Here is a 113,263-nt window from a genome sequence, read left to right as displayed (position 1 = left end):
AGCGGTCAGCACCCGCTGCTGGGTACACGGCAGGTGCAGGCCCTCCTCCGGGATCTGGTGCAGCTCCCGGCGCAACCCGGCCAGCTCGTCCTGGATCTCCGCCGCTTCCTCGCGCAGGCCCATCCGTCTCCCCCGCCTCCTGGTCGTCCCACCACCGTCGCCGCCGGGTCCGCGTGGCCGGACGTCCCGGCAAAGCCGGTCCGCGCACGCCCCGGGGACATCCGAGATCCTACGGAGCCGCCCCCGGCGATCAAGCACCATGATCATGTACTCCGGGGTCCGGCGTGGCGAACGGCACGGCGAGTCACGGCCGACCGGCCGCGGCAGTACGCCCGGAGCGGCGACGACGGCGCTGCGAGCGTGCGGGTGGCGAACAGCGGGCAGTGGGCAGCGGCGGCGAACACCACTCAGCGGGCAGCGAGCAGCCGCGGCGGGCAGGCAGCAGCGGCGTTTAGCGATCGGTGCCCGGGGGAGACAGCTTCCCCGGTGATCCGCGTGCCCGGACCAGCGCACCAGCGCCGCGGCGCTGGCTCGAGGCGGCAGCGTGGACTCCGGTGCAGGGCGGACCGGGGGAACCCGCCGACGAGGAGGAGCCGACGTGGCCGACGCACGACGAGCAGGTCCGATCCGATCCACCCGCAGCCAGGGGCGGCGGCCGGCGGACGGCCGGGGTGGCAGTAGGCGGACAGTCACCAGACCTGCCGCCGCCCGAAAGGCCACCGGCGCGAAGAAGGCCCCGGCGAAGAGCGGCACGAGGGCGAAGAAGGTCGCCACCGCCACCCGGCGGGCCACCGGGGCGACCGCGGCCAAGACCCCGGCGAGGCGGCCGGCGACCGTGGCCCGGGCCGCGAAGAAGGCCGCTCCGGCCAAGCGGACGGCACCGTCGAAGCGGGTACCGGCGAAGAAGGCAGTGGCGAAGAAGGCAGTGGCGAAGAAGGTGACCACGGGGAAGGCGACCGCGAAGAGCGCCACGGCGAGGACCACCACCGCGAAGAAGAGCGCGGCAGGGAAGACTCCGGCCAAGAAGGCCGGTGCGACGAAGGCCCCCGCCAGAAAGGCCGGCACCCAGCAGGCCGGTGCCCGGAAGGCCGGTGCCCGGAAGGCCGGTGCCCGGAAGGCCGGTGCCCGGAGGAGCACGGCGGCGAAACGCGGTAGCACGGGTACGGCCAGGCGTACCCAGGCTCGACAGGCGGGCGGGGCCCGGTGACGGGTGGTGGAGTCAGATCTTCGGGATGACTGCGGCGATGGCGGTCGCGGCGAGCGGGCCGACGATCACCAGTCCGGACTGCAGCTCGCTGATGGTGGTCCGGTTGACACCGAGGATCTCCTCCAGTCTGATCCGGTCCTCCGCAGCGGAGATCAGCTCGGCCTTCGCCACGTGGGCGAGGTCGGAGAACTCGTCGATGTAGACCTGGCAGCGCCGCCGCAGCAGAGTGGCCGTCGGCACGTGCATCAGCGCGATCAGGATCGAGCCGGCGGCACCGATCACGAAGGCGGTCGACTGGGGAATCTTCTCCGAACTGCCCCAACCGACGGCCGCGGCGCAGACCAGCACCATCACCAGCAGCAACGAGCCCATCATCTGCAACACCCGGGACAGCATCCGGCGCAGGCGCATCAGTGCGGCCAACTGCTCGCCTGGGGTGCCGGAGAGCCCGCGCATCGCGACGATCCGGACCCCGGCCAGCGTCGCACCGGCCGGCAACGCCCCGAGCACAACGAGCGAGACGAAGGCCACCGCCCGCCAGGTCAGCCCACTGCCGAGGATGGCGTGCGCGGTGACGACGCTGCCGGCCACCACTACCAGGAAGGCGAACATCGACGGGAGGACGCGGCGTACCGGCACCCGGTGGATCTGTTGCAGATCGTGCCACCGGGCCACTCCGGACCCGACGGTCGATCCGCTGAGCGCGCCGAGCAGGCCCGCGACCGCCGCCCAGAGCAGCCACTCGGTGCGGAACTCCGGAACCCGCCGGTCCGGATTGGAGAAGGCCACCCCGATCGCGGCAGCCGCGCCGGCCATCATCATCAGGGTACGGACCACGCGCGGCCAGCCGGCCAGGCCGAGCGGGCGCGGGGTACTCCGTTCCGGCACCACTGCCGGCACCGGGGCGGTGGGTGTCGGCGCGGCCGGCGACACGTCCAGGGCGGTCATGACAAGGGACTCTAGAACCGGTGCCTCCCCGCCGACCGCCGAGGGTCCATCCTGGACGCCCGAGGCGACCGGAACCCTAGGGCGATCAGCCGGTGATGCGGCGCAGGGCTGCGCCGAGGCGATCGAGGTGCTGGGCGACCGGGCCGGCGGTGAGCATGCCGCTGCCGGCTCCGGCCAGTTCCTGCGCCGCCGGTGCGAGGGCGGCGTGGGCCCGCTCCAGTACCGCTCGGTCCGCCAGCACGATCGCGGCCTGTCCGGTGAGGCACCAGAGCGCCTCGAAGAGCAGGTCGGGCGGCGGCTCCGGGGTCCGGCGCAGCGCCCCGGCGGCGTCGGCGGGACGGTCCTGCGCCAGCAGGACGAGGGGTCGGACCCACGGTGCGTACGGGCCCCAGTCGGGCTGTTCGTCGGGGTCCGCCGGTCGGCGGTGCCAGACCCGGAGGCAGAGCCTGGCCAGCGGCAGGAGACCCCGTTCGACACCGGGCATGCCGGCGCCGGTGAGCTGCGCCGCCGCACTGCCGTAGGCGGCCTCGACCTCCGGTACCGCCGCTCCGGTCGCGGCCAGCCGCAGTGCCCGGTACCAGCGGGTGAAGACCGCGACCAGCGGCCGTTCGTGTCGCTCGGCGACCGCGTCCGCGGCGGCGGCGTGCCCGTCCGCCCCGGCGAAGTCGCCGAGTGCACTGCGGGCCTGGAGGCGGATCAGGTGTCCGAGTACCTGGTAGGTCGGCAGACCGTGCCGGGCGGCCAGCGCGACGATCTCCGCGCCGATCGCGTCGCGTTCCGGGGCGAGCCCGGCGACCTGGAAGCTCTGCATGAACACGCCGTTGAGGGCGAAGGCGAGCAGGGCAGGGTCGGCCAGGCCACGGGCGATCCGTTCCGCCTCCCGGGCTGCCTCCGGGCCGCGGGCTGCCCGGATGCCCCGGGACTCCACGGCGATCGTGGCGAGCAACCGGGCCCGGGTCGCGGCGGACGAGTCGGCGGGCAGCGCGGCCAGGGCGCGTTCGGCCGCCGCCACGATCCGGGCGGCCTGCTCCGGGTCGTCGGACCGGGTCCAGATCGCCGGTACGTCGTAGCCGCCGATCACCCGGGCCGCGAGTTCGGGGTCACCGAGCTGCTCGGCGGCGGCGATGGTCGCGAACCGCTGCTGCCGGGCCGCCGCCAGCCCGGCCCCGCCGGTCAGCGCGAGACTGCGCAGCAGACCGACTGTCGACTCGATCCGGGCCCGGGCACCGGACGCCACCGTCCGGTCGTAGGCCGCCGCGGTCTCCGTCCAGACCCGATCAGCCGGCGTGTCCGTCGGCACGCCGCCCCCCGGCACCCCGTCCCCCGGCACCCCGTCTCCCGGCATCCGCTCGCCGGGCATCCGCTCCCCCGGCATCCGCTCCCCCGGCATCCGCTCCGCCGGCCGTGGACCGGGATGGCCGGACACCGGCCACGGGTCGGATTCGGACGGGTCCGGGCCGGCGGAAAGGGGCCCCGGGGCGCGGGCTGTGTCCGCCGGCTCGACCTGCCGGAGGATGTCGGTCTCCAGCCGGCGCAGCCGGGGGCCCGGGTCGATCCCCAACTGGTCGACGAGCAGGTCCCGGGCCCGGCGCAGCACGGCCAGCGCGTCTCCCTGCCGGTCGGTGCGGTAGAGGGCCAGGGCCAGCAGCCGCCACGCCTCCTCCCGCCAGGGATGCTCGGCCACGTGGGCGTCGAGCTCGGCAACGGACTCGGCGGCCCGGCCGAGCGCCAGCAGCGCCTCGGCCCGCGACTCGACCGCGTGCAGCCGGAGCTGTTCGAGACGGCCGCGCTCCGGGCGGGCCCACGACTCGTCGTCGAATCCGGCGTACGCGGGGCCGCGCCACCAGCCGAGGGCCCGGTCGAGGCGGTCCAGGGTCCGTTGCGCCGGTTCGTCGGGACTGCCGGCGACGGCCGCCTCGAACCGCCAGGCGTCCACCGCGTCCCGAGCTGCTCGCAGCGCGTACCCCGGTCCCTCGGTGACCAGCAGTCGGGCGGGCTGCCGGGGTGGCCGGTGCGGCTCCAGTGCGCGCCGCAGCGCCGCCACGAAGGTGCGGACCGCACCCACGGCGCCCGGCGGAGGCGCCGCCCACAGGTCGTCGACGAGCCGGTCGACCGGTACGACCCGACCGCGCGCGACGATCAGCCGGGCCAGCACGGCGCGATGTTTCGGCCCCTTCACGTCGATCGGTTCCCCGGTGCCGTCCCAGACCGCCACCGGCCCGAGCACCCCGAAGCTGACCTGCACCGATCCACCCTTTCGCGCGGTCCTGGTTCCACCGCGACGCGCCGGGGCGGGCGGAGGCGACAAACGTACCGCGCCGCCCGGCCGGTTGTCGGTCGCTCATCGGTTGCTCATCCGTGCCCGGCACGCTGGACGAGCCCACCCGGGCAGGACCAACCAGGAGAGGACACCCATGACCACCGCGATCCCGATTCCAGGTTTCGACTACCGCCGCGTCACCGTCGCCGACGACGTGACGCTCTCCGTGGCGGTGGGCGGCTCGGGCAGCCCGCTCGTGCTGCTGCACGGCTTCCCGCAGACCCATCTGATGTGGCGGCACGTCGCCGTCGACCTGGCCACCGAACACACCGTGATCTGCCCCGACCTGCGCGGGTACGGTGCGAGCGACAAGCCGGCCGCCCACGACGCCGGGACGTACGCCAAGCGGACCATGGCGGCCGACGTCGTCACCATGGCCCGGGAGCTGGGCCACCCGCGCTTCGCGCTCGCCGGCCACGACCGGGGTGCTCTGGTCGCCGTCCGCGCCGGCCTCGACCACCCGGAGGCGGTCTCCCAGCTCGCGGCGTTCGACGTCCTGCCGACCCTCGACATGTGGGACGTCCTGCACGGCGCCGGCGCGGCGGTCGCGTTCCACCTCTATCTGATGGCCCAGCCGCCGGGCCTGCCGGAGCAGCTGATCTCGGCCAGCCCGGACGCCTTCTTCGGCTACTTCCTGGACGCCTGGACCCGGGATCCGGCGGCCATTCCGCCGACGGTGCGGGCCGAGTACCTGCGGGCCTCTCGCGAGGCGGTCCCGTCGATCGTCGCCGACTACCGCGCCTCCGCCGGAATCGACGTCACACACGACGAGGCGGACCGGGCCGCCGGTCGCCGGTTGGCGATGCCGGTCACCGTCGTCCAGCAGGACTGGGGAGCGGCGCTCGGCTACGACGCCGCCGCGCTGTGGCGGGCCTGGGCCCCGGACCTGGTCCACCACACCACCTCGGCCGGCCACTTCATGGCGGAGGAGGCACCGGACGAGATCGCCAAGGTACTGCGCACGCTCGTCACGCGCTGACCACGCCGACCCGGCGGCGGAACCCGGAAGTGCCGCCGGCGATCCGGAGGTGCTGCCCGTGGGCCGGAGGTGGGCCGGAGGTGGGCCGGAGGTGGGCCGGAGGTGGGCCGGAGGTGGGCCGGAGGTGGGCCGGAGGTGGAGGGCCGACGAACCGGGAACGGGGCCCGGGGCGGGCACGGCCGCGACCGGCCGTGCCGGTCAGGGGCCCGGCGTACGCAGGGCGCCGGCGACGACCGTGGTCACCAGCCGGTGCACGGCCGCGCTGTCGGGCCGGTCGCCGGTGCGGTCGGCGAACAGCAGGTGCCCGGCCCCGATCAGGGTGTAGCCGAGGGTCTCGACGTCGGCGTCGGCCGCGATCCGCCCCAGCGCACGCTCCTCGCCGAGGTACTCGCCGAACATGACGGCAGCCTCGGTCAGCACCGGTACGCCGGCCGGCCAGGTCTGGCGGAGCCGCGCCCGTAACTCGTCCCGGAACGTCACGAGGGCGACGATGGCCACCGCGACCGACCCGAAGAGGGCCGCCAGGGCGGTCGCCAGGTTGTCGGCGACGGTGCCGGTGCCGGCCGACTCGCGCAGGACGGCAACCTGGGAGTCGAGCCGGTCGATGCGGTCCAGCACGTACCCGACAAGAAAGGCGTCAAAGTCGTCGAAGTGACGGTGCAGCACGCCCTTGGCACAACCCGCCTCGGTGGTGACCGCTCGGCTGGTCAGCGCGCTCGGCCCGTCCCGGAGCAGGATGCGGTCGGCGGCGTCGAACAGTTGGGTTCGGACGTCGCGGATTGCCACTCCCGTCGGCACCGGCGCCAGCTCCCTTCCTCGTTGGGACGACCGGTCCATTCCAGCACGACGAGTGGCCGGAGTGCCCGATTGAGGGTCGACGGGCTCTCCCGATTGACGAGTGGGCGCATGCCCACTAGCGTGGGCACATGCCCACTCCAACTTCTGACCAGCCGGATCCGGTCGAACCACACCGCCATCGCCAGGTGGCGGAGTCGTTCGGCACGGACCCGGAACGCTACGACCGGACCCGGCCGAGCTACCCCGAGGCGCTGCTGGCGCGGATCGTCGCCGCCAGCCCCGGCCCGGACGTCCTCGACGTCGGCTGCGGCACCGGCACGGCGAGCCGGCAACTCCGGGCGGCCGGCTGCACCGTCCTCGGCGTCGAGCCCGACGCGCGGATGGCCGAGTTCGCCCGGCGTACCGGGATCGAGGTCGAGGTGGCGACCTTCGAAGCCTGGGATCCGGCCGGCCGGCGGTTCGACGCCGTCGTCGCCGGCACCGCCTGGCACTGGGTCGACCCGGTCGCCGGCATGGCCCGGGCCAGCCAGGTACTGCGTCCGGGCGGCCTGCTGGCGCCGTTCTGGCACGCGTTCCAACTGCCGCCCGAGGTGGCGGACGCCTTCGCCGGGGCCTACCGGCAGGTCGCCCCCGACGCGCCGTTCCGGATCCCGGCGGCGTGGCCGGGACTCGACTCCTACCAGCCGATGTTCGACGCCGCCGCCGACGGGATCCGCCGGGCCGGCGGCTTCACCGAGCCGGACCAGTGGCGATTCGACTGGGAACGCGACTACACCCGCGACGAGTGGCTGGACCAGTTACCCACCTCCGGCGCGGCGACCCGACTGCCCCCGGACGCCCTGGCCGAACTCTGCGCGGCCGTCGGGGCGGCCGTGGACGCGCTCGGCGGCAGCTTCACCATGCGGTACCGCACCGTGGCGGTGGCCGCCACCCGTACCGGCGCCAGCGACTGACCCGGGGCCAGCCGCGACGGTGCCGGGATGCGCCCGAGGGCGTCCCCCCGGTCGGGAGGGACGCCCTCGGCGGAACCTGTCGTTCGGTCGTACCGAGCTGATCAGTCGTCGTCCTGCACCGTCAACATGCCGTACGCGTCACCCACCGAGACACCTTGCACCGCCTTGACCGCGACCACGTACCGCCGGCCGTCCCCGGGCTGGGTGTTGCCGGTCACCGGGACCGGGACGGCGATCGTGGTACCGCCGGACGCGACGGTGACCAGGCTGGCCGTGGCGAGCCCGGTCACCGGGTCCACGACGAAGACCCGCACCTGGCCGGTGCCGCTGCCGCTGCCGGAGACCTGCGCCGGCACCTGGTAGGTGACCGTGCCGGAGTCGCCCTCCTGGACCGTCCGCTCGCCCAGGTCGACCCGGGGCATCGAGACCGGTTGCGGCGCCGGGGTGCCGGGCCGCCAGCCCCAGGCGTCGATGAGCCAGATCCGGGCCCAGGTCTCGCCGGCCCGCGGGACGAGCACCAGGGTGGTCACCTGGCCGAGGTTCAGCCCGGCCGACCTGGCGTTGGTCAACGGCATCCGCACCTCCTGCGCCCAGTCGTCGGCGGTCTGCGTCGGCGCCGGGAACGGCTCGAGGGTGGTGCTGCCGAGCGTGGCCTGCCGGCCCGCCGAGTCGGCGATGGCGACGTCGAACCGGGTACCCGGGGAGCCGCCCGGGACCGCCACCCGCAACGCCACCGCCTCCGCGCTGGAGAGCGAGACCGCCGCTGGCGGCCGGAGGCTGACCGGGGTGCCGGGCGAGCGCCAGTCCACCTCGACCGCGTACCGGCCGGCCTCCGGGACGATCGGGTCGAAGGTCGCGAAGTGCGGGGAGTTGGAGTTGCCGCACCAGGCCGGATTGCTGCCGGCGGCGACCTGCTCGCAGAGCCGGGCGGCGGCACCGTTGACCGCTGTGGAGCTGTCCGGCACCAGGAAGCGGGTCCGGTTGCCGCCGACCGCGTGGCTGAGCACCGTCGCCGGATCCGTCGAAGGAGCCCGGAAACCGGAGCCGTCCAGCAGCGGGCGCACCTGGTCGTTGCCGGCCACGAAGGTGGCCGCGGCGGCGGCGACGTAGGTGGCACCGACGTTCTGCTGCTGCACCGGGGTCAACCGGGTCGGCGACGCGCTACGGCATACCGGGTCGTACGGGCTGGGGTAGTCGTCCCAGGACTTCGCGACGGAGAGTCCGGGAGTCCACTCGGTGTTGAAGTAGTTGTGGTTGGCGCCGATGGCGTAGACGACGCCGTGCAGGGCGAATCCTCGCCCGACTCCCCGGGTGGCGTCCGCGTAGAGCTGCCCCTCCAGGTCGGACAGGTCACCGTCGCAGCTCGGCAGGATCGTCACCGACGGTACGTCCGGAGCCGGGTTGTGGCTGTAGATGGACGGGGCGATCAGCGCCAGCCCGCGGATCTGCCAGCGCACGGTCCCGGGATAGCCGTCCTGGGTGGCGGGCGGCCGGGTGAGACTGTCGACGGCGGCCCGGCTCACCCCCTCGCCACCTCGGGAGTGGCCGACCAGCAGCACGTTCGACATGTTCGGCACCGGCGCCGAGCGGACCACGTCCGGCGCGGTGGAGCGGCCGGAGCCGGCCCAGTCCGCCCAGTGGCCCAGGTGCAACCGGACCAGGGAGGAGCGGGCCTGCGCGCCCGCGTCCTGCGGCGGCAGGCCGGCTCCGTCCTGCGCGTTTATCGAGTTCGCCGCGACGGAGACGGTGACGTAGCCCTGCGAGGCGAGGAGTTGCTGGATCCGCTCGTAGCCGCGATGGCTGGGCAGCGTGTTCCAGCCGCTCGGGCAGGGCCAGACCGTGGTCGGCTCGGCGGTGCCCTGGTAGCAGGTCGGGTGCCGGCCGTGCAGGATCAGCACCAGCGGGCGCTGCCCGGAGGTGCCCTGCGGCGCGACGACGTAGCCGCGCATCTCCACCGGTACGGCGAAGCCCGGCAACTGCACGTCCGGCAGGACGTACTCGCCGCTGGTCGTCGGGTACGGGCCGGGCAGGCCCGGGTCCACCGGGTTGGCGGGAAGTTGGGCCGCGGCCGGTGCCGACGGCGCCGCACTGCCGCGTGGCGCCGTCTCCTCGACGGCCGCGTCGAGGGGCCGCCCGCCGGCGCGTACCCGAAGGTCCGCCAGGTGCCGGGCGGTGACGTCGTCGATGGGCAGTCGGAACGTGCGCTGGTCGCTCGCCGCACCGGGCCGGCCGAGCAGCCGGTCACCGGCGTAGAACTCGACCGCCGCACCGCCGGTCCGGACCGGTTGGTCCGATCGCCAGCCGAGTTCGAACCCGGCGGCGGTCGGGGTCAGCGTCCAGCCTTCCGGCAGGGACGTCCGGGCGGCCACGCCCGGCCGACCACTCGGCTCCGCCGGGCTGGCCCAGGCGGCGCCGCCACCGCCGAGCGCCATGGTCAACGATATTGCGGCAGCCGTCACCGCTCTGCCGACGTGCATAGACGTCCTCCCCCGTGCGTATTCCGTTGTCGACCTGGGAACGCCAGCTCCGTCGGGAGCGCTCCCAGCCCGGTGCGCCGCCAATCCTAGAGCGTTCCAGCCATCACGATCAATGAATCATCTACATAGGACTCAAGGCGGTGGTCCACGACGACGGCCGGCGCTGTTCACGGATCTTGGGTCACGGTGAGCAGATCGCCGGGCTGGCAGTTCAACTCGCGGCAGAGCGCGGTCAGGGTGCTGAACCGGATCGCCCTGGCCCGGCCGTTCTTCAGTACCGAGAGGTTGGCCAGGGTGAGACCGACCCGGTCGGCCAGCTCGGTCAGGGTCAGACCGCGTTGGGCCAGCAGCCTGTCCAGGTGGACCTCGATCCGGTGCTCGTCCTCGGGCGGCATCAGATGACCGTCTCCAGCTCCGCCCGCATCGCGACCCCCCGACGCACGATCTCGGCCGTCGCGAAGAATCCGAACCCCAGCAGCAGCAACAGCCCGGTACGCGTCAGGTCCACGGTGGTCGTCGCCACGCCGTCCGCGGTGACCCGTGCGGTCAACTCGAACGACGCGACCACCTGGGCGACCTGGGCCAGCAGACCGCCGCCGAGACCCACCCAGCCGATCGACCGCAGCCGCCGGACGGTGGCGGCGGAGAACGGATCCTCCCGGCGCGCCCGGCGCAGCGCGAACCAGAGCAGCGCCAGCACCGCCCCGCCGACGAGAAGGGCCGGCAGTCCGGTCAACTGATAGGCCACCAGCTCGCCGGGGGTGGGGTCCGCGACCCGCACCTCGACGTCGCCGCCGAGCACCGCGCCGGAGCGCAGGCCGGCGGTGGCACCGCCGACGTCCGGCAGCGCCTCTGCCGGCACCCGGGCGACCACCGGCCCGCCACGGAGCAGGCCGACGAGATGGAAGGCGATGGTCCCGACCAGCACGAGCAGGGCCAGGGCCACGACTCCCTGTAGCTCGGCCAGCCAGTCCGGCTTGCGCAATCTCATGCCACACCTCCGACTTATCGATTACCGATATCTCGATAATCGATAAGCCGGGGTGGGTTGTCAAGTCACGCCCCGGACCTGCCGACCACTGCCCGGAGCGGAGACCGGGGTGACCGCAGGGCCGGACGGCGCCGGTGGCAGCCCGCGGCCCGCTCAGGGACGGGCCGGCACGGCGGCGTACTCGGAGACGTGCGCGCTGACGATCCGCCAGCCGACGGGCAGGCGTACCCAGGTCTGGGTCTGCCGGCCGGTCGCGGCGCCGCCGGGATAGTCGAAGAAGGTGTTCACCACCGCCGTGTCGGTGCCGAAGGTGCTGATCAGCGTGCCGTGCAGGCGGCGGCCCGGTGGCAGCGGCGGCTGCGCCGACCGCCACCGCCGCTGCTCCTCGATGCCGATCTGGTGGTCGGCGACGCCGAACCGGACCGTTCGGGCCGACGCCCAGAAGTACCCGACGACCGCGTCCACGTCCCCGGCCACCAGCGCCGCCTCGTAACCGGCGAACTCGGCCGCGATCTCGGCGACCACCTCGGGCCGGTCAACGTCCACCGGTGCCGGCCTCCGCTCCGGCGGCCGAGGCCTCGGCAGGCGCCGTCCCGGCAGCCGAGGTCTCGGCAGGCGAAGCCTCAGCGGGCGCCGTCTCGGCAGTCGAAGCCTCAGCGGGCGCCGTCGCGATGGCCGGGCTCGGGGCAGCCAGGCTCGGGGAGGCCGAGTCCGGGGCAGCCGGGGTCGGGGAAGCGGCCAGCCGGGCGGACCCGGCGCCGTGCTGGCGGTCCAGCTCCAGCTCCTCCGCGTCCGGCTCCCGAGGTGGGATCTTCGCCAGCGCGAAGAGACCACAGACCACCGCCACGAAGACATAACCGAGCGCGACCTGCCCGTTGGCGTTCCACTCGATCCGTTCGCCGTGGATGAGCCCGACGAAGGAGAGCACCGCGCCCACCCCGGCGAAGACGGCCGCCCGGAAGAACCGCTTGTCGATGATGAAGACCACCACCGCGCCGAGGACCAGACCGGCCAGGATCGCGCCCTGGCCGAGCACCAGCAGCCCGTCGTAGACGACACCCGCCCCGGCCAGCGCCGAGTCGCCGACCTCGGCCGCGGTGGTGCCGGCGGCGGCGAGTGCGTTGTCCATCTGCCCGGTCGCCCAGGCCGCGATGTTCGGCACCAGCGCGGCGACCACCGCCGCGCCGTGGATCCGGGGGGTCGCCTGGAATGCCTGGGCGCCGATCAGCAGGCCGATGTAGAGCAGGATCGGCACGATCGCGGCGGTCGGGAAGATCGTCGCCAGCAGCCCGAACATGCCGAGGAAGCAGAGGACGGCGATGACCACGCCGGTCGCCATCGAGTAGCCGCTGCGACCACCGGCCGCCTTCCAGCCCGGATGCCCAACGTAGACGGCCGGCGGGAACGGGGAACCCAGCGCCGAACCGATCACCGCACCGGCCCCGTCGGCGAGCAGGACGCTGCGCAGGTTGTAACTGTCCCCGGCGGTCGCCGCGCTCTCCACGTTCGTCATCCCCTCGGTGAAGTTGTAGACACCGAGCGGGATCGCCGTGGCGAGCAGTGGCGCCATCTCGGCGAGGCCGTCGAAGAGGAGGCCGAACTGCAACGACGGCAGTCCGAGTGCGATGTCGCCGGCCGCCGCCGAGACGTCGGGTACGGACATCGCACCGCCGAGCCAGCCGATCGCGGTACCGAGCAGCAGGGCGGCCAGGCCGATCGGCAGGTTGCCGGGCAGGCGTACGTCGGTGAGCAGTCCGATCAGCAGCAGCGCGAAGACCGGCAGGGCGACCCACGCCATCCGCCACATCTGGCCGGCCGGGTTCATCGAGATGAACGTGATCGAGATCCCGGCGAGCGTGCCGAGCAGCGCGGCCCGGGGTGCGTACCGCCGGATGTAGGGGCCGACGAACGCGCCCACCAGCACGATGACGCCGATGATGAACGCCCAGGCCACCCCGGCCTGCCAGGCCTGCCTCGGATCCTGGGTACGCAGGTAGATCGGAAGCATGATCACGAAGATCACGATGAACATGTGCGGCACGCTGGGGCCGTACGGCAGCGCGGTGACGTCGGTGCGGTTCTCCCGGCGGGCCAGCCGGCGGGCCAGCACGGTGTAGTAGACGTTGCCGGCGACCAGGGCGATGCCCAGCGCGGGAAGGATGGTACCGAAGACGTCACCGGAGGAGAGCCGGACGACGCCGAGGCAGAGAGCGGTAAGGGTCAACACGTTGACCAGGACGTTGACGCCGAAGCCGAAGAAGGCGTTTGTGTCACCGCGTACCCACAGCGGCAGGCTCGCGGCGGCGCGTTCGGTGCTTCTTGCCATCACGGGCACTCCAAGCGATCAGGAGGGTTGCAGAACGGACGGTGCGGGCTGGCTGGCCGGGGCGGTGCGCAGGGCGGCGATCAGCGCGGTCGAGTCGGCGACCCAGCCGAAGATGCCGCCCTGCGCGGCGATCATGTCGAGGCCGACCCGCTGGAACTCGGGGAAGTAGGAGCCGACGCAGTCCGCCAGCACCAGGCACTCGTAGCCCCGGTCGTTCGCCTCCCGCACCGTGGTGTGCACGCAGACCTCGGTCGTCACGCCGGTGACCAGCAGGCTGCCGATGCCACGATCGGCGAGCAGGGTGTCGAGCCCGGTGGCGTAGAAGGCACCCTTGCCGGGCTTGTCGACCACCGGCTCACCGTCGACCGGGGCCAGTTCGTCGACGATGTCGTGGCCGTACTCCCCCCGGATCAGGATCCGGCCGTTCGGGCCGGGGTCGCCGATCCGCATGCTGGGGGCGCCCCGGTCGCGTTTGGCGGGCGGGCAGTCGGAGAGGTCCGGCAGGTGGCCCTCCCGGGTGTGTACCACCGGCAGCCCGGCCTGCCGGGCCGCCGCGAGCAGCGCCGCCAGCGGGTCGATGGTGCGGCGCAGCTCGGCGACGTCGTTGCCGAGGCTCTCGCCGAAGCCGCCGGGTTCGAGGAAGTCCCGCTGCATGTCGATGACCAGCAGCGCGGTCCTGGCCAGGTCGAAGGTGTACGGATGGGGACGCGCGTCGACGATCGGCATGGGTCGTCCTTGGGTGGGAAGGGATGATCCGTCGAGGAGGCGTCGAGGACTCAGTCCTCGGTGATCGCGGCGAGGACGTCGGCGGAGTTGGCGACGCAGCCGAACACCCCGCCCTGCATGGTGACCATGTGCAGGGCGGCCGCGTGGTTGGTCGGGTCGGTCGCCCCGGTGCAGTCGGAGAGGATCAGGCACTCGTAGCCCCGGTCGTTCGCCTCCCGCATCGTCGTGTGTACGCAGACGTCGGTGGTGATGCCGGTCAGGATCAGGTGGGTGATGCCCCGGGTCCGCAGTACCAGATCCAGGTTGGTGGCGTAGAAGGCGCCCTTGCCGGGCTTGTCCACGACCACCTCCCCGGCCACCGGGGCGACCTCGGGCACGATCTCCCAGCCGGGTTCGCCCCGGACCAGAATCCGCCCGCAGGGGCCGGCGGCGCCGATCTCGGCGCCGATCCGGGCGGAGCGCCACCGTTTGTTGGGCGGCAGGTCGGACAGTTCCGGGTCGTGGCCCTCCCGGGTGTGCACCACCAGCAGGCCGATCTCCCGGGCCCGGGCCAGCAGCCGGGCGGTGGCCGGCAGGCCGGACCTGGTGAGCCCGATGTCGTAGCCCATGCTGTCGACGTAGCCGCCGGGGCCGCAGAAGTCGACCTGCCAGTCGATGCAGAGCAGTGCGGTGCGTTCGGCGGGTGCCGAACCGTCGTACGGCCAGAGGTAGGGGTCGGCTTTGACGGGGCCGATGCGGGGCATGGGGGCTGGTCCCTTCGGGCGGGCGTGGTCAACCGGTACGCGTGCCCTGCCGGTAGGCTCGCCAGCCCCCGGCGGCGCTGATGTCCTCGGCGGTCGCGACGGCGGTCGCGTACGCCTCGGCGAGGAACCCGAGCACCTCCCGGCCGTCGTGCAGGCGCAGCCAGCCGAGGGAGAGTGGCGCGGGCACTCCGCGCAGCAGCCCACCGATCGCGTCGACCGGCAGCCGCCACAGTTCGATCTCGATGGCCGTGCCCCGCCCCGGGCCGACCCGGACGAGGCTCGGCAGGCCGACGCCGTCGTCGGAGGGCAGCCGGTACAGCCGGTAGAGCGGCGCGGTCCGGGCGAGGCCGGCGAGGGTCGCGCCCCGCTCGACGAGTTCGGCGTTGCGGGACTCGCCGCGCAGATGCCGGCCGACGACCGCGAGCAGCACCCGCCCGTCGCCGTCCGGCTGCGGTTCCGGGGCACCGCCGGCCCGGACCGCGAGCGGATCCGGCCGGCCGGTCAGGGCCGCGGCGAGCCGCATCAGGGTGCCGTCGCCGAAGGCCGGCCCGAGCAGGGTCAGGCTCGCCGGCCGGCCGGCGGCGGTGAAACCGTTGGGTACGCTCACCGCCGCCAGGTCCAACAGGTTGGCGAACTGGGTGTACCTGCCGAGCATCAGGTTCCGCCCGATCGGGTCCTCCTCGATCTCCGCGAGCGTGAACGTGGTGCCAACGGTCGGCACCACGAGTACGTCGATCCGCCGCCACAACCGGTCCGCCCAGGCGCGCAGTTCCCGGAGCCGGTGCCACGCCCGGAACAGGTCGGTGGCGTCGTAGCGCCGACCTTTCTCCAGCACCTCCCGGGTCACCGGCAGTACGGCGTCCGGCCGGCGTCGGAGGAAGTCACCGAGGTCGGCCAGCCGTTCCGCCACCCACGGCCCCTGGTAGAGCAGGTCACCGGCCTCGAAGAGCGGCCCGATGCCGACCGGTTCGATGCCGCCGACCAGGTTGCCGAGCCGGTCCCGCCCAGCGGCGAACCGGTCCCGCTGGCCGAGGTCGCCGAAGAAGTCCAGGTCCTCCGATCGCGGCACGCCGAGCCGCACCGCCGACGGCTCCCGCCCGGCGACGTACCCGGCCGGCAGCGCCCGACTCCAGGGGTCGTCCGGGTCGACACCGCTGGCCACCCCGAACACCGCCGCCGCGTCGTCGACAGTGCGGGAGAAGATCGAGACACAGTCGAGCGACCGGCAGGCCGGGACGACGCCGAGGGTGCTGAGCAACCCTCGGGTCGGCTTCAGCCCGACGATCCCGTTGCAGGCGGCCGGCACCCGCCCGGAGCCGGCGGTGTCGGTGCCCAGCGCGAACGCGACCGCCCCGGCGGCGACCGCGACCGCCGAACCGGAGCTGGAACCGCCGGAGATCAGACCGCCGCCGAAGATGCTCTGCACCGCCCCGTACGGCGAGCGGGCGCCGGTCAGCCCGGTGGCGAACTGGTCGAGGTTGGTCTTGCCGACCAGCATCGCCCCGGCGTCGAGCAGCCGGGTCACCACCGGAGCCGTCCGCTCCGGCCGGTAGGCGAACTCCGGGCAGCCGGCGGTGGTCGGCAGCCCGGCGACGTCGATGTTGTCCTTGACCGCGAACGGCACCCCGTACAACGGCAGGCTGGCCAGTTCGGTCCGGCGCCGGTGCAGCTCCGCCGCCCGGTGGCGGAGCTGTCCGGCCGGAACGGTGCTGATCCACACCGCGTCCCCGGCGGGCTCGGGAAGGGCGGCGAGGACCTGCTCGGCGACCTCCGGGGTGGTCAGCTCGCCGGTCGAGTACCCGGACCGCAGCTCCGTAGCGGTGCCGATCGGCTCTGGCATACAAACGATTGTCGACAGTTCTGTTTCGACGGAACGCCACCGAGGTAACGACGATGTGTCGCGGCCGGCAGCCGGCGCCGTGCGCCGCCACCGGGATCGACCGGTGGACCCAGGTAGGGCGGGAGGCCGGTCAGCCGAGGTAGGACCGGGCGCCGTGTGAGGCCAGCACCTCGATCACCGGCTCCGGGTCGCCGTCCGCGACCGCCGCGAGCAGTCGCTCGTGCCGGTGCAGACCGTCGCCGGGCTGCGCCACCTCCGCCTCCCGGCGCAGGTTGAGCGCCATGTAGAGCTGCAACTTCAGCAGGATCGCCTCGTAGACGGCGGAGAGCTGCCGGTTGCCCGCGAGCGCCACCAACTCGACGTGGAAGGCCCGGTGCGCCTCGGCGGCACCGAGCCGGTCGCCGGCCTCGATCGCCTCGCGCATCCCGTCCAACGCCGCCCGCAGCCCGGCCAGCTCCGTCGCCGACCGGATCGGCAGGGCGGCACGCACGGCGTGCCGTTCCAGGACGTCGCGTACCGCGTACAGCTCCTGGACGTCCCGGTCGGAGAGGGTGGCCACCCGGGCACCCCGCCGGGGTACGTGCTCGACCAGTCCCTGCTGGGCGAGCAGCCGCAACGCCTCGCGCAGCGGGGCCCGGCTGATCCCCAACCGCCTGGTGAGCTGCTCCTCGACCAGCCGCTCCCCCGGCCGGGTCTTGCCGCTCAGGATCTCGCGACGCAGCCGGAGCACGGCGAGCTCGACGAGACTCGCGCTCTCCAGCTCGCCGTCCACGGCCGGTCCGCCGACACCCCGGTACGACGAGACCGGTCCGCGCTGTCCCGCCGGGTCACGAGCGGCGTCATCGCCGAGACTGACGGCCCGCTCGGTTGACTCGGTCACGCCGAAGAGTCTGCCACCCACCCCGACCGGCTCGGCCCCGGGCCGACGACCGGAGCCGGATACGCCGTTGGCCGGGTCCCCTGTGGTGGGGACCCGGCCAGCGGATGGCTCTGTCTGCTCTCAGCTGTTGTTCCAGGCCTCGGCGACGAGGTCGGCTGCCTGGTCCTCCCACTGCGCGTACGCCTGCGGGAACGCCGACACCTGCACCTTCTGCGCCGCCACGGTCAACGGCAGATCCCGCCAACCATCAACCTGCTTCAGGCCCTTCAGGAACGCGGTCGTCGCGTACTCCGGATCAGTGATCTGCTCCACCGAACCCCAACCCGACGACGGACGCTGCTGGAACAACCCCTGCGAGTCATGATCATTCCGGTCACCCAGATGACCCAGATTCTCCAACTTCGACTCCTGCAGCGAGGTACCCACCGCGATCACCGCGGCACGCTCGTCCAACCCCGCCTTCTTCGTCGCCTTCACGATCGCCCGCACATTCCCGGCCTGCTCGGCCGACAGGTCGATCCGCGACTGCTCACCCTGCACACCACGCGGCACCAACCGGTCCCGCGACGGCTTACCCTTACGATCCTTCTTGTCGCTCTTCTTCTCGCCCTTGTCGCCCTTCTTGCCCTTGTCGTTCTTGTGGTCCTTGTCGGCCATCACCGACTGCGACACCGGCGAACCGACATGCTCCGGGGCCGCCTGCGCCGCCACCGCGGGGCCGGCCACAGCGCCGCCGACGAACGCCAGACCAGCCACACCCAGAGCACCCTTACGAACGATCGACGTCTTCTCGATGGCCGGAAGCCACCGACTGAACAGCATCGTGTTCATGATGGTCGTCCTTCCAATCGGGGATGAGCACCCACCAGGGGGACGGCAGGCGCCATTGGAAACACAAAGCCCAAAAAGATTCGGTCCGGCCGGACTACCAGCCGCCGCGGGGGACACGGCGCTGCCCGTACTCAACCGAACACCGTATGTAACGACCGGTGGCCCCGGATCATTCCCAGCGGCCAGCCATCAGCCCAGCTCACGGGCGGCGCTACTCGGCCGTACGCGTAATGTAACGACCGACCCCCGGCCAACATTCCAGCCGGACCGCCTCGATCACCACCCCGAACCAGACATCCGAACACACCCCGCCACGACCGGCCACGGGCCGGGCGAGTTGTCCGGACGGAGACTGTCGAGCTGCCCCGCCCACCCGCCCACCACACCAAACCAACGCCCGGAATGTCGCGCCCCGTCCACGCACCCAGCTCGACAGCCTCCGCGCGAGGCATCACCCAGCCAGCCAGCAGGCCACAGCAGGCCAGCCGGCCAGGAAGCCAGCCAGCCGGCCAGCAGGCAGGCAGGCCATCGGCCACCGGTCAGGCGGCGCTGAGCCGGACCACGAACCGGCAGCCCTCGGCGGTGTTCTGCACGTCGACGTGCCCGCCGTGCGCTTCGACCAGTCCGTGCACGATGGCGAGGCCGAGTCCGCCGGAGGCGCCCGCGCCGGCACCGACCCCCGGGCCGGGGGTACGGGCGGGTTCTCCCCGGAACGCCACGTCGAAGAGCCTGGGCAGGTCCCCTGGGGGGATGCCCCCGCAGGTGTCCGCGACCGCCAGCCAGGCGCCGTCACGTTCCCGGCCGGCCTCGACGCGCACCGTGCCGTCCTCGGGGGTGTACCGGACGGCGTTGAGCAGCAGGTTGCCGACCACCCGGGCGAGCTCCGGCTCACTGGCGACCACGGTGGGCCAGCCGGACTCGGCCGCGACGAGGCGGATCCGCCGGGCCGCCGCCAGCGGGGCGGTACTGGCCAACGCGTCCGAGACCACCTCACCCAGCGGTACGGCGGTCAGCGACAGGCGCAGTGCCCCGGCGTTGATCCGGGACAGTTCGAACAGGTCGTCGACGAGTCGGGTCATCCGGTCGGTCTCGGTCCGGATGCGGCGGTGGTACTCGCCGACGGTCTCCGGGTCGTGCACCACCCCGTCCTCCAGCGCCTCGGCCATCGCCCGCAGCCCGGCCAGCGGGGTACGCAGGTCGTGTGAGACCCAGGCGACGAGATCCCGGCGCCCCTTCTCCAACCGCCGCTCCCGCTCCCGGGCCTGGGCCGCCCAGACCGCCGCCGCCGCGAGTCGCCGCCCGAAGTGCCCGCCGACGGCGAGGCTGACCACCGCGGCCGCCGCGACGGTGATCAAGACGACCTCCAGGTCGTGCGGGGACAGGAACATCGCCTCGGCGACCACGGCGACGCCGCCGACCACCGCCAGTACGGTCACGGCGAGCAGCACGTACAGGTGCACGGTGATCGAGGTGTGCCGCAGCCGCCGCAGCAGCAGCGCCCCGGCCAGACCGACGGCCAGGGCCGCGGCGAGCGCGATCGAGAAGATGAACGCCAGGTCACGCATGGGCCGGCTCGTACCGGTAACCGACGCCCCAGACCGTCACTATCCGGCGCGGTTCGGCCGGGTCGTGTTCGATCTTCTCCCGCAGCCGCCGGACGTGCACGGTCACGGTCGAGTGGTCCCCGAAGTTCCAACCCCAGACCTGTTCCAGCAGCTCGGCCCGGGTGAACGCCCGGGACGGATGCCGCATCAGGTGCACCAGCAGATCGAACTCCCGCAGGGTCAGGGCGAGTTCGGCGCCGCGCAGCATCGCCAGCCGGGGGCCGGTGCGGACCTCGAGATCGCCGTCGGCGAGCCGGTCGGGCCGGTCCGGGGCCGGCTCACCGGCGACCCGGCGGAGCACCGAGCGGACCCGCAGCACCAGTTCGCGCGGCGAGAAGGGCTTGCTCAGGTAGTCGTCGGCACCCAGTTCCAGGCCGAGGATCCGGTCCGCCTCGTCACCCCGTGCGGTCAACATCACGATCGGGATGCCGTCCGGCCGCCGGCGCAGTTCCCGGCAGACCTGCAGGCCGCTCACCGTGGGCAACATCAGATCGAGTACGACGAGATGGGGCGCCCGACGCGCAACCGCGGCCAGAGCCTCCGCGCCGTCGTCGACGTGACTCACCTGGTAGCCGGCGTGCCGCAGATAGCGGCAGACCACGTCGCTGACGGTCCGGTCGTCGTCGACCACGAGTACCCGCTGCGTCACCACCCACCTCCCACCGGTTCCACCCGGCCAGCCTAGCCACGCCGCCGACTGAAGCCGGTCGGCCGAGATCTTGCGGGAGTCTTACGGCCGTGCCGGGACCGGCGGCGCGGGCACCGGCAGACAATACGGTGACCGGAATGCGGACACTCGTCACCGGCGCCGCCGGTTTCATCGGCTCACACGTCGCGGACCTGCTCGTCGAGAACGGGCACGAGGTGGTGGCGGTGGACGCGCTGCTGCCGCAGGTGCACGGTGCGGCCGCACCGGAGTGGGCACACCGGCACCGGCCGGTCGTCGGTGACGTCCGCGACCTCGACCTGCTGGCCGAACTGCTGCGCGGCGTCGACGCCGTCTGCCACCAGGCGGCAATGGTCGGACACGGTCTCGACCCGGCCGACGCTCCCCGGTACGCCGGGCACAACGACCTCGGCACCGCGACCCTGCTGGCGGCGATGCACGGTGCGGGAGTGCGCCGGCTCGTGCTGGCCAGCTCGATGGTGGTGTACGGCGAGGGGCGCTACCACTGCGCGCAGCACCAGGTGGTGCGGCCGTCCGAGCGGCGCCCCGCCGACCTGGCCGCCGGCCGCTACGAGCCGCGCTGTCCCCGCTGCGCCGATCCGCTGGCTTCCGGCCTGGTGCCGGAGGACGCCCCGCTGGAACCGCGCAGCACGTACGCCGCGACGAAGCTGGCCCAGGAACACCTGGCCGGGGCGTGGGCCCGGCAGACCGGCGGAGAGGTCTGGGCGCTGCGCTACCACAACGTCTACGGCCCGCGGATGCCCCGGGACACCCCGTACGCCGGGGTCGCCTCGATCTTCCGGTCGGCGCTGGCCGCCGGCCGGCCGCCGCAGGTGCTGGAGGACGGGCGGCAGCGGCGCGACTTCGTCGCCGTCGGGGATGTCGCCCGGGCCAACCTGCTGGCGTTGCACAGCGACCCCCCGGAGCCGTTTGTGGCGGTGAACGTCTGCTCCGGTGAACCGCACACCGTCGGCGAGCTGGCCCGCGAGCTGGCCACCGCGACGGGCGGCCCCGGGCCGGTGGTGGTCGGCGGCGGGCGGGCGGCCGACGTCCGGCACGTGGTCGCCGATCCCGCCCGGGCGGCCCGGCTGCTCGGCTTCACCGCCCGGACCTCGTTCGCCGACGGCGTCGCCGAGTTCGCCGCCGCGCCGCTGCGCGCACCGGCGACGTCAGGAGACCGTCCACAGTAGGTGGTTGACCGCCAACGCGGTCAGTGCCTGGGCCGCCAGCCACCGGGACCGGTGTCGGGCCGGCAGGTGCGCGGTGGCGACCAGCAGCCAGACGCCGAACGGCAGCCAGATCCGCTCGACCTCCGCCTTGCTCAACCCGGACAGGTCCGCCGCCAGCACCGTCACCGCCGCGGCGATCGGCAGCCAGACCGCCGGTCCGCCCGAGCCGGCCAGCCAGCCCGTGCCGGCCAGCCAGCCGCCCGGCCGGGATGCCGGCCGGCCGGCAGCGTCGCGGCCCGTTCGGCGAGAGCGCTGGTCCGCTCGCCCGATCCGGCCCCCGTCGCGCCTGGCGGCCGCCAGGCCGGTCCAGCCGGCGAGCACGGCGCGGCGGAGTGCCGGTCCGAGCACCGGGCCGACGGCGAGCAGCAGGGCGGCCAGGTTCGCCCAGATCCAGTACCCGTACGGGCGGTCCGCCGCCCAGCCCTGGTAGTAGCGCCGGACCACCAGGTGGTAGCCGTCCCACCACCAGAAGCCGGCGGCGGTGAACCCGGCGACGACGACGGCCACCGCCAGCACGGCCGCCAGGAAGGCACCGGCCCGGTCCCGGGTACGCAGCACCAGCACGGTCAGCGCGAGCAGGCCGACGAGCACGAACCCGTACGACAGGTAGAGCGCGAAGCCGAGCAGCAGGCCGCCGAGCGCCGCCCGGCCCCGCCCGCCGACGGCCAACAGGGCCAGCCCGGCGGCGACCACCCCGGTGAAGATCCCGTCCGCCGAGGCGCCTATCCAGACCGCACCGGGAAACAGCAGCAGGAACGGCCATCCGGCCCGAGCGGCGGACTCGTCGCCGAGCGCCCGCAGGGTCACCGGAACCGACACCGACACGGTCGCCCCGACCAGCACACAGGCCAGCCCCGCCACCGCCCCGCCGCCCAGGCCGACCCGGTCCAGCAGGACGAAGACCAGCAGGGCGCCCGGCGGGTGCCCTGCGGTGTGCGTGGACCAGGAATCCGGCTGGAAGTCGAGGATCCGCCCGGTGAACCCCGCCAGCATCGCGCCGATGTCGGTCACCCGGGGCACCTCGTGCAGGTACTCGGCCTGCACCGTCAACCGTTGCGCCAGGCCGGCGGACCAGCCGTCGACCAGGGCCAGCGACATCGTCCAGGCCAGCGCGCCCAGGTAGCCGACGGCGAGCAGCCGGGGCCACGACGCGTGCTGGGCGAATCGGTGGCCGTATCCGACCACCAGCACGGCGACCAGCAGCGCGGCCGGGGTGCCCGGGCCGACGTGCGGTCGCCAGGTGGCGTAGAGCGGGGCGGCGTCGGCGTACAGGTCGGCGCCTCGGGCGTTGAGCAGCGCGCCGACCGTGATCGCGGCGGCCAGCAGCACCGCCTCGACCGTGACGACGACCGCGTCGGCGTGCCGGGGTCGTACCGGCCGGTTCCGGATGGTCATGGCGACCGCGACGGTACGAGGTACCGGCACCGGAACCCCAGGGCGACGGGCCGGACGTCAGCGAATCGTAAGACCCGTTGCGGCGTAAGGGTTCCGTAAGCCCGCGAGGCGTCCTCCGCCGGCGGTGCCGCGCCTAGCGTCTCCGGACATGAGCGCAACGATCGACGTGCTGTTGCCGTGTCTGGACGAAGCGGCCGCACTGCCGGGCGTACTCGCCGCGCTGCCGCCCGGCTACCGGGCCGTCGTGGTGGACAACGGCTCCACGGACGGGTCGCCGGAGATCGCCGCCGCACACGGGGCGCGGGTGGTCACCGAGCCCCGGCGGGGCTACGGCGCGGCGGTGCACGCCGGCCTGCTGGCGGCCGAGAGCGAACTGGTCTGCGTCCTCGACGCGGACGGCTCGTTCGATCCGGGCGAGCTGCCCCGGTTGGTCGCCCCGGTACTCGACGACCGCGTCGACCTCGCGGTGGGCCGCCGCCGGCCGGTCTCGGCGACGGCGTGGCCGTGGCACGCCCGGGCCGGCAACGCGCTTGTCGCCGCGCTGCTGCGGCGCCGGGGCGTACCCGTGCACGACGTCAGCCCGGTCCGGGCCGCGCGCCGCACCGCGCTGCTGCGGCTCGGGGTGGCGGACCGGGCCTTCGGCTATCCGCTGGAACTGCTGCTGCGGGCGGCGGCCGCCGGGTGGCGGATCGTCGAACTGGACCTGGCGTACGCGCCCCGGGCGGCGGGCACCACCTCGAAGGTCTCCGGTTCGGTACGCGGCACGCTGCGCGCCACCCGGGACTTCGCCGGAGTGCTGCGCTCGGATCTCGGTGCCGGCCGATGAACGTGCTGCTCGTGGTTGCCAAGGCACCGGTGCCGGGGCTGGCGAAGACCCGGCTCTGCCCGCCGGCCACCCCTCGCCAGGCGGCCCGGATCGCGGCGGCGGCCCTGCTGGACACCCTCTCGGCGGTACGCGACACCGGCGCGACAGTGCCGGTGCTGGCCCACACCGGCCGGTTCTCCGACGCGGAACACGGTGCCGAACTGGCCACCGCGCTCAGCGGCTGGCACCTGTTGCGCCAGCACGGGGAGACGTTCGCCGACCGGCTCGCCCAGGCCCATGCCGAGGTCGGCGCGGCCTTCCCCGGCCTGCCGGTGTTGCAGATCGGCATGGACACCCCGCAGGTTCGCCCCGACATCCTCGCCGACGCGCTGCACCGGCTCGCCGGCACCGACGCGGTACTCGGGCCGGCCGTCGACGGCGGCTGGTGGGCCCTCGGACTACGCGACCCGGCACACGCGGCCGTACTCCGCCAGGTGCCGATGTCCACCGCCGACACCGGACGGCTGACCCTGGCCGCACTGCGGAGCCGGGGCGTACGCGTCACCGCCCTGCCGGTGCTGCCTGACGTGGACGACTGGCCCGCCGCCCTGGCGGTGGCGGACCAGCTGCCCGGCAGCCGGTTCAGCCGGGCCGTCGACGCGGTGGGCGTTCCGGCACCCGGAGCCGGGGCACGCCGATGAGTGTCCGTGGCGCGTACCGGGGCGGGTCCCTCGGCGGCTTCGACGGCCCGCTCGCACCGGCGGTCGGGGCGGCCAGGTGGACCGGCCGGTCCGGTCGGCCGGCCGGGGCCGGTGTGCCGGGCGGATCCCGCCGGGCCGAGCACTGGCTGGTGCACGCCGACGCGCCGCCGTACCCGTTGCCGGTCCGCCGCTGGCACGGGCCACCGGAACCGGCGGTCGGCCCGGTCGTGGCCCGCTGCCTCGGCCCCACCATCGACCTCGGATGCGGGCCTGGCCGGTTGACCGCGGTGCTGGCCCGGCGCGGCGTCGTGGCGCTCGGCGTCGACATCTCGGCCCGGGCGGTCCGGCTGACCCGGGCCCGGGGCGCCGCCGCGGTGCGCCGCGACATCTTCGCGCCGCTGCCGGGCACGGGACGCTGGGCGCACGCCCTGCTTGTCGACGGGAACATCGGCATCGGTGGCGATCCGGTGGCGCTGCTGCGCCGCTGCGCCGCGCTGCTCGCCCCGGGTGGCAGCGTGCTGGCCGAGCTGGAGCCGCCCGGCACCGGGCTGTGGCAGGGGCTGGCGCACGTCGTCTCGATCGGACCGGACCGCCGGCCGTGCCGTGGACCCGCGTTCCGCTGGGCCCGGGTCGGGGTGGAGGCGGTGGAGCACCCTGCCGCCGGTGCGGGGCTGCGGGTGGCCGAGCTGCTGCGCTCCGGTGACCGCTGGTTCGCCGAACTGGTCCGCCGATGACCCGCCGGCCGCTGTTCCGCCGGGCTGGTCGGTTCGTCGTCCGCCGGCCCCAGGTCCGTCGGGCTGGTCGGTTCCTTGTCCGCCGGGCGCAGGTGCCGCGCCCCGAGGACTTCACGGGGCCGGCACACTCGGCGCCGGTGGCGGCCCGGCTCGGCCGCTGGCTCGGGGTGGCGTTCGGACTCTGCTTCGTCACCGGCCTGCTCAGCCACGCCGCCGCCGATCCGCCGAGCTGGTTCGGCTGGCCGAGCCGCCCGGTGAACCTCTACCGGATGACCCAGGGCGTGCACGTGCTCGCCGGGATCGCGGCGATCCCGCTGCTGCTGGCGAAGCTGTGGAGTGTCTATCCCCGGCTGTTCGTCAGGCCACCCCGCCGGCCGGGCCGGCTGGCCGGGCACCTACTCGAACGGGTCTCCATCCTGGTGCTGGTCTGCGCCGCCTTCTTCGAGCTGGTCACCGGGCTGTTCAACGTCGCGCAGTCGTACCCGTGGCGGTTCTTCTTCCCGGCCGCGCACTACGCGGTGGCCTGGCTGGCGGTCGGCGCCCTGCTGGTGCACGTCGGCGTCAAGCTGCCGGTGATCCGGGCGGCGCTGGCCGATCCGCTCGACCGGCAGCCGGTGCCCGGCCGCCGGGCCTTCCTGCGCACCGCCGCCGGCACGGCCACGGTCGCGGTCCTGGCCACGGCCGGCGGCACGGTGCCGTGGCTGCGCCGCGTCTCCGCGCTGGCCTGGAGTTCGGGCACCGGTCCGCAGGGGGTGCCGGTGAACCGCACCGCGGCCGCGGCCGGAATCGTCGTACCGGCCGGCTGGCACCTGGAGGTCGTCTGGACCGGCGGCCGGCGCCGGCTCGACCTCGCCGACCTGACGGCCCTGCCGCAGCGGACCGGACGGCTGCCGATCGCCTGCGTGGAGGGTTGGAGTGCGGTGGCGGACTGGACCGGGGTGCCGGTGGCCGACCTGCTCGCCGCCGTCGGTGCGCCGACCGGCCGCCCGGTGCGGGTCTCCTCGCTGGAGTCCGCCGGCCTGTACGCGACAAGCACACTGCCGGCGGCGCACGTCCGCGACCCGCTGACGCTGCTCGCCCTGCGGGTCAACGGGGAGGTGCTGGCACCGGACCACGGGTACCCGTGCCGGATCATCGCCCCGAGCCGTCCAGGAGTGCTACAGACCAAGTGGGTGTCCCGGCTGGAGGTGCTGGGATGACGCCGGGCGCCGGGCAGGACGGTGGCACGGGAACCGTCCGGGTCGCCCGGACCGTCCTGATCGGACTGGGCCTCGCGGCGGCGGCGTACGGCGTGACCGTGCTGCCCCGCCCCGGACCGCTGCTGCCCTGGCTGCTCGCCGGTCCGCTGCTGCACGATCTGCTGGTCGCCCCGCTGGTCGGCCTGGTCGGACTCGTCCTCGGCCGGCTGGTCCCCGACCGGACGACCCGCACCCGGATCGGCGCCGGGCTGGCGGTCACGGCGATCCTGCTCCTGGTCGCGGTGCCGCTGCTCTGGCGGCCGGCTCCCGGACCGCCCAACCCGGGGCTCCAGGACCGGAACTACCTGATACAGCTCGCCATCTGGCTGGCGGTGCTCTGGGGCGGGATCGCGATCGGCCAGCGGCTCCGCCGGAGGGTGGCCCGATCCCGGCAGAAGCGGGAGGGCGCCGCGGACTCCGCCCGGTGAACCTGCGCCGGCCCGGCCGGCGGCCCGACCCGGCGCTGGACGGGATGTGCGATCCTCTCCGGAGTCCCTAGCGAGGAGGCCCCCTTGACGGACCTGCGCGACCGGCTGACCGAGACCCTCCGGGCCGGACAGCTCGACGGCCTGCACGCGGCGGTCGCGGTCCGGGCCGGCGAGACCCTGCTGGAGTACTACGGCAGCGGCGAGGACAGCAGTTGGCACATCCGCCTCGGTGTCGTCGAGTTCGGACCGCACACCCTGCACGATCTCCGGTCGGTCACCAAGAGCGTGACCGCCCTGCTGTACGGCATCGCGCTGCACGACGGCCTGGTCCCGGAGCCCTCGGCGCCGCTGCTGCGACACTTCCCGGCGTACTCCGACCTGGCGGCCGACCCGGCTCGGGCCCGGCTGACCGTCGAGCACGCGCTGACGATGTCGCTCGGGCTGGAATGGCGGGAGGACCTGCCGTACGACAACCCGGCGAACGCCGAGATCGCGATGGAACTCGCCCCGGACCGGTACCGGTACGTCCTGGAGCGGCCCGTCGTGGAGCCGCCCGGTGTCCGCTGGAGCTACTGCGGTGGCGCGACGACGCTGCTCGCCGGGTTGATCGCGGACGGGACCGGCAGGCCGCTGGCCGAGTACGCCCGGTCGGTGCTGTTCAAACCGCTGGAAATCGACAACCTGGCGTGGATGTGCGGATCGGACGGGGTGGCGTCAGCGGCCTCCGGGCTGCGGCTCACGTCCCGGGACCTGGCCAGGATCGGCGAGCTGGTGCTCGGTGCCGGGTCGTGGCGTGGCCGGCGGATCGTCCCCGCCGAGTGGATCGACGTCATGCTCCGCCCCCGCCTGTCGACCAGCTGGGGCAGCCGGTACGGCTACCACTGGTACGTCGAGAAAGTCGCCGAACGGCGGACGGTGGCCGCGATGGGCAACGGCGGCCAGCGCCTGTACGTCCTGCCGGACCTGGATCTCGTCGTGGCCGTCACGGCCGGCGGCTACAACGACCCGGAACAGTGGCGGACACCGTTGGCGGTGCTGGAGCGGGTCGTCCTGCCCGCGATGGCCTGACCGCCAACCCGCCGGCCACCGAGACACCGGCACTCACGCCGGCCACCGAGACACCGACACCCACACGCCGGCCAGCGACACCGACACATCACCGCCGGCGTTCCGGGCGGCGGCGGGCGGCCGGCACCGGTTCCGGGGTCTTCGGGCGGTACGGTCGGAGCGTGGACCAGGCCGAGGAGGGCGCCCGGATCGGCGCCGCGCTGTCCGGCTGGCTGGGCCGGTTGACCTTCACCGACCAGACGGATGACGAGGTCACCGTGCTGCTGATCGACTCGGTGGCGGCCTGGGCGAAGGCGCAGGGCTGGCGGGTGTACCGGCGGGCCGCCAGTGTGATGCCGCTGCCGCCGCCGTACGAGCACCGGCATTCCATAGTGGATGTCGGATGCGCACGGCCGGACGGCGCGCCGGTGGTGGTCGAGGTCGACCACTCCGACCGGCGGCGTTCCGTGGACAAGCTCCGGCTGGAGGCGGCGGCCGGCCGGATCGCGCTCTGGCTGCGCTGGGGAGAGCGCAGGTTCGACCCGCCGCCGGCCCCGATCACGATGGTGCCGTTCCGGGTCACCTCGCGGCCGGATGCACCGCAGGGCTCCGGGCGACGGTACTCGCGACTGCCGGCGACCGACCGGCCACCGCCGGCCCACCTGGCCGGGGAGGTGGAACTCGGCGAGCAGGTCGACCTCTTCCCGGACCCGAGGTAGGGGCCGATCGGGGTCAGCCCCGCTTCATCAGACGGCCGACGGCAGCCATCATCTCGGTGGCCATCTCGTCGGCCCGTCCCTCGGCGGCGCCCTCGTGCATGCAGTGCCGGGCGTGCCCGTCGAGCAGGCCGAGCGCGACCTTGTCCAGGGCGGCCTGGATGGCGGAGATCTGGGTCAGCACGTCGATGCAGTAGCGGTCGTCCTCGACCATCCGCTCGATCCCCCGGACCTGCCCCTCCACCCGGCGCAGCCGCGCGAGCAGCTGGTCCTTGCTGGCGGTGTAGCCGCGGGTCGGAGTCTCCGCCGGTGTCGTCATGCCGGCAAGCATAGCTAACCCCCCAGGGGTATGCTACGGTCCTGGTGTACCGATACCCCAAGGGGTAACGTGGCCGTTGCATACCCCCCTAGGGTATAGGGTGGGAATCGGGAAGGGAGCACTGTGATGATCACCGAGAGCTACCAGGTCAGGGGAATGACCTGCGGCCACTGCGTCAGCGCGGTAAGCACCGAGGTCGGCGCGATCCCGGGCGTGACCGAGGTGAGCGTCGACCTGGCCGCCGGTGCCGTCACGGTCACCAGCGACGCCCCGGTCGACCCGGAGCAGCTCCGCGCCGCCGTCGACGAGGCCGGTTACGAACTCGTCCGTCCCTGACCACCGGAAGCCGCGGAGGAGACGAGACAGCACGATGAACACCGCGACCAGACTGAGCACCTTCGCGCTCGGGCTCGCGACGCTGTTCGGCGCGGCGTACGGGGTCGGTCAGCTCGCCGGCCCGGTACGCACCGCCGACTCCGCCAGCTCGACCGGCGCCGCCCACTCGACCGGGCACGACGCCGGCGGCGCAGCGACCGACACGCCCCGGCTGCCGGGTGGTCTGCTCGTTTCCGACCGGGGCTACACCCTGACCGGCGTACCGGCTCCGGCCGGGGAGTTCGCGTTCCGGATCGTCGGCCCGGACGGGCAGCCGGTGACCCGCTTCGACGTGGCACACGACAAGCGGATGCACCTGATCGTGGCCCGGCGGGACCTGTCCGGCTTCCGGCACGTGCACCCGGAGATGGCCGCCGACGGCACCTGGCGGGTCGCCTCGCCGCTGAGTGGTCCCGGGAGCTGGCGGGCGTTCGCCGACTTCACGCCCAGCGGTGCGGCGGCGCTCACCCTCGGGCTCGACGTCGCGGTGCCCGGCGACTTCCGGCCCCGAGCCCTGCCGGCGCCCGCCCCGACCGCCGAGGTCGACGACTACCAGGTGAGCCTCGACGGCACCCTGACCCCGGGCCGGACCAGCGAACTGACCCTGACCGTCAACCGGAACGGGCAACCCGTCACCGACCTCTCCCCCTACCTCGGCGCGTACGGGCACCTGGTCGCGCTCCGGGCGGGAGACCTGGCGTACCTGCACGTGCATCCGGACGGCGAGCCCGGCGACGGGCGGACCCCCGCCGGTCCGGAGATCACCTTCTACGCCGACGTCCCCTCGGCCGGCACCTACCGGCTCTATCTCGACTTCCAGCACGGCGGAACGGTGCGCACCGCCGAGTTCACCCTGACCGCCGGCCCGCCCACCGGGCCCACGCCGGCCGGTACGCCGGACGGCGGCGCGACACCCCATCGACCGGCACCGACGGCCACCGCCGGTGCGGAGCCGCCGGGGCACGGCGAGCCCGGCCACGGACACGACTGACCCGGGCAGGCAAACAACTGGCGCAGGCACGCAAACAACTGACGCAGCTACGGCACCACCGACGCGGGAGGCAGCAATGGCACCGGCCGCCGGGCGACCACCGATGGCGCCCAACCGGATCGAACTGAAGATCGGCGGGATGACCTGCGCCTCCTGCGCCAGCCGGATCGAGAAGAAGCTCAACCGGCTGGCCGGGGTCACCGCGACGGTCAACTACGCCACCGAGAAGGCGACGGTCGACTTCGACGACTCCCTGACCCCGGACGAACTCGTCGCCACGGTGCAGAGGACCGGCTACACCGCGGAACTGCCACCGCCGCCCCGCCCGGCCGGCGAACCCGGAACGGAGGCGGTGCCGCCGGTCGACGAGCTGCGCGCGCTGCGAGCCCGGCTGCTGGTGTCGCTGGTGCTGACCGTACCGGTGATCGTGCTGGCGATGGTGCCGGCCTGGCAGTTCGACTACTGGCAGTGGCTCTCGCTCACCCTCGCCGCCCCGGTCGTCGCCTACGGCGGGCTGCCGTTCCACCGGGCCGCCTGGATCAACCTGCGGCACGGTGCCGCCACCATGGACACCCTGATCTCGCTCGGTACCCTGGCCGCGCTCGGCTGGTCGGTCTGGGCGCTCTTCCTCGGCACCGCCGGTACCCCCGGGATGACCCACCCGTTCAGCCTCGACATCGGGCGCAGCGACGGCGCCGGCAACATCTACCTGGAGACGGCGGCCGGGGTCACCCTCTTCATCCTCGCCGGCCGCTACTTCGAGGTCCGGTCCAAGCGCCGGGCCGGTGCCGCGCTGCGGGCACTGCTCGAACTCGGCGCGAAAGAGGTGACGGTGCTGCGCGACGGCACCGAGGTGCGGATCGCCGTCGACCAGCTCGCCGTCGGTGACCGCTTCGTGGTCCGGCCCGGCGAGAAGATCGCCACCGACGGGGTGGTCGAGGACGGCTCCTCCGCGGTCGACGCGAGCATGCTCACCGGCGAGTCGGTGCCGGTGGAGGTCGGCCCCGGCGAGCAGGTGGTCGGAGCGACCGTGAACGCCGGCGGCCGGCTCGTCGTCCGGGCCACCCGGATCGGCGCCGAGACCCAGCTCGCCCAGATGGCGACGCTTGTCGAGCGGGCACAGACCGGCAAGGCGCAGGTGCAGCGGCTGGCGGACCGGATCTCCGGCGTCTTCGTGCCGGTCGTGATCGCCCTCGCCGTCGCCACCCTCGGCTTCTGGCTCGGCTCCGGCGACGGTGTGACCGCGGCCTTCACCGCCGCCGTCGCCGTCCTGATCATCGCCTGCCCCTGCGCGCTGGGGCTCGCCACCCCGACGGCGCTGCTGGTCGGCACCGGCCGGGGCGCCCAGCTCGGCATCCTGATCAAGGGTCCGGAGGTGCTGGAGTCGACCCGCCGGGTCGGGACGGTGGTGCTGGACAAGACCGGCACCGTCACCACCGGCCGGATGACGCTCACCGAGATCCTCCCGGCCGACGGGCAGGACGCCGACGAACTGCTGCGGCTGGCCGGCGCCCTGGAGAACGCCAGCGAACATCCGATCGCCCGGGCGATCGCCAGCGCCGCCGCCGGGCGGACCGGGCCGCATCCCGAGGTCGCCGGCTTCGCCAACGTCGAGGGACTCGGCGTGACCGGAGCGGTCGACGGCCGGGCGGTCACGGTGGGCCGGGCCCGGCTGCTGGCCGAGCGTGGCCTCGAGCCGGCCGGCGGGCTCGACGTGGCGGTCGCGCAGGCCGAGGCCGCCGGCCGGACGGTGGTGCTGGCCGGCTGGGAGGGCCGGGTCCGGGGGGCGTTGGTGGTGGCCGACGGGGTCAAGCCGACCAGCCGCGAGGCGGTCGCCGGGCTGCGCCGGCTCGGCCTCACCCCGGTGCTGCTCACCGGGGACAACGGGGCGGTCGCCCGGTCCGTCGCCGCCGAGGTCGGCATCGACGAGGTGATCGCCGAGGTACTGCCGGCCGACAAGCTCGACGTGGTCAAGCGGCTCCAGGCCGAGGGCCGGGTGGTGGCCATGGTCGGCGACGGCGTCAACGACGCCGCCGCGCTCGCCCAGGCGGATCTCGGACTGGCCATGGGCACGGGTACGGACGTCGCCATCGAGGCCGCCGACCTGACCCTGGTACGCGGTGACCTGACCGCCGCCGTCGACGCGATCCGGCTCTCCCGGGCGACGCTCCGGGTGATCAGGGGCAACCTGTTCTGGGCGTTCGCCTACAACGTCGCCGCGCTGCCGCTGGCCGCGATCGGGATGCTCAACCCGATGATCGCGGGAGCGGCGATGGCCTTCTCCTCGGTCTTCGTGGTCGGCAACTCGCTGCGGCTGCGCCGGTTCACGGCGTACCGGGAGGCGCCGCCGGGCAGCCCTTCGGGGACCGTCCTCGACGGCTGACGTTACGGCGTCCGGCCCAGCAGGGCGAGTGCCGCGCGTACCCGGCGGCGTTCCAGGACGCGGTCGAAACTGGTCTCGCCCCGGCAGAAGGCGGTGAACATCCGCCAGCCGGGCGGAGTGGCGAGGGCGGAGTGGAAGATCCCGGGATGCCGGGAGAACGCGGCGAGGATCCGGTGTCCGGCCCGCATCGGTGGGACGAGTTGGTCGTGCACCGCCCGGACGTACCCGTCGAGGTCGCCGCCGGCCGCCGCCGTACCGGCCAGCGCACCGGAGCGCAACGCGAAGCTGATCCCCTCCCGGGTCCACGGCTCCAGCAGGCCGGCCGCGTCCCCGGCGACCAGCACCCGCCCCCGGCGCAGCGGGGAGTCGTCGGCGCGGCACCGGGTCAGGTGCCCGGAGTCGTGTGCCGGTTCCAGACCGGACAGGCCGAGCCGCTCGACGAAGCGCCGCAGGTAGCGCCGGGTCCGCTCCCCCTCGCCCCGGCCGGCGATCACCCCGACGGTGAGCCGGTCGCCCTTCGGGAAGACCCAGGCGTACGACCCGGGCAGCGGGCCCCAGTCCAGCAGCAACCGGCCGCGCCAGCGTTCCTGCACCGGGACCGGTACCGGGATCTCCAGTTCCAGCCCGAGGTCGACCTGTGCGTACTCCACCCCGACCTGCCGGGCGGTCACCCCGGCGGAGCCGTCGGCGCCGACCGCCACCCGGGCACGCAGTTCGGTGCCGTCGGCGAGCCGGACGCGTACGGCGTCGGGGTCCTGCTCGATGCCGCGCACCGCGACCCGCTCCCGGATCTCGACGCCGGCGGACACGGCGGCGCCGCGCAGCCGGTCGTCGAACTCCTCCCGGCGCACCATGGTGAGCAACTGCCCCGAGCGGTGCCGGCGGGTGAACTCGCGCCGGCCGTCGGCGGTGAAGGTCACCCGGTCCACCCGGTCGTCGGCGGGCACCTCGATCCGGGTGGCGGCGACCGCCAGCGAGGTGCCGATCAGCCCGCCGCCGCAGGTCTTGTAACGCGGGTGTGCGGACTTCTCCAGCACGACCGTGCGCGCTCCGGCCCGCGCGGCGGTGAACGCGGCGGAGAGTCCGGCCGGCCCGGCCCCGATCACGGCCACGTCCCAGATCACGGGTAGCAGCCTAGGCGACGGACCGGGCCGGACCGGAAAGGGACACCGGTCGACGATCGGCGGCGGAGCCCGGTGCCCGGACGCATCAACGCGGTTGCTGTGGGTAATCGCGACCTCGCGAACTGTCCGCGCGCTGTGCGCGGGCGAGGAGGTCACCATGCAACAGCTGAATCTCACCGAGATCGAGCAGCGGGTCTACCAGGCGGTCACCACCCTGGAGGCCCGGGGACAGGTGCCGTTTCCGGAGGCCATCGCCGACGAGGTCGGGTTGCCGGCGGACCAGTTGGTGACGCCGCTGCACGTGCTCGGCGAGAAGAACCTGCTGCACCGCGAGGACTCCCCGCTGGAAGGTCTGGACTTCGGTCCCCGCTGGTGCTCGCAGCAGCTCGCCTGAACCCCTGACGCCGGCCACTACGGGCGGCAGTCGCTCCGCGTGACGGCTCCTGCGAGCGGCAGTCGCTCCGCGTGACGGCTCCTGTGAGCGGCAGTCGCTCCGCGTGACGGCTCCTGTGAGCGGCAGTCGCTCCGTGCGACGGCGGCACGGCGTGGCCGCCGGTAGGTCGTTGACCAGGCGTTCGGGCATTTTGCGCTAGTCTGTCCCCCGGCGGTCATCGTTCGCGGCGACCCGGAGGCGGCACAGTCAGCGAGGCTCGATGAGCGCGGCACACGGCGGTCCACCGGATCGTGGCGGACCACCCGGACAGACCGGCCGGAGCCGACCTGCCGAGCCGGAGCCGGACCCGCTGGCCGGGTTGGACGAGCGGACCGCCGCCCGGCGACGCCGACAGGCCCTGACCGTCGGCCTGGTCGCCGCGTTCATGACGCTGCTGGACGTCAGCATCGTCAACGTCGCGATCCCCTCGATCGAGCAGGCGGTACGCGCCGACCCGAGCGATCTGCAGTGGATCCTCTCCGGATACGCGCTCACCTTCGGTCTGCTGCTCGTGCCGGCCGGGCGGTTCGGCGACGTCCGGGGCCGGCGCAACGTCTTCATCCTCGGCCTCGCGCTGTTCACCCTGACCAGCGCCGCGGCGGGGCTGGCCGAGTCGGCGACCTGGCTGATCGCTGCCCGACTGTTGCAGGGCGCGGCGGCCGGACTGGTGAACCCGCAGGTGATCGGGCTCATCCAGCAGCTCTACCGGGGTGCGGCCCGGAGCCGACCGTTCGGGCTGCTCGGTGCCACCATCGGGATCTCCACCGGCATCGGCCCGCTGCTGGGCGGCGCGCTCATCGAACTCGGCGGCCAGCACCTCGGCTGGCGGCTGGTCTTCTTCGTCAACGTGCCGGTCGGCATCGCGGCGATCGTCTTCGCCTGGCGACTGCTGCCGACCGGCGGCGGGCGACGGAGCGGACAGCGCAGCCTCGACCCGTGCGGCGTACTGCTGCTCGGGCTCGGTGTGCTCCTGCTCCTGCTCCCGCTGGTGCAACGGCAGCAGTGGCAGGGGCCGCTCAAGTGGTTGCTGATCCCGGCCGGCCTGCTGGTGCTGCTCGGCTTCGTACGCTGGGAACTGCGGTACCGACGCCGCCGGGAACCGCTGTTCGACCTGGCCCTGTTCCGGCTCCGGTCGTACTCGCTCGGCACCCTGATCGGGCTGCTCTACTTCGGTGGCTTCGTGGCGATCTTCTTCCTGTTCACCCTCTACCTACAGAACGGCCTGCGCTACACCGCCCTGCAGGCCGGCCTGGCGATCACGCCGTTCGCGGCCGGCTCGGCGGTCACCGCGGCCCTCGGCGGCCGGATCGTGGACCGGTTCGGCCGGCCACTGGTCGCGGTCGGCCTGGCCACCGTCGCGCTCGGGCTCGGCGGCGTGATCCTGGCCCTGCACTTCGTGCCGGGGCGCGGCGCGCCACTGGCGACCGCCCTGCCGCTGCTGCTCGCCGGCCTGGGCAGCGGACTGGTGATCACCCCCAACCAGAACCTCGCGCTCTCCGAGGTGCCGGTCGCCCAGGCCGGCAGCGCGGCGGGCATGTTGCAGACCGCCCAGCGGATCGGTGCCGCCACCGGAATCGCCGGGGTCGGGGCGATCTTCTTCAGCACCCTGGCGGCGACCCGGGACGGCTGGTCGCGGGCGTTCCGGGACGCCCTGCTGGCGACCATCGGGTTCGTGCTGGTCGCCCTGGTCGCGGCGATCGTGGACAGCTGGACCGAGCGCCCCGGCACCCCGGCCGGAGCCGGCCGCACCGACGCCGCCGGCAGGACCGGCTGACCCGCCGCCGGCTCCCGGTACCGGCCGGTCGTGGCGGGGACGGCGGTACCCGACAACCGTGGCGGGACGGCGGTACCCGCCGGGGGGCGTGCCGGGGGCGGCTGCGTCAGGCCGTCTCGCCCGGGGTGAGCCAGCGGTAGCAGCCGCCGGTCTCCTCGGCGAGCCACCCGTGCACGCTCGACAGTCCCCTGTCGTTGACCTGAGCGTCGTGGATGCCGTACGCCCGCTCGGGTGCGAGGGCCCGGACGAAGTCGATCGCCTCGGCGGTCTTCAGCCAGGCCCCCTGCACCGGCACCAGCAGGGTCCGCACCGGCACGTCGGGCCGGTGCACCGAGTCGCCGGGGTGGTAGACCTCCCCCTCCACCAGGTATCCCAGGTTCGGGCAGTCGGGCTGGCCGCCGTAGATGGTGGCGTGCCGGCCGCCGAAGGCGCGTACCCGCAGGCCGGCGGCGGTGAACTCCTCCCCCGGTGCGACCGGGTGCACGTCGAGGTCGGGGATCCGCGCCCCGGCCGGTGCGTAGACGGGGACGCCGAGACCGGCCAGCCGCAGTACGTCGACGTGGTCGGTGTGCTCGTGTGTCACCAGGACCGCGTCGGCGCCGCGCAGCGCGGCCGGTTCGCTCCAGACGCCGGGGTCGACGACCAGGACCCGGCCGTCGTGTTCGAGCCGTACGCAGGCGTGGGTGTACTTGGTGAGCCGCACCGCGCCACGGTACCCGGCACGCCGGCCGCGACGATCAACCCACCGGAAGTGACGCAGATCACACATGTCGTACGCCCGCCGGGGTTCGACTTCTCCCCCAGCGTGTAAGCCACTCCCGACCTGCCGCACCGAGCCGGGGAGGAACCCATGTCACGCCAACAGTTCGGTTTCATCGCCGGTTTCCTCATCGCGGCGGTCTGGGCCGTCGCCGGCTTCGGAGCGGCAGCGGGTGCGGTACTCGCCGGACTGGTCGGCTGGCTCGCGGCACGGGTGATCGACGGCGAACTCGACGTCGCCGGCCTGGCCGAGCGGGCAGGCGCATCCCGACGGCGTTGACGGGCGCGTCTCGGCGGGCCTGGCGGGCACCTCTCGGCGGGCCTGGCGGGCGCTTCTCGACGGTATTGAGCGGCGCATCCGACGGGCGTTGAGCGGTGGCGGCGCGGTGTACCGGACCAACCGGCAAGTAGATGGGGGTAGGCGATGACTGAGAGCAGTAGCAGTACCGCGACCAGGGGCGACAACCGGCAGAAGACCGGGATGCCCGGTCCGCTGTCGACGCCGGACGGCGGGCCGGCCCGGGCCGAGTTGACCACCGAGTCCGGTAAGACCCGCATCGCGGACGGCGTGGTGGCCAAGATTGCCGGTTTCGCGGCCCGGGAGATCCCCGGTGTGCACTCGATGGGCAGCGGCCTGGCCCGGCGGGTCGGGCAGCTCCGGAACATCGTCCCGGGCGTCAGCGAGACCGCCGAGCAGGGTGTCTCGGTGCAGGTCGGCGAACGCGAGACGGCGATCGACCTGGACATCGTCACCTTCTACGGCCAGAGCATCGTCGACGTCTCCGGCGCGGTACGCCGCAACGTCATGGACCGGGTGCGGGCGATGACCGGCCTCGACGTCGTCGCGGTGAACATCAACGTCGACGACGTCTACGTCGAGGGCGACCAGGACGGCGACGACCGCCAGCGGACACGATGAGCAGCCGGGCCACCAGCGGCGGCAGCGGCCGCGACGGCCGGGTCGCCACCGAGCCCGGCCGCACGGACCCGTCCACCGCGCAGACCGGCGCCCGGGCCGGCAGAGGGTCCGGGCAGGCCCCGAACAGCCGGGCGAACCGCTCCGCCGCGCAGACCGGCGCCCGGGTCACCGGAGAGTCCGGACGGGCCACGAACAGCCGCGACACCGGGAACCGCGGTACCTCGCCACGCACCGGACGGGCGAGACCGGAGTCCGACCGGGCGCGACCGGAGACCGACCGGGCGAGTGTCCGAACTGCTCAGGAGGCCGGTCCGGGCGAGATTGCCGGCCGGCTCCGGGACGTCGTACTCGCCGTACCGGGCGTGACCCGGCTGACCCCTGGCGTCGGTGTGGAGGTGGCCACCCTGTTCCCCGGCGGCAAGATCGTCGGCATCCGGCTCGGCGACCCGGTCGAGGTGCACGTCCAGGTCGATCCGGTACCGATCCCCCCGCTGGCCGAACAGATCCGGGTCGCGGTCCGGGACGTACTCGCCGATCTGGGTCGGCAGTCGTCGGTGGAGGTGGTCGTCGACGACATCGACCTGCCGGTCCCGGTCGAGCCGGCCGGAAGGAGCTGACGTGCGCCTGGTGAACCGGCTCGGCACACTCCTGCTCGGCTGCGCACTGCTGGCCGGCGGGCTGCTGCTGATCATGGAAGTCCTCACGGTGGCACTCGGCCGTGAGTCGTTGCTGATCGACCGGACCGCCTGGTACGACACGCTGACCAGTACCCGGTTGGCGGATCCCTGGACGCGGACCGGGATCGTCGCCGCCGGGGTGCTCGGGCTGCTGATCCTGATCGGACAGTTGGTTCGCTGGAAGCCCGACCGGCTGCCCACCCGGCTCGCCGACGGCTGGCACCTGCAACGGCGGTCGGTGGAACGGCAGCTGGCGGCGGTCTCGACCGCCGTGACCGGGGTCGACTCGGCGAGTGCCCGGGTCCGCCGCAGGGGTGTCGGCTGGTGGGTCCAGGTCCGGGCGGCCGGGGACGCCGACATCGCCCCGGCGGTGGAGTCGGCGATCCGGCGCGAACTGGAACGGCTCGGCGCTTCGCGGGACGACCATGTCGGCGTGCGGATGTCCGCCCGGCCGGTCCGTCAACTGCCCGCGCTGCCCGGCTGGCGGACCGGTGCGACGGGCTGGGAGGCCGGTCTGAGCGACGGCGCGATCCGGGTGCTCTGGACGGTGCTCGGCATCGTGCTCACCGCGATCGGAGTCGTCGGGCTGATCGCCAGTCTCGGCGCCCTGGCCGGCGTCGACAACGGGGCGCCGTTGCTCTGGTCGGGCCTGCTGCGCACCTGGCGCGGGCTCGACCCGTGGGGGCTGGTCATCCTCGGCGTAGTCGGGCTGTTCCTGGCCTGGCTGGGATCGAACCTGCTCGGCCGGGTCCTTCAGCTGCGCCGGCATCCGGCGCAGGGCGACCTCGACCTGCGGGCCTTCGCCGGGCAGGCCACGGCGGACGGCACGACATCGCCCGGCACCACCAGGGTGCAGGGCAGCAGGCTGGCCCGCGGCCTCGAACGGGACCTCACCCGGGACCCGCAGGTGCGTCGGGCCTCGGTAACCCTGGTCGGCACGGCACCCCAGCCTGACCTGCGGATCCAGCTGCGGCTCAACCCCCGGGCCGGCCTCGCCGCCGTCCGGGACCACGTGTCGGCGGCGGTCGACCGGTTCCGGACGACGTCCGGCCTGGCGCCGCGTCGGCTGGACGTGACCGCGCGGATCGACGCCGCCGAGCCCGTCCAGGTGCGCTGAACGCCGAGCACCGAGTCAGGGTGTCGCTGGCCGGGCGGCTACCAGAGGGGACGCAACGGCGGCGGCGAGTCGCCGGCCAGCTGCCGGACCAGCCGACCCAGCCCGGTGCGCAGCTCGGCCAGGCGGTCGGCGCCGATCCCGGCGGCCAGCTCCGCCTCCAGGGCGTGCAGCACCCGACCGGCGACCTCGAGGTGTTCCTCGGCGCGTCCGGTCAGTACGACCAACCGGCGCCGGGATGCGGCTCGCGACGCAGGTAACCGCGCCGCTCCAGGTCGTCGACGATCTGACCGGCGGCCTGCTTGGTCACGCCGAGCCGATCCGCCAGCTCGGTGCCGGTGGCTCCGCCGCCGCGCAGCGCCTGGAACACCAGCCCGTGCACCGGGCGCAGGTCCGGGTAGCCGCCGCCGTGATGTCCGGGCTCGCCGCACCCGGCCAGGGCAGTGCCGAGCTGGCCACCTGGCGGGTCCGGATGGCACCGGACACCGCCGGGCCGGCCCACGCCGTCGACCGGGAACAGGTCTGGATGCCGGTGGCCGGGTCGTTCGCCGTCACGGTGGACGGCCAGACCCGGGTGGTCGGCGTGGGCCAGGCGGCGATCCTGCCCGCCGGTCTGGTCCGGCAGGTCCGGACCGGCGGCGAACCCGCCGAGGCGCTGGTCTGCATGCCGGCCGGCGGCACCGCCACCGTCCCGGACAGCCCGGAACCCCGGGAACTGCCCTGGGCCCGCTGAGCGGGAACTCGACAGCATCCCGGCGGCGCCGGTCAGCCGGCCGGGACCACCGGGACAGGTCGGGGCGGTCGGGTGGCGAGGTCGACCACCCGGGCGGTACCGACCGGGGCGTCGAGCGGCACGGTCGTGCTCTCCACCCGTGCCGAGTTCGGCACCGCCTCCGTCGGGCCGGGGGCGCGTTCCCGGACCCAGACGAGCAGGCCCAACTGCTCCCCGTCGCGCCGCTGCTCGATCCGGTCGATGCCGTCGGCCAGCGCCGACATCCCGACCCGTAGCCGCAGCTCCCGGTCGGCCGGCCGGGGACCCTGCTCCAGGGCGAGACTCAGCGCCGGAACCAACCGGGGCGTGGCCGGCCCGCCGCCGCCCGGGTCGGCACCGGCACACGCCGCCGGTGTCGCCACCACGGTCGAGAGCACGACCATGGCGGCGACCCGGCGGCGTACTGAGCGCATCAGCTCAGGTTACGCACCGCAGCGTAGAGGTTCGACACCCCGTCACCGAAGTACGGCCCGTAGATCTGGGTCAGGTCGTTGCCGATGTGGTAGCTGTTGATGCTGATCGTGTAGCCCGAGTCGCCGTTGAAGTCGGCCAGCCAGGCGCCGCCACTGCCGCCGCCCTGGATGGTGCAGGCCAGCTTCAGGTCGTCGGGACGCGACGTCGGGCCGTCACAGGTGATCAGGTCCTCGCCGTCGTACGGGGAGTTCAGCGGGAACCCGAAGTGCCACACCGACGGGGTGGCCGGCCCGTTGATCCGGATGCCCTGGCTGCCGGTGACGTCGGCCAGCCGGCGGCCCGCGTTCAGGTGCATCACCGCCACCCCGACGTCGTACGCCCGGTCGCCGTTGTTCATCCAGCCGTTGAGCGACCAGAGCTCCCGGGCGACCCAGGTGCCGAGCGGACGGTCACCGTAGTAGTAGTCCGGGATGAAGGTCCAGTTGGTGTTCTGCCAGCCGCCGCCCGGACCGCCGTGCACGCAGTGCCCGGCGGTGAAGACGGTGTTGCGGGCCTCGGTGCTGACCACCACGCCCGAACAGTGCCAGAGCCCTCCGTTGTGCTGGTAGAGCACCTTGCCGTTGGTCAACGACACGAAGTCGTGCCGCCACGGCCAGGAGGTACCGGTGGCACCCGCCATGACGGACACGTCGCCGCGGGCGGCCTTGGCCGAGCCGGCGCCGGACTTCCCCGCCAGGCCCGTCGCGGCGACGCGCGGCGGCAGTCCGGCCACGACGGTCTCGCCGAGTACCGAACTCTGCGCGGTCTTGCGGAGCTCGGCGAGCGAGACGCCGTTGTCGGCCGGCCTGGCCGCGGCGATCCGCTCCTTCGTCCAGAACCGGGCGAGGGCGACCTCCGGAGTACTGCCCAGTGCGGCGGCCTCCGGGCTGAGCGTGACCTTGGCCGAGCTGACCCCGGTCGGGTCGGCGGCCGGTGCGGCCGAGGCGCCCGCCACGGTCACCGTCGACGAGAAGAGCGTGACGGCCAGCATGACGATCGTCGCGGCGGTGGTCCGAAGAGATGGTCGAAGTCGCATGGATGTCCCATCTGATGCGAGGCAATTCAGGACCGGCTCTCGAGTGCCGCACCGAAGATATCGAAGTACGTTCATATTGTTCTGTCGCCTGGACGGCAGTGTCGGAAAACCCCCCGGCACGGGCTGCCGGAGGGTGGTCCGATTTCGGGGCAGGCGGGGACTCGGGGACAATCCGCAACCGCACCGATCCGCGGACAGCCGCTGCTCGACCGGGCCGCGCCGGCCGCCCGCATCAGGGCTTGCGGGCCACGCCGCCGTAGGCGTCGACGTGCTCGGCGTCGGCGTCGTCCGGGCGCCACCTGGTGATCGGCACCAGGCCGGGCTCGACCATGGCCAGGCCGGCGAAACAGCTCGCCAGCTGTTCCGGGCTGCGCAGGACGTAGGGGACTCCGCCGCTCTCCACCAGCTTGTCGGCGCCGTCGACCACCGCCGGGCTGGTGTCGCTGCCGTCCCAGAGCACCAGGTGACTGCCGGGGGCGAGCGGCTCGAGCATCCGGCCCACGATGGAGCGTACGACGTCCAGGTCCGGCTCGTAGCCGAGCACGCCCATGAACATCACCGCGACCGGCTTCCGGAAGTCGAGCGCCTCCGCCGCCTCGTCGAGAATCTTTCCGGGGTCGTGGTAGTCGGCGTGCACGTAGGTGGTCAGCCCCTCGGAGGTGGTGCTGGCCAGCAGGGCGCGGGCGTGCACAAGCACCATCGGGTCGTTGTCGACGTAGACGATCCGGGACTCCGGCGCGACCCGCTGGGCGACCTCGTGGGTGTTCTGCATGGTCGGCAGCCCGGTGCCGACGTCGAGGAACTGCCGGATGCCCGCCTCGGCGGCGAGATGGCGCACCACCCGGATCAGGAACCGCCGGGACTGCCGGGCCATCACGACGATCTCCGGGTAGACCTCCGCGACGGCGGCCCCGGCGGCCCGGTCGGCCTGGAAGTTGTCCTTGCCGCCCATCCAGTAGTTCCAGATCCGCGCCGCGTGCGGCACCTCGAACTGCAACCGCGAGGCGAGTTCGGGATCCAGGTCGGCCATACCAGGCTCCAATGTGAGGGGACCGTTCGGATGTGGGACCGGTGCGGCAACGAGATCGGATCGTACTCGCGGAACGTTCGCGAATCTTTCTCGCCCCCCGCTCCGGCGGACCGACCACCGGGAGCGGCGGGCGGTTCCGGGCGAGGGTTACCTCGGTCGCGGCAATCCGCCGCCGAACCGGCCGGGATGACCGCAGTCTCGACGGTACGTAGCCGGCACCGCGCCACCCGCGGTGCGCGCACCCCGACCTGCCAGTACGACGGGAGTAGTCATGTCCACCGTCTCCACCGCCACCACTCCGCCACTGGAGATCCTCGCCACCGCACTTGCCGCGCTCCGGGGCCGAATGGAGGCGGTGAGCCTCGCCATCCACGGCCGGCCGGAGCTGAAGTTCGACGAGTTCCACGCCCACGAGCTGCTGACCGGGTGGCTCGCCGAGTCGGGGTTCACGGTGCGCACGCCACCGGGCGGGATGGTGACGGCGTTCGTCGCCGTGCACCAGGGCGACCGCCCCGGACCGTACGTCGCCATCCTCGCCGAGTACGACGCGCTGCCCGGTGTCGGCCACGGCTGCGGGCACAACCTGATCGCGGCCGGTGCCGCCGCGGCGGCGATCGGACTCGTCCGGGTGCTGCCGGACCATCCGGGCACCCTGGCCGTGTTCGGCACTCCGGCCGAGGAGATGGGCGGAGCCGGCAAGGTGCGCCTGGCCGAGGCCGGCGTCTTCGACGGCGTCGACGCGGCGCTGATGTTCCATCCGGGGGACCGTTCGCTGACCGCCCGCCCCGGCCTGGCCGCGGCACACCTGCGGATCGCGTTCGCCGGAACCAGCGCGCACGCCTCGATCTCGCCGTGGCTGGGCCGCAGCGCACTCGCCGGTGCCCAGCTGTTCCTCCAGGCGGTCGACGCGATGCGCCAGTTCGTGCCGCCGACGGTCCGGCTGCACGGGATCGTCTCGGACGGCGGGGCGGCCCCGAACGTCGTGCCGGCGTACGCCGCGGTGGACCTGTACGTCCGGGACCGCACCAGGACCTCGGTCGATGCGCTGGTCGAACGGGTCCGGGACGCCGCCCAGGGCGCCGCGCTCGCCACCGGAACCTCGGCGGTGGTCCGGGAGACCGGCCCCACGTACGCCGAGCGGCGCAACAACACCGTGCTCGCCGAGCGGTTCGGGGCGGCGGTGGGCGCCCTCGGGGTCGAGATCCAGGCCGGTGACCCGGACGGCCCGGCCGGCTCCTCGGACATCGGCAACCTCTCGCTGCTGATGCCGGTCATCCACCCGTACGTCCAGATCGCCGAGACCGGCACGCCGAGCCACTCGGCGGCGATGCGCGAGGCTGCCGGCACACCCTTCGCGCACGACCGCACCCAGGTCGCGGCGACCGGACTGGCCCGGGTCGCCGCCGAACTGCTCACCGGGCCCGAGCTGCTGGCGGCGGCGCGGGCGGAGTTCGCGGCCCAGGCCGACCCGCGGCCCTGACCGGTCGTCGACCCTACACTCACGGTCATGCCGGTGGTGATCCTGCTGGCCGGGGCGGGCCCCGACCGGTTTCCCGTCGCCGTGTCACCGCTGGCGGAGCTGGCCGCGAGCCTGCACGTGCTGACCGGTCACCTGCACCACCCCGAGCACGCGTCCTGGGCGGTCGACGTCTCCCGGACCGCACCGCCGGCCTTCCGGGCCGGGCTCTCGCGGTTCGCACCGCTGTGGACGGCCCTGCGCTGGCGGGCCTTCTATCCCGGGCTCGACCCGACCGCCGCCGGCCCGGACAGCACGAGCGCTCCGCACCCGGGCCCCACTGCCGGTGCCGGCCCGCGCATGACGACCGGCCCACGCCAGGACGCCACGCCCGGCCCGCCTTCGGACGCCACGCCCGGCCCGCCTTCGGACGCCACGTCCGGCCCGGCTTCGCACAGTGCGCCCGGTGCCGGCTCGAGCGCGGCGGCCGGTCCGGGCCTCCGCGTCCGCTCCCCCGGCCTCGGCGGTTGTGCACCGGTGGCCGCTCTGCGCCGGCTCCCGCTGCGCCGGTTCGCCGAACTCACCGCCTTCACCTGCGCCAGCGGCTACCACGGCTTCGACTTCGACCGGGTACTGCACGACCCGGTACAGGCCGAGGCGCTGCGACAGGCCGCCTCCCGGCTGCCGGAGCCGCACCTGGACCTCGCCGAGGAGCTGTTGCGCGACCCGGCGGCACTCCGCGACGACCTGCTGGACTTCCTCGACCTGTGCGGCCGGGTCTACTTCGACGACCTCTGGGCCGAGACCGAGCCGGTGCTGACCAGGGCCGCGCACCGGCTGCGGCAGCGGCTGGCCGACGAGGGACCGGCGGCGGCGCTGGTCGGGCTCAGCCCGTCGACCGCGCGCCTGGTCACCGCGTCGTCGGGGCCGGCCCGGGTCGTCTTCGACAAGGTGCACCACGCGGTGATCAGTCCGTCCCGTACGCCGGTGCTGCTCATGCCGACCCGGTACGGTGCCCCGCATCTGCTGGTGAAGAACGAGCCGGGGCTGCCGCCGGTGGTGCACTTCCCGGTGGCGGCGCCGGAGGTCGGCGTCACCCTGGCCCGCAGCCGCCTGTTGGCACTCACCGACCCGCGCCGGGTGCGCCTGTGCCGGCTCATCGCCCGGCAGTCGATGACCACCGCGGACCTGGCGGACAGGTTGTCGATGACCCGGCCGCAGGTCTCCCGGCACCTGCGGGTGCTCCGCGACCTGGCGCTGGTCCGGGTCGAACGACACGGCCGCTACGTGCTCTACGGACTCGACCTGGCGGCGGTGGAGCGCATCGGCCGGGAGGTGGCGACCGCGTTGCAGTACTGAGACAGCCGGGTCCGGACCGACGACCCAGCTCTCGCTACCGAAGGTGACGACAGTCACGGACATCACCCAGGTCAGGAGCGAGAAGTCGGCCCTCTGACTACTCTGTGGAACCGGTGAGCGGCAAGATCACCACATCGGCAGGATTTTCCGGGGGGAGCACCAGCATGACCGGTACCGCCACACGCTCCTGGCAGGGCATGACGATCCCGGCGCCCGGCAGGTACCTGCTCGATCCGGCGCACAAGCGGGTCGGCTTCGTCGCCCGACACATGATGGTCAGCCCGGTGCGCGGCGAGTTCGGCGAGGCGACCGCGCAGATCGTCGTCGAGCCGGACCCGCTGGACTCCTCGGTGACCGCGACGATCCGGGCGGCCAGTATCAGCACCGGCAGCGCCGACCGGGACGCGCACCTGAGCAGCGCCGACTTCCTCGACGTGGTCCGGCATCCCACGCTGGAGTACCGCAGTACCGGAATCAGGTGGCAGCCGGACCCGAACGAGTCGATCTTCTACTGGGCCCGGTTGCGCAGCCGGCGCCCCGGTCGACGCGCCGAGGTCGCCGTGCCGGAGCGGGCCGGGAAGACGTCGGGCCGGTTCGTCCTGGCCGGAGAGCTGACCGTCCGGGGCGTCACCCGACCGGTCGACCTCCAGGTCGAATTCGGCGGCGCCCGGCGCGACCCGTACGGCCAGGAGATCTTCGGGTTCAGCGCGACCGCCGAGATCGAGCGGGAGGACTACGGGCTCGTCTGGAACGTGGCACTGGAGAGCGGCGGGGTACTGGTCGGCAGGAGCGTACGGATCGAGATCGCCGGCGAGGCGGTCCGGCAGAGCTGACCGACCGGGCACGGTACGGGCCCGCGACGGAGGGATCCGCCGCGGACCCGTACCCGCGTGGTGTCGGGTCAGTTCGGGGCGTGTACCCCGGTGGCGTTCCAGTCGCGGGTGGCACCACGGACGTACATGGTCGACGACTGGTTGCCGGAGAAGTACTGCCGGATGGAGCCGGCGAACGGCGTACTGGATGCGTTGCGGCCGTACACGTCGGTGTAGACCGTGGTCGAGCCGCTGTTCTGCACCTGGAAGGTGCCCGGCCGGAACTCCCGCAGGGTGCCCTTGAACGGCGAACGGGTGTCGTCCCAGGGGATGTTCTGGCCGGCCTGCCGGGCCTGGTTGCAGTAGTCGCCGCCGGCGAGGTTGGTGTAGCACAGGTCGATGATCCGGCCCAGGTTGTTCGGCTTGGCCGGATCGTAGTAGCGCGACGGGTTCACCACGTAGAACAGTGGTGCGAGCCGGAAGTTCAGCCCGCTACCCGTCACCGAGTAGTCGGAGAACCAGAAGTCGTCCATGTCGGAGACGGTGAACGGCACCGGGTTCGGATAGAGCGGGTCGTAGTGCGTACGACCCTCACGGATCGCCTGTACACAGCCCGGCTCGGTGATCAGCCGGCCCAGCGACCGGGTGTCCGAGGGCGAGTCCCCCGGCACCGGAGGCGCGACGTTTATGAACGCGCCGCCGAAGCCCGGGCATTCGCTCGGACTGAAGCCGCCGGCCCGGCCGAGCGGGATCATCGCGCTGTAACGGGCCTCGGTGACCTGGCCACCGTTGCTCGCGGTGCAGCGCTGGTTGAAGAGCAACTCGTGGACGTTGTTGCTGAACGCGTCCGGCGAGTGGGTGCCCTGGTGGAACTTGAGCAGGGTGTCACAGACGGCGATCGTGCTGCCCTGCGGCGGGAAGAAGCTGCTGCCGTTGTCACCCTGGATCACGTTGGTGTTGTTGACCGCCAGCACCTTGTGCCCGACGTGGTCCTCGTGCCGGTGACTGTGCTCGGGCATGTTGTCCAGCATCACCTCGCTGGTGTAGCCGAACGCCGGCCAGCCGGCGGTGCCGTACAGGTCGGACGGCCGGGGGTCGTCACCGTGCTCGTGGCCGAAGTAGCAGCCACTGGAGTCCCGGGTCGGGTGCCAGGTCGGATAGACCTTGCCGTCCGGGCCGTACGTCCAGTATCGGGCGTGGACCTCGACGGAGCACTCGCCGGACCTCGGCAGGTATCCCTTCTCGTTGGCGGTCGCGATCAACTGGTACGCCCGGCTCAGCTGGGCGCCGGCCGGCGGTACGGCGGTGCCCCAGGTCGGGTTGCCGGGCGGCGCGGTGGTCGGCGGCGCGGTGGGCTGCGTCGTCGGCTGCGTCGTCGGCTGGGTGGTCGGCTGGGTGGTCGGTCCGGTCGTCGGGTTGGGGCCGGGGGCTCCGGTGCAGGTGGTGCCGTTCACGGCGAAGCTGGTCGGCGCCGGGTTGCTGCCGTTCCAGGATCCGTTGAAGCCGAAGGAGACGCTCGCTCCGGTGGCGATGCCGCCGTTGTAGCTGGCGTTCCGGGCACTGACCTGGCTGCCGCTCTGCGTCACGGTGGCGTTCCAGGCCTGGGTGACCCGCTGGCCCGCCTCGTAGCTCCAGGTCAACGTCCAGGAGCTGATCGGGTCGCCGACGTTGTTGACGGTGACCGTCGCGGTGAAGCCGCCTGACCACTGCGAGCCGACCGTGTAGGTGACGCCGCAGCCCGCGGCCGCGGCCGCGGGCCCGGCGATGGTGACAGCCGCGCCGCCGGCGACGACCACGGCCGCCACGGTCACGGCTGACCACAACCGGGACCGGGGACGATGTAACTGCATGCTGGTCCTCCGAACGATGGTGGGTTGATCGACAGAGAACGCGGCCCCCCGGCAAGCGCTTGCCGGATAGCGGGGACCAGGGTTGCTCACCCGGTGGCGGGCACAAGCCGCACGGTCGCCGGAGCGGCCGGGCGGACCCCGGCGGGGTGCCGACGTCGCCATCGATTGATTGATGTCTATGTTACGGACGGGTTCAGGACTGTCAACGCCGACCGCTCCAGCCCTCGAACAGGCCGGCGGGACGGCCGGAACGTTTGCTCTTTACCGTCGGGGTCGGCGTTTACCGAGGCGTTCGGCGGGAAGGGCTACCGCCATGGACGTTCGGAGAGCTACCGGTGATCGGACCGACCGGGACGGCGGGACCGACCGGTGACGCCCGCGCAGGGTGGCACCGGCTCGGGCCTGCGGGTGGTGGTGGTCGGCGCGACGGGCAACGTCGGAACGAGTGTCGTCGAGGCCCTCGGCCGGGATCCGGCGGTCGGCACCATCGTCGGGGTGTCCCGGCGCCCGCCACGATGGCGGGCGCCGAAGACCGAGTGGGCCGAGGCGGACATCGTCTCCGCCGACCTCGTCGAGATCTTCGACGGCGCCGACGTCGTGGTACACCTCGCCTGGCTCTTCCAGCCCACGCACCGACCGCTGACCACCTGGCGGGTCAATGCCGTCGGCGGGCGGCGGGTGTTCGCCGCCGCGGCCCGGGCCGGCGTACCGGCGCTGGTCTACGCCTCGTCGGTCGGAGCGTACTCACCGGGGCCGAAGGACCGGCCGGTGGACGAGAACTGGCCGACCGACGGCTGGCCGATCGCCGGATACACCAGGGAGAAGGCGTACCTGGAGCGGGTGCTCGACGCCTTCGAGCAGCGGAATCCACAGATGCGGGTGGTACGGCTGCGGCCCGGGTTCATCTTCAAACGGGAGTCGGCGAGCCAGCAGCGCCGGCTCTTCACCGGTCCGCTGCTGCCGGGTCGGCTGGTGCGGCCCGGGACCGTACCGGTGCTGCCCGATCTGCCCGGGTTGCGGTTCCAGGCCCTGCACTCGACGGACGCCGCCGAGGCGTACCGGCTGGCGGTGCTGCGTGACGTGCGCGGGGCGTTCAACGTGGCCGCCGAGCCGGTCGTCGACGGGCGGCTGCTCGCCGAGGTCCTGCGGGCCCGCCGGGTACGTCTGCCGGTCGCCCCGGTCCGGGCCGCCCTCGCCCTGGCCTGGCACCTGCACCTGGTCCCCGCCTCCCCGCACCTGTTCGACGCGGTGCTCCGGGTGCCGATCATGGACACCACCCGGGCCAGGACGGAACTGGGCTGGACGCCCCGGCACACCGCCCGGGAGGCGGTCGAGGAGTTCCTGCACGGCCTGCGTGACGCCGGCGGGATGCCGACGGCACCGTTGACGCCCCGCCTGCGCGGCGGCCGGTTCGCCGAGGCCGCCACCGGCGTGGGCGAGCGCCCCTGAGCCGCTGACCCCGGCACCCGACCGGAGTGGAGCGTCCGGGTCAGACCCGGGTGACCCGGACGGCGTCGGCGACGACGTAACCGGTTCCGCTCGTCCACCGGCTCACCCCCACCCGGTCGCCGTCGCCGGCCGCCAGGGCAAAGACGCCGAGCGACACCCATCGGCCACCGGTGAACCGCTGGTCGACCCGTACCGTCCGGTTGCCGCCGGTGGTGGCGACGACGAACGGGGTCGAGTCGTTGTAGCCGGCGTCGGCCGGATACCAGACCGAGACCTCGTAGCTGGCGGTTGCCGGGACGTCGACCCGGAACCAGGCGACGTCGCTGGCCAGCACCGGGTCGGCGAAGCGGTAGTCGGTGCCGTACCGCTGGCTGGAGTAGGCCGAGGTACCCCAGTTGGCGCTGGCGCTGAACCGCCCGGCGGTGCCGTTGTCGACGACGCTGCTCCACACCGGTGGTGGGCCGCCTCCGCCGTCGGTCGAGACGTCGAGGTAGTTGCGGTCGATCCGGATCTGCACGCCGCCCCAGGTCTCGTAGACGTCGCCGGCGTACTGGTGCAGCCGCTGCGAGTCCGCCCAGTACTCCGCCGGGGCGTACGGGCCGGCGTCGGTGTCCGCCACCCCGTTCCACCAGGCGAACCAGATGTGGTCCACCCGGCTGTACGCCGGATCGTCGTACGCGCTTGCCACGTCGGCGATTCCGGACGAGCCGCTGGAGTACATCCCGGCGAGGTAGCCGAGCGCGTGCAGCCGGTCGGTCCAGCCGGAGAGGTACGACAGCACGGCGGCCCTGCAGGACGGGTTCGACGGGTAGTGCTCGATGTCGTTGTAGATGGCGCTGCCGGCCGGGATGCCGAGCGCCTGGGCCGCGTTCACGGCGCCGGTCGCGGCGGTCGCGCCCTGGGACCGCGCCGTCGCCGGATCGGTGGATATCAGTAGGGTGTAGCGGGTGGAGCAGGGCGCCTGCCGGCCGAGTTCGATCGGGATCAGCCGCCAGCCGTTCGCGGTCTGGTTGGTCACCCAGCCCGCGGTGAGGTTCGGCTGGGCGCAGGAGCGGTTGGCCCCGCTGATGTAGATCCCGACCGCCCGGTACGGCGAGCTGGCCCGCCAGGCGTTCATTGTGGACTGGGCCGGGGCGGTGCAGGTGTCGAAGCCCCGGCCGAGGAAGGTGCCGGGCTGTGGGCCGGTGGCGGCCAGCGGGGCGGCCGGTGCGACGGGTCGGGTCGACGCCGGAAGCGCGGACGGCGACAGCGGTACCGCGTCCGGGCCGAGGCTCGCGGTGTCGAGGACCCGCCGGACGAGTCCTTCGGTCACCGGGGTGTGCACGGCCGTGACGAGCACACCAGCGTCCCGCACCGCGAGTTGGATCGCGTCGTCCCGGGACGGTGGCGCGGGCACGGTCGCCGCGCCGGGGCCGCTGGTGAGGGTCGCGGCCGGTAGACGCTCGGCCGACCGGGCGTCGATCGGTTCGAGGAGCAGCCCGGCGGTCCGCCCGACGAGCCGGGACGGGCATTCGGACTGGTCGCCCGGATGTCCGAGATAGACGGCGGGGCGGTCGAACCGGACGCAGGCGTGCGGCCGGGCGGCGAGGTCCACCACCGGCCAGCTCGCCGGCACCTCGACCCGGTATCCCTGGTAGCTCACGGTGCGGCTGCGCTCCGGCCCGGGGGCGCCCGCCGGAGCGTCGGCCAGGCCGGCCCGGGCGGGCAGCACCGCGACCGTCGAGCCGGCGGCCACGGCGAGGAGACCGGTCAGGCCCATCACGGTTCGCTTCATCCGAGGCCTCCTTGGAAAAATTCTCGCTCGCCACCACAACGCTTGAAGGATTCCTACCAGACATCGACGTCGGGCGGTAGAGTCGCGCCACCGGTCCGCGCCGGTGCCCCCTGGCCGAGCCACGTCGCCGCAGAGATCGTCGCCGCCGAGACACCACCCCGACAGGAGCCCGCATTGGCCGTTTCGCTACGCCGGTCACACCGGACCGCCACCGCCCTCCTCAGCGCCCTCGCGCTGGCCACGGCGCCGGCGGCCGACGCCACAGCGCGGTCCGCGCCCGCCGGTGACCCGCCGGTGGACGGCACCGCCGCCGTGGCGGCCGAACGGGTCCTGCGGGTCTACAACAACAACATCGAGAACCTCGTCGTGAACAACTCCGACGGCAGCTGCACCCGCATTTCCGGCCCGGACCACCTCACCTCGGTACTCGTCGACGACGACGGGCGCACGGGCACCGCGGGTGTGGTAGCCCCGGACCTGCTGATCGTGCAGCAGATCCGGGGCACCGGGCAGGCCGAGGCGTACGCCGACCAGCTCTCCGCCAAGTTCGGCTTCCCGGCCGGCACCTACCGGGCGATCGTGGCCTGGACCGATCCGGAGCCGTGGGGCGGCAGCCACAAGTGCAGTTCCCAGTCGCTCGGTGACCTGAAGAAGAAGCAGACCAACGGGATCCTCTACAACACCCGGACTCTCGGCCTGGCCTCCGGGGACGTGTCGAAGTACTGGAGCGCCGGCTGGCTCCGGCCCGGCACGGCGTACGCCGGCGGTGCCGGGTGCACGCTCTACAAGCCACCGAACAGCGACCCGGACAGCACCGACTACCACAAGTGGAAGCGGACCAGTGCCATCGCGGCCCGGTTCACCATCAAGGCGACCGGGACCACCGTCTTCGCCGCCACCATGCACCTGCCGCAGGAGAACCGGCAGAACGCCTGCGCCGGAGACGGCTACACCGGCATCGGCGGCACCGGCATGCACATCGGCGCGGACGCCACCAGCCTGCTCAACGCCTCGACGATCCGGGTGGTCGGCATCGACGCGAACCGCACGGGCATTCCGGCGTCGACACTGGGCGGCTTCGGCATGACCGGCTACGGTTCGCGGGCGACCCACGGTTCCAGCAAGATCGACTACCTCTTCGTCAGGGGCGACGTCCGGCCGTCGGCCGTCGACCACACCGTGGCCGGCACCAGGTCCAACCACCTGGCCCTGTACGGCTTCATCACCTACTGAGCATCCCGGGACCGGTGCCGCCGGTGGACGTACCACCAGCGGCACCGGTCCGGGTCGCTTCCCTTCGCGGCCGGTCCCCTGCCGTCGTCCGGGCGAGCCCGTCGGGGACGGCCGCCGAAGGGCATTGGGTCAGCCGGGACCTGCCGCACCGGGTCAGTGCCGCAGCGGGTGGACCGCCTGGAACAACGAGATCCACTGCTCCGGCCAGACGTACCCGACCAGGATGTCGGCGGGGATCCGGTTGGCCCGCAGCGCGGCGTCGACCCGGCGGGCCGGATAACCGCGGTGCAGCGAGGCCCGCAGCGAGCCGCCCACCCCGCTGAAGCCGAGCGCGACGAACCGCTGGTAGTCGGCGAGCTGGCCGGGCGGCAGCAGTTGCACCGGCCGGCGTTCCAGCCGGAGGATCCCGGAGTCCACCCGGGGCATCGGCCGGAACCGCTCCCGAGGGATCCGGCCGGCCAGCCGCCAGTCCAGCCACGGCCAGGTCCGCACGGTCCGCTGCGTCCACCGGCCGTAGTCGCCGGAGCGCTTGCGGGCGTACTCGAGCTGGGTGACCAGGGTCGCGGTGGTCAGCCACCGGGCGTCGAGGCACCAGTCGACGATCCGGCTGGTCGAGGCGTACGGGATGTTGCCGACCACGGCGAACGGTTCGGTGGGCGGCCGGGCCGCGACGAAGTCGCCGGGCACGAGCCGGAGCCCGGGCTCGGCCCGGAACTCCTCGCCGAGCCGGGCGAGCAGGGCCGGGTCGATCTCGTACGCGACAACCCGCCGGCACCGCCGGACCAGTTCCCTGGTCAGCGCCCCCTGCCCGGCGCCGACCTCCAGGATCAGCCCGTCCGGGTCCGGGCGGGCCGCGGTGACGATCTGCGCGATGGTCCGCGCGTCGCGCAGGAAGTTCTGCCCGAGCACCCGGCGCGCCCGGTCCGGCCCGGTACGCCGCACCGCCGGTTCCCCCGCCCGATCGGATTCGATACGGGCGGATGGTTCATTACGGACGGACGGTTGACGGCCGCCGGCCGGGTCGGGCCGTCGGGCATGCGGACGGTTCTCCCGGCCCGACTGGTGATGCGGACGGTTCTCTCGGTTCGGTCGGTGATGCGGCACAGCCGTGTCCTCCCGCCCGGGCGTTCCGGGCCGGTCTGCGGACAGGCGGGCACCACGGCCACGACCTGTCCCGGATGGATCAGGACTCGGATGACCCTGGACGTGCGGAGATGTCAGCGGCTCACACCGCGCACACCGGCTACCGGATACTGACCTGCCGCGCCGCACCGACGGGCTGCGTCGGGCGGTCGGGGTGAGGTCACGGCGCGATGCGCCGCCGGAAAGACAGGTCCGCAGCCCGCCGCATCCGCGTCAGCGGCTCGGCGGTCGGACCTGGACTCGGTCGCTCTCAGCCTGCCAGGGCGGCGTGGCCGACCCGGTGCCGGAGCAGGAGCTGGATCGCCTGGTCAGCGGTGCACGTCCCGGTCAGGGACCCGCGGATCAGGGCGTGGAAGGTGCCGGACATCTGACCACCGTAACCCAGAGCACCGGGGCCGGATCAACCGGTTTTCCGCCCGCACCCGCGATCGTCGCGGACGCCACGTCGGGTTCACCGGGGCCGGGTACCCGGCCCGGCCCGGTCAGCGCTTGGGTGCCACCCGGCGTAGATCGGGACGCCCCGGTAGCGGTCGTCGACCGTCTCGCCGGTCGGGACGCCGGTCCGGCAGCCGGAACGGTCGTGGTGTCGTCAACCTGCCACGACACTCCACCGGGTGGAAGTGATCACGGTCCGGGGACGGCGTTAAGGTACCCGGATGGAAAAGCCCACCGTGGGTCTGGTCGACGGTCCGCCGCCGACCGACCTTGTCATCGAGGACATTACGATCGGCACGGGCCAGGAGGTCCAACCGGGCCAATGGGCCGTGGTCCACTACGTCGGCGTCTCGTTCGACACCGGCGACGAGTTCGACGCGTCGTGGAACCGCGGTTCGCCGTTCAGCTTCCCGGTCGGGGGCGGCAAGGTCATCGAGGGTTGGGACCAGGGCGTACTCGGGATGCGGGTCGGCGGGCGGCGCAAGCTGGTGATCCCGCCGCAGCTCGGCTACGGCAACCAGGGCGTCGGCAACCGGATCAAGCCGGGCGCGACCCTCGTCTTCGTGGTCGACCTGGTGGACGTCAAGTTCTGACCCGCCCCGACCTCTGATCCGCCCGACGTCCGGCCTGCGCCGACCTCGGATCCGCTCCGAACGACCGGGGTACGTCCATCCCGGCCGACGGGCCCGGGACGCTTCCGCCGTCCCGGGCCCGTCTTCTCAGCGGCCGGGTGCCTCAGAAGCCGAGCGCGGCCCGGCCGCCCACCACCGGCAGCGTCAGGGTGCTCGACTTCGGCAGTACGGTCAGCTGGGTGCCGGGCAGCGGCAGCAGCGTGTAATCCTGGTCGCTGGAGAAGACCACCAGGCCGATCCGGTGCCCGGCCGGGAACACGTAGTCCTTCGGTTCCATCGTCCAGCGGTAGTCGGCCGCCCGGCCCGGCCGCAGCGGACGGCTGTGCGCCTCGCCGGTCCGGTTCTGCGGGTCCAGCCAGCCCCGGGTCACCACCACCGGCGCGTCGGTGGAGCCGGCCGGTCCGTAGTCGACCAGGTAGCCGGTCAGGTTGGCGGCCGTCCGGTTGTCGACGGAGAGGCGCACCCGCAGCTCCGGCCGACCGGAGATGCGCACGTCCCGGGCCAGCTCCGGGGAGGTGTAGACCAGCCGGTGCGGGTTGCCGGCGTCCGGCCCGGCCACCAGGTCGGCCGGCGGGATCGTCCGCCCCGAGTCGACAAGGCTCTGCGCGACCCGGCCCCGCGCACCGTGCCCGACCAGCCGGCCGGGTGCGCTCGGGTCGTCCGCCGAGAGCCCCACCGCCACCTCCCGGGTCGCCGGGTCCGGCCAGTCCCGGTAGGTGGCGTAGACCCGGTCCTCGCGCTGCACCACGGCCCTCGGCTCGGCCATGACGTCGTTGTCCACACCCCACAACCAGTAGTCGAACCAGCGGTTCTCGGTCTGCTTGTAGGTCCAGGTCCGCCCGTCCGGCAGGGTCACCGCGGCGGTGTTGCCCGGTCCGCTGTGGCCGCCCTGGTGCAGCCACAGCTTGCGCGGCACCCGGTACCGGTCGAGCTGGTCCCACCAGTCGGCGAACTGCCCGGTCTTAACGTTCCAGTCGTTCAGGCCGTGCACCACGAAGACACTGGCCCGGACCTTGCGGGCCCCGGACCGATAGTCCCGGTCCCGCCAGAACCGGTTGTAGTCGCCGGTGACCCGGTCCTGCTCCTCGGTGATCTCGGCGATCTCGTCGGCACAGCTTCCCTCGGACCGGGCCTGCCCGGCCGTGTACATGGTGAGGATGTCCGCGTCCTCGCCCTGGTAACCACCGGGTGCCACCACCAGGCCGTTGGCCCGGTAGTAGTCGTACCAGTTGCTTATCGCGGCGATCGGGACGATCGTCTTCAGCCCCTCGACGCCGGTGGTCGCCACCATGTTCGGCAGGGTCCCGTTGTAGGAGCCGCCGGTCATCCCGACCGCCCCGGTGGTCCAGCCGGCCCGCACCGGTGCGCCACTGGCGTCGTACGCCCGGGCCCGCCCGTTCAGCCAGTCGATGATCGCCTTGGTGCCCAGGGTCTCGGCCGCGTCACCGGTGGTCGGACAGCCGTCGGAGTCCCCGGTACCGATGCTCTGCCCCAGCACCACCGCGTAGCCGCGCGGTACGTAGTAGTCGTCGAGCTGGCCGGGCAGGTTCACCTTGGCCCGCAGGACGCCCGGGTCCGCCGCCCGCCGGGCCGAGGCACCGTCCGACCTGCTCTGCGGTAGCTCGTCGACCAGGACGCTCGGATAGGGGACGTCGTTCCAGGTGTCCTTCCGGTACGGCGAGTGCTCGAAGATCACCGGCACCCGCAGCCCGGCGGTGGCGGTCTCCCGGGGGCGGGAGATGTCGGCCACCACCCGGTCGCGTCGACCGTCGTGGTCGGTGTCGAGCGGCGTCTCCACCCAGACCCGCTCCTCGACCGCGTCCGCCAACGAGAAGACCGGCTGGGTCATGCCGTCCTGCACGACGATGCCCGGTGGTGGGGTGGTCGGGGCGGCGTGGGCCGGGACCGGTGCCACGACCAGGGCCAGGCCGATCGCGTACGCCCCGAGAATCCTTCCGGGACCTGCTGTTGGCATGCGGTTGCTCCTCTCGACCAGTCCTCGTGGGCTGGCGCCCGGCGCCACGCACGCCCTCGGTGGACCGGTTGTCACGGTCACCGGGCGAAGCCGTCCGGTTCGGACGGTGTGGCGCGTACCAGGGTTGCCGGAACGGCCGGGTGGGCGCGTCGAGGACGGCTGACTTCGACGGAAGGGGTTGCCGATGGTGGGGGACGGTGCCGGCCTATCCTAGATAGGCCCGGCGGATCCGTCGATCGGTGGCACGATACCGCCGTTCGGCCGTCGGCCCGGATCGTCGACCGGGCGACGCCTTTCGCTCAGCCGTCGGCTCGGATGGTCAACCGGGTCCAGGCACCGAGGTAGACCCGGTCGCCGTCGCCGAGCGGGACCGGCGTGTCGGCGACGACCGGTGGCGTCGACGGGTCGTTCAGATAGGTGCCGTTGGCGGAACCCAGGTCCACCACGGCCCAGCCGTCGGGCCGCGGCACCAGCAGCGCGTGCAGGTGGGAGACCCCGGGATCCTCGGGCGGCCCGGTCAGGTCGATGTCGGGACGTACGCCCCGGGAGCGACTGCGGCGGCCGACCAGCAACTGCCGGGGTTCCAGGGTGAACCGCCTCGGCACCACGAAGCGCGGGAAGGCCAGACTCCCCGCGTCCGTACCGCCGAACGACCTGACCAGGTCGAAGTAGTCGGCGTCCGCGTCCACCACCAGTTGCCAACTGCGCTCCGGCCCGGCGGTCCTCGGTATGTCAGGGGTCGGGGCGGCAGGGCTCGGTGGTGCAGGGCTCGGGGCGGCAGGGGTCGGTGGGGCCAGCAGGAAGTCGTGGCCGTCCTCCTCGCAGAATCGCCCGACCCGCTGAGTACCGCAGACAGGACATGGCACTGACCCGGCGTCCTCCGCCCCGGCAGCAACCCCCGACATCGGTACGCCGCAGACGTCGCAGTAGTCCGTTGTGGACGACTCGTGCCCCCGGGAGCAGGTCACCGGCTCACTCCTGCTCCTTCTTCACCCGTACCGTCTTCACCGACCGCACATCGGTCAGTTCGGCGTCCAGCGCCGACACCTGCCGCTTCAGCCGTACCGTGCCGGTCGGGGCGTCGACGACGTCGACGACCCGGCCGAGCAGCATCGCGGTCTCGTCGTGCCCCGATTCGGCGGCCAACTGCACGGCCCGGCCGAGCCGGGCGGTCGCGGTCTCCACGTCGCCGGTCTCCCGGGCGCGCAGCCCTTCCTGGATCGCGGCGGCGAGTTCGGCCTGCCCGGTGTAGTGCGCCACCTGCGGGCTGATCCGGGTGGAGAGCGCGGTGTCGTCGGTCCACCTGGCCAGGACCAGCCGCTCGGTCAGGAGCTGACCGGCGCTGACCAGGCTGACCCGGGCGGCCAGCACCTCCTCACCGACCGCGTCGGGCTGCAGGACCACACTGAGGTGGTATTCGCGTGTTTCGGCTCCCCAGGCGCCGGTCGGATAGTCCCCGATCCGGGCGCTTACCGTCGAGCGGCGGGCGGTGAGGTCCGCCACGTGCGGAAAGACCTGCTTGACCATCCGTACCGTCGCACCGGCCGGAGTCCAGATCCGCAGCGCGACGTCGGCGACCCGCTTGCCCATCGCGGCCGCCGTCATCGCCTGGAAGGCGGCCGGCAACTGCGCCGGATGTTCCAGCCCGTCGGCCGTGCCGAGCAGGGCCGAGGCGACGGTACGCAGTTCGCCGGCCACCCACCCACTGCCGATGCCCCGGCTGTCGCAGACGAACCGGCCCTCGCAGGCGGCGAGCACCCGGCGCAGGTCCTCGGGTCTCTCGTGCTCGTTGCGCCCGTCGGTGAGCAGGATCGCGTGTCGTACCTCGGTGGGACAACTGGCGAAGAGCCAGTTCGCCAGGTCCAGCCAGCGGCCGATGGCGGTGCCTCCGTCGGCCCAGAGCCCGGCCACCGCCGCCTTCGCCGCCGGCCGGGTCTGGGCGTTCGCCGGCACCATCGCCGGATGTGCCGGATACACCATCCGGGCGACCGCGCTACCGGAGACCACCGCGAAGGCCACGCCCTCGCGCAGCGTGTCGATGGCGACCGCAGTGGCCCGTTTCGCCTCGGCGAGCTTCGTCGGTGGCATCGCCATCGACCCCGAGGTGTCGATCATGATCACTTGCGCCGCCGTCGGAACGGTGCCCGGATCACGCAGGTCGGGTCCGGACGCCGTCACGGTCAGGATCGCGTCCACCACCTGACCGCCGACCGGCAGGTACTCGTTGTGGTCCACCTCGGCGACGAACCGTGGCATCCCGGCCATCCGCCCGCTTCCGGCGATCATCCGACGGGCGGGAACGGCAGCACCGCGACGGCGATGTTGTCGTGCCCGCCGGCCTCCACCGCGAACCTGGTCAGATCCTGGGCGATCGCGATCGGCGTGGCGCCGCTCGGTCCCGGCACCCGCGCCGCCAGCGCTCCGGCGTTGGGCAGGTAGTGCGAGAGCCCGTCCGAACAGATCACCAGCCGCCCCGGCCGGCCCGGTTGGAACGTCACGACCTGCGGATCGGTGTCACCGGAGTCGGCGCCGAGCCACCGGATCAACGCCTTGGAGGTCGGATCCTGCTCGGCACCGGGTGGCACCGGCCGACCCGCCCGGAGCTGGCCGACCACCGAGTCGTCCACGGTGAGGCAGACCGCCTCGTGCACCGCGCCGTCCGGACCGAGCCAGTAGGCGCGGCTGTCACCGATCCAGCCGACCGTGACCGAGTCGGTGCTGACGACCGCGGCGACGAAGGTGCAGCTCGGCGGTACCTGCCCGTCGTCGTGCAGGGCGGTCGCCCGGGCGGCGGTGGCCGCCGCCCGCCCGGAGGAGAGCACGGCGTCCGGCCCGGTGGCACCGTTGCCGAGTGCGGAGAGCAGCGCGGCCAGTCCCGCCTCCGCCGCCGCGTGTGCCGCGAGGTCGGCGCGGAGCGAGGTCGACACCCCGTCGCAGACCACCGCCGCGATGCCCCGGCCGAACCGGCCGACCGTCACCGCGTCCTCGTTGCGCCGCCGTCGCGCCCGGTCGGTGACGGCGGCGACGGCCCCCAGGTCCAGGTCGGCGCGGTCCCGCCCCACCGACGACCGTTGTGCACAGTGGTCGCAGTGGCCGGAGCCGCCGGACGGCGCGGCGCCGCAACCCGGACACGGCTGGCCCACCGCACGCGACGAGAGCCACGGACCGGGCTGGACGACCGGGCCGCTCGGACTCACCGGCCCGGCGGCGACGACCGCACCGGTGGTCGACGCGGCGGCATGCCATCCACCGGCCGGCCCCGACGGCGCGGGCGGCGGACCCGGCAGCGGGGGCGAACCCGACGGTGCGGGCGGGCCGCTCCAGCCCGGTGGACCCGACGGCGTGGGCGGGGCGGACGGCGCCGGTGAGTCCGACGGTGCCGGCGGGCCGTTCCAGCCCGGTGGGCCCGACGGCGTGGGCGGGGCGAACGGGACCGGTGGGGCGGTCCAGCCGGGTGGGCCGGAGGATACGGGCGAGCCCTGCCGTCCCGGTCGGCCGGAGCTGGCCGGCGGGCCGGTCCAGCCGGGTGCGGCCGGCACGGCTGGCGGGCCGGCCTGACCGCTCGACGCGGGCGGTGCCGGCGGCGGCAACCAGGTGGCCGAGCCGGACGGCGCGGAGGGCTGCGCCCAGCCGGACGGCGCGGCCGGCGGCGGACGGTTCGCCCAGCTCCCCGGCCCGGACTGCCCACCGGGCTGCCCGGTCGGACCCCCGCCGCCCACACCGGGCTGTCCCGGCGGTCCCCAGCCACCAGCAGCGGCTGGCGCGGACGGGTCCGACGGACTCGACGGCGGGCCGGACGAACCGGAGGAGCCGGCCAGCGCCTCCAACCGGGACAGCGCGGTCGGCCCCGACAGGTCGGCCATCCTCAGCAGCTCGGTCGACTCCGGCAGATCCACGGCGGCTGACGTCTCGACCCGGGCGGAGCCGGCAGCGGTGGTCGCCCTCGGCGGGTCCGTCGGAGTGCGCGCGCCGGCCGGCCCGGCCGAATCCGCGACCGGCGGGCGCCCGGTCGAATCCGCGACCGGCAGACGTTCCAACTCCCGACCGCAGAACTCGCAGTACCGGTGTGCCGGGTCGCCGGGCGCGCCGTGTTCCGGACACGGCTTCGGCAGGCTGCCCGCGGCACCGGCTCCGACGGCGGTCACACCAACGTCCTCGGCCGGACCGCGTTGGCATGGTCGACAAGCGCGATCCGCAACTCCGGGTCGCGGGAGAGCTGGGCCAGCGTCCGGTACGCCCGTTCCAGCCCGAACCGCAACCCGCGCTCGGAGAGGTCGTGTCCCAGTACCCGTGCCGTGGAGGTCGCTGCCGACCGGCTCCGTACCCAGGCCAGGGCGACCTCCAGCACCTCGATGGTGAGCCGGGTCTGCCGCTCGACGTCGAGGCCGAGCCGCTCCAGCCGGGCGGACGCCCGCAACAGGTCGTCCGGCCCGGTCGTGCCGGCCGCCAGTCCCGGCAGGCTGGCCCGGACGGCGGCGACCTGCGCCGCCACGTGCTGACTCGAACTGTCCGGCACCTGGTCGAGTACGGCCAGCGCACCCACCCGGTCACCGACGAGGAACCGGATCCGGGCCAGCCCGAATGCGGCGCTCAGGTAGCCGTTGTCGACCCGCCACACCCGGTCGTAGAGCCGGGTCGCCAGCTCCCGGTCGCCGGTGCACTCCGCGCTGACCGCCAGCGCCAGCCGGGCGGCCGGCTCACCCGGCAGGGCGTCGTAGACGGCGTCGAAGGCGACCCGGGCGTCACCGGGGCGGTTCCCGGTCAGCGCCGCCAGGCCCCGGTACCAGTCGACCCGCCAGTCGAACGGATCGGCCGCGGCCAGCCGGTCCAGGTCGGCGGCGGCGCCGGCCAGGTCACCGGCCTCGATCCGGGCCCGGGCCAGCCGCAGCGCCACCTCGACACTGCGTACCGGTGCGGCGGTGAGCTGCCGGACCAGTTCGGCCGGGTCGGTCGCGCCGAGCGAGGCGAGGAAGCCGGCGCCCGGATCGAGCACGTCGACCTGCGGCAGCGGCAGCGCGGCGGCGACCACCGGGGGCGCAGGTGCGGTCGCCCCGGGCGGTATCCCGCCGCCCGCGCCCCAGGCCCGGCCCGCCACCGCCCGGCCGACGTCGCCGGCCTCGGTACCGAAGGCACGCCGTTCCGGGGTGAACTGCCGGGACACCGCCGGCCGGGGTACCCCGTCGGCGGCGGAGAGCACCTCGCGCAGTACGCCGAGCAGTTGCTCGCTCATCTCCGCGGCACTGGCGAAGCGGCGGTCCGGATCGGGGTGGGTGGCCCGGCGCAGCAGCCGGTGGTACGACATCTCGGCGGCGAACAGCGGCACCTCGGCCGGCTCCGGCAACCGGTTGGCGTACGTGCTGGAGAAGCCGCGGAAGTCGATGCTGAGCACGGCCAGCGCCCGACCCACGGTGTAGATGTCGGAGGCGACCGACGGGCCGAGCGTGCCGACCTCCGGCGCCTGGTAGCCGGGTGTGCCGAAGATCGCGCTCGCGCTGTCGTCGACGTGCCGTACCGCGCCCAGGTCGATGAGTTTGAGCTGCTCCTCGGCGTGGATGACGTTGTCCGGCTTGAAGTCGCAGAAGAGCAGGTTGCGATCGTGCAGGTAGTCGAGTGCGGGCAGGATCTCGACCCCGTAGGCGATCACCTCGGGCAGCGGCAGGGCGCGCTGGCCCGTCTCCCGGCGCCGGGCCATCAGCATGTCCCGCAGCGACTGGCCGCCGACGTACTCCATGACGATGTAGCCGACCGGGATGCCGGTGCGCGGGTCGGGATGCTCCACGAAGTCGTGGATCTTGACGATGTTGGGGTGGTCCAGCTCGACCAGGAACCGGCGCTCGGCGACGGCGGAGGCCATCGCGTCCTCGTCGGAGGTGTTGATCAGTCCTTTGAGTACCACCCACCGGTCGCTGACCGTGTCGCTGACGTTGCGGTCCCGGGCCAGGTAGATCCAGCCGAGCCCGCCGTAGGCGAGGGCGCCGAGAATCTCGTAGCGCCGGTTGATCAGGTCGCCGGGTTGGAGCCGGGGCAGGAAGGAGAACTGGGTACCGCAGTGCGGGCAGAAGCCCTCGGCCAGGCCCGGCCGGTCGTCCCGGCTCCGCCCCACCGGCTTCTCACAACGCACGCAGTACCGTCGCGACTCGGCCACCCTCGGCTCGGCCATCACCGCCGTCGCCGGATCGCGCAGCGGCACCCGGGCGATGTCGACCAGCCCGGCGCCGAGGCCACCCCGGGACGCACTCCGGGACCGGCTGGAACCCCGGGAGGAACTCGTCCCCCGGCTGGGCATGGTGCCGACCCCGGTCGAAGCGCTGCCCCGACCGGTGCCGGCCGACCCGGCACCTCGACCGGTACCGGTCGACGCCGGAGCCTGTCCGGTCGAGGTCTGAGCCTGTCCGGTCGAGGTCTGCCCCGGGCCCTGTCCGGTACCGGTCGACGCCGGTCCGGCCCGCTGGGCGGAGGGGACCGACGGCTGGCTGCCCGGCGTACCGCCCTGGGCGGGTACCGACGCCCGTCCGGTTCCGGTGGGCACCGAGGCCCGCCCCGTACCGGTGGGCATCCCGGCCCGGCCGGTCCCACCCGAAGGCCCGACCGGACCCGGGCCCGCCGAGGCCACGAACGGACCCGGGCCCGTACCCGCCGACGGCCCGAACGGACCCGTGCCCGTGCCCGCCGACGAGGTCGGGCCGGTAGCCGTCGAGCCGGTCTTCTCGGGCACCGCCGTCGCGCCGGCCGGGGCCCGCCGACCACACTCGTCGCAGTAGCCGTCGGGCAGGTAGGAGCCTGGGCATCCGGGCCGCAGGCAGCGGGTGCTCATGCTGGGGCTCCCTTCGCACCGGACGCGGGCCGCCCGGTGAGATCGTTGAGATGACGCTGGTACGCGACCACCGCCCGGGTCGCCGCCGACAGGTCGCACGGGCTGGTGTAGAGCAGGTCGCGAGCCAGGCGGTGTCGGGCGGAGAGTTCGGTGTGCTCGATCAGGCCGAGTCGACCCGCCTTGGCCCGGTACGCGTCGAGCCGACCGCGAAGCTCGGCACGGCGGCGCAGCAGCCCGTCCGCCGCCTCGTGCGACTCTGCCAACCGTTGCCGGGCGGCCGCGACGCCACGTTCGAGCGCGTCCAGCTCGGTGCCGACCTGGCTCCACCGGTGCTCCCGGCGCACCTGACCGAGTTGGGCGAGCTGGGCCCGCAACGCCGGGGAGGGATCCGGTGGCAGGGCAGGCAGCCCGGAGTTGGCGATCTTGATTTGCGCGAGTTCGTGCACGCGGCGGGTTTCGGCCGCCGCCGCGGCGAGTTCGTCAAGCCCGGCCGCCAGTCGTGCCGTCCGGCCGGGGTAGCCGGCGCGTAGGGCGGTCAGTTCGGCAAGCTCGGAGGTCAGGCCGGCGATCTCGGCCTCGAATCGCCGCAGCCGCTCCTGGACGGCGGTCGCGACCGGCCCGGCCCCGGCCGCGCCGAGCGGATCCGCCAGCGCATCCTGGTACGCCGCCTCGACCGCCCCGGCGAGCCGGCCGAGCCGATCGAGTCGGCCGGGTGGGTCACGACGGTCAGACCCGCCGGACCCGCTGGACACGTCAGACACCTCGGACCCGGCAGAATCGTCAAACCGGTCACAACCGTCCAACCCGTCCGCCCGGAGCCGCCGCAGCGCTTCGGTGAGCCGTCCGAACCGTCCGGCGAGTCGGGATCGCGCCGCTTCCAGCTCGCCGAGCCTGCCGGCGATCGTGTTCGCCTCCGCCTCGATCCGCCGGGCCAGCCCGGTCAACCCGATCCGTTCGGCCGGCACGGCGGCCGGAGCGCCGGGCACCGGCCCGGCAACCGCTCGACCGTCCAGCACCGGCCCACCGACGGCCGCACCTCCCGGCACCGACCCGCGCACAGTCCGGCCGTCCGGCACCGACCCGCCGACGCATGGAGGATCCAGCACTGACCCGCAGACGGCTGGTTCGTCCAGCACCGTGCCGTCGGCGTCGAGCGTGACCACCGGCGCACCGAGCAGGTGGACGAGTTCGGCCAGCTCGGTGTCGCCGGGGCGGGCGCGGCGGGCACGTACCTCGCGGGCCTGGTCGAGCAGGGCGCCGAAGGCCGCGAACTGGGACCAGAGCGCCCCGGTCCGGGCCTGCGTGTCGGCGGCGAACCGGGCGGTCTCGCCGGTGAGCCGGCTGGCCCGCAGCAGGGCCATCTCGGGCCGACTGTCCAGGGCGTACATTGCCGCCGAGAGCCGGTTGTGTGCCGCACCGAGCGCGTCGAGCACCCGGTCGACCTCGGCTCGACCCATCGGCGACGGCGACCGCGCGGTCATCGGCGCGGCTAGCCGGATCCCGGAACGCCGGCCGGTGCCGACCGCTGGCCGCCGGTGTCCCGCCACTGCGCCGAAAGGTCCACGAGACACGCTAGTCCCGGTAACGCGCGACGGGTGGCGCCGGCGCCGGGCCCAGCGACGTCAGCCATCGACTGTAGAGCCGGGTCCAGGTCCCGTCGGAACGGATCCTGGCAAGTACGCCGTTGACGAACCGGACCAACTCCGGCGACTCGCGGGAGATCGCCACCCCGTACGGCTCGTCGCTGAACCGCGGGCCGACGACCTCGGTGTTCGGGTCCTGGGCGGCGAGCCCGACCAGGATGCTGTCGTCGGTCGAGACCGCCACGACCTGGTTCTGCTGCAACAGCACGAGGCAGTCGGTCCAGTTGACCACCGAGACCGGCACCGTCCCCTTCTCCGCGATGTTCCGGATCGAGGTACTGCCGGCCGCGGCGCAGACCTTCTTGCCGCGCAGGTCGTCGATGCTCCGCACCCCGGAACCCCGGGTGACCAGCACCCGCTGCCCGGCGTTGAAGTACTCGGTCGAGAAGCTGACCTCCTGCCAGCGTTCGCAGTTCATCGTCATGGTCCGGACGACCATGTCGACGGTGCCGTCCTTCACCACCTTGATCCGGTCGGCCGAGCTGATCGCCCGGAACTGGATCCGGCCCGGGTCGCCGAAGAGGCCACGGGCGATCTCCCGGGCGATGTCGACGTCGAAGCCGGTGAGCTGGCCGGTGAGCGGATCACGGAAGCCGAACTGGTAGTTGTTCTGGTCGACCCCGACGATCAACCGTCCGCGCTGGACGATCCTGGCCATGGCGCTGCCGGACGGCATCTGCCGGGGCCGGGGCAGCGTGCCGGGTGGCCGCAGGCTGGCCCGGGGGTTGCACGAGCCGGACGAGGCGGCCGGACCGGTCGGGACGACGGCCGGATCCTGCATGCCGACCGGGCGGGGCGGGTCGGCGTCCATCCGGTTGTCGGGCAGCGCCTGCTCGTCCGTGCCGCAGCCGGCGAGACCCAGCGTGGCCAGCGCCACCACCGCGAGAGCGCCGGCAAGGACCCGGCCGGCGAGATGCCGGTGTCTCATCGATACTCCACAATCCGCCGCTGCATGCCCACCGCTGCCCCGACCAGCAGGACGAGGCTCAGTCCGACGATACCCACGTCGACGCCGGTCAGCGCCCGGCCCGCGCCGACCGCCTCGCGCTCGAACCGCTCTCCGTTGTGGGCGATGGCCAGGGCGAGCGCCTCGTCGAACTGGTTGAAGATGGCCGCAGTGGTCTGCTCCCCGGTGCCCACCGTGGCGGCCACCGCCTTGGCGTACTCGCCGCTGTCGTCGAGGCTCCGCACGTTGCGGTGCGCGGCCGACCACTCCCTGCTGCGCGCGATGGCGGCCTCGACCGCCTGCCGCGTGGTGTCGTCCGGCGCCGCCGCCCGGGCCTGCGCCAGCAGCCCACCCGAGCCGTCGGCGCCGGCGAGCCGCTCCATCACGACGCCGTAGTTCTCCTCGAACGCCGCGCCGTTGCCCCGGGCGACCAGGGTCAGCGCCTCGTCGGCCCGCGCCTGCAACCCGGCGATCCGCGCCTCGGCCAGCAGGTTGACCTGCGCGGATCCGGAGTCCCGGCTGTCCCGCAGGTTGCCGGCGGCGACAAGTGCCGACCCGGTCAGCCAGGTCACCAGCAGCACCGTCGCGCCGGTGCCGACCAGCAGCCCGACGTTCAGCAGCCGGTTGGTGCGCCGGGTCAGGTGCAACTGGGCCAGCACCAGCGCCGCCAGGGTGAGCACGGCCAGCAGCACCGCGACCCACGGGAAGCCGGCCGCCCGGTCCCGCGCCTCGTCCAGTTCGCTCGACGCCGCCGCGTAGAGCTCCTGCGCCGCTGGCAGCAACTCGTCGCGCATCAGGCCGGAGGCCTCCTGGAGGTAGGCGACGCCGAGCGGCAGGCCCTGCCGGTTGTAGGTCCGGGCGGTCTCCACCAGGCCGCTGTAGACGGGCAGCCGGGCGGTGATCCGGGCGACCGCCGCCGCGCCCCGGCTGTCGTCGGAGACCGCCGCCGAGACGACCGTCAGCGCCGAGGCGGCGTCGGCCAGGTCGCGCTGGTAGCGGTCCCGCAGCGCGGGCGGTTCGAGACCGTTGGAGAGGAAGGCGCTCGCGGCGGTGGCGTCGGCGTCGGAGAGCGCCCGGTAGAGGCTCTGCGCCGCGACCGCCAGCTCGCCGCTGCGGGCGGTGACGCCGCGTACCAGGTCGGCCCGCTGGCGTACCCCGACGAACGCGACGATGCCGGTGAGCAGTCCGAGCACGACCACACCGGCCAGGATGGCGGTGAACCGGCCGGGCGTGCGTCGCAACGGTGTGGTCATCCGGCGCAGCATGTCCGGCGGGCGGGACTGCGGCGGAACGCTCAACCGACCTGGCGGGACAGCCAGCGCCGACCCGTGCGAACCCACCCGAAACCTCCCCAACACCGCACCGGGAATCGTGACGACCGGACCTGACCGGCGCCAGATCTTGACGACCGGGTTCAAGGTAACCAATCGGCTCCACCGGTGGGGGGCGGCCCGCCGGTGTCGGCGAGCCTACGGGCGGGCACCGACACCGGTCCCCGACCGGGCCGCACTGTCGGGTCCCGGACACCGCTGTCGGCGACCGAGTCCGTGCCCCGGGCCCTCGGCGGTCGGGCCGACCGGGCCGGCGTGGGCCGCGCCGGTGGGTACGGCGCGGCCCGCCGTGCTCAGCCGGTGGTCCAGACGTACGTGCCGGTCACGGCTGCCGCCGGACTGCCCGAGTACGCGGGCGCGAGGCCGCCGGCGAAGAGCTGGTCGACCCGGGCCGCCTCGGCCGCGCTCGGATAGGCGTTGCGGCAGGAGACCGGCGCGCTGCTGCCGGACATCAGGTCCGAACAGAGGCCGGTGCGCCGGTCCGGCAGCCCGAGGATGTGCCCGAGTTCGTGGGTCGCGATCCGGGTACGGTCGTAGCCCTGGTCCACGGCCTGCCAACCCATGTAGACCCGGCCGGAGCCGAGCCCCGTGACGTACGCCCGGGGCCAGCCGCTGTCGACGTGGATGGTCACCGACGCCGGGCTGCCGGCGACCAGCCGCACGTTGCCGACCCTGCTGTTCCAGATCTGTGCGGCCTGGGTGAAGTTGGTGGTGAACTCCCCGGCCCGGCTCGCGTCGTAGTAGACCGTGCGCACCGCCGGCGCCGCGGTGGCCGGCGCGGCGGCGACCTGGAGCCCGACCAGCGAGGTGGCCAGGGCCAGCAGGCCGAGCGTGGCCCGGAGAAGGTGACGTCTGAGCATGGCGACTCCTAACGGGGAGCGGAGCGGACGCGGGCCGACAGCATCGATCGGCATCCATTAATCTAGGCGCCCGGAGCGGCGGCCTGCGCATAGCAGTTGCCTCATACCGGCCACCGGACGGCGGAGCCGACCGACAGGCAGGACCAACCGACAGGCAGGAGCGCCCGAAGGCGGCACCGGTCGAAGGCGGGACCGGTCGAAGGCGGGACCGGTCGAAGGCGGGACCGGTCGAAGGCGGGACCGGTCGAAGGCGGGACCGGTCGAAGGCGGGACCGGGGCGCGGAACAGCCGGACGGACCGAAAACGTAACCTGGTCGAACGCGTGCCGTCGCGACCGCCGACCAGGGTGGTGGGGCTAACCTGAATCGAACGTCCGGCGTCGCCGGCGGGGGCGGAAGGCGGTTGGGCATCGTGCTGGCGAAGGAGAACCGGGTGACCACGCCGTCGCGCGCCGGGCGCCCGGCGGTGATGACCGACGTGGCCCGACTCGCCGGAGTGTCGCACCAGACGGTCTCCAGGGTGATCAACGGTCATCCACGGGTCCGGCCGGAGACCCGGGACCGGGTGGTCCGGGCGATGGCCGAGCTGAGTTACCGGCCGAACGCGATGGCCCGGGCCCTGGCCAGTCGCCGCTCCCGGGTGCTCGGGGTGGTGAGCTTCGACACCATCCTCTTCGGGCCGGCCTCGACGTTGCTCGGCATCGAGCGCGCCGCCCGGGCCGCCGGTTACGGGGTCAGCATCGTCACCCTGGAAAAGGTCGACCGCCGCGGCGTACTCAGCGCGGTCGAGGCGCTGGACGGGCAGGGCGTCGACGGGGTCATCATCATCGCGCCGCAGATGGCCGCCGCCGCCGCACTGCACAGCCTGCCGGACGGAATGGCGGCGGTGGCGGTCGAGGCCGGGCAGGACAGTGGACTCCCCTCGGTCTCGGTCGACCAGGTGGCCGGCGCCCGGCTCGCCGTCCGGCACCTGCTCGAACTCGGGCACCGGACCGTCTGGCACGTCTCCGGGCCGAGCGACTGGCTGGAGGCGGGCGACCGGATCATCGGCTGGCGGCAGACCCTGGAGGAGGCCGGTGCCGCCGTACCGCCGATCATCTCCGGGGACTGGAGCGCCCGCTCCGGCTACGCGGCCGGTACGGCGCTGGCCGGCAACCCGGACGTCACCGCGGTCTTCGTCGCCAACGACCAGATGGCGCTCGGCCTGCTGCGCGCCCTGCACGAGCGGGGCGTCCGGGTGCCGGCCGACATCAGCGTCGTCGCCTTCGACGACATCCCCGAGGCGGAGTTCATGCTGCCGCCGCTGACCACCGTGCGGCAGGACTTCGACGAGGTGGGCCGGCGCGGCATGGCGACCCTGTTGCAACTGCTCGACGCCGCCGGCCGGACCGGCGGACCGCTTCCGGTGCTCTCCAGCACCACCCCCATCGAGCCGACCCTGGTGATCCGGCAGAGCACCGCCGCACCCTCCGCCGGCCGGAGCTGACCGGCGGCCCGTCCCGCTCCGTCAGACCCACGCGCCCTTCGCGTCCACGTTTCGTCAGGGCGACGCTTCGTCAGGCCCACGGGTTCGTCGGCCGGAACGAGCTGTCCGCCCGGAAGGTCGCGTTGTCGGCGTACCAGTCGATCCGCAGTTGGTAGTCGTAGTGCCGCAGGTACCGGCCCGGATAGTTGTGGGACTCCAGGGCGACCGTGCCGGTCACCGAACCGGGCCGGGCGCAGAAGGTGGCGTCGCCGCGGAAGGTCGCCGTGCCGTCGCTCGGGTCCAGGCGCAGCCGGTAGTCGTAGTGCCGCAGGTAGCGGCCACCAGTCCCGGTGAAGGAGTAGCAGTTCGGGTCGGCCAGACCGGCGACCACGGTGAAGGTGGCGTCCTGCCGGGTCTGCGCCGGGCTCGACGCGGAGACCGGGTCGACGTATCCGAGGTTGTCCCGGTGCCGGACGTACCGGTCCGGGAAGTTCACCGACTGGAACGACCGGGTCGCGCCGACCGGCAGGGTGACCCCGCCGGGAACCGTCTCCCTGAGTACGGTGAAGTGCCGGGCGAAGCCGGAGAGCCCGGGCAGCTGGGTCGGGGCGGTCCAGGTGTTGAAGCCGTCGTAGCTGTCGCTGAACAGGTACTGCCCGACCGTGTAGCCGTCGAAGAAGATCCGCCAGCCGCCGTTGTCCAACTGCACCAGCGCCTGCCCCTCGCGCGGTCCACCCCAGCCGGCCCAGTTGCCGGTACGCCGCATCGTGTACGGCCCGGTCAGGCTGCTCGCCGTGGCGTACTCGACGAACTTGGTCGTCTCCTGTTTGGTGAAGGCGTGGTAGGTCCCGCCGACCTTCACCACGAAGGTGTCGATGTAGTTCGGCCCGATCCCGCTCAGTACGGCCGGCGCGTCGAACGCGGTGAGCGAGGCGTTCGTCGCCCGCAGCCGGTACGGCTTGAAGTCCGCGCCGTTGGTGGAGAGCGAGACGATGACGTTGACGCTGCCGTCGGTGTCGACGAACCACTCGGGTGCCCAGGTGTTCTGCACCGTCAACGGGATGGTGTGGTTGCGCAGGAACGTCCAGTTGACCCGGTCGGTGCTGGTGGCGAAGCCGATGGTGTTCCCGGTCCAGTTGGTCGTGTAGACGATGTAGTACCGCCCGTCGGTGTGCCGGATGATGCTCGGGTCCCGGATCAGTCCGGAGGGCGGGGTGTAGGCCGGTCCGCGCAGCAGCCGGAAGCCGGTGGCGTCCGGCGACTCGTAGACGTACATGTTGGATTCGCTGCTGTTGGTGAACGCGGTCATGGTGTAGCGGGTGGCCTGGCCGGGTGGCGGGGCGGCGGCCCCGGCCGGTGCCGCCGGCACGACCGCCCCGGCCACCACCAGCAACGCGGCGGAGGCCACCGCCAGCCATCGGGAACGGGTGGGTGCTCCGGTCATCGTCGCCACCTCCGGCGGGTGCGAGCCTGCCGTTGCCGGCATGGTGTGAGCGTTAACATACCCCGCCCGGACCACCCCTTCAATAGAACCACACCGATATATCGATCGGCATCACGCCGGAGCTAGGCCGCCCGTGCCCGGGCCGGGACGGCGCCGTGGCACGGGCAGCCGACCATCGCGACCGCCCCGGCCGGCGCCGCCCCGGACATCGCGGCCGCCGCCTCCTCGACCCCGCGCAGCAGCCCGTCCAGCGCCGCCCGGTCGAGGTAGCGGCCCCGCACCACCACCCCGGTGATCCGCCGGGTGTTGCCGATCGCGGTGAGTGGGTTCGCGTCCAGCACCACCAGGTCGGCGGCACAGCCCCGGGCCACCCGGCCGGTGCGGGCGCCGAGGAAGCTCGCCGGCTCGGCGGTCGCGGCGTGCAGCGCGGCCATCGGCGTCAGCCCGGCGTCCACCAGGAACCCCAGCTCGTCGTGTACCGAGAACCCCGGGTACACGCCGCAGGTGCCGACGTCGGTGCCGACCATCAGCGGTACCCCGGCCCGGTGCAGCTCGCCGGTCATCCGGAGCCGGTGCGCGAACATCGCCGCCCACCGCGGATCGTCCGCCGGCGAGCGGTCCTTGAGATAGAACTCCTCGAGGGCGTCTGCCCCCGGGTCCTGATCGGCAGGCCCCGCCGGTGCTTCGGCGGATCAGCCGGGGACGGCCCGCAGGCCGTGCGGGCGGCGGAGGCCGTCCAGCCGGTCGAGCGCGGCGGCGGTCGCCGGGTCGGCCGGCAGGTAGACCACCAGTCGCTGGTCGTCCTCGGCGGCGAGGTCGAGCATCTCGTACGCCAGCCGCAGCTCACCCACCTCGGGATGCCGCCACCGGAGGATCCCGTTCGACCTCGGCAGTCCGGGCACCGTGCCGGCGCGGCGGCTGAAAGCCTCTCCGGCGGCCAGGGTCAGCTCGTCGGCGAGGCCCGCCACGTGCCGGTCGGCCCGGAAGGGTCCGTGCTTGAGCATCGCCACCTGCTCGTCGGCGACGTGCTCCCAGTCGGGGTACGCGGTGCGGGCCCGCCGGTCGGTGAAGACGTACCGGGCGAAGTTCGGCACCGGCCCGTCCAGCAGGCCGATCGGTCCGGCCAGCCGCTCGAAGCCAACGGTCCGGCCGACGATCTCGTTGAGCCGGTTGAGCAGCATCGCCGGGGTCGGCTCCAGGCGGGTGAGCAGCGCCCGCACCGTGGCCCGGACGTCGCGACCGGGAACGGCGTCGCCGAGGCAGCTGAAGCCGCTGCCGGACGCCTTGCTCAGCCGGTACACGTGCACCCGCTGGCTCGGGGTCAGCCGCAGTGCCTCGCCGAGCGCCGTGAGCACCTGTGCGGAGGGGTGCCGGTCGCGGCCCTGTTCGAGCCGGGTGAGGTATTCCACGCTGACTCCGGCGAGCATCGCGACCTCGGCCCGGCGCAGCCCCGAGATGCGCCGCCGGGGACCGGCCGGCAGGCCGACCTCGGCGGGACTGATCGCCGCGCGGCGGGACCGGAGGAACATCCCCAGTTCGTTGTCGCCCACGGCCCGAACCTAACAGCCCGATCGGCTCGGCACGGTAGCCCTGTCGGTACCACCATCGGCACGGCCTTCCCGCTCTCGGCGGCGGCCCGCAGAGTCGCGGCATGCGGTCGGTCGACCGCGACCAGACTCCTCGGAAGGTGTTGCTGTGGCTCCCACTGTGGCTGTGCTCGGCGGCGGATACGGCGGAATCAGCGTGGCGAAGGCGCTCGACGACGTGGCCGACGTCGTCCTGGTCGAACCCCGGGAAACGTTCGTGCACAACGTCGCCGCGTTACGCGCCGCCGTCGATCCGGACTGGACCGACCGGATCTTCATCCCGTACGACAACCTGCTCGTCCGGGGCCGGGTGCTGCGCGACCGCGCGGTCCGGGTGCACCCGACCGCCGTCGAACTCGGCTCCGGTACCCGGCTTCCGGTCGACTACCTGGTGCTGGCGACCGGTTCGCGCGCGCCGTACCCGGCGAAGCTGGACGTCGAGGACGCGGCCGGCGCCACCGGGAAGCTCCGCGCCACCCGGGCGGAGCTGCTCCGGGCCGACCGGGTGCTGCTGCTCGGCGCCGGGCCGATCGGGGTCGAGTTCGCCGGCGAGCTCAGGTCGGCCTGGCCGGAGAAGAGCGTCACGGTCGTCGACCCGTCCGCCGAGCCGGTCACCGGCCGCTTTCCGGCCGCCTTCCGGGCCGAGCTGGCTGCCCAGCTCGCCGGGCTGAATGTCGAACTGGTGCTCGGCACCGCCCTGCGGGAGCTGCCGCCCACCCCTCCCGGCCGGACCGGCGGCTTCACCGTCACCACCGGCTCCGGGGTCCGGATCAGCGCCGACATCTGGTTCCCCTGCTTCGGCGGTGGCGTACACAGCGACCACCTGGGTCCGGAGCTGCGTCCGGCCCGCCGCCCGGACGGCCGCCTCACCGTCACCCCGCAGCTACGGCTGCCCAACCAGGAAACGGTCTTCGCGGTCGGCGACGTCACCGCGATCCCGGAGCTGAAGCTGGCCCGGTCCGCGCACCAGCACGCCGAGGTGGTCGCGGCGAACATCCGGACCCTGATCCGGGGCGGCGGGAAGCTGTCCAGCTACCGCGCGGCGCCGGACGCCCTGGTCCTCCCGCTCGGGCCGAAGGGCGGGGTCGGCTACGACCCCGACGCGGGGGTGCTCGGCGTCGGCCCGACGGTGGAGCTGAAGGGCGGGCTCTTCCTCGACATGTACCGACACCTGCTCGGCGCGGCCGTTCCGGACTGATCCGGCGGCCGTTCCGGACTTGACCGGGGTGCCTGCGGTCGACCGGCCGTGAGCGCAGCGGGCCGGCACCTGGCGCGACCGCACCCGGAGGCGCTGGCCGACGAGGACCTCGGGCTGGGCCGCTGGTGCGGAAGCCACCCCGGCCCGATTTGCCGCAGACGGTTAACCTGGGCCGATGTTGAAGGCCCGCAGGATCAGCACGTGGCGCAACCGCTTCGAGGTCAGCGTGCAGGATCGGGTCGTGACGACCTGGGACAGCGGCTTCTGGCGCAACACCGCCGAGTTCGACCTGGACGGCCGGCGTTACCAGATGCGCGGCAACGCGTGGGGAACCCGCTACGCCATGGTCGACGCGGCGGGTGGCACCGTCGCGTCGGCCGAGCGGGTCGGCCGGAAGCGCTGGACGGTCGAGGCGGACGGCCAGACCTACCACTTCCAGCGCGCCTCGCTGTTCAGCTCCGAGCAGGAACTGCACACCGCCGGACACCGGGTCGGCTCGGTGAAGCGGACCAGCTTCTGGCGGGGCGACGTGCTGGCCGAGCTGCCCGGCCTGTCGTTGCCGGTGCAGATCTTCACCCTCGGCGTCGTGATCATGATGTGGAACCAGGAGGCGGCCGCCGCCGCGGCCAGTTGACCCGCCCCCGGCCACCCGCCGGCGCCGGCACCCGGGTCGGGCCGACCGGGAAAAACCGATAACAGCAGACCCTTCCGCACCTTTGCGGGCATGCTCAGATGATGGGCGGGGAAGGGAGTACGGCGTGAGGAACTACGACGACGACTGGACCGAGGACCAGCGCGCGCTGTACGACGAGTGCTACGACCTGGGCGAGTCCTGGGCAGGTGACCCGGACACGGACAGCGACGAGCTCCAGGACGTGATCAACCTTGCCGAGGCCGACGACGACGAACTCGCCGACGTCGACCTCAACTATCCCCCGCTGGTCGACGCCGTGGCCGAGGCGACCGGGGAGCAGGTGACAAGCGTGACCGCCGACCGGGACGATCCGGCCTTCCGGGGCTTCCTCGACGGGGTCCGGGCAGGCGCCGAGGAGGACGTCTTCGGACTCTGAGCGGTCCCCCGGTACGCCATGCCGCGCCCTCGGCCACCGTCCCCGGTTGCCGGAGGGCGGCCCACCCCGGCGCGGCACCGGGGCGCCGAGGTGGTGCCGCGCCACCGGGACGACGAGGGTGGGCGACGCCGGGACGAACCGGGCCGCGCTGGGCTGGTGGGCAGACCCGCTCAGGCCAGGTCGGGAGCCGGCGGGTGACCGGCCGGGAACGTGGCCGGGAAGTCGGCCCGGCTGATCCGGACCGGCAGGCTGGAGAGCACCGCCACGGCGGCGGTGTAGTCCGGGCCGACGTCGAGGTCGTGCAGCTGCACCGGACCGTCGAGGGGGCGCTCGGCGGTCCAGTCGACCAGCCGGGCCGGCTGGTCCGGCGGGGTGAGCGTGATCTGGTTCATCGGTACGGCCAGTCCGTGCCCGGTCGCCTTCAGCAGCGCCTCCTTGCGGGCCCAGTACCCGAAGAACGCCCGCCGGGCCGACTCCGTCGGCTGCTCGTTCCACCAGCGCAGTTCGGCCGGCGCGAGCACGCTCCCGCTCAACGCGGCCACGTCGGTGCCGTCGGTCAGCTCCTGCACGTCCAGGCCCACCGGGTCGGTCGCCACCGCCACCGCCACCCACTCTCCGGAGTGGGTGAGCGAGAAGTCGAGTTTGCCGGCCGGCTGGTCGACCACCGGCTTGCCGTGCCCGGCTCCGCAGTGCCGGCAGTGCCGGGAGAAGCGCAGCTCGCCGGCGGGTACCCCGAGGTAGTGCCCGAGCAGCATCCGTACCCCGACGTGCCCGGCCCGGTAGCGGTCCCGGTCGGCATCCTGGCGGAATCTGGCGTGCCGCTGCCGTTCCTCGTCGTCGAGCACGTCGAGCAGGTCGAGTCCGCGGGCCGGTCCGACCGGCAACCGCCACACCTGACACTCCCCCGGCTCCGGCGGCACCGGCGCACCCGCGCCGGCAGTCGTCGGCGCGACCGTGCCGGGCAGGTCGTCGGCGGGACGGCGGGTTCCGGTCAACAGGCACCACCAGGGATCGCGGATGTACGGCGGGCACGTGCGCCCGCCCGAAGAAGGGTCTGGCGCGAGCATGCCAGCCCGACAGCCGGCGCACCAGCCCGACCCGGCACGGCCCGACCCGGCACGGCACCGGCTCGCCGGTGCGGTGCCGGCGGGCCGGGGAGGCGTCCGCGTCCCGACGACGGCACGGGTCAGCGCTGGCCGTAGACCCCCTGGTAGCGCTCGTAGAGGGCGTCGATGTGCTGCGGCTCGATCGGCACCAGTGGGCCGCCGGTCCGGGCGATGTGCACGGTACGCGCGACGTCCTCGCACATCACCGCCGCCTTCACCGCCGCCTTGGCGCTGGCCCCGATGGTGAAGACCCCGTGGTTGCGCATCAGCACCGCCGGCGAACGGTGCCCGTCCAGGGTGGCGACGATGCCCTTGCCGATGTCGTCGCCGCCGATCAGCGCGAACGGGCCCACCGGGATCTCCCCGCCGAACTCGTCGGCCATCGCGGTGATCACGCACGGGATCGCCTCGTCCCGGGCCGCCCAGGCGGTGGCGTACGGGCTGTGCGTGTGCACGACGCCGTTGACCTGGGGCATGTGCCGGTAGACGTACGCGTGCGCGTCGGTGTCGCTGGACGGCGAGTGGTTGCCGTCGACGACGTCCCCGTGCAGGGTCGTCACCACCATCGACTCCGGGGTCAGGTCGTCGTACGACACGCCGCTTGGCTTGATCACCATCAGGTCGGCGCCGGGCACCCGGGCGCTGATGTTGCCGCTGGTCCAGGTGACCAGCTCCCACCTGGTGAGCTGCTCGTGCAGCCGGCACACCTCCTGGCGGATCCGGGCGACCGCCTCGCTGATCGTGCCGGTGGGTTCGCCGCTGGTCATCGCCGGGCCTCCTCGCGTAGCGCGTGCAGCCGGTGCAGCACGTCGTTGCCGCCCCGGCCGAAGTAGTCGTGCAGCCGCTCGTACTCGGCGTAGAGCCGGTCGTAGACGTCGGCGCTGGCCGGGTCGGGCTGGTAGACGCCGTGCCGGACCTTGCCCATCGCGGCGGCCGCGGCCGTGATGTCCGGGTACGCCCCGGCGGCCACCGCCGCGTGGATCGCCGAGCCCAGCGCCGGTCCCTGGTCGGAGTCGATCACCGAGAGCGGCCGGCGCAGCACGTCGGCGTAGACCTGCATCAGGAACGCGTTCCTGAGCAGCCCGCCGGCCACGATGAACTCGGTCACCGGCACCCCGGCGTTCTCGAAGGCGGCGACGATGGTCCGGGTGCCGAAGGCGGTCGCCTCGATCAGCGCCCGGTACTGGTCCTCGGGGCGGGTGGCCAGGGTCTGCCCGACGATCACGCCGGAGAGGTCGTGGTCGACGAGTACCGAACGGTTGCCGTTGTGCCAGTCGAGCGCGACCAGCCCGTGCTGGCCGGGACGCTGGGCGGCGGCCAGTTCGGTCAGGTACTCGTGCACCCCGAGGCCGCGCCGGTCCGCCTCCCGCGCGTAGTCGGCGGGTACGCAGTGCTCGACGAACCAGCCGAAGATGTCCCCGACGCCGCTCTGCCCGGCCTCGTAGCCGAGCCGGCCGGGCACGATGCCGTCCCGGACGACGCCGCACATCCCGGGTACCTCGGCCAGGGTGTCCGCGACCATCACGTGGCAGGTCGAGGTGCCCATGATGGCGAGCAGTTGACCCGGCTCGACGGCGTTCGCGGCGGCGGCGGTGACGTGCGCGTCGACGTTGCCGACCGCGACCGCGATCCCGGCCGGCAGCCCGGTGACGGCCGCCGCCTCCGGGGTGAGCCGCCCGGCCAGCCCGCCGAGCGGGGCTAGCGGATGGTCCAACCGGGTCCGCACGAAGTCGGCGAAGTCGGGGTGCAGCGCGGCCAGGTACTCCTCGGAGGGGTACTGCCCGTCCTGGTGGATGCCCTTGTAGCCGGCGGTGCAGACGTTGCGGGTCTCCTCGCCGCAGAGCTGCCAGATGATCCAGTCCGCCGCCTCGATCCACCGCTCGGTCCGGACGTAGACCTCGGGGTCCTCGGTGAGCACCTGGAGCGCCTTGGCGAACTGCCACTCGGCGGAGATCCGGCCGCCGTACCGGGGCAGCCACGCCTCGCCGCGCTCCGCGGCCAGCTCGTTGATCCGGTCGGCGTGCCGCTGCGCGGCGTGGTGCTTCCAGAGCTTCGGGTACGCGTGCGGCCGGTCGGCGAGCCCGGGAACCTCGTTCAGCGGGGTGCCGTCGGCCAGGGTGGGCAGCACGGTGCAGGCGGTGAAGTCGGTGCCGATCCCGACCACCGCCTCGGCCGGTACGGAGGCTGCCGAGAGTGCCTTCGGCACCGCCTCGCGGAGTACCGACCGCCAGTCCTCCGGCATCTGCAACGCCCAGCCGCCGGGCAGTTTCGCCCCGGTCTCCGGCAGCCGGTCGTCGATCACCCCGTGCTGGTACTCGTGCACCGCCGAGCCGAGTTCGGCGCCGTCCGAGACCCGGACCACCACCGCCCGGCCGGAGAGCGTGCCGAAGTCGACGCCCACCACGTACCGGTCCGCACCGTTAGCGCTCACTCGTGTCCCTCCTGGACGTTCCTGTTCCCTCGCCGGCCCGCACCGCCGGGCCGGCTTCCCGGGGCTGGCGGCGACCACGACACGTGGGTCACCACCCCCGTCAGCCAACCATGGTGTTAGCGCTACCACCAGGCCGGGGGACGCCTCCCGGCACCGAGCCGCCGCCGACCGGCGCTTACGGTTGTCGCTTGGTCACAGCGCGTTGCAGCACGATGAACACGAAGAGCAACACGCCGATCACGATCTTTGTCCACCAGGAGCTGAGGTTGCCCTGGAAGGTGACGATCGTCTGGATCAGCCCGAGCACCAGCACCCCGAGCACGGTGCCGACCAGATAGCCCGAGCCGCCGGTCAACAGGGTGCCGCCGATCACCACCGCGGCGATCGCGTCGAGTTCGAGGCCGACCCCGTGCCCGTTGTTGCCGGAGAGCATGTAGAAGCTGAGCAGCACGCCGCCGAGCGCCGAGCAGAACCCGCTGATGGTGTAGACCGCGATCCGGGTACGCGCCACCGGCAGCCCCATCAGCAGCGCCGACTGCGGGTTGCCGCCGATCGCGTACGTGTTGCGGCCCAGCCTGGTGTAGCCGAGCACGTAGATGCCGACCGCCACCACCAGCAGCGCGATGACCACGCTGACGGAGATGAAGAAGCCGCCGAACCGGATCCGGTGCTGCGCGATCGAGGTCCAGAACGGGTCGTCGATGGTGATCGAGGAGGTGCTGATGGTGTAGCAGAGCCCCCGGGCCAGGAACATCCCGGCCAGCGTGACGATGAAGGGCTGGATCTCGAAGTAGTGGATGATGCAGCCCATCGCGAAGCCGAGCAGGGCGCCGATCAGCAGCACCAGCGGCAGCACCAGGTACGGCGACCAGCCCCGTTCCTCCAGCAGCGAGGCGGAGAGCATTGTGGTCAGCGCCACCACCGAGCCGACCGAGAGGTCGATGCCGCCGGTCAGGATCACGAAGGTCATGCCGACCGCGACCACGAGCAGGAACGCGTTGTCGACGAAGACGTTGAGCACGACCTGGGTGTCGGAGAAGCCGTCGTAGCGCAGCACCCCGGCGCTGTACATCAGGACCAGCAGGGCGGAGGTGGCGAAGATCGGCAGGTACTTCTGCTGCGGCCGCAGTGCCCGCACCCGCCCGTTCGCGACGGTCCCGGGAACCGCGCTCATGCCGGCACCTCCACCTTCGATTGCGGTTGGGGCTCGGGCGCGGGTGGCGGCGGGGGTTTGCGGCGCCGACCGAAGACCTTGGCCCGGAAGGCCGGCGACTGGAGCAGGCAGACGATCGTCACGACCAGCGCCTTGAACAGCAGCGTGGTCTCCGGCGGGATGCCGATGCTGTAGATGGTGGTGGTGAGTGTCTGGATGATCAGCGCGCCCAGCACCGTACCGCCGAGCGAGAACCGGCCGCCGGCCAGCGACGTACCGCCGATCACCACCGCCAGGATGGCGTCCAGCTCGATCCAGAGGCCGGCGTTGTTGCCGTCCGCGCTGGAGACGTTGGAGCTGATCATCAGGCCGGCGACCCCGGCGCAGAACGCGGCGAAGACGTACCCGGTGAAGATGATCCGCCGGGCGTGGATGCCGGCCAGCCGGCTCGCCTCGGCGTTGCCGCCCACCGACTCGATCAGCAGGCCGAGCGCGGTACGCCGGGTCAGCAGCAGCGCCAGCCCGAAGACCAGCAGCGCGATCAGGATCGAGAACGGCACGGTCAGCCAGTAGCCGCCGCCGATCAGCTTGTACGGCGAACTGTTGATCGTGATGATCTGCCCGTCGGTGATGAGCTGGGCCAGCCCCCGCCCGGCGACCATCAGGATCAGGGTGGCGATGATCGGCTGGATGCCGACCTGGGCGACCAGCAGGCCGTTCCAGGCCCCGAGCAACAGGGCCAGCCCGAGGGCGAGCCCGACCGCCATCAGGACCCCGACGACGCTGTTCTGGTCGCCCAGCTCGCTGATCCGCAGGCAGGCCAGCGCGCCGCAGATGGCGACCACCGAGCCGACCGACAGGTCGATGCCGCCGGTGGCGATCACCAGGGTCATGCCGAGCGAGACCAGGATCAGCGGTGCCCCGAACCGGACGATGTCGATCAGGTTGCCGTAGAGGTGCCCCTGCCGGACGTCGACGGCGAAGAAGTCGGGAGTGAAGAACAGGTTGCTGACCAGCAGCACCACCAGGGTCAGCACCGGCCAGAAGAACCGGTGCCGGACAAGGTTTGCCATCACGCCTCCTCCCGGACGACGGCAACGTCCGGATCGTGCGGTTGCGGTGTCGCGTCCGGCGACGCCGTGCCGGGACCACTGGCGATGATCGCCAGGATCCGGTCGGCGGTCACCTCGTCGTCGTTGGCCAGCTCGTCGACCATCCGGCGGTCCCGGAGTACGGCGATCTTGTGGCTGAGCCGGAGCACCTCCTCCAGCTCGGCGGAGATGAACAGCACCGCCATCCCGCCGTCGGAGAGGGTGACCACCAGGCGCTGGATCTCGGCCTTGGCGCCGACGTCGATGCCCCGGGTCGGCTCGTCCAGGATCAGCAGCCGCGGTTCGGTGATCAGCCAGCGGGCCAGCAGCACCTTCTGCTGGTTGCCGCCGCTGAGCTGGCCGACCAGCGCCTCGGGGTTGGCCGGCACGATGCGCAGCGCCTTGACGTACCTGTCGACGAGCTCGTCCTGGCGGCGTCGGGGCAGCGGCCGGGACCAGCCCCGGGCGGCCTGGAGCGCCAGGATGATGTTCTCCCGGACGGTGAGTTCGGCGACCAGCCCCTCGGTGCGCCGGTTCTCCGAGCAGAAGGCGATGTCCCGGGCCATCGCGGTGCGCGGGCCCCGCATGGCCACCGGTTCGCCGTCCACCTTCAGCTCCCCGGCGTCGGCCCGGTCCGCGCCGAAGAGCAGCCGGGCCACCTCGGTACGCCCCGAGCCGAGCAACCCGGCCAGCCCGACCACCTCACCCCGGTGGATGGTGAGGCTGAACGGGGCGATCGCCCCGCTGCGGCCCAGCCCGGCGGCCTCGACCACCGGCCGGTCGCGTTCCAGCGCCGCCAGCGAGGGCCGGGGCTGCTCCTCCAGCTCCTCCAGCGCCGCGAGTTCCTTGCCGATCATCGCGCTGACCAGGTCGAGCTGGCTCAACTCCCGGGTGGCGTACTCGCCGACCCGGCGCCCGTTGCGCAGCACTGTCATCCGGTCGGAGATCTCGTAGACCTGGTCGAGGAAGTGGCTGACGAAGAGGATCGCCATCCCCTCCTCCTTGAGCTGGCGCATCACCCGGAAGAGCTGCCCGACCTCGTCGGCGTCCAGACTGGAGGTCGGCTCGTCCAGGATCAGCACCTTGGCCGAGATGTCGATCGCCCGGGCGATCGCCACCATCTGCTGCAGCGCCAGCGAGAGGCTGCCGAGCGGGGCCGTGACGTCGACGTCCAGGCCCAGCCCGTCGAGCAGCAGCCGGGAGCGCCGCCGCAGCTCGCTCCAGTGGATCGCGCCGAAGCGGCGCGGCTCCCGGCCGATGTAGATGTTCTCCGCGACGGAGAGGTTGGCGCAGAGGTTGACCTCCTGGTAGACGGTGCTGATCCCGGCCTGCTGCGCCTGCAACGGGCCGGTGAAGCGGACCGGGGTGCCGCCGAGGACTATCTCGCCCTCGTCCACGTCGTACACCCCGGTCAGCACCTTGATCAGCGTCGACTTGCCGGCGCCGTTCTCGCCCATCAGCGCGTGCACCTCGCCGGGGAAGAGCCGGAAGTCGACCTCGTCGAGTGCCCGTACACCGGGGAACCGTTTGCCGATGCCGGCCATGGTCAGGATCGCCCGGGGCGCCCCCGACGTCTCCATCCGCTCTCCTCCTCCGTCGCGGTCGTTGCGGCTGTGGCGCGGTCGCCGCGCCGGCGTCGTCTCGCGTCAGCTCGTACTGCCGGCGTGGGTGGCCGCGCCCGCCTCGGCTAGTACTGCCGGGTCGGCAGCGCCGCCTTGGCCTGTTCCTGGTTGAACGTGGTCTCCTCGGTGACCACCCGCTCCGGCACCGTCTCACCGGCGACGACCTTCTTCACCAGGTCCATCAGCTGTGGGCCGAGCAGCGGACTGCACTCGACGATGAAGTTGATCTTGCCGTCGGCGAGCGCCTGCATGCCGTCCTTCACCGCGTCGACCGTGATGATCTTGATGTCGACGCCCGGCTTCAGGCCGGCACCCTCGATCGCCTCGATCGCGCCGAGACCCATGTCGTCGTTGTGCGCGTAGAGCACGTCGATGTCCTTGTTGGCCTTGAGGAAGGCGTCCATCACCTCCTTGCCCTTGGCCCGGGTGAACTCGCCGGTCTGCGAGGCGATCACCTTGAACTTCGGGTCCGCCTTGATGACCTCCGCGAAGCCGGACTTGCGGTCGTTGGCCGGCGCCGAACCCGTGCTGCCCTGCAGCTCCACGATGTTCACCGGCTCACTCTTGCCCTGGTATTCGGTGACCAGCCACTCACCGGCCTTCTTCCCCTCGAGCACGAAGTCGGACCCGATGAAGGACTTGTACAGCGTCTTGTCCGGTGAGTCGATCGCCCGGTCGGTCAGGATGACCGGGATCTTGGCGTCCTTCGCCTCCCGGAGCACCGTGTCCCATCCGGACTCCACCACCGGCGAGAAGGCGATCACGTCGACCTTCTGGGTGATGTACGACCGGATCGCCTTGATCTGGTTCTCCTGCTTCTGCTGCGCGTCGGAGAACTGGAGTTCGATCCCGGCCTCCTTGGCCGAGTCCTGGATGGACTTGGTGTTCGCGGTACGCCAACCACTCTCGGCGCCCACCTGCGCGAAGCCCAGCGTGATCTTGCCGTCGTCGGTACCGGAGCCGCTGCCCTCGCCGCCGTCGCCTCCGCAGGCGGCCAACGCGGTCACCATCAGTCCGCCGAGTACAACGGCGGAGATCTTTTTCAGCACCGTTTCCTCCTCGCCTGGGAACATCGTTGTCTGTCGTAGTTACCGTTCACACGCACGGCCGACCGACACCCCTGGTCATCACCCACGTGATGCCGGAGGATCCTGGATCCGGCCTAGTCTGCCACCAAGAACGCCGACCCTCAGGGCACGCCGGACGATCTACAGGGCTTCCTGTTTCGTGAGTGTTAACGTTCTCATGCCGGCCGTCAAGGGGTACTTCCGGCGACGGTATGGATCCGTGATGATCGAACTCCGGCGGACCCGCACCGGCACGGCCGGCCGAGACGAAGGAGCGCGGCGTTGACTGCTGACCGTATCGACGCCGGCAACCAGCCGGCCGGCCCGCCGCCCCGGACCCGGGGCTCGGTGATGCGCGACGTCGCGCGCCTGGCCGGGGTCTCCCACCAGACCGTCTCCCGGGTGCTGAACGACCACCCGAACGTCCGACCCGAGACCCGCGAACGGGTACTCGCCGCGATGCGGGCGCTGAACTACCGGCGCAACTCGGCGGCCCGGACCCTGGTGACCCGCCGGTCCCGGACGCTGGGACTGATCGCCTACGAGACCACGCTCTTCGGCCCCGCATCCACTCTGTACGGTCTCGAACAGGCCGCCCGGGCAGCCGGCTACTTCGTCAGCGTGGCGACCGTACGGGCCCTGGAGCGGGAATCGGTGCTGGACGCGGTCGGCCGGCTCTGCGAGCAGTCGGTCGAGGGCATCGTGGCGATCGCACCGCAGAGCAGCGTGGGTACGGCGCTGGCCCAGGCGCCGCCCGGACTGGCCGTGGTCGGCGTGGGCGGCGGTGGCGAACACGTGCCGACGGTCTGCATCGACAACGCCACCGGGGCGGCGATGGCCACCCGGCACCTGCTCGGGCTCGGGCACACCACGGTGCAGCACATCGCCGGTCCGCCGGACTGGCCGGAGGCGCGGGACCGGATCGACGGCTGGCGGGGGGCGCTGCACGCCGCCGGTGCCCCGGTGCCGGCACCCCGGCTCGGCGACTGGAGTGCCCGGGCCGGTTACGAACACGGCCGGGCGCTCGCCGCCGACCCGACGGTCACCGCCATCTTCTGCGGCAACGACCAGATCGCCCTCGGCGCGCTGCGCGCCCTGCACGAGGCCGGCCGCCGGGTACCCGAGGAGGTGAGCGTGGTGGGCTTCGACGACGTACCGGAATCGGGCTATTTCCTGCCGCCGCTGACCACCGTCCGGCAGGACTTCGCCGAGCTCGGCAGGCGCAGCCTGGACCTGCTGATCGAGCAGCTGGAAAGCGGCAGCACCAGGACCGACCGCCGGGTCGCCCTGACTCCCCGGTTCGTCGTCCGGACCAGTTCCGGTCCGGCGCCTTCCGCACGGACGTCTTCCCGTCCCGCGCCTTCCGGTTCCACGCCTTCCGGTTCCGCGTCCTCCGGTCCGGCACCGTCCCTTCCGGCGCCCTCCGGTCCGGCACCTTCCCTTCCGGCGCCCTCCGGTCCGGCCTCTTCCCTTCCGGCACCGTCCCTTCCGGCACCTTCCGGTCCGGCGTCGGGCTGACCGCCGCGCCCGGCCCACCCGGTGGGTACCCGGAATGGCGGCGGGCGGATTAATCGACATAGCGCGCGGGCCGGCAATGACACCGCCCACCCGGTGCCGTGTGCTCGGCATACCACGGAAGCCTTACTCGTGGCGGGAAACCCCGCGCAGCAAGGCGCGGAACTGAACAGGCCGAGGCCGCCGCGACGCGCGGGAAATACCCAATGGCTTGCAGAATTGGCACACGATCAGTCAAACTCGACTCCTGGCAATAAATGCTCACGAGGAGTAATCGACCATGGCGAAGCAGGTAATCACACTTCTGACCGACGACCTCGACGGCGGCGAGGCCGACCGCACTGTCGAGTTCGGCCTGGACGGCGTCAACTACACCATTGACCTGTCCGATAAGAACGCCGGCAAGCTCCGCAAGGCGCTGGACGTTTACATCCACGCGGGCAGCAGGGTAGGACGCGGCGCCGTCGAAAGCCGTCGGTCGGGTCGGCGCGGTGCCGCCACGAGCCCGACCCGCAGTGACCGCGACCTGAACCGCGCCATCCGGGAATGGGCCGTGCAGAACGGCTACGAGGTTTCCGAGCGGGGTCGTATTCCGTCGAACGTGGTGCAGGCGTACAACAGCCGGTGAGCCGGTGGGGACACGCGCGTGGGCGTACCCGATTTCCACCGGCACCGCCCGCCCGGTGCGACCACCACCCGCGACCGCCAGGTGCCACCGGCGACGCCTCGTCGCCGGTGGCACGCGCGTGCCGGCCGCCCGCCGCCGGGCCGTCAGCGGCCGCCGGGGCTCGACGACGACCGCGGCGCCGCCGGCTTCTCGGCGGCCGGCGGGCCGCCGCCGGCCGGTGCACCGGGCGTCGGCGACGCCGGCCTGATGTCGGCGGGTACCGGCAGGGCACTGCCCTTGACGAACTCGTCCCAGCCCACGTTCCAGGCGGTCCAACCGTTGCCCTGGTCGAGGGTGACCTCGGTGCCCCTGATGGTGACGAGGTCGCCGATCCTGGTCGTCTCCATCAGCCACTCCGAGTTCTCGTCCGAGACGTTTGTGCAGCCGTGCGAGACGTTGCGTTCGCCCTGGTCGCCGACGGACCACGGCGCGGCGTGGATGAACTCACCACCCCAGGTCAGCCGCTGTGCGTTGGAGACGGTGACCACGTAGGGGTCCGGGGATCCCGTGGTGTCGAAGACCGTGGACTCGTGCTTCTCCATGATCACCATCTTGCCGCTCGACGTCGGTGTACTGCTCTTGCCGAGGCTCACCGGAATCTTCCTGACCAGCACGTCGTCCTTGAACACCGACATCTGCTTGGTGGAGTTGTCGATCTCCAGGAACTGCCGGTTGCCGATCTTCGCCGTGCCGCCCCGGTCGGTGTCGCCGTAGCTGCCGCCGCCCATCGGCACCCCGTCCAGCGCCGCCCGGACACCGATCGTGGTGCCCGGCCGCCAGAAGTCGGGAGCCCGGTAGGAGACCTGGCGGCCGTTCCCGTCCCACGACCAGACCCCCGGCTGCGGCGGGTCGGTGCTGACCAGCAGCCGCCGCTGGATCCCCGGCCGGGCGTCGGCCGGGATGTCGGAGTCGAATGACAACGTTATCGGCATCGCCACGCCGTAGGTCTGGTCACTCTGCAGATTAAGGTTGGTCACCGTCCGCTTAGCCGGTTTGTCCATGGTGCTGAAGGTCGTCTTCTGGGTGACCGCCTTCCCGGCGGCATTCTTCGCCGTTACCTCCGCGGTATAGGTCTGCTTGTTCGCCAGCGCCCTGGTCGGCATCCAGCTCGTACCATCGGCCCGCATCGCGCCATCGACCCGGGCGCCGCCGGCATCGGTCAGCACCACGTCGGTGACCTTCCCGTCCGTCACCGCCGTACCGATCTCGACACTGGTCGGCAGATCCCGGCTATCCGGCGCGGGGGTAATCGCCAGCTTCGCCGGAGGCGGCGCCGGCCGGCCGGCCCGGTTGAGCGGATTGCCCGTACAGCCCGCCACAACCAGTGGTATGGCGGTCATCACGAGCATCATCAACAACACCGCTCGACGCCTCAGTACCATGCTCCCCCCACCCCATTCCCTCCGCTCCCGGCCGCAGCCTTTCGCGCTGGATCGTCCCGCCGCGGCGCGGCGAGAACCGCCATTACCCGGGGAATCGCCGCTCGACCGGGCGGTAAACCCCGGATGGACCGGTGGTTTTTTCCCGTTCCGCCGCCGACGGGTGCCCGCGGCCGTGTGGTTTCTGGCATCCTGCTCGGATGCAGCAGATCGATCTCGGCCTACCGGCACCGCTCGCGTGGGCGGTCGCGCCGCCCGACTGGGCCGGCGACGGCAACACCGGGCTGACCGTGAGCGCACCGGCCGAGACCGACATCTTCGTGGACCCGGCCGGCGGTGAGCCGGTGCTGTCGGCGCCCCGCCTGCTGGGTCCGGCGCCGGAAGGCGACTTCCAGTTCTCGGCCCGGGTCAGGGTCGACTTCGCCGCCAGCTACGACGCCGGCTGCCTGATCCTCTGGTCAGGGCCCCGACACTGGGCCAAGCTCGCCTACGAACGCTCGCCACAGGGTGCCCCGATGGTGGTCTCGGTGATCACCCGCGACGTCTCCGACGACGCCAACGGCTTCGTGGTCGCCGACGGCGCCCCACTCTGGCTGCGGATCTCCCGGCTCGGCCCGGCCTGGGCGTTCCACGCCAGCACCGACGGGGCGCGCTGGGAGTTCGTCCGGCACTTCCGGCTCGATCCGGCCGCGACAGCGGTGGAGCTCGGCCTCTCCGCGCAGTCGCCGACCGGTGCCGGCTGCGCGGTCTGGTTCGACCGGATCGGCTTCTCGGCGAGCCCGCTGGGAGATCTGCGCGACGGCCGGTAGTCCCACCGCCCACCCGACCTCGCCGCACTCAGCGCCGCTGTCCGCCGCGCAGGTCCTCCTCGATCCGCTTCGCGGTGGTGAGCAGCGGCGGCAACAGCTCCTTGCGGATCGCCTCGGAACTGCCCCGGCTGGCGCGCGCGGAGACGTTCAACGCCGCGATCACCGCACCGTCGGCGTCCCGGATCGGCGCCGCCAGCGACCGCAGTCCCTCCTCGAGTTCCTGGTCGACGATGGCGAAACCCTGGTTGCCGATCCGGGTCAGGATGGTCCGCAGCCGCGCCGGGTCGGTGACCGTACGCCGGGTGAGTGGACGCAACTCGGCGGTGCCGAGGTAGTCGTCGAGCCACCGGGCCGGCTGGGCGGCCAGCAGCACCCGCCCCATCGAGGTGGCGTACGCCGGGAAGCGGGTGCCGACGCTTATCGCGACCGTCATGATCCGTTTCGTCGGCACCCGGGCCACGTAGACCACCTCGTCGCCGTCGAGCACCGACATCGAGCAGGACTCGTGCACCTGCGCGACCAGGCTCTCCATGTGCGGCTGGGCGACCTCCGGCAGGCTCAGGCTGGACAGGTAGGCGTAGCCGAGTTCGAGGATGCGGGCGCGCAGCGAGAAGAGCCGCCCGTCGGTACGCATGTAGCCGAGTTCGACCAGGGTGAGCAGGAACCGCCGGGCGGCCGCCCGGGTCAGCCCGGTGGACCGGGCCACCTCGCTGAGCGTCAACTGCGGATGGTCGGCGTCGAACGCCCGGATGACCGCGAGCCCGCGCTCCAGCGACTGGACGAACTCGCCAGCCCGGGTCGTCTCCCCGGTCACCTCGGTCACCCGTCCTCCTGCCGCAGCACCTCCTGGGCGACCTTGAACGCCCGGTTTCCCGCTGGAACGCCAGCGTAGACGCTCACCTGGAGCAGGACCTCCCGCACCTCCTCGCGGGTCAGCCCGTTGCGCAGCGCGGCCCGGACGTGCATCGCCAACTCCTCGTCGTGGTGCAGGGTGGCCAGCACGGCGAGCGTGACGCAGCTACGGACCCGCCGGTCCAGTCCGGGCCGGGTCCAGATCTCGCCCCAGGCGTACCGGGTGATCAGGTCCTGGAAGTCCGCGGTGAGGTCGTCGGTGCCGGCGACGGCGCGGTCCACGTGCGCGTCGCCGAGCACCTCGCGCCGGACCTCCATCCCGGCGGCGTGCCGCTCCCGGTCATCCATCGACCCACCCCTCCCGACCGCCCCGCTCCTCCCGGCTGGACTGCTCCTCCCGGCTGGACTGCTCCTCCCGACCGCCCCGCTCCTCCTGTCCGTCTCGCCGGCTCCGGCCGGTATCGGCCCCGCCGTCGCCGAGACCGGCAGCGGCGGTGCCGGAATCCGCACCGGCGGCGCTGCCACCGGGGTCGAGAGCGGCGGCGAGGTGGGCGAGGATCAGCCGGCCGACCCGGTCGGGCTGCTCCACACTGGCCAGGTGGGCGGCGTCGTCGAGCACGCTGAGCCGGGCACCGGGAATCCGGTCGGCCAGCAACCGGGCGTGCTCGACCGGGACAGCCGGGTCGTCGGCACCCGCCAGCACCAGGGTCGGCGCGGTGATCCGGGCCAGGTCGTCCCGCAGGTCCATTCCGGCGATCGCCTCGCAGCAGCCGGCGTACCCCTCGGGCGGGGTGGCGGTGAGCATCGACCGGTACGCGGCGACCAGTTCCGGCCGGCGCACGGCGAAATCCGGGGTGAACCAGCGACCGAGCACCGCGTCGGCGACCGCCGCCATCCCGCCGGCCCGGGTGGTGGCGGCCCGGTCCCGCCAGCCTGCGGCCGGACCGAGCCGCGCCGAGGTGCAGAGCAGCACCAGCCGGTCGATCCGGTCGGGAGCGTTGGCGGCGAGCCACATCCCGACCATCCCACCGAGGGAGAGCCCGGCGTACGAGACCCGGGGCAGGTCGAGGTCGTCCAGCAGCCCGAGTACGGCCCGGCCCAGCTCAGCGATCGTGTAGGGCCCGGCCGGCACGTCGGAGTCGCCGTGCCCGAGGTGGTCGTACCGGATCACCCGGTACCGCCGGGTCAGCGCCGGCAACTGCGGCAGCCACATCGCCCCGGAGGTGCCGAGCGAGCTGCCGAGTACCAGCGCCGGTGCTCCGGCCGGCCCGTCGACGCAGGCGTGCAGCCGAGCGTTCACCGCGGCTCCCCCGCATCCCGGTAAGCCCCCGCATCCCGGTATGCCCCCGACGCCCGGTACTCCGCCAGCGCCCGGTCCACGAAGGTGCCGGCCGAGCCGAGCCAGTTGGCCGGATCCAGTACCCGGTCCAGTTCCTCCTCGGCCAACTCGGCCCGGACGGCCGGGTCGGCCAACAACGCCGCCCGGAAGTCCGGTGCGGCGGCGGCCCGGGCCACCGTCCCGTGCGCACCGGCCCGGCCGAGTGCCGGGGCGAGCCGGGCGGCGACCGCCTCGGCGAGGGTCCGGCCGCCCAGCGCCTCGAGGTTGTGCCGCATCCGCTCCGGACGCACCTGCAGCCCGGCGAGCAACCGGGCGGTCCGACCGGCCGTCCCGCCCGCGAGCCGGAGCAGGTCGAGCAGCGGCTCCCACTCGGCGTGCCAGCCGCCGGCGGCCCGTTCCTGCTCCTGGACGGCGGCGGCGAAGAGCGTGCCGACCAGGTGTGGTCCGCGCCGGGCCGCCGCGCCGAGCAGCACGGCGTCCACCGGGTTGCGCTTGTGCGGCATCGCCGACGAGCCGCCCCGGCCCGGACCGCCGCCCTCGGCGACCTCGGCCAGCTCGGTCTGGGCCAGCAACCCGACGTCCAGGCCGATCTTGCCGGCGGCCGCGAGCAGGCTGCCGAGCGCGGCGGCCAGGTCGAGCAGTGGTTGCCGCCGGGTGTGCCAGGGCAGCCGGGGCGCGGCGAGACCGAGTCGGGCGGCCAGCCGGTCGACGATTTCCGGTCCGGCCGGGCCGAGCGCGGCCAGCGTGCCGACCGGACCGCCGAGCTGCACCGGCAGCGCGGACCGGGCGGCGACCAGCCGACTCCGGGCGTCCAGCAGGCCGAGCAACCAGCCGGCTGCCTTCAGGCCGAAGGTGGTGGGCGCGGCGGCCTGGCCGAGGGTACGGGCCAGCAGCACCGTCTCCCGGTGCCGGTCGGCGAGCCCGGCGGCGGCACCGGCCGCGGCGTCGAGGTGGCGCAGCAGCGGCTCGCCGGCCCGGACGGCCAGTAGGGACAGCGCGCTGTCCAGCACGTCCTGGCTGGTCGCGCCGTGGTGCACCCAGGGCCGGGCGGTGCTCGGCACCGCCTCGGTGAGCTGGCGGACCAGTGGTACCACCGGGTTGCCGGCGGCGTCGGCTCCCTCGGCGAGCGCGGCGAGGTCGAACAGCTCCGGCCGGCAGTGCCGGGCGATCTCCCCGGCGGCCGGCTCCGGCAGCGCCCCGCACTCGGCGCCCGCCGCGGCGAGTGTCCGCTCGACGTCCAGCATCGCGGTCAGCAGCGCCCGGTCGGTCAGCTCGGCATCCACCTCGGCAACGCCGCTGAGCCCGGTGAGCAGTCCATCGGCTGTCCGGGCGGCCGTGCCGTCGGCCCCGACGTCGCCGGTGCCGACGCCCACGTCGCCGGTGCCGTCGGCGGCGTTCCTGCTGGCGGCGCCGATGCCGTCGGCGGCGGACGCCGGCTCAGAGCGCGAAGAAGACGGTCTCATCCGGACCCTGTAGGTGGATGTCGAACCGGAACCCGTCCGGAGCCGGCCGGGCGATCAGGGTGGGGCGGCGGGCCGGGTCGATCGCCCCGAGCACCGGGTCGGCGAAATTCGCCGCCGCCTCGTCCGGGAAGTAGAGCCGGGTCACCAGCCGGTGCAGCAGCCCACGGGCGAAGACCGACAGGTTCAGGTGCGGCGCCTCGGTCTCGCCGTCCGGGCCGGGCAGCGCGCCGGGTTTCAGGGTACGGATCGCGTACCGGCCCTCGGCGTCGGTGGCGCTGCGTCCGAAGCCGCGGAATCCGGGCACCGCCGACCGGCGGGCGCCCCGGGGATCGTCCGGATGGTCGAACCGGCCCTCCGGATCGGCCTGCCAGCTCTCCACCAGCGCGTCCGGCACCGCCGCCCCGGCACCGTCGAAGACCTGGCCGCGGATCCAGATCTCGCCCCGGGTACCCGCCGGCACCACGTCCGGGCCGTCCGGCCAGAGCAGGCCGATGTGCAGGTACGGCCCCACCGTCTGCGAGGGTGTCGAGCCGAGCGACGGCGTCGGGGCGAGTGCCGGGGAGCCGGCCGGTGGCGGGGCGGTGCCGACGGCCGGGGCGGTGCCGACAGTCGGGCCGCTGCCGAAGGCCGGGGTCAGGTCGGGGTGTCCGGTCGGCTCGGGCTGCTCGACCAGGTCGGGGTGCTGCTCAGTCATCGTCGTCGCCGTCCTCGAAGGGGGTCGCCTCCCGGCCGCGCAGCACCACGTCGAACTCGAAGCCGAGCGCCCACTCCGGCTCGGTCACCGAATGGTCGTAGCGGGAGACCAGCCGTTCCCGGGCCAGCGGGTCGCGGACCGAGTTGAAGATCGGGTCCTGGAAGAAGAGCGGGTCGCCCGGGAAGTACATCTGGGTGACCAACCGCTGGGTGAAGGCCCTGCCGAAGAGGGAGAAGTGGATGTGTGCCGGCCGCCAGGCGTTGGGGTGGTTGCGCCAGGGATAGGCGCCCGGCTGCACCGTGACGAACCGGTAGCGCCCGTCGGCGTCGGTCAGGGTCCGACCCACGCCGGTGAAGTTCGGGTCCAGCGGTGCCGGCCAGTTGTCGAGCGCGTGCCGGTACCGGCCGGCGGCGTTCGGCTGCCAGATCTCCACCAGGGTGTCCGGCACCGGCCGGCCGTCGCCGTCCAGCACCCGGCCGTGCACGATGATTCGCTGGCCGAGCGGTTCTCCGGCGTGCTGCCGGGTCAGGTCGTGGTCCAGCTCGCCGAGCCGGCCGTCGCCGAGCAGCGGCCCGGTCACCTCGGTCAGCCGCTGTGGCAGCAGGGCCAGCGGCTGCTTCGGGGCGCGCAGGCTTGTCGAACCGTAGTCGGGGAAGAGCATCGGTGGATGGGTGTCCGGGTCGTCGTGCCGGTAGCGGGGCAGCATCAGCCCGCCGGACCGGTCCGGCGGATCCGCCGGCAGGTCGGAACCGGCACTGCGGATGTGGTCGGTGGTCATCGCCGTCCTCCCGTCGAGCTTCCACTTCGGCCCTCGGACCGACTCCGGTACGGCCCTCCGACCGTGCCAGGTACGGCCCTCGGACCGTGTCCGGTACGGCCCTCGGACCCTCCGGTGCGACCCGTCGGGCCTCAGGCTTCCAGTACGACGGCCAGGCCCTGACCGACGCCGATGCAGATGGCGGCGAGGCCCAGCCCGCCGCCGCGGCGGTGCAGTTGCCAGGCCAGCGAGCCGAGGATGCGCGACCCGGAGGAGCCGAGCGGGTGGCCGAGGGCGATCGCCCCACCCTGCGGGTTCACGATCTCCGGGTCGAGTTCCTTCCACTGTGCCAGGCAGGCCAGCGACTGGGCGGCGAACGCCTCGTTGAGTTCCACCACGGCCAGGTCCGACCAGTCGACGCCGGCCCGGCACAACGCCTGTTCGGCGGCGCGTACCGGGCCGATGCCGAACAGTTGCGGGTCGACGCCGACCACCGCGCGGGAGACGATCCGGGCCAGCGGGCTGCGACCGGCCGCCTCCGCACCGGCCCGGTCGGCGAGCAGCAGCGCGCTCGCCCCGTCGTTGAGCGGGGAGGAGTTGCCGGCGGTCACCGTGCCGTCCGGCCGGAACACCGGCTTGAGCCGGGCCAGCGCCTCGGTCGTGGTGCCCGGCCGGATGCTCTCGTCGGTCTCCAGGTCGGTGCCGGGGACCGTACTGACCTCGTCGGCGTACGCCCCGGCGGCCCACGCCCCGGCGGCGAGCCGCTGGCTGCGTACGGCGAAGGCGTCCTGCTCGTCGCGGGAGATCCCGTACCGCTGGGCGAGGATCTCGGTGCACTCGCCGAGCGAGGCGGTCCACTCGGCCGGCATCGCCGGGTTCACCATGCGCCAGCCGAGGGTGGTGGAGTGCAGCGTCTCGTGGCCGCGCGGGTAGCCGTTCCCGGGCTTGGGCAGCACCCAGGGTGCCCGGGTCATCGACTCGACTCCCCCGGCGACGCAGATCGAGGCGTCGCCGACCGCGATCGCCCGGCTCGCCCCGATCACCGCCTCCAGGCCGGAGCCGCAGAGCCGGTTGACCGTCGCACCGGGCACCGTCGGTGGCAGGCCGGCGAGCAGCACGGCCATCCGGGCCACGTCCCGGTTCTCCTCACCGGCGCCGTTGGCGTTGCCGAGGAGCACGTCGTCGATCCGGGTCGGGTCCAGGTCGGGGCTGCGTCGGAGGAGTTCCCGTAGTACGTGCGCGGCGAGGTCGTCGGGGCGTACCTGCGCGAGCGCGCCGCCGTACCGCCCGATCGGGGTCCGTACGGCGTCGAGCACGTACACGTCGTTGGTCACCTTGCCTCCACCTCGTCGCCGCCGTTCCCGCAGCTCAAGAAGCGTTCGCCATACGCACTCCCGTGCTCTTGACGAACGTAGTCCCCACGCCGGCGATCCGTCAACGAACCCCGCGACCTCGGTCGGCGGGCCCCCGGGACCGCTCGGCGCAGCGCCCCGTCGCTCACCGGAGAAGTTGCCGGACGCTTGTTGACGTGAACTCGCCCGCTGTGCCAACGTTCCGATCGAGAACACCCGTTCGGCTAGCGACCACCACCCCCGCGGCTCCCCCGGGAGCCGTCCAGCCCGGTCCCGTCGGGACCGCCGGACGCCGGGAGACCCCGATGCGCCGTCTCGCCGCCACCGCCGCCGCGATCGCCGTCCTGCTCACCGCCGCCTGCGGCTCCTCCGACGACTCGTCAGGCGCGGGCTCCGGCGGGGTGGACCGGGTGAAGGTCGGTGCGATCCCGATCGTCGACGTCGCCCCGCTGCACCTGGGCAACGCCAAGGGCTTCTTCCGGGAGCAGGACATCGAGATCGAGGTGGTGAACACCACCGGCGGCTCCATCGCGGTGACCGGCGTGGTCAGCCGCCAGTTCGACTTCGCCTTCGGCAACGTCGTCTCGCTGATCACCGCCCGCTCGCAGGGAATACCGGTCAAGGCGATCACGGTCGGCAACGCCTCGACCGGCAAGCCCGGCGCGGACTTCGGCGGCGTGGTGGTGCCGCCGGACAGCCCGATCACCGACGCGGCCGGCCTGGCCGGCAAGAACATCGCGATCAACAACCTGAACAACATCACCGACACCACCACCCGGGCCTCGGTCCGCAAGGCCGGTGGCGACCCGTCGAACATCAGGTGGACCGAGCTGCCCTTCCCGGAGATGCCGGCGGCGGTGATGGCCAAGCGGGTCGACGCGGCGATGCTCGTCGAGCCGTTCTTCACCATCGCGCAGAACCAGGGCGCCCGGGTGGTCGCCTACAACTTCGCCGAGGCGATCCCGGACATGACCGTCGCGGCGTACTTCTCGACCGAGCAGACCATCACCCAGCGGGCCGACCTGACCGGGCGGTTCAGGGCGGCGATGGAGAAGTCCCTGAAGTACGCCCAGGAGCACCCGGACGAGGCGCGTCAGGTGCTCCAGACGTACACCCAGATCGACCCGGCGGTGGCCGCGAAGATCACCCTGCCGGCCTGGCCCGCCGAGATCAACCGCGCCTCGGTGCAGACCCTGGCCGACCTGATGCACGGCGACGGGCTGCTCAAGGAGAAGGTCGACGTCGCGGAACTGCTGCCGTGACCCGGGCCGCCGTCGCGGCGCCGCCCGCCGGGACCGCACCGGCTCCGGCCGGGCGCTCCGGCGGGACCGGCCGACCGCGCGGCGGCACCGCACTGTTCGGGCTGGCCGGCTTCGCCACCTTCCTGCTCGGCCTGGAGGTGGCGCCCAGACTCGGGCTCGTCCCGGCGGACTACCTGCCGCCGACCAGCGAGATCGCGGTCGCCCTCGGCGAACTGCTCGGCGAGGGCCGGTTCTGGGCGGCGGTCGCCGACACACTGCGCGGCTGGTTCCTCGGCCTGGCCGTCGCGGTCGCCCTCGGCGTCGTCGTCGGCTTCGTCCTCGGCACGGTACCGGTGCTGCGCGAGTTCACCGCCTCGACGGTCGAGTTCCTCCGACCGATCCCCTCGGTCGCGCTGATCCCGCTCGCCGTGCTGCTCTTCGGCACCGACCTGCGCTCGGTACTGCTGCTCGTGGTCTACGCGGCGTTCTGGCAGGTCCTCGTCCAGGTGCTGTACGGCGTCCGGGATGTCGACCCGGTCGCCCGGGACACCGCGCAGAGCTTCCGGCTCGGCCGGTGGGCCCGGATCCGGCACCTGCTCTGGCCGACCGCGCTGCCGTACCTGCTGACCGGGGTGCGGCTCGCCGCCGCCGTGGCGCTGATCCTGGCCATCACGGCCGAGCTGATCATCGGCGCGCCGGGGCTGGGCAACGAGATCAACCGGGCCCAGTCCGGCGGCGCGGTCGACTCGATGTACGCCCTGATCGTCGTCACCGGCCTGCTCGGGGTCGCGGTGAACCTGCTGGCCCGGCAACTCGAACGCACGGTGCTGCACTGGCACCCCTCGGTACGCGGCGAGGACGCCGGATGAGCCGGTCGACTGCGCCGGTGGACGTACCCGACGAAGTGTCCCGCCGGCACCCCGGTGTCCGGCGGCGGAGCCTGACCGCCGTCGGCCGGGTCCTGTGGTGGGGCGCCGCCGTCCTCGGCCTGCCGTTCGGGCTGCTGGCCCTCTGGTGGGTGCTCTCGGCGGACAGTCAGACCTACTACCTGCCGCCGCTGTCGGAGATCCTGGCCAGCTTCGACGACGTCTGGCTGCGCGGCGACCGGCTCCGCGCCGACGTGCTGCCGAGCCTGCTGCGACTGGCCGCCGGCTTCCTGCTCGCGGTCGTCGTCGGCGTCGGGCTCGGCGTGCTGGTCGGCTCCTTCCGGCGGGTCCGTGCGTTCTGCGAACCGGTGCTGGAGTTCCTCCGGGCCGTTCCGCCGCCGGTGCTGGTGCCGGTGCTGATGCTCCTCGCCGGCTTCGGCGACACCATGAAGGTGCTGGTGGTCTTCTCCGGCTGTCTCTGGCCGATCCTGCTCAACACCGTCGAGGGGGTACGGGCGGTCGACGAGACCCTCGCCGAGACCTGCCGCTGCTACGGCATCCGGGGTCCGGCCCGGCTCTGGCACCTGGTGATCCGGTCCGCCTCACCGCAGATCTTCGCCGGCCTGCGCCAGGCGCTCTCGGTCGGCATCATCCTGATGGTGATCAGCGAGATGTTCGCCGCGAACAACGGGCTGGGCTTCACCATCGTGCAGTTCCAGCGGAACTTCGCGGTCACCGACATGTGGACCGGCATCCTGCTGCTGGGCCTGCTCGGCTTCCTGCTCGCCATGCTGCTGCGGCTGGTCGAGCGGTCGGCCCTGCACTGGTATTCCGGTCTGCGGCAGTCCCGACGAGACGATGGGCCCCGATGAACCCGACAGACGACCACCACCGGGGCGGCGACGCCGGAGTGCTGCTCGACGTCCGCGCGCTGCACAAGGTCTACACCGGACGCGGCCGGTCGGTCGAGGCGGTCCGGGACCTCACCTTCTCGGTCGGCGCCGGAGAACTCGTCTGCGTGGTCGGCCCGTCCGGCGCCGGCAAGACCACCCTGCTCAAGTGCATCGCCGGCCTGCTGCCGCCGACCTCCGGCGAACTGGTCCTGGAGGGTGCGCCGGTGCAGGGCCCACCACCCGGCATGGCCGTGGTCTTCCAGGAGTACGGCCGCAGCCTCTTCCCGTGGATGACCGTGGCCCGCAACGTCGAGCTGCCGTTGCGGCAGAAGAAGACGCTCACCCGGGCCCGCCGCCGGCAGCTCGTCGCCGAGGCGCTCGACGCGGTCGGTCTCGGCGACGTGCCGGACGCCTATCCGTGGCAGCTCTCCGGCGGCATGCAGCAGCGGGTGGCGCTGGCCCGCGCGGTCGCCTACGAGCCGCACATCCTGCTGATGGACGAGCCGTTCGCCGCCGTGGACGCGCAGACCCGGGCGGACCTGGAGGACCTGGTCCGCTCGCTGTGGCGGCGGCTCGGCGTGACAGTCCTGTTCGTCACGCACGACATCGACGAGGCGGTCTACCTCGGCCAGCGGGTCCTGGTGCTCTCCGGGTCGCCGACCGTGGTGCTCGACGACGTGCCGATCGACCTGCCGGCCGAGCGTGACCAGCTCGGCACCCGCTCGTCGGCCCGGTTCGGACAGCTCCGGGCCCAGGTCTTCGGCCAGATCCAGCGGGCCAAGGGCGCCGCCCCCGCCCCGCTCGACGCCCGGAGCGACGACCCGAGCGGCGACGACCCCGCCGGCACGCCGAACGGCGACCCGCGCGGCGCCCCGAGCGGTGCGGCAGCCGGATGAGTACCGTCCGGGAGGCCACCCTGGCGGTACTGCGCCGGTACGGCGTGCGCCGGGTCTTCGGCAATCCCGGCTCGACCGAGCTGGCGTTCCTCGCCGACCTCCCCGACGACCTGGAGTTCGTCCTCGCCCTGCACGAGGGTTCGGTGGTCGGGATGGCCACCGGCTACGCGCTGGCCACCGGGCGGCCGGCGGTGGTGAACCTGCACACCACGGCGGGACTCGGCAACGCCGTCGGCGCGCTCGCCACCGCCCGGGTCAACCGGGCCCCGCTGGTGGTGCTCGTCGGCCAGCAGGACCGTCGGCACCTGGCCGCCGAACCGTTCCTCGCCGGCCGGCTCGACCGGCTCGCCGATCCGTACCCGGTCCGGGTGGAGCAGCCGGTGCTGGCCGAGGACGTGCCGGCGGCCGTCCGCCGGGCCTGGCACGAGGCGGCCCTGCGGCGCGGGCCGGCCCTGGTGGTCGTGCCGACCGACGACTGGGCCGCCGAGGTGGACCCGTCGGTGGGCCGGGCCGCCCCGGAACGGGTCGCCGCGACGGCCACCGGACCCGGGCCGGCCCTCGACGAGCTGGCCCGGCTGGTCGACGGGGCCACCTCCCCGGTGCTGGTGGTCGGGGCCGGTGCGGACCAGCGGGCGGCCTGGGACGCGCTGGCCGCGCTCGCGGACCGGATCGGGGCGCCGGTCTGGCAGGAGGCGTTCGGCGCCCGGGCCGGCTTCCCGCAGCACCACCCCCGGTTCGCCGGTCACCTGCCGGCCGCCCGCTCCCGGCTGCGCGCCACCCTCGCCGGGCACGACCTGGCCCTGGTGGTCGGTACCGCCGCGTTCCGGCAGTACGTCTTCGAGTCCGGCCCGCTGCTGCCGCCCGGGTTGACCGTGGCGGTGGTCTCGGCCGACCCGGACGAGTTGCACCGCAGCGAGGCCGCCCTCGCGGTGCTGGCCGACCCGGCGCTGACCTGCGCCGCGCTGGCCGCCCGGGTGGCACCCCGGGACCGTCCCGCCCCCGACCGGACGGAACCCGCCCCGGTGCCACCACCGGCGCCGGGCGAGCCGCTGCGCGCGACACACGTCTTCGCCGCCCTCGCCCGGCGACTGCCGGCCGACGTGGTGCTGGTCGAGGAGACCCCGTCGAGCCGGCCGGAGCTGCACCGGATGCTGCCGGCCAGACGGCCGGGCGGCTTCGTCAGCGCGGCGATGGGCGGCCTCGGGTTCGGGCTGCCGGCGGCGGCCGGGCTCCGGCTCGGCGACCCGACCCGGCCGGTGCTGGCGGTGCTCGGGGACGGCTCGTCGCTCTACGCGATCCAGGGCCTCTGGAGCGCCGCCCGGTACGGCTGCGGCGTGCTCTACCTGGTCCTGTCCAACGGCCGGTACGCGGTGCTGGACCGGCTCGCCGAACAGCACGGCGGCAAGCCGCCCTGGCCGGCCTTCGACGAGGTGGACGTGACCGGCCTGGCCCGGTCCTTCGGCTGCCCCGCCCGGCGGATCCGCAGCCACCCGGAACTGCTGGCGGTGCTGGACGAGGTGCTGCCGGACCTCGCCGACCGGACCGGGCCGCTGCTGCTGGACGTCGCCGTGCACCCGGAGCCGCACTTCGCGCCCTGACCCCTTCCGCCTCACCGAGGCGGCACACCGCTCCCCCACCCACAAGGAGGTTCCCGTGACTCTTCTCGATTCGACGACCTGGCACGGCCGGATATACAGCGACGGTTGGATTTCCGCCGACGGCGGCGACGCGGCCGTGCGGGAACCGGCGACCGGCGACGAGATCGGGCGTACCGGGATCGCCGACGCCGCCGACGTGGCCCGGGCCGCCGCCCGCGCCGCCCAGGCCCAGCGCGACTGGGCCGCGACCCCCTACCACGAACGGGCCGCCGTGCTGCGCCGGGCCGGGCTGCTCTGGGAGGAGCACGCCGCCGAGATCGGCGACTGGATCGTCCGGGAGACGGGTTCGGTACCGCCGAAGGCGACCCTGGAGACCGACACCGCCGCCCAGGAGTGCTACGAGGCGGCGGCGCTCGCCTCGCACCCGCTCGGCGAGATCATCCAGAGCGCGCAGCCCCGGCTCAGCCTGGCCCGCCGGCTGCCGGTCGGGGTGGTCGGGGTGATCTCCCCGTTCAACGTGCCGATCATCCTCGGCATCCGCTCGGTCGCCCCGGCGCTGGCCCTGGGCAACGCGGTGCTGCTCAAGCCCGATCCGCGCACCGCCGTGACCGGCGGGGTGGCGATCGCCCGGATCTTCGAGGAGGCCGGGCTGCCGCCGGGGGTGCTGCACGTGCTGCCCGGCGGGCCGGCGGCGGGCGAGGCGCTGGTCGCCGACCCGCACGTGCGCCTGATCAGCTTCACCGGTTCGACCGCCGCCGGCCGCCAGGTCGGGCAGACCGCCGCCCGGCACCTCAAGCGGGTACTGCTGGAACTCGGCGGCAACTCGGCGCTGGTGGTGCTCGACGACGCCGACCTGGACCTGGCGGTCTCCGCCGGTGCCTGGGGTTCGTTCCTGCACCAGGGGCAGATCTGCATGACCACCGGCCGGCACCTGGTGCACGAGTCGCTCGTCGACGAGTATGTCGGCCGGCTGGCCGAGAAGGCGGCGCACCTGCCGGTCGGCAACCCGGCCCGGGACCACGTGGCACTCGGCCCGATCATCGACGAGCGGCAGCGGGACAAGATCCACTCCCTGGTCACCGGCAGTGTCGACGCCGGAGCGACCCTGGTGACCGGCGGGACCTACGAGAACCTCTTCTACCGGCCGACGGTGCTCACCGACGTCACCCCGGCCACCCCGGCGTACGCGCACGAGGTCTTCGGCCCGGTCGCCCCGGTACTGCGCTTCGGCGACCTGGACGAGGCCGCCAAGCTCGCCGCCGACAGCGAGTACGGCCTCTCCCTCGGCATCCTCAGCCGGGACGTGACGAAGGCGCTGGCCTTCGCCGAGCGGGTGCCGAGCGGCATCGTGCACATAAACGACCAGACGGTCAGCGACGAGGCGGTCGCCCCGTTCGGCGGGGTGGCCGGCTCGGGCAACGGTCCGCGGCTGGGCGGGACGGCGGCCAACCTCGCCGCGTTCACCGAGACGCAGTGGGTGACAGTGCAGGGCGAGATCACGAGGTATCCCTTCTGAACCGCGAACCCGGACCGCCGCCGCGCGACGACGGATCCGCGGCGGCGGGTCCCCGCACGGCCGACGGTCGGCCAGCCGACCGGCACGGTGTGCTCGGGCTGGGCCGGCACGGCTGGTTCACCCTGCTCGGCGTCGTACTGCTGGCGCTGAACCTGCGGGCGGCGATCGTGGCGGTCCCACCGCTGCTTCCCGACCTCCAGGTCGACCTCGATCTGGACCGGGGCGCCGCCGGGCTGCTCACCGCGCTGCCGGTGCTCTGCTTCGGGCTGCTCGCACCGTTCGCCGCGCTGCTCGGCCGCCGGGTCGGCGTCGAACTGGCACTGTTCGCGGCGATGCTCGGCATCGTGCTGGGCAGCCTGACCCGGACCCTGCCGCACGCCGGTTGGCTGCTGGTCGGCACCGCGATCATCGGTGCCGGGATCACCGTCGGCAACGTGCTGCTGCCGAGCGCCGTGAAGCAGCACTTCCCGGGCCGGCCGGGCCTGGCCACCGGGTTGAGCACCGCCGCGATGACCACCGGGGCGACGGTGGCGGCGGCGGTGAGCGCGCCGCTGGCGTACCCGCTGGGGTTGGGGTGGCGGGGTTCGCTGCTGGCGCTGGGCGGGTTCGCCTGCGTCGCGGCGCTCGGCTGGCTTCCGCAGGTGCGCCGCCGGCACCACGCGCCCGCCCCGCCGCCGCCGCGCTCGGGCGGCCGGATCCTGCGCTCGCCGGTCACCTGGCAGCTGGCCCTCTTCATGGGCACCCAGTCGATGCTCTACTACACGGTGCTCACCTGGCTGCCGAGCATGCTGCGGGACCAGGGCGTCGCGCCGACCCGGGCGGGCGCGGCACTTGCGGTGCTCAACCTGCTCGGGATCGGCACCGCGCTGGTGGTGCCGACCCTGGCGGTCCGCCGGCCCGACCAGCGCGGGCTGGCGCTTGTCGTCGCCGCCGGTTGGGCGGCGGCGGTGCTCGGTCTGCTGGCCCTGCCGACCTGGTATCTGCTCTGGACGGTGCTGGCCGGGCTGGCCCAGGGCGCCTCGCTCGGTCTCGTCCTGACCCTGCTGGTGCTCCGGGCCCGGACGCCCGGGTCGGCCCGGCAGCTCTCCGGGGCGGTGCAGTCGGTCGGCTACCTGCTCAGCGCCGCCGGGCCGGTGCTGGTCGGCGCGCTGCGGGACGCCACGGCAGGCTGGCGGGTGCCGCTGGCCGCGATGGCGGCGGTGACAGCGGTGATGGCGACGAGCGCGCTCGGCGCCGGCCGGGACCGGCAGGTGTGACCTGCCGCCCGGTGTTTCGGAACAGTCGTGGAAGGTCAGGGAGGCGAGAATGCGTACCCAGGTCGGGATCGTCGGGGCGGGGCCGGCTGGTCTGCTGCTGTCACACCTGCTGCACCGGGCCGGCATCGGGTCGGTGGTGCTGGAGTGCCGGAGCCGGGAGTACGTCGAGCACCGGGTCCGGGCCGGCGTGCTGGAGCAGGGCTCGGTCGACCTGCTGCGGCGCAGCGGGCTCGGTGCGCGGCTGGACCGGGAGGGGCTCCGGCACGAGGGCATCGAGCTGCGCTTCGGCGGCGCCGCGCACCGGATCGCGATGACCGAGCTGACCGGGCGGGCGATCACCGTCTACGGCCAGCAGGAGGTGGTGAAGGACCTGATCGCGGCGCGTACCGCCGCCGGTGGCGAGCTCCGTTTCGAGGTCTCCGACGTACGCCTCGACGGCCTCGACTCCGACGCTCCGGTGATCCGCTTCCGGCACCAGGGGCGGGACGAGGAGCTGCACTGCGACTTCGTCGCCGGCTGCGACGGCTCGCACGGGGTGAGCCGGGCCAGCGTGCCGGCCGGCGAGCTGACCGAGTACGACCGCAGTTATCCGTTCGCCTGGCTCGGGATCCTCGCCGCCGCCGCACCGGCGACCGAGGAGCTGATCTACGCCCACCACGACCGGGGTTTCGCCCTCTACAGCATGCGCTCGCCGGAGATCTCCCGGCTCTACCTCCAGGTGGAGCCGGAGGCCGACGTCGCGGACTGGCCGGACGAGCGGATCTGGGCGGAGCTGCGCACCCGGCTGGAGACGGTGCCCGGGTGGACGTTGAACACCGGCCCGATCCTGGAGAAGAGCGTCACCGGCATGCGCAGCCTGGTGGTCGAGCCGATGCGCTGGCGGCGGCTCTTCCTGGCCGGCGACGCGGTGCACATCGTCCCGCCGACCGGCGCCAAGGGGATGAACCTGGCGCTGGCCGACGTGACGCTGCTCGGTGACGCCTTCGCCGCCTGGTACCGCGACGGGCGCGACGACCTGTTGGAGTCCTATTCGGACACCGCGCTGCGCCGGGTCTGGCGGGCCCAGCACTTCTCCTGGTGGATGACCTCGCTGCTGCACCGGCTGAACACCGACGACCCGTACGAGGCGAGGTTGCAGCTTTCGACGCTGCGCTACCTCGCCTCGTCCCGGGCGTACGCCACCAGCCTGGCGGAGAACTACGTCGGTCTGCCAGAGGTGTGATCAGTTCATCGCGGAGAACTGTTCCGAGGGACGCCGAGAACTGTTTCCGCGGACGCCGAGAACCGATCAGGCGGTGGGCGTTCCGGTCAGGAGCCGGTGGTGGCGGCGACCGGGCTGGGCTCCTCCGCCATGCTGCGACCGCGGCGACGGCCGAGCGCGGCGTCCAGCGACCAGCGCCCACCGCCGAGAGCGGCGACCAGCAGGAAGGACCAGCAGAACAGGGCGGCCAGTTCTCCGCCGTTGTTCAGCGGCAGCAGCCCGTCGGGCTGGTGCACGACGAAGTACGCGTACGCCATCGAGCCGGAGCAGACGATCGCGGCGGCCCGGGTGCTCAGGCCGACCAGGACCAGTACACCGCCGACGAACTGGATGACGGCCGCGTACCATCCCGGCCAGGTGCCGAACGGGATCGCCTCGCCGCTGCCCCGGTTGCCGCCGAAGATCCCGAAGAGGGAGGCCGCCCCGTGCAGGGCGAACAGCAGGCCGAGTACCATCCGGAACAGGGTGGTCACGATGTCGGTGATTCGTGGGTTGGACATGGGACACTCCTAGCGACTGACAGCAACAACTGTTGGGTCCCACGGCAGGGCAACGCTAACCATTCACATTGAATGCTGTCAATAGCTATCAGTTGAACCCTTATTCGTCTTCCCACCGAGTCCACGGCGACCGGCAGGTAAAGGGCGAGGCGAACGGCGCACACTGTTCAGATTGGAACAGTTCCAATTCAGTCGATCGCCCGCGCGACCGGTCAGGAAACCGTTTCCCCGGTAACCATACCCCCGCCCCCGGTCACATGGACGGTCACCTCGAACCGGCGCGCCGGGTTCTCTCCCGGCGTCCAGCCGCGCAGCAGCACCAGCCGCAGCCCGGTCCGCCCGGCCCCGGTCGCGGTGAACCGCAGCTGCCGGGTCCCGGTGCCGCCCAACCCCTCGCGCTGCGGCCGGAACGAATCGCCGGACGGGGCGAGGACAGCGGGATCCACCGCGTCGAGGTGCCACCGGTAGCCGGAACTGGGCGTCTCGGGAAGCTGGACCACCACCAGATCCCCCGGCGCCGCCGGATACGACCGGCCGCCGTCCGCCTCGGTCAGGTCAAGCCGGGCCACACCGGACTCCGCTTCCGGGCCACACCGGACTCCGGTTCCGGGCTCCGGAGGACGGGCCGCCCCCGCCGCTAGTGCGGCAACTCCACCGCACAGCACGCCTCTCCCTGTTCCTGAAGCAGGCCGGCGAAGTCGCCGCGCTTCATCTTGAACCGGCCACCCCAACCCCACGCCTCACCCCAGGCGTTCTGGAAGAGGTACGCGTCCTCGGACTCGATCCGGTCGAGCATCAGATAGCAGTGCCCGCCGGAAGCGCTACCGGTCGGCTTGACGAATCCGTCCTCGTCCGGATTGAACATGTCGGCGGTCCACGCGGTGCCCACCACCACCGAGCCCTGGTTGTCGATCCACTCGTCGATCTCGGCCGTGCTCTGCGCGAACGCGAAGGCCGCGAGTCGGCCCCGTTCCCGGACGGCGAGTGCGCCGGACCGGACGGTCGAGCCGTTCTCCTTGCCGGGTTCGCCGTCGATCACCTTCGCCTCGTAGTAGAGGGCGTGACCGTCGGCGTTCTGGTAGCTGCCGGCGACCGGCATCGCGTCCACCCAGCCCGCCCAGCCGAACCCGACACAGTGGCCGGTCTGCCCCTGGTCGAGCTGGACGGTCAACTCCCAGGCCGGCGCCCGGTCCCGCACGACGGCCGGTGCCGGTGGCTGCCGCTGGGTCCGCAGCCAACGCCAGAAGACCAGGTACGCCCGCCAGTCCGAGAAGTACGGCGTCTCGGCGAGCACCTGCTCCACGGTCATCTGCCGGATCGACTCGGCGGGTTCGGCGATCTCCAGCAGCCGGGGGATGTCCCAGTCCCGGGGATCCGGCCGGTAGAGCCGGCCGAGCAGTTGCGGACCGGGAGCGCTGTTGGCACTCGTCTCCGGCGGATCGACCGCGAAACGCCTCTGCTGCTCCATCGACTCGCCTCCGGCCGGGCCCTGACGGGCGGTGCACATGCACGGCGCCAGGTCCGGCCCGGACATCGCCGCAGAATCCGTCCCGTAGCCGCCGCGGCACCCATTGTGCGCCCTCGACGCAATCCTGCGGGACCGATCCGGCTACCTGACGTCCTCGTCGTCGTCCTCCGGTCCGACGCCCGGCCCACCGCCGTCCTCCGGTCCGGCGCCCGGCCCACCGCCGTCCTCCGGCCCGACGTCCGGCCCACCGCCGTCCGCCGGAGGGCCGAGCCCCTCGCCGTGCCGAGCGGCCCGCCGGACCGCCTGGCCGGCCTCCGGGCTCGGACAGCCGGTGGCCCGGACGATGTCGGCGGCGGTGACCCGCAGTTGCGTGGCGAGGGCGTCGCCGTAGTTGCGCAGTCCCTCCCGGCGGGCCCGCCCGGCGCGGCGGGCGGCCACCAGCGCCCTGCGCCGGGTGACCCCGGACGCCCGGCCGGTACGCACCTCGCGGTGCAGCGCCCGGACGGCTTCGGACAGCGTGTCGATCGCCTTCGGCAGGTAGCCGGGAACCGGCTCCCGGTATTCGATCACGGTCACCGCCCGCCGCGCCATGCTGCGTCCGCCGCCGACCGCCCGGACCAACTCCGTGACACTCCGGGCGTAGCGTTCGAACTCCCGACGGCGGCCCCACCGGACCGGTGCCAGTCTGACCACCTCCTCCGCGCCGTTGAGCGCGTCCCGCAGCCGCGCCAGGTCCGGCTCGACGTCGCGCAGCCCCGCCAGCGCCTGGCGGGCGCGATCCGCGTCGCCCTGCCGCAACGCCACGGCGATGTCGTGCAGCCGAGCGCTGAATATCGTGAAGACCGGTGCCGCCGCCCGGTTGACCACCCGGATCGGGTTCAGCGGCAGCAGCAGCGTGACCACCACCAACCCCACCGCACTGCCGACCGACGCGTCGACGATCCGGGGGATCTCCAGGTTCTGCTCGCTCGACGAGAGGGTCGAGATCAGCACCGCCGTACCGCCGACCTGGCTCACGATCGTTCCGCCGCGCCCGACCAGACCGAGCGCGACGGCGATGGCCAGGGCGACGATGACGCCGGTCTGCCAGGCTCCGGTGCCGAGGACGAAGATCAACGCATCCCCGACAGCGATGCCGAGGGCCACGCCCACCAGCAGTTCCACCGTCCGCCGGGTGCGCTGGCCGAGAGCGGCCACGATCGTGCCGACCGCCGCCGTGGGCGCGAAGACCGGGCTGGGATTGCCCAGCAGGTTGTGCGCGATCCACCAGGCGAGCCCGGCGGCCAGCCCGGCCTGCAACGCGATCACCCCGATGATCCGCATCTGCCGCATCCGCAGCTTGGTGACCTGGCCACTCTCCCGCCGGGCGTGCACGAGCGTCCTTCCGAGCTGGCGCACCGTGGTGCCGAGCGGCGAGCGGGAGGCCGAGGGCGACGCCATGCCCCGGACTACCCGTTCCGCCACCCGACAAGCGCCACGGCCATCCATGGCTGGTACACACCCGACACGACCAGACCTCCGGTGGGTGGCGTCGAAACCCGCCGGGTGGTCGTAGGCTCGCGACCCCGGGGCTCGACTACCGGGCCCGGGCGGCGGCGAAGGTGCGGCGGATCAGGGTACGCGCGTCCGACCGGTCGAGTCCGCTGGCCCTGAGCAGGTCGTGGGCCATGGTGCGCAGCTGGGCGACGGCGGCCGTACCGTGGAATCCGAGTCCCGCCTCCGCAGCCCGGGCTGCCTCGGTGACCACCCGCAGCGCCTCCTCCCGGGTCCGGTCGGGCTCCCGGCCGGCGTTCAGGTCCCGGTGCAGCATCCGGAGCGCCGAGCAGAGCCGCCCCACGGCGCCCGGCAACGCGTCCGGCACCGGCTCACGGTCGCGGATCAGGCTGGCGATCCGGCGGACCAGTCCCCGACTGTCCCGGAAGGCCCGTTCCATGTGCTCGGCACCCTCCTCGTACTGGATCAGGGTGCCCCGCCGGTTCCACCGGAACGGCGAGTACGTGACCACCTCGCGGGCCGCCTGGAGGGCCTCGCGGAGCTGCCGGAGCTGCCGGTCCTGGGTCAGCGCGCGCAGGGCGTCCTGGGCCTGCCGCGCGTCCCGGTTCCGCAGCGCCCGGGTGGTCGCGGCAAGCTGGCTGGTGAAGAGCTCGAACAGCGGGTTGGCACGCCGCCGTACCAGACGTAGCGGGTGGAGCGGAAGCAGCAGCAGGGCGACCGACAGGCCCACGGCACCACCGATCGCGGCGTTCACGAACCGGGGCACCTCGAGATCCTGGGTCGTCGGGGTGAGCGAGGCGATCAGTACCGCCGTACCACCGGCCTGGGTGATCAGCGAGGAGCTTCCGCGCAGCAGGATCGCCACCATGATGGCGAGGGCGACGATCACCCCGATCTGCCAGGGCCCCGTGCCGGTGCCCGCGATCAGCAGGTCACCGACCCCGATCCCGACGGTCACCCCCACCATGAGTTCGAGGCTGCGGCGCAGCCGCCGGTCGATCGAGGTGGCGATCACCGCCACCGCGATGACCGGGGCGAAGACCGGTTCCGAGGTGCGGAGGAATTCGTGCGAGATCAGCCAGGCCAGCGCGGCGGCCAGGCCGGCCTGCACGGCGAGTACCAGATAGGTACGTAACCGGCGCAACCGGGCGGCGCCGCTGCGCTGCCCCCGGCGGCCCAGCTCTGCCAGCGCGGCACTGATCCGGCGGCCGTCGGCATCGGTGGCGGGCGCGGCATGCCGCCGGAGGGCCCGGAGGACCCCCATGGGCCTGACTACCCGGCTCACCGCCGTCGAATCCGCCGGGCCGCCGGCAGAGCCTGCAGAACGCCGCGCCGCCGCCGCGGAGTGCTGGGGGCGCAGTGTGAACTGCGTTACTGCCGTTCATGGGGTGCCGGGCCGTCTCGTCTGTTGTTGCTGAGCACCGCCGCCGTCGGTGCCACGCGACGAACGGAGACGTGATGAGGATTTTTCTCGCCGGGGCGTCCGGCGCGATCGGCAGGCATATCGTCGGCCAACTCGTGGCGCGCGGCCACGAGGTCGTCGGCACGACCCGCTCGGCCGGCAGGACCGACGCACTGCGCGCGCTCGGCGCCGAACCGGCCGTCGTCGACGCGCTCGACCCGGACTCGGTGGCCGAGGCGGTGGCGAAGGCCGAGCCCGAGGTGGTCGTCCACCAGCTCACCGCGTTGAGCGGTCCGACGAACTTCCGGAACGTGCGGCGGATGGTGGCGGACACCAACCGGCTGCGTACCGAGGCCACCGACCACCTGCTGGCCGCCGCCCGCGCCGTCGGGGTACGCAGGTTCGTGGCGCAGAGCAACGCGATGTGGATGGAGCGCACCGGCGGACCGGTCGCCGACGAGAGCGCCCGGATCGAACCGGATCCGCCGTCCGACACCGCAGCGGCCGTGGCCGCGCTGCGCCATCTGGAGGCCGCGGTGACCGGCATCGGCTGGGCCGAGGGCATCGCGCTCCGCTACGGTGGCTTCTACGGGCCGGGGACCGATCTCAGCACGGCGCCGAACGCGGTCCTGGCACAGCGGATCCGCCAGCGGAGGTTCCCGATCGTCGGCGGTGGGGCGGGGGTGTGGTCGCTGGTGCACGTCACCGATGCCGCCTCGGCCACGGTCGCGGCCGTCGAACGCGGCAGGCCGGGGATCTACCATGTGGCCGACGACGATCCCGCACCGGTACGCGAATGGCTGCCGGAACTGGCGCGGGCGCTCGGCGCCGGACCGCCGCGCCGGTTGCCGGCCTGGCTCGTCCGGTTGCTCGCCGGCGAGAGCGTGGTGGACATGATGACGCGGGCCCGCGGGATCTCCAGCGAGAAAGCCAAACGCGACCTGGGCTGGACGCTTCGGTTCCCGTCCTGGCGTACCGGCTTCGTCGACGGGCTCGGCTGACGTGTCCACCGACGAGCTGTACGGCGAACTGCGTCCCCGGGCTTTCGCCATCGCCTACCAGATGCTCGGCAGCGTCGGTGAAGCCGAGGACGTCGTGCAGGAGGCGTTTCTGCGGCTGCACCGGACGCTGCGCCGGGAGGAGCCGATCACCTCGCCACGGGCCTATCTGACCACCCTGGTCACCCGGCTGGCCATCGACCAGCTCCGGTCGGCCCGAAAGCGCCGGGAGCGGTACGTCGGCGAGTGGCTGCCGGAGCCGCTGGTCACCGGGCCGACTCCGGCCGAACAGGCCGAGACCGCCGACTCGCTGTCGCTGGCGTTCCTGGTGCTGCTGGAGAGCCTCTCACCGCAGCAGCGGGCGGCGTTCCTGCTGCGCGAGGTGTTCGAGTACCCGTACCCGGAGGTCGCCGAGATCGTCGGCACCGACGTGGACTCCACCCGGCACCTGGTGGCACGGGCCCGCAGCCACGTCCGGGAGCGCCGGCCGCGCTACCACGCCTCCCGTCGACAGCGGGAGGAGCTGGCGCGGCGCTTCTTCGCCGCCGTGCGGTCCGGCGACCTGGCTGCGCTGGAGGCGCTGCTGGCCCAGGACGTCGCGCTGCACGGTGACGGTGGCGGCCGGGTGCCCGCGCTGACCCGACCGGTCGACGGCCGGGAGCGGGTGGCCAGGGTCCTGGTCGCCGCGATGGTCGCGCTCCCCCGCCTCGGGGTGCGCTTCCAGGCCACCGAGGTGAACGGCCAGCCGGGCGGCCTGGCGCTCGACGACCAGGACCGGCTGGTCGGGGTCGTCGGGCTCGACGTCGCCGACGGCCGGATCCGGGCGATCCACTCCGTCGTCAACCCGGACAAGCTCGGACACCTCGACCAGGTCGGCGATCTGGCCGCCCTGGTACGCGCCGGTCGACGCCGCCCCCGCTGACGGCAAGTCGAACCGACCCCAACACGGGTACGGCGCCGGCCGCCCGACACCACCCACGGCCGCCGGCCGCCCGACACCTCCTCGGCGCTGTCGTGACCTCGCCGGGCGACCCGTCGTACGGGGCGCCCGCCACTACCTCGAAGGAAATCTCATGAACCTCGCACTGTGGATCGTCACCGGAATCCTGGCCACGGTCCTGCTGATCAGCACCTCGAAGATGTTCGTGCCCAGGGAACGGATGGCGGCGACGAGTCACGCCGCGGAATGGGTGCTGGACTTCAGCCCGGCTGCGCTCAGGGTCATCGGCACACTCGAGATCCTCGCCGTGGCGGGCCTCATCCTGCCCGCCGTACTCGACATCGCGCCGGTCCTGGTGCCGATAACCGCCACCTGCGTGGCGCTGTTGTTCGCCGGTGCGGCGATCATGCGCCTGCGCCGTGGCGAACGAGCGACCATCGTCCCGGACCTGGTCTATCTCGGCATGGCCGTCTTCGTGGCCTGGGGACGCTTCGGCCCCGAGTCCTTCACGGGGTGACACCCGATCCGCTCCGGCGTCCGGACTGCCGTGCCGAGGTTCACCCGCGTGGCGGGGATCCGGTGGCTCGTGCGCCGGAGACGGTGATCCGGGCGGTCAGCGCGACGTGGTCGGAGACGTACAGCCGGTCGCCGTCGGGCAGGGCCAGCGGCTCGGTGAACAGCCGCCCGGTGTGCAGGACCGGGAACTCCGCCGCCGCCCCGGAGACCAGCAGGTAGTCGATCCGGCGCGCCGGGAAGCCGGGCGGCAGGAACTCGGCGTGGAACGTGACCGGGTCGTCCGCCGCGAACGGGTCGCGCCAGGCGCCGCCGTCGACGATCCGGGGGTAGAGCGGGCTGTCACTGGCGATGTTGAAGTCGCCGGTCAGCACGGTCGGCCCGGCACCGGCCGAGCGGCGTGCCGACTCCCGGGCGTGGTGCAGCACCTCGACCTGCGCCCGCTGGAACGGATGGTAGCGGTTGCCGGCCGACCAGTCACCGTCCTTGTTGGCGCTCAGGTGTGTGTTGACCACCGTCGCGAGTCCCGGCAGCGGCACCGTGAGCACTCCCTGCAACAGGCCGTTGAGCATCCGTTTGGCACGGAACCGCAGACTGCCGCTGGCGGGCCGGGTGCCCCGGAAGGACCGGTACGACACCGGGCCGACCGGGCGGCGGGAGAAGGTGACCAGCCCACCGGCGGGCTGGCCGGCGAGACCACGCCGCCAGGCCAGGTAGGGGTACGACGGCAGCCCGGACCGGATCGCCGCCAGCGTGGACGGGGTCCACACCTCCTGGAGGTTGACCACGTCGGCACCGGACGCCTCGATCTCGCGACAGAAGTGCCCGGCCCGCTCGGCGAGTGGCCGCAGCCGCGACGGCAGGCCGCAGACGTTGAACGTCAGTACGTCGAGGGTGTCCGTCACCCCTGGTCGAGGTCCCACACGAAGCAGAAGGGCTTGCCGGCCGGATCGGCGTACACCCGCCAGTTGTCGCCCTCGCCCGGCAGCCGGGTGGCGCCGAGCGCGAGGGCGGCCGGCTCGGCTGCCGCCACGTCGTCGACCCGGACGTCGAGGTGGAACTGCTGCGGGTGGGCCGGATCGGGCCAACGCGGCGGCGAGTAGTCGGCCACCTGCTGGAACAGCAGTGGCTGGGCGCCGTCGTCGCCGATCATCGCCATGCCGTCGCCCTCGTAGGTCACCGGCTTGCCGAGCAGTTCCGCGTAGAACAGGCTCAGCGCCTTGGCGTCCGGGCAGTCCAGCATCACGCCCATCAGGGTGGTGCGCGGATCGTCGGGATTCAGGCACAGGTCGAACGGGTGCCCGGCCGGGTCGGCCAGGGTGTGCCAGCGCTCGTTGCGCCGCAGCAGCGTCGCGCCCAACTCCTGGGCCCGGGCGGTGGCCAGCTCGAGGTCGGGCACCCGCAGGTCGAGATGTGCCTGCTGGGGATGGCCGGGATCAGGCCACCGGGGTGCCACGTGGTCCGGCGCGAGCTGCACCGCCACCCGCCAGCCGTCCCCGGTGGTCATCGTGATCCAGTCGTCCTCGGCATGGATCTGCGTCCACCCGGCCAGCTCCTGGTAGAACCTGGCCAGGCCGGCCAGGTCACGGGCGTCCAGGACGACGGTCCGCAAGGTCCCGATCATCGTCTCTCCCTCCGTCGGGCGTCGCGACACATGATTGCCCTCGGCTACGACAGGATCGGGGACAGCCCGGCCGCCGCCTGCGGTCAGCTCCCTCTTACCCGGAACTCGTTGCCATCGGGGTCGGCCAGCATCACGGCGCCGTCCGAGCCGCCCTCGACCCGGGTGGCCCCGAGGGCGAGCAACCGCTCGACCTCGGCCCGCTGCTCCCCGGCGGCCGGCGTGAGTTCGAAGCGCTGCCGGTTCCTCGTCTCCTTCGGGGCGACTGGCGGGCCGCCCCAGGCGAC

The 113,263-nt window shown here is 73.2% G+C and carries 108 protein-coding genes (2 of these 108 running past the window's edge); 45 read left to right on the top strand and 63 right to left on the bottom strand.

From position 1 onward, the window contains the following. Positions 1–123: the beginning of a M20 metallopeptidase family protein gene (locus ACN28A_RS30645; protein WP_421401113.1), read on the bottom strand. It extends 1,089 nt beyond the left edge of the window; the window shows 123 of its 1,212 coding nt (coding positions 1–123); its start codon is at positions 121–123; its stop codon lies off the left edge, out of view. 475 nt (positions 124–598) lie between these two features. Between ACN28A_RS30645 and ACN28A_RS30640 the strand changes: the two genes are divergently transcribed. Further along, a complete protein-coding gene (locus ACN28A_RS30640) occupies positions 599–1,207 on the top strand; it encodes a histone H1 (protein ID WP_421401111.1) in 609 nt (202 codons plus the stop codon). A 12-nt stretch (positions 1,208–1,219) separates the two neighbouring features. Here the strand turns inward: ACN28A_RS30640 and ACN28A_RS30635 are convergent, their stop codons facing one another. Continuing rightward, positions 1,220–2,155, bottom strand: a complete 936-nt coding sequence (locus ACN28A_RS30635; RefSeq protein WP_421401109.1) for a hypothetical protein — start codon at positions 2,153–2,155, stop codon at positions 1,220–1,222. A gap of 85 nt (positions 2,156–2,240) precedes the next feature. Further along, positions 2,241–4,400, bottom strand: a complete 2,160-nt coding sequence (locus ACN28A_RS30630) for an AfsR/SARP family transcriptional regulator (RefSeq protein WP_421401107.1) — start codon at positions 4,398–4,400, stop codon at positions 2,241–2,243. A 169-nt stretch (positions 4,401–4,569) separates the two neighbouring features. Here ACN28A_RS30630 and ACN28A_RS30625 point away from each other — a divergent pair, with 169 nt between their 5' ends. Next, positions 4,570–5,454: an alpha/beta fold hydrolase gene (locus ACN28A_RS30625; RefSeq protein ID WP_421401106.1), complete on the top strand. Its 885-nt coding sequence runs from the start codon at positions 4,570–4,572 to the stop codon at positions 5,452–5,454. 198 nt (positions 5,455–5,652) lie between these two features. Here the strand turns inward: ACN28A_RS30625 and ACN28A_RS30620 are convergent, their stop codons facing one another. Further along, positions 5,653–6,252, bottom strand: coding sequence for a TetR/AcrR family transcriptional regulator (locus ACN28A_RS30620; protein WP_421401103.1), 600 nt, complete (start codon positions 6,250–6,252; stop codon positions 5,653–5,655). A gap of 185 nt (positions 6,253–6,437) precedes the next feature. Between ACN28A_RS30620 and ACN28A_RS30615 the strand changes: the two genes are divergently transcribed. Then, on the top strand, positions 6,438–7,205 hold the full coding sequence (locus ACN28A_RS30615) for a class I SAM-dependent methyltransferase (protein ID WP_421401101.1): 768 nt from the start codon (positions 6,438–6,440) through the stop codon (positions 7,203–7,205). Between the two features lie 101 nt (positions 7,206–7,306). Here the strand turns inward: ACN28A_RS30615 and ACN28A_RS30610 are convergent, their stop codons facing one another. From ACN28A_RS30610 to ACN28A_RS30555, 12 genes are all read right to left on the bottom strand, one after another. Further along, complete coding sequence (locus tag ACN28A_RS30610) at positions 7,307–9,682, bottom strand: hypothetical protein (RefSeq protein ID WP_421401099.1); 2,376 nt, start codon at positions 9,680–9,682, stop codon at positions 7,307–7,309. 167 nt (positions 9,683–9,849) lie between these two features. Further along, positions 9,850–10,077 carry a helix-turn-helix domain-containing protein gene (locus tag ACN28A_RS30605; protein ID WP_421401096.1) on the bottom strand — a complete coding sequence of 76 codons (228 nt, stop codon included), beginning with the start codon at positions 10,075–10,077 and terminating at the stop codon, positions 9,850–9,852. Further along, positions 10,077–10,673, bottom strand: coding sequence for a DUF2975 domain-containing protein (locus tag ACN28A_RS30600; RefSeq protein ID WP_421401094.1), 597 nt, complete (start codon positions 10,671–10,673; stop codon positions 10,077–10,079). Before ACN28A_RS30600 ends, ACN28A_RS30605 begins: the two co-directional genes overlap by 1 nt. A gap of 153 nt (positions 10,674–10,826) precedes the next feature. After that, positions 10,827–11,219, bottom strand: coding sequence for an AtzH-like domain-containing protein (locus ACN28A_RS30595; RefSeq protein ID WP_421401092.1), 393 nt, complete (start codon positions 11,217–11,219; stop codon positions 10,827–10,829). Further along, a complete protein-coding gene (locus tag ACN28A_RS30590) occupies positions 11,209–12,999 on the bottom strand; it encodes a regulator (protein WP_421401090.1) in 1,791 nt (596 codons plus the stop codon). The genes ACN28A_RS30595 and ACN28A_RS30590 overlap by 11 nt, the downstream gene beginning before the upstream one ends. 18 nt (positions 13,000–13,017) lie before the next feature. Further along, positions 13,018–13,725, bottom strand: a complete 708-nt coding sequence (locus ACN28A_RS30585; protein ID WP_421401088.1) for a cysteine hydrolase family protein — start codon at positions 13,723–13,725, stop codon at positions 13,018–13,020. A 50-nt stretch (positions 13,726–13,775) separates the two neighbouring features. Then, positions 13,776–14,468, bottom strand: a complete 693-nt coding sequence (locus tag ACN28A_RS30580; RefSeq protein ID WP_421401087.1) for a cysteine hydrolase family protein — start codon at positions 14,466–14,468, stop codon at positions 13,776–13,778. A gap of 28 nt (positions 14,469–14,496) precedes the next feature. Further along, on the bottom strand, positions 14,497–16,308 hold the full coding sequence (atzF, locus tag ACN28A_RS30575) for an allophanate hydrolase (RefSeq protein WP_421401084.1): 1,812 nt from the start codon (positions 16,306–16,308) through the stop codon (positions 14,497–14,499). Positions 16,309–16,438: 130 nt separating this feature from the next. Further along, complete coding sequence (locus ACN28A_RS30570; RefSeq protein WP_421401082.1) at positions 16,439–17,188, bottom strand: GntR family transcriptional regulator; 750 nt, start codon at positions 17,186–17,188, stop codon at positions 16,439–16,441. A gap of 120 nt (positions 17,189–17,308) precedes the next feature. Continuing rightward, the gene (locus ACN28A_RS30565; RefSeq protein WP_421401079.1) at positions 17,309–18,019 is read right to left on the bottom strand and encodes a hypothetical protein; all 711 of its coding nucleotides are present in this window, start codon (positions 18,017–18,019) and stop codon (positions 17,309–17,311) included. Between the two features lie 539 nt (positions 18,020–18,558). After that, positions 18,559–19,584: a sensor histidine kinase gene (locus tag ACN28A_RS30560; protein WP_421401076.1), complete on the bottom strand. Its 1,026-nt coding sequence runs from the start codon at positions 19,582–19,584 to the stop codon at positions 18,559–18,561. Then, a complete protein-coding gene (locus tag ACN28A_RS30555; protein WP_421401074.1) occupies positions 19,577–20,272 on the bottom strand; it encodes a response regulator transcription factor in 696 nt (231 codons plus the stop codon). The genes ACN28A_RS30560 and ACN28A_RS30555 overlap by 8 nt, the downstream gene beginning before the upstream one ends. 137 nt (positions 20,273–20,409) lie before the next feature. Between ACN28A_RS30555 and ACN28A_RS30550 the strand changes: the two genes are divergently transcribed. Further along, the gene (locus ACN28A_RS30550) at positions 20,410–21,480 is read left to right on the top strand and encodes an NAD-dependent epimerase/dehydratase family protein (protein ID WP_421401071.1); all 1,071 of its coding nucleotides are present in this window, start codon (positions 20,410–20,412) and stop codon (positions 21,478–21,480) included. Here ACN28A_RS30550 and ACN28A_RS30545 read toward each other — a convergent pair. Continuing rightward, the gene (locus tag ACN28A_RS30545; RefSeq protein ID WP_421401069.1) at positions 21,460–22,914 is read right to left on the bottom strand and encodes a hypothetical protein; all 1,455 of its coding nucleotides are present in this window, start codon (positions 22,912–22,914) and stop codon (positions 21,460–21,462) included. The genes ACN28A_RS30550 and ACN28A_RS30545 overlap by 21 nt on opposite strands. Positions 22,915–23,062: 148 nt before the next feature. Between ACN28A_RS30545 and ACN28A_RS30540 the strand changes: the two genes are divergently transcribed. The 7 genes from ACN28A_RS30540 to ACN28A_RS30510 all read left to right on the top strand — a co-directional run bounded on the left by ACN28A_RS30540 (position 23,063) and on the right by ACN28A_RS30510 (position 28,586). Continuing rightward, on the top strand, positions 23,063–23,740 hold the full coding sequence (locus ACN28A_RS30540) for a glycosyltransferase family 2 protein (protein ID WP_421401066.1): 678 nt from the start codon (positions 23,063–23,065) through the stop codon (positions 23,738–23,740). Further along, on the top strand, positions 23,737–24,420 hold the full coding sequence (locus ACN28A_RS30535) for a TIGR04282 family arsenosugar biosynthesis glycosyltransferase (protein ID WP_421401064.1): 684 nt from the start codon (positions 23,737–23,739) through the stop codon (positions 24,418–24,420). The genes ACN28A_RS30540 and ACN28A_RS30535 overlap by 4 nt, the downstream gene beginning before the upstream one ends. Continuing rightward, on the top strand, positions 24,417–25,154 hold the full coding sequence (locus ACN28A_RS30530; protein ID WP_421401062.1) for a class I SAM-dependent methyltransferase: 738 nt from the start codon (positions 24,417–24,419) through the stop codon (positions 25,152–25,154). Before ACN28A_RS30535 ends, ACN28A_RS30530 begins: the two co-directional genes overlap by 4 nt. A gap of 137 nt (positions 25,155–25,291) precedes the next feature. Then, positions 25,292–26,353, top strand: coding sequence for a molybdopterin-dependent oxidoreductase (locus tag ACN28A_RS30525; protein ID WP_421401061.1), 1,062 nt, complete (start codon positions 25,292–25,294; stop codon positions 26,351–26,353). After that, positions 26,350–26,820, top strand: coding sequence for a hypothetical protein (locus ACN28A_RS30520; protein WP_421401059.1), 471 nt, complete (start codon positions 26,350–26,352; stop codon positions 26,818–26,820). Before ACN28A_RS30525 ends, ACN28A_RS30520 begins: the two co-directional genes overlap by 4 nt. An 84-nt stretch (positions 26,821–26,904) precedes the next feature. Then, positions 26,905–27,888: a serine hydrolase domain-containing protein gene (locus tag ACN28A_RS30515; RefSeq protein WP_421401057.1), complete on the top strand. Its 984-nt coding sequence runs from the start codon at positions 26,905–26,907 to the stop codon at positions 27,886–27,888. 161 nt (positions 27,889–28,049) lie between these two features. Continuing rightward, complete coding sequence (locus ACN28A_RS30510; RefSeq protein WP_421401054.1) at positions 28,050–28,586, top strand: hypothetical protein; 537 nt, start codon at positions 28,050–28,052, stop codon at positions 28,584–28,586. A 13-nt stretch (positions 28,587–28,599) separates the two neighbouring features. Here ACN28A_RS30510 and ACN28A_RS30505 read toward each other — a convergent pair whose 3' ends face one another. Continuing rightward, positions 28,600–28,902, bottom strand: coding sequence for a metal-sensitive transcriptional regulator (locus ACN28A_RS30505; protein WP_101365859.1), 303 nt, complete (start codon positions 28,900–28,902; stop codon positions 28,600–28,602). A gap of 126 nt (positions 28,903–29,028) precedes the next feature. On the opposite strand from ACN28A_RS30505, the gene ACN28A_RS30500 reads away from it, so the two are divergent. From ACN28A_RS30500 to ACN28A_RS30490, 3 genes are all read left to right on the top strand, one after another. Further along, on the top strand, positions 29,029–29,238 hold the full coding sequence (locus ACN28A_RS30500; RefSeq protein WP_421401050.1) for a heavy-metal-associated domain-containing protein: 210 nt from the start codon (positions 29,029–29,031) through the stop codon (positions 29,236–29,238). A 34-nt stretch (positions 29,239–29,272) separates the two neighbouring features. After that, positions 29,273–30,268 carry a hypothetical protein gene (locus ACN28A_RS30495; RefSeq protein ID WP_421401048.1) on the top strand — a complete coding sequence of 332 codons (996 nt, stop codon included), beginning with the start codon at positions 29,273–29,275 and terminating at the stop codon, positions 30,266–30,268. Between the two features lie 76 nt (positions 30,269–30,344). Beyond that, positions 30,345–32,651 carry a heavy metal translocating P-type ATPase gene (locus ACN28A_RS30490; RefSeq protein ID WP_421401045.1) on the top strand — a complete coding sequence of 769 codons (2,307 nt, stop codon included), beginning with the start codon at positions 30,345–30,347 and terminating at the stop codon, positions 32,649–32,651. A gap of 2 nt (positions 32,652–32,653) precedes the next feature. On the opposite strand, the gene ACN28A_RS30485 is transcribed toward ACN28A_RS30490, so the two are convergent. Beyond that, positions 32,654–33,775 (bottom strand): geranylgeranyl reductase family protein, encoded by a 1,122-nt coding sequence (locus ACN28A_RS30485; protein WP_421401043.1) that lies wholly within the window; start codon positions 33,773–33,775, stop codon positions 32,654–32,656. A gap of 157 nt (positions 33,776–33,932) precedes the next feature. On the opposite strand from ACN28A_RS30485, the gene ACN28A_RS30480 reads away from it, so the two are divergent. Both ACN28A_RS30480 and ACN28A_RS30475 read left to right on the top strand, forming a co-directional pair. Further along, positions 33,933–34,169 (top strand): hypothetical protein, encoded by a 237-nt coding sequence (locus tag ACN28A_RS30480; protein WP_421401041.1) that lies wholly within the window; start codon positions 33,933–33,935, stop codon positions 34,167–34,169. A 259-nt stretch (positions 34,170–34,428) separates the two neighbouring features. Then, on the top strand, positions 34,429–35,982 hold the full coding sequence (locus ACN28A_RS30475) for an MFS transporter (protein WP_421401039.1): 1,554 nt from the start codon (positions 34,429–34,431) through the stop codon (positions 35,980–35,982). Positions 35,983–36,088: 106 nt separating this feature from the next. Here ACN28A_RS30475 and ACN28A_RS30470 read toward each other — a convergent pair whose 3' ends face one another. Next, complete coding sequence (locus ACN28A_RS30470) at positions 36,089–36,685, bottom strand: MBL fold metallo-hydrolase (protein ID WP_421401036.1); 597 nt, start codon at positions 36,683–36,685, stop codon at positions 36,089–36,091. 147 nt (positions 36,686–36,832) lie between these two features. On the opposite strand from ACN28A_RS30470, the gene ACN28A_RS30465 reads away from it, so the two are divergent. The 4 genes from ACN28A_RS30465 (at position 36,833) to ACN28A_RS30450 (ending at position 39,454) form a co-directional block, all read left to right on the top strand. Next, positions 36,833–37,021 carry a hypothetical protein gene (locus tag ACN28A_RS30465; protein WP_421401034.1) on the top strand — a complete coding sequence of 63 codons (189 nt, stop codon included), beginning with the start codon at positions 36,833–36,835 and terminating at the stop codon, positions 37,019–37,021. A 144-nt stretch (positions 37,022–37,165) separates the two neighbouring features. Beyond that, positions 37,166–37,660, top strand: a complete 495-nt coding sequence (locus ACN28A_RS30460; protein WP_421401032.1) for an Asp23/Gls24 family envelope stress response protein — start codon at positions 37,166–37,168, stop codon at positions 37,658–37,660. Next, entirely contained in the window at positions 37,657–38,277 is a 621-nt protein-coding gene (locus ACN28A_RS30455; protein WP_421401030.1) for a hypothetical protein, read from the top strand. The genes ACN28A_RS30460 and ACN28A_RS30455 overlap by 4 nt, the downstream gene beginning before the upstream one ends. A 1-nt stretch (position 38,278) precedes the next feature. Beyond that, on the top strand, positions 38,279–39,454 hold the full coding sequence (locus ACN28A_RS30450; RefSeq protein WP_421401029.1) for a DUF6286 domain-containing protein: 1,176 nt from the start codon (positions 38,279–38,281) through the stop codon (positions 39,452–39,454). A 38-nt stretch (positions 39,455–39,492) separates the two neighbouring features. Here the strand turns inward: ACN28A_RS30450 and ACN28A_RS30445 are convergent, their stop codons facing one another. Together ACN28A_RS30445 and ACN28A_RS30440 are read right to left on the bottom strand one after the other, a co-directional pair. Further along, entirely contained in the window at positions 39,493–39,678 is a 186-nt protein-coding gene (locus ACN28A_RS30445; protein ID WP_421401027.1) for a hypothetical protein, read from the bottom strand. After that, a complete protein-coding gene (locus tag ACN28A_RS30440) occupies positions 39,666–39,833 on the bottom strand; it encodes a MarR family transcriptional regulator (RefSeq protein ID WP_421401024.1) in 168 nt (55 codons plus the stop codon). The genes ACN28A_RS30445 and ACN28A_RS30440 overlap by 13 nt, the downstream gene beginning before the upstream one ends. Here ACN28A_RS30440 and ACN28A_RS30435 point away from each other — a divergent pair. After that, positions 39,828–40,184, top strand: coding sequence for a cupin domain-containing protein (locus ACN28A_RS30435; protein ID WP_421401022.1), 357 nt, complete (start codon positions 39,828–39,830; stop codon positions 40,182–40,184). The genes ACN28A_RS30440 and ACN28A_RS30435 overlap by 6 nt on opposite strands. A 32-nt stretch (positions 40,185–40,216) precedes the next feature. On the opposite strand, the gene ACN28A_RS30430 is transcribed toward ACN28A_RS30435, so the two are convergent. From ACN28A_RS30430 to ACN28A_RS30420, 3 genes are all read right to left on the bottom strand, one after another. Continuing rightward, positions 40,217–40,636, bottom strand: a complete 420-nt coding sequence (locus ACN28A_RS30430; RefSeq protein ID WP_421401020.1) for a hypothetical protein — start codon at positions 40,634–40,636, stop codon at positions 40,217–40,219. Next, positions 40,636–41,712 carry a trypsin-like serine peptidase gene (locus ACN28A_RS30425; RefSeq protein ID WP_421401017.1) on the bottom strand — a complete coding sequence of 359 codons (1,077 nt, stop codon included), beginning with the start codon at positions 41,710–41,712 and terminating at the stop codon, positions 40,636–40,638. The genes ACN28A_RS30430 and ACN28A_RS30425 overlap by 1 nt, the downstream gene beginning before the upstream one ends. 232 nt (positions 41,713–41,944) lie before the next feature. Continuing rightward, complete coding sequence (locus ACN28A_RS30420) at positions 41,945–42,742, bottom strand: SAM-dependent methyltransferase (RefSeq protein ID WP_421401015.1); 798 nt, start codon at positions 42,740–42,742, stop codon at positions 41,945–41,947. A 271-nt stretch (positions 42,743–43,013) separates the two neighbouring features. Here ACN28A_RS30420 and ACN28A_RS30415 point away from each other — a divergent pair, with 271 nt between their 5' ends. The 3 genes from ACN28A_RS30415 (at position 43,014) to ACN28A_RS30405 (ending at position 46,390) form a co-directional block, all read left to right on the top strand. Beyond that, positions 43,014–44,222 (top strand): M20 family metallopeptidase, encoded by a 1,209-nt coding sequence (locus ACN28A_RS30415; RefSeq protein WP_421401014.1) that lies wholly within the window; start codon positions 43,014–43,016, stop codon positions 44,220–44,222. A 27-nt stretch (positions 44,223–44,249) separates the two neighbouring features. After that, positions 44,250–45,557 carry a DUF5937 family protein gene (locus ACN28A_RS30410; protein ID WP_421401013.1) on the top strand — a complete coding sequence of 436 codons (1,308 nt, stop codon included), beginning with the start codon at positions 44,250–44,252 and terminating at the stop codon, positions 45,555–45,557. A gap of 164 nt (positions 45,558–45,721) precedes the next feature. Further along, entirely contained in the window at positions 45,722–46,390 is a 669-nt protein-coding gene (locus ACN28A_RS30405; RefSeq protein WP_421401011.1) for a YceI family protein, read from the top strand. Between the two features lie 68 nt (positions 46,391–46,458). Here the strand turns inward: ACN28A_RS30405 and ACN28A_RS30400 are convergent, their stop codons facing one another. After that, a complete protein-coding gene (locus tag ACN28A_RS30400) occupies positions 46,459–48,180 on the bottom strand; it encodes a cellulose binding domain-containing protein (RefSeq protein ID WP_421401009.1) in 1,722 nt (573 codons plus the stop codon). A gap of 408 nt (positions 48,181–48,588) precedes the next feature. Here ACN28A_RS30400 and ACN28A_RS30395 point away from each other — a divergent pair, with 408 nt between their 5' ends. Then, on the top strand, positions 48,589–49,668 hold the full coding sequence (locus ACN28A_RS30395; RefSeq protein ID WP_421401008.1) for an NAD-dependent epimerase/dehydratase family protein: 1,080 nt from the start codon (positions 48,589–48,591) through the stop codon (positions 49,666–49,668). Between the two features lie 40 nt (positions 49,669–49,708). Here the strand turns inward: ACN28A_RS30395 and ACN28A_RS30390 are convergent, their stop codons facing one another. After that, positions 49,709–50,980 carry a glycoside hydrolase domain-containing protein gene (locus ACN28A_RS30390; protein ID WP_421404719.1) on the bottom strand — a complete coding sequence of 424 codons (1,272 nt, stop codon included), beginning with the start codon at positions 50,978–50,980 and terminating at the stop codon, positions 49,709–49,711. Positions 50,981–51,616: 636 nt separating this feature from the next. Here ACN28A_RS30390 and ACN28A_RS30385 point away from each other — a divergent pair. Then, positions 51,617–52,675, top strand: a complete 1,059-nt coding sequence (locus ACN28A_RS30385; RefSeq protein WP_421401006.1) for a hypothetical protein — start codon at positions 51,617–51,619, stop codon at positions 52,673–52,675. A 153-nt stretch (positions 52,676–52,828) separates the two neighbouring features. On the opposite strand, the gene erm is transcribed toward ACN28A_RS30385, so the two are convergent. After that, positions 52,829–53,617 carry an ErmE/ErmH/ErmO/ErmR family 23S rRNA (adenine(2058)-N(6))-methyltransferase gene (gene erm, locus ACN28A_RS30380; RefSeq protein WP_421401004.1) on the bottom strand — a complete coding sequence of 263 codons (789 nt, stop codon included), beginning with the start codon at positions 53,615–53,617 and terminating at the stop codon, positions 52,829–52,831. A gap of 857 nt (positions 53,618–54,474) precedes the next feature. Here erm and ACN28A_RS30375 point away from each other — a divergent pair. Then, positions 54,475–54,846, top strand: a complete 372-nt coding sequence (locus tag ACN28A_RS30375; protein WP_278061508.1) for an FKBP-type peptidyl-prolyl cis-trans isomerase — start codon at positions 54,475–54,477, stop codon at positions 54,844–54,846. A gap of 142 nt (positions 54,847–54,988) precedes the next feature. Here ACN28A_RS30375 and ACN28A_RS30370 read toward each other — a convergent pair whose 3' ends face one another. The 9 genes from ACN28A_RS30370 to ACN28A_RS30330 form a co-directional block, all read right to left on the bottom strand. Continuing rightward, a complete protein-coding gene (locus tag ACN28A_RS30370) occupies positions 54,989–56,860 on the bottom strand; it encodes a Xaa-Pro dipeptidyl-peptidase (RefSeq protein WP_421401002.1) in 1,872 nt (623 codons plus the stop codon). Between the two features lie 299 nt (positions 56,861–57,159). Further along, on the bottom strand, positions 57,160–57,552 hold the full coding sequence (locus tag ACN28A_RS30365) for an FHA domain-containing protein (protein WP_421401000.1): 393 nt from the start codon (positions 57,550–57,552) through the stop codon (positions 57,160–57,162). A gap of 280 nt (positions 57,553–57,832) precedes the next feature. After that, complete coding sequence (locus ACN28A_RS30360; protein WP_421400997.1) at positions 57,833–59,146, bottom strand: VWA domain-containing protein; 1,314 nt, start codon at positions 59,144–59,146, stop codon at positions 57,833–57,835. Continuing rightward, positions 59,143–59,922 (bottom strand): PP2C family protein-serine/threonine phosphatase, encoded by a 780-nt coding sequence (locus tag ACN28A_RS30355; protein WP_421400994.1) that lies wholly within the window; start codon positions 59,920–59,922, stop codon positions 59,143–59,145. The genes ACN28A_RS30360 and ACN28A_RS30355 overlap by 4 nt, the downstream gene beginning before the upstream one ends. A gap of 1,079 nt (positions 59,923–61,001) precedes the next feature. After that, positions 61,002–63,146: a tetratricopeptide repeat protein gene (locus ACN28A_RS30350; protein WP_421400992.1), complete on the bottom strand. Its 2,145-nt coding sequence runs from the start codon at positions 63,144–63,146 to the stop codon at positions 61,002–61,004. A 524-nt stretch (positions 63,147–63,670) separates the two neighbouring features. Beyond that, positions 63,671–65,131, bottom strand: coding sequence for a hypothetical protein (locus ACN28A_RS30345; RefSeq protein WP_421400990.1), 1,461 nt, complete (start codon positions 65,129–65,131; stop codon positions 63,671–63,673). Positions 65,132–65,246: 115 nt separating this feature from the next. After that, positions 65,247–66,245: a glutamate ABC transporter substrate-binding protein gene (locus ACN28A_RS30340; protein WP_421400988.1), complete on the bottom strand. Its 999-nt coding sequence runs from the start codon at positions 66,243–66,245 to the stop codon at positions 65,247–65,249. Continuing rightward, positions 66,242–67,516: a hypothetical protein gene (locus ACN28A_RS30335; protein WP_421400986.1), complete on the bottom strand. Its 1,275-nt coding sequence runs from the start codon at positions 67,514–67,516 to the stop codon at positions 66,242–66,244. The genes ACN28A_RS30340 and ACN28A_RS30335 overlap by 4 nt, the downstream gene beginning before the upstream one ends. Positions 67,517–67,887: 371 nt before the next feature. Then, positions 67,888–68,454: a snapalysin family zinc-dependent metalloprotease gene (locus ACN28A_RS30330; RefSeq protein WP_421400985.1), complete on the bottom strand. Its 567-nt coding sequence runs from the start codon at positions 68,452–68,454 to the stop codon at positions 67,888–67,890. A gap of 468 nt (positions 68,455–68,922) precedes the next feature. Here ACN28A_RS30330 and ACN28A_RS30325 point away from each other — a divergent pair, with 468 nt between their 5' ends. After that, positions 68,923–69,939 carry a LacI family DNA-binding transcriptional regulator gene (locus ACN28A_RS30325; protein ID WP_421404717.1) on the top strand — a complete coding sequence of 339 codons (1,017 nt, stop codon included), beginning with the start codon at positions 68,923–68,925 and terminating at the stop codon, positions 69,937–69,939. 70 nt (positions 69,940–70,009) lie between these two features. On the opposite strand, the gene ACN28A_RS30320 is transcribed toward ACN28A_RS30325, so the two are convergent. The 3 genes from ACN28A_RS30320 to ACN28A_RS30310 form a co-directional block, all read right to left on the bottom strand. Further along, positions 70,010–71,362, bottom strand: coding sequence for a glycoside hydrolase family 43 protein (locus ACN28A_RS30320; protein ID WP_421400983.1), 1,353 nt, complete (start codon positions 71,360–71,362; stop codon positions 70,010–70,012). 122 nt (positions 71,363–71,484) lie between these two features. After that, complete coding sequence (locus ACN28A_RS30315; protein ID WP_421400981.1) at positions 71,485–71,946, bottom strand: amidohydrolase family protein; 462 nt, start codon at positions 71,944–71,946, stop codon at positions 71,485–71,487. Positions 71,947–72,054: 108 nt separating this feature from the next. Further along, positions 72,055–72,912, bottom strand: a complete 858-nt coding sequence (locus ACN28A_RS30310; protein WP_421400979.1) for a helix-turn-helix domain-containing protein — start codon at positions 72,910–72,912, stop codon at positions 72,055–72,057. A gap of 145 nt (positions 72,913–73,057) precedes the next feature. Between ACN28A_RS30310 and ACN28A_RS30305 the strand changes: the two genes are divergently transcribed. The 3 genes from ACN28A_RS30305 to ACN28A_RS30295 all read left to right on the top strand — a co-directional run bounded on the left by ACN28A_RS30305 (position 73,058) and on the right by ACN28A_RS30295 (position 75,216). Then, a complete protein-coding gene (locus tag ACN28A_RS30305; protein WP_421400976.1) occupies positions 73,058–74,146 on the top strand; it encodes an NAD(P)/FAD-dependent oxidoreductase in 1,089 nt (362 codons plus the stop codon). A gap of 175 nt (positions 74,147–74,321) precedes the next feature. Continuing rightward, positions 74,322–74,780 (top strand): hypothetical protein, encoded by a 459-nt coding sequence (locus ACN28A_RS30300; protein WP_421400974.1) that lies wholly within the window; start codon positions 74,322–74,324, stop codon positions 74,778–74,780. A 124-nt stretch (positions 74,781–74,904) separates the two neighbouring features. Beyond that, a complete protein-coding gene (locus ACN28A_RS30295; protein WP_421400972.1) occupies positions 74,905–75,216 on the top strand; it encodes a hypothetical protein in 312 nt (103 codons plus the stop codon). 170 nt (positions 75,217–75,386) lie between these two features. Here the strand turns inward: ACN28A_RS30295 and ACN28A_RS30290 are convergent, their stop codons facing one another. From ACN28A_RS30290 to ACN28A_RS30260, 7 genes are all read right to left on the bottom strand, one after another. Next, positions 75,387–76,211, bottom strand: a complete 825-nt coding sequence (locus tag ACN28A_RS30290) for a 4'-phosphopantetheinyl transferase family protein (protein WP_421400970.1) — start codon at positions 76,209–76,211, stop codon at positions 75,387–75,389. 191 nt (positions 76,212–76,402) lie between these two features. Continuing rightward, complete coding sequence (locus ACN28A_RS30285) at positions 76,403–77,089, bottom strand: L-ribulose-5-phosphate 4-epimerase (RefSeq protein WP_421400967.1); 687 nt, start codon at positions 77,087–77,089, stop codon at positions 76,403–76,405. Next, the gene (gene araB / locus ACN28A_RS30280) at positions 77,086–78,753 is read right to left on the bottom strand and encodes a ribulokinase (protein WP_421400965.1); all 1,668 of its coding nucleotides are present in this window, start codon (positions 78,751–78,753) and stop codon (positions 77,086–77,088) included. The genes ACN28A_RS30285 and araB overlap by 4 nt, the downstream gene beginning before the upstream one ends. 175 nt (positions 78,754–78,928) lie before the next feature. Then, complete coding sequence (gene yjfF / locus ACN28A_RS30275; RefSeq protein WP_421400963.1) at positions 78,929–79,927, bottom strand: galactofuranose ABC transporter, permease protein YjfF; 999 nt, start codon at positions 79,925–79,927, stop codon at positions 78,929–78,931. Beyond that, on the bottom strand, positions 79,924–80,979 hold the full coding sequence (locus ACN28A_RS30270; RefSeq protein WP_421400960.1) for an ABC transporter permease: 1,056 nt from the start codon (positions 80,977–80,979) through the stop codon (positions 79,924–79,926). The genes yjfF and ACN28A_RS30270 overlap by 4 nt, the downstream gene beginning before the upstream one ends. After that, entirely contained in the window at positions 80,979–82,577 is a 1,599-nt protein-coding gene (locus ACN28A_RS30265) for a sugar ABC transporter ATP-binding protein (RefSeq protein WP_421400957.1), read from the bottom strand. Before ACN28A_RS30265 ends, ACN28A_RS30270 begins: the two co-directional genes overlap by 1 nt. Before the next feature lie 107 nt (positions 82,578–82,684). Beyond that, positions 82,685–83,629 carry an ABC transporter substrate-binding protein gene (locus tag ACN28A_RS30260; protein ID WP_421404716.1) on the bottom strand — a complete coding sequence of 315 codons (945 nt, stop codon included), beginning with the start codon at positions 83,627–83,629 and terminating at the stop codon, positions 82,685–82,687. A 339-nt stretch (positions 83,630–83,968) separates the two neighbouring features. Between ACN28A_RS30260 and ACN28A_RS30255 the strand changes: the two genes are divergently transcribed. Together ACN28A_RS30255 and ACN28A_RS30250 are read left to right on the top strand one after the other, a co-directional pair. After that, positions 83,969–85,204, top strand: coding sequence for a substrate-binding domain-containing protein (locus tag ACN28A_RS30255; protein ID WP_421400955.1), 1,236 nt, complete (start codon positions 83,969–83,971; stop codon positions 85,202–85,204). A 277-nt stretch (positions 85,205–85,481) separates the two neighbouring features. Next, complete coding sequence (locus ACN28A_RS30250; RefSeq protein WP_421400952.1) at positions 85,482–85,829, top strand: histone-like nucleoid-structuring protein Lsr2; 348 nt, start codon at positions 85,482–85,484, stop codon at positions 85,827–85,829. 143 nt (positions 85,830–85,972) lie between these two features. Here ACN28A_RS30250 and ACN28A_RS30245 read toward each other — a convergent pair whose 3' ends face one another. Then, positions 85,973–87,250, bottom strand: a complete 1,278-nt coding sequence (locus ACN28A_RS30245; RefSeq protein ID WP_421400949.1) for an Ig-like domain-containing protein — start codon at positions 87,248–87,250, stop codon at positions 85,973–85,975. 197 nt (positions 87,251–87,447) lie between these two features. Here ACN28A_RS30245 and ACN28A_RS30240 point away from each other — a divergent pair, with 197 nt between their 5' ends. Next, complete coding sequence (locus ACN28A_RS30240) at positions 87,448–88,056, top strand: DUF1349 domain-containing protein (protein ID WP_421400947.1); 609 nt, start codon at positions 87,448–87,450, stop codon at positions 88,054–88,056. 28 nt (positions 88,057–88,084) lie between these two features. Here the strand turns inward: ACN28A_RS30240 and ACN28A_RS30235 are convergent, their stop codons facing one another. From ACN28A_RS30235 to ACN28A_RS30205, 7 genes are all read right to left on the bottom strand, one after another. Next, a complete protein-coding gene (locus tag ACN28A_RS30235) occupies positions 88,085–88,879 on the bottom strand; it encodes an IclR family transcriptional regulator (RefSeq protein ID WP_421400945.1) in 795 nt (264 codons plus the stop codon). Further along, the gene (gene pcaC / locus ACN28A_RS30230) at positions 88,876–89,256 is read right to left on the bottom strand and encodes a 4-carboxymuconolactone decarboxylase (RefSeq protein WP_421400942.1); all 381 of its coding nucleotides are present in this window, start codon (positions 89,254–89,256) and stop codon (positions 88,876–88,878) included. Before pcaC ends, ACN28A_RS30235 begins: the two co-directional genes overlap by 4 nt. Beyond that, positions 89,249–90,208, bottom strand: coding sequence for a 3-oxoadipate enol-lactonase (pcaD, locus tag ACN28A_RS30225; protein ID WP_421400939.1), 960 nt, complete (start codon positions 90,206–90,208; stop codon positions 89,249–89,251). The genes pcaC and pcaD overlap by 8 nt, the downstream gene beginning before the upstream one ends. Continuing rightward, positions 90,205–91,710, bottom strand: a complete 1,506-nt coding sequence (pcaB, locus tag ACN28A_RS30220) for a 3-carboxy-cis,cis-muconate cycloisomerase (RefSeq protein WP_421400936.1) — start codon at positions 91,708–91,710, stop codon at positions 90,205–90,207. Before pcaB ends, pcaD begins: the two co-directional genes overlap by 4 nt. Further along, positions 91,685–92,404: a protocatechuate 3,4-dioxygenase subunit alpha gene (gene pcaG, locus ACN28A_RS30215; RefSeq protein WP_421400934.1), complete on the bottom strand. Its 720-nt coding sequence runs from the start codon at positions 92,402–92,404 to the stop codon at positions 91,685–91,687. Before pcaG ends, pcaB begins: the two co-directional genes overlap by 26 nt. Further along, positions 92,397–93,110 (bottom strand): protocatechuate 3,4-dioxygenase subunit beta, encoded by a 714-nt coding sequence (pcaH, locus tag ACN28A_RS30210; RefSeq protein WP_421404714.1) that lies wholly within the window; start codon positions 93,108–93,110, stop codon positions 92,397–92,399. Before pcaH ends, pcaG begins: the two co-directional genes overlap by 8 nt. 203 nt (positions 93,111–93,313) lie before the next feature. Then, on the bottom strand, positions 93,314–94,495 hold the full coding sequence (locus ACN28A_RS30205) for a thiolase family protein (protein WP_421400932.1): 1,182 nt from the start codon (positions 94,493–94,495) through the stop codon (positions 93,314–93,316). 323 nt (positions 94,496–94,818) lie between these two features. Between ACN28A_RS30205 and ACN28A_RS30200 the strand changes: the two genes are divergently transcribed. The 8 genes from ACN28A_RS30200 to ACN28A_RS30165 all read left to right on the top strand — a co-directional run bounded on the left by ACN28A_RS30200 (position 94,819) and on the right by ACN28A_RS30165 (position 104,001). Beyond that, complete coding sequence (locus tag ACN28A_RS30200; RefSeq protein ID WP_421400930.1) at positions 94,819–95,775, top strand: ABC transporter substrate-binding protein; 957 nt, start codon at positions 94,819–94,821, stop codon at positions 95,773–95,775. Further along, positions 95,772–96,623, top strand: a complete 852-nt coding sequence (locus tag ACN28A_RS30195; protein ID WP_421400927.1) for an ABC transporter permease — start codon at positions 95,772–95,774, stop codon at positions 96,621–96,623. The genes ACN28A_RS30200 and ACN28A_RS30195 overlap by 4 nt, the downstream gene beginning before the upstream one ends. After that, positions 96,620–97,492 (top strand): ABC transporter permease, encoded by an 873-nt coding sequence (locus ACN28A_RS30190; RefSeq protein WP_421400925.1) that lies wholly within the window; start codon positions 96,620–96,622, stop codon positions 97,490–97,492. Before ACN28A_RS30195 ends, ACN28A_RS30190 begins: the two co-directional genes overlap by 4 nt. Next, positions 97,489–98,409, top strand: coding sequence for an ABC transporter ATP-binding protein (locus ACN28A_RS30185; RefSeq protein WP_421400922.1), 921 nt, complete (start codon positions 97,489–97,491; stop codon positions 98,407–98,409). Before ACN28A_RS30190 ends, ACN28A_RS30185 begins: the two co-directional genes overlap by 4 nt. Next, entirely contained in the window at positions 98,406–100,007 is a 1,602-nt protein-coding gene (locus ACN28A_RS30180; RefSeq protein WP_421400919.1) for a thiamine pyrophosphate-binding protein, read from the top strand. The genes ACN28A_RS30185 and ACN28A_RS30180 overlap by 4 nt, the downstream gene beginning before the upstream one ends. Before the next feature lie 55 nt (positions 100,008–100,062). After that, the gene (locus ACN28A_RS30175; protein ID WP_421400917.1) at positions 100,063–101,523 is read left to right on the top strand and encodes a benzaldehyde dehydrogenase; all 1,461 of its coding nucleotides are present in this window, start codon (positions 100,063–100,065) and stop codon (positions 101,521–101,523) included. Between the two features lie 89 nt (positions 101,524–101,612). Then, on the top strand, positions 101,613–102,779 hold the full coding sequence (locus ACN28A_RS30170) for an MFS transporter (RefSeq protein WP_421400915.1): 1,167 nt from the start codon (positions 101,613–101,615) through the stop codon (positions 102,777–102,779). A 49-nt stretch (positions 102,780–102,828) separates the two neighbouring features. After that, on the top strand, positions 102,829–104,001 hold the full coding sequence (locus ACN28A_RS30165) for a 4-hydroxybenzoate 3-monooxygenase (protein ID WP_421400913.1): 1,173 nt from the start codon (positions 102,829–102,831) through the stop codon (positions 103,999–104,001). An 86-nt stretch (positions 104,002–104,087) separates the two neighbouring features. Here ACN28A_RS30165 and ACN28A_RS30160 read toward each other — a convergent pair whose 3' ends face one another. The 5 genes from ACN28A_RS30160 to ACN28A_RS30140 form a co-directional block, all read right to left on the bottom strand. Continuing rightward, a complete protein-coding gene (locus ACN28A_RS30160; protein WP_421400910.1) occupies positions 104,088–104,540 on the bottom strand; it encodes a DoxX family protein in 453 nt (150 codons plus the stop codon). A 212-nt stretch (positions 104,541–104,752) separates the two neighbouring features. Beyond that, on the bottom strand, positions 104,753–105,109 hold the full coding sequence (locus tag ACN28A_RS30155) for a protease inhibitor I42 family protein (RefSeq protein WP_421400908.1): 357 nt from the start codon (positions 105,107–105,109) through the stop codon (positions 104,753–104,755). Between the two features lie 68 nt (positions 105,110–105,177). Beyond that, positions 105,178–106,008 carry a C1 family peptidase gene (locus tag ACN28A_RS30150; protein WP_421400906.1) on the bottom strand — a complete coding sequence of 277 codons (831 nt, stop codon included), beginning with the start codon at positions 106,006–106,008 and terminating at the stop codon, positions 105,178–105,180. A 141-nt stretch (positions 106,009–106,149) separates the two neighbouring features. Beyond that, positions 106,150–107,448, bottom strand: coding sequence for an FUSC family protein (locus ACN28A_RS30145; RefSeq protein WP_421400903.1), 1,299 nt, complete (start codon positions 107,446–107,448; stop codon positions 106,150–106,152). Between the two features lie 136 nt (positions 107,449–107,584). After that, positions 107,585–108,766, bottom strand: coding sequence for an FUSC family protein (locus ACN28A_RS30140; protein ID WP_421400900.1), 1,182 nt, complete (start codon positions 108,764–108,766; stop codon positions 107,585–107,587). A gap of 194 nt (positions 108,767–108,960) precedes the next feature. On the opposite strand from ACN28A_RS30140, the gene ACN28A_RS30135 reads away from it, so the two are divergent. From ACN28A_RS30135 to ACN28A_RS30125, 3 genes are all read left to right on the top strand, one after another. After that, positions 108,961–109,905 carry an NAD-dependent epimerase/dehydratase family protein gene (locus tag ACN28A_RS30135; protein WP_421400897.1) on the top strand — a complete coding sequence of 315 codons (945 nt, stop codon included), beginning with the start codon at positions 108,961–108,963 and terminating at the stop codon, positions 109,903–109,905. A gap of 1 nt (position 109,906) precedes the next feature. Then, a complete protein-coding gene (locus ACN28A_RS30130; protein ID WP_421400894.1) occupies positions 109,907–110,824 on the top strand; it encodes an RNA polymerase sigma-70 factor in 918 nt (305 codons plus the stop codon). 151 nt (positions 110,825–110,975) lie between these two features. Further along, the gene (locus ACN28A_RS30125) at positions 110,976–111,359 is read left to right on the top strand and encodes a DoxX family protein (RefSeq protein WP_421400891.1); all 384 of its coding nucleotides are present in this window, start codon (positions 110,976–110,978) and stop codon (positions 111,357–111,359) included. A gap of 40 nt (positions 111,360–111,399) precedes the next feature. Here ACN28A_RS30125 and ACN28A_RS30120 read toward each other — a convergent pair whose 3' ends face one another. The 3 genes from ACN28A_RS30120 to ACN28A_RS30110 all read right to left on the bottom strand — a co-directional run. Then, complete coding sequence (locus tag ACN28A_RS30120; RefSeq protein ID WP_421400889.1) at positions 111,400–112,260, bottom strand: endonuclease/exonuclease/phosphatase family protein; 861 nt, start codon at positions 112,258–112,260, stop codon at positions 111,400–111,402. Further along, the gene (locus tag ACN28A_RS30115) at positions 112,257–112,979 is read right to left on the bottom strand and encodes a VOC family protein (RefSeq protein WP_421400887.1); all 723 of its coding nucleotides are present in this window, start codon (positions 112,977–112,979) and stop codon (positions 112,257–112,259) included. Before ACN28A_RS30115 ends, ACN28A_RS30120 begins: the two co-directional genes overlap by 4 nt. Positions 112,980–113,062: 83 nt before the next feature. Continuing rightward, a protein-coding gene (locus ACN28A_RS30110) for a VOC family protein (protein WP_421400884.1) crosses the window boundary here: on the bottom strand, positions 113,063–113,263 show its 3' portion. It continues 504 nt past the right edge of the window; only the last 201 of its 705 coding nucleotides appear in the window; its start codon lies beyond the right edge, outside the window; it ends in the stop codon at positions 113,063–113,065.

The sequence above is a fragment of the Plantactinospora sp. WMMB782 genome, from assembly GCF_049179135.1.
In the GTDB taxonomy this organism is placed as follows: Bacteria; Actinomycetota; Actinomycetes; order Mycobacteriales; family Micromonosporaceae; genus Plantactinospora.
Note: the sequence above shows the minus strand (reverse complement) of the source record. Positions and strands in the feature narration are given on the sequence as shown.

Coding starts and splice junctions, on each gene's coding strand:
- ACN28A_RS30635 (WP_421401109.1), bottom strand. CDS start 2,155: ATGACCGCCCTGGACGTGTCGCCGGCCGCGCCGACACCCACCGCCCCG.
- ACN28A_RS30625 (WP_421401106.1), top strand. CDS start 4,570: ATGACCACCGCGATCCCGATTCCAGGTTTCGACTACCGCCGCGTCACC.
- ACN28A_RS30610 (WP_421401099.1), bottom strand. CDS start 9,682: ATGCACGTCGGCAGAGCGGTGACGGCTGCCGCAATATCGTTGACCATG.
- ACN28A_RS30605 (WP_421401096.1), bottom strand. CDS start 10,077: ATGCCGCCCGAGGACGAGCACCGGATCGAGGTCCACCTGGACAGGCTG.
- ACN28A_RS30600 (WP_421401094.1), bottom strand. CDS start 10,673: ATGAGATTGCGCAAGCCGGACTGGCTGGCCGAGCTACAGGGAGTCGTG.
- ACN28A_RS30590 (WP_421401090.1), bottom strand. CDS start 12,999: ATGGCAAGAAGCACCGAACGCGCCGCCGCGAGCCTGCCGCTGTGGGTA.
- ACN28A_RS30585 (WP_421401088.1), bottom strand. CDS start 13,725: ATGCCGATCGTCGACGCGCGTCCCCATCCGTACACCTTCGACCTGGCC.
- ACN28A_RS30580 (WP_421401087.1), bottom strand. CDS start 14,468: ATGCCCCGCATCGGCCCCGTCAAAGCCGACCCCTACCTCTGGCCGTAC.
- atzF (WP_421401084.1), bottom strand. CDS start 16,308: ATGCCAGAGCCGATCGGCACCGCTACGGAGCTGCGGTCCGGGTACTCG.
- ACN28A_RS30565 (WP_421401079.1), bottom strand. CDS start 18,019: ATGAACACGATGCTGTTCAGTCGGTGGCTTCCGGCCATCGAGAAGACG.
- ACN28A_RS30560 (WP_421401076.1), bottom strand. CDS start 19,584: ATGCGTGACCTGGCGTTCATCTTCTCGATCGCGCTCGCCGCGGCCCTG.
- ACN28A_RS30550 (WP_421401071.1), top strand. CDS start 20,410: ATGCGGACACTCGTCACCGGCGCCGCCGGTTTCATCGGCTCACACGTC.
- ACN28A_RS30545 (WP_421401069.1), bottom strand. CDS start 22,914: ATGACCATCCGGAACCGGCCGGTACGACCCCGGCACGCCGACGCGGTC.
- ACN28A_RS30540 (WP_421401066.1), top strand. CDS start 23,063: ATGAGCGCAACGATCGACGTGCTGTTGCCGTGTCTGGACGAAGCGGCC.
- ACN28A_RS30535 (WP_421401064.1), top strand. CDS start 23,737: ATGAACGTGCTGCTCGTGGTTGCCAAGGCACCGGTGCCGGGGCTGGCG.
- ACN28A_RS30530 (WP_421401062.1), top strand. CDS start 24,417: ATGAGTGTCCGTGGCGCGTACCGGGGCGGGTCCCTCGGCGGCTTCGAC.
- ACN28A_RS30520 (WP_421401059.1), top strand. CDS start 26,350: ATGACGCCGGGCGCCGGGCAGGACGGTGGCACGGGAACCGTCCGGGTC.
- ACN28A_RS30505 (WP_101365859.1), bottom strand. CDS start 28,902: ATGACGACACCGGCGGAGACTCCGACCCGCGGCTACACCGCCAGCAAG.
- ACN28A_RS30500 (WP_421401050.1), top strand. CDS start 29,029: ATGATCACCGAGAGCTACCAGGTCAGGGGAATGACCTGCGGCCACTGC.
- ACN28A_RS30495 (WP_421401048.1), top strand. CDS start 29,273: ATGAACACCGCGACCAGACTGAGCACCTTCGCGCTCGGGCTCGCGACG.
- ACN28A_RS30490 (WP_421401045.1), top strand. CDS start 30,345: ATGGCACCGGCCGCCGGGCGACCACCGATGGCGCCCAACCGGATCGAA.
- ACN28A_RS30480 (WP_421401041.1), top strand. CDS start 33,933: ATGCAACAGCTGAATCTCACCGAGATCGAGCAGCGGGTCTACCAGGCG.
- ACN28A_RS30475 (WP_421401039.1), top strand. CDS start 34,429: ATGAGCGCGGCACACGGCGGTCCACCGGATCGTGGCGGACCACCCGGA.
- ACN28A_RS30465 (WP_421401034.1), top strand. CDS start 36,833: ATGTCACGCCAACAGTTCGGTTTCATCGCCGGTTTCCTCATCGCGGCG.
- ACN28A_RS30460 (WP_421401032.1), top strand. CDS start 37,166: ATGACTGAGAGCAGTAGCAGTACCGCGACCAGGGGCGACAACCGGCAG.
- ACN28A_RS30455 (WP_421401030.1), top strand. CDS start 37,657: ATGAGCAGCCGGGCCACCAGCGGCGGCAGCGGCCGCGACGGCCGGGTC.
- ACN28A_RS30430 (WP_421401020.1), bottom strand. CDS start 40,636: ATGCGCTCAGTACGCCGCCGGGTCGCCGCCATGGTCGTGCTCTCGACC.
- ACN28A_RS30425 (WP_421401017.1), bottom strand. CDS start 41,712: ATGCGACTTCGACCATCTCTTCGGACCACCGCCGCGACGATCGTCATG.
- ACN28A_RS30420 (WP_421401015.1), bottom strand. CDS start 42,742: ATGGCCGACCTGGATCCCGAACTCGCCTCGCGGTTGCAGTTCGAGGTG.
- ACN28A_RS30415 (WP_421401014.1), top strand. CDS start 43,014: ATGTCCACCGTCTCCACCGCCACCACTCCGCCACTGGAGATCCTCGCC.
- ACN28A_RS30410 (WP_421401013.1), top strand. CDS start 44,250: ATGCCGGTGGTGATCCTGCTGGCCGGGGCGGGCCCCGACCGGTTTCCC.
- ACN28A_RS30405 (WP_421401011.1), top strand. CDS start 45,722: ATGACCGGTACCGCCACACGCTCCTGGCAGGGCATGACGATCCCGGCG.
- ACN28A_RS30375 (WP_278061508.1), top strand. CDS start 54,475: ATGGAAAAGCCCACCGTGGGTCTGGTCGACGGTCCGCCGCCGACCGAC.
- ACN28A_RS30370 (WP_421401002.1), bottom strand. CDS start 56,860: ATGCCAACAGCAGGTCCCGGAAGGATTCTCGGGGCGTACGCGATCGGC.
- ACN28A_RS30360 (WP_421400997.1), bottom strand. CDS start 59,146: ATGATCGCCGGAAGCGGGCGGATGGCCGGGATGCCACGGTTCGTCGCC.
- ACN28A_RS30350 (WP_421400992.1), bottom strand. CDS start 63,146: ATGCCCAGCCGGGGGACGAGTTCCTCCCGGGGTTCCAGCCGGTCCCGG.
- ACN28A_RS30345 (WP_421400990.1), bottom strand. CDS start 65,131: ATGGGTCGAGCCGAGGTCGACCGGGTGCTCGACGCGCTCGGTGCGGCA.
- ACN28A_RS30340 (WP_421400988.1), bottom strand. CDS start 66,245: ATGAGACACCGGCATCTCGCCGGCCGGGTCCTTGCCGGCGCTCTCGCG.
- ACN28A_RS30335 (WP_421400986.1), bottom strand. CDS start 67,516: ATGACCACACCGTTGCGACGCACGCCCGGCCGGTTCACCGCCATCCTG.
- ACN28A_RS30330 (WP_421400985.1), bottom strand. CDS start 68,454: ATGCTCAGACGTCACCTTCTCCGGGCCACGCTCGGCCTGCTGGCCCTG.
- ACN28A_RS30325 (WP_421404717.1), top strand. CDS start 68,923: ATGACCGACGTGGCCCGACTCGCCGGAGTGTCGCACCAGACGGTCTCC.
- ACN28A_RS30320 (WP_421400983.1), bottom strand. CDS start 71,362: ATGACCGGAGCACCCACCCGTTCCCGATGGCTGGCGGTGGCCTCCGCC.
- ACN28A_RS30315 (WP_421400981.1), bottom strand. CDS start 71,946: ATGTTCGCGCACCGGCTCCGGATGACCGGCGAGCTGCACCGGGCCGGG.
- ACN28A_RS30300 (WP_421400974.1), top strand. CDS start 74,322: ATGTTGAAGGCCCGCAGGATCAGCACGTGGCGCAACCGCTTCGAGGTC.
- ACN28A_RS30285 (WP_421400967.1), bottom strand. CDS start 77,089: ATGACCAGCGGCGAACCCACCGGCACGATCAGCGAGGCGGTCGCCCGG.
- yjfF (WP_421400963.1), bottom strand. CDS start 79,927: ATGAGCGCGGTTCCCGGGACCGTCGCGAACGGGCGGGTGCGGGCACTG.
- ACN28A_RS30270 (WP_421400960.1), bottom strand. CDS start 80,979: ATGGCAAACCTTGTCCGGCACCGGTTCTTCTGGCCGGTGCTGACCCTG.
- ACN28A_RS30265 (WP_421400957.1), bottom strand. CDS start 82,577: ATGGAGACGTCGGGGGCGCCCCGGGCGATCCTGACCATGGCCGGCATC.
- ACN28A_RS30260 (WP_421404716.1), bottom strand. CDS start 83,629: ATGGTGACCGCGTTGGCCGCCTGCGGAGGCGACGGCGGCGAGGGCAGC.
- ACN28A_RS30250 (WP_421400952.1), top strand. CDS start 85,482: ATGGCGAAGCAGGTAATCACACTTCTGACCGACGACCTCGACGGCGGC.
- ACN28A_RS30245 (WP_421400949.1), bottom strand. CDS start 87,250: ATGGTACTGAGGCGTCGAGCGGTGTTGTTGATGATGCTCGTGATGACC.
- ACN28A_RS30240 (WP_421400947.1), top strand. CDS start 87,448: ATGCAGCAGATCGATCTCGGCCTACCGGCACCGCTCGCGTGGGCGGTC.
- pcaC (WP_421400942.1), bottom strand. CDS start 89,256: ATGGATGACCGGGAGCGGCACGCCGCCGGGATGGAGGTCCGGCGCGAG.
- pcaB (WP_421400936.1), bottom strand. CDS start 91,710: ATGAGACCGTCTTCTTCGCGCTCTGAGCCGGCGTCCGCCGCCGACGGC.
- pcaG (WP_421400934.1), bottom strand. CDS start 92,404: ATGACTGAGCAGCACCCCGACCTGGTCGAGCAGCCCGAGCCGACCGGA.
- pcaH (WP_421404714.1), bottom strand. CDS start 93,110: ATGCTGCCCCGCTACCGGCACGACGACCCGGACACCCATCCACCGATG.
- ACN28A_RS30200 (WP_421400930.1), top strand. CDS start 94,819: ATGCGCCGTCTCGCCGCCACCGCCGCCGCGATCGCCGTCCTGCTCACC.
- ACN28A_RS30190 (WP_421400925.1), top strand. CDS start 96,620: ATGAGCCGGTCGACTGCGCCGGTGGACGTACCCGACGAAGTGTCCCGC.
- ACN28A_RS30185 (WP_421400922.1), top strand. CDS start 97,489: ATGAACCCGACAGACGACCACCACCGGGGCGGCGACGCCGGAGTGCTG.
- ACN28A_RS30180 (WP_421400919.1), top strand. CDS start 98,406: ATGAGTACCGTCCGGGAGGCCACCCTGGCGGTACTGCGCCGGTACGGC.
- ACN28A_RS30165 (WP_421400913.1), top strand. CDS start 102,829: ATGCGTACCCAGGTCGGGATCGTCGGGGCGGGGCCGGCTGGTCTGCTG.
- ACN28A_RS30160 (WP_421400910.1), bottom strand. CDS start 104,540: ATGTCCAACCCACGAATCACCGACATCGTGACCACCCTGTTCCGGATG.
- ACN28A_RS30150 (WP_421400906.1), bottom strand. CDS start 106,008: ATGGAGCAGCAGAGGCGTTTCGCGGTCGATCCGCCGGAGACGAGTGCC.
- ACN28A_RS30145 (WP_421400903.1), bottom strand. CDS start 107,448: ATGGCGTCGCCCTCGGCCTCCCGCTCGCCGCTCGGCACCACGGTGCGC.
- ACN28A_RS30140 (WP_421400900.1), bottom strand. CDS start 108,766: ATGGGGGTCCTCCGGGCCCTCCGGCGGCATGCCGCGCCCGCCACCGAT.
- ACN28A_RS30135 (WP_421400897.1), top strand. CDS start 108,961: ATGAGGATTTTTCTCGCCGGGGCGTCCGGCGCGATCGGCAGGCATATC.
- ACN28A_RS30125 (WP_421400891.1), top strand. CDS start 110,976: ATGAACCTCGCACTGTGGATCGTCACCGGAATCCTGGCCACGGTCCTG.
- ACN28A_RS30115 (WP_421400887.1), bottom strand. CDS start 112,979: ATGATCGGGACCTTGCGGACCGTCGTCCTGGACGCCCGTGACCTGGCC.